This window comes from Calothrix sp. CCY 0018 (genome assembly GCF_963920925.1).
In the GTDB taxonomy this organism is placed as follows: Bacteria; Cyanobacteriota; Cyanobacteriia; order Cyanobacteriales; family Nostocaceae; genus Rivularia.
The window spans coordinates 1-115,343 of the sequence record NZ_CAWUDI010000029.1 but is presented as its reverse complement, the minus strand read 5'-3'; the positions used below and the strand labels follow the sequence as shown (position 1 = coordinate 115,343).

The window sequence follows — 115,343 nt, the reverse complement described above, 5'->3', positions numbered from 1 at the left end:
GTTACGACACGATAATCATCAATTCACGTTGCCTACTTAAATTATTTTCGTGTCTAACCCAACCTACAATTAAATTTTGTTTATAGGGGATTAATTACCAACTACCAATTACCAATTACAAATAATTTTCAGTAATTACACCATCTTCTAAAAATGCTACATTATCGGCGAAACTTTGAATTCTTGAATCGTGAGTTACCATGACAACGGTGCTTCCACCTTCTTTGGCTAAATTGCATAGTAGCTCGATTACGGCTTGCCCGTTGTGAGAATCAAGTGCGGCGGTTGGCTCATCTGCCATAATTAACTTGGGATTACCAGCTAAGGCACGCGCGATCGCAATTCTTTGTTTTTGCCCGCCAGATAAATCGCGAGGAAGCAAGTTGGCTTTATTTGCTAATCCCACCATATCTAATAGCTCTAGAGCCTGGTTAGTGGCGGATTTTCCCTTAACACCTTTAATTTCTAAAGCAACTTGGACGTTTTCTACTGCATTTAAAGCGCCAAAAAGGTTAAAGCCTTGAAAAATAAACCCAATATTATCTCTTCTAAATTGAGATAATTTTTTACGAGACATCCGTGTAATTTCCTCTCCTAAAAGATTCACTTTTCCAGAAGTAGGAGTCAAAATCCCTGCCAGAATTGATAGTAAAGTGGTTTTTCCGGAGCCAGAATGTCCCATCAACAATTGGATAGTACCGCGAGGAATATCTAAATCAATTCCTTTGAGTGCTACATAACGCTGTTTGCCAGATTGATATACCATTTCTACTCCTCTGGCAGAAATAGCAGAAGTTTTCAATTTACTTACATCAATAGACTTTGAGTCATTCCAACTGTCAATTCTGGAAGTCACTATACATCGATTTTGAGAAATAGTCATTTATTTAGGGTGAGGATATTGATTTTTAGGCTTTGTGTAAGGAGAAGCGTAAATTTACTTATAGATTTTCGGTATGAGAATAAAATAATTAACTCTAAAGATAGAGAACTGCAATCGTGTGACAGTCTATGCTTTGAATACGATCGCCGGATCGACTTTACTGACTTTCTGAATTGCAAATAAAGCAGAACCAACACACATCAAAACGGTTATGCCAAATACTCCCACGGCTGTTAGTGGAGTAATTAAAATCACAATTCCTTGAGTTGCTAAAGTCCAAGCACCCAGCCCGTAGCAAAGCAGCATTCCCGGTATGTAGCCAAGAATCGCCATCCACAGGGCTTGCTCGATAATTACGCCGTATATCACCCTATTTGACGCTCCCATTGCTTTGAGTGTTCCAAATTCTTTTATATGGTCGGCGACAGCTGAGTATAGTATTTGACCAACTATTACGACTCCCACAATTACCCCAACTCCGGCACCCAATCCCAAAATAAATCCGATTCCCGTAGACTGCTGCCAATAAATGCGTATCTTTTGAGACAATTCTTTCGTTGTATATGCTTTAGTTTCTGGGAAGGTGGCTTCTAAACGTTTTTTAAGTTGTCGGATATTTTGACCTCTCTGTGCTTGAATTAGTACGTAAGAAATGGGCGTGTTTAAGCTCAGTTTGGGTGGTGGCTCGTTAGCTGACTGCTGCTTCTTCGCATCGACATCTTTTTCATAAACGTTGCGACACTGAAGTTGTTCTCCAACCCAGGTACAGTTAACGTTGGTGGTGACGCTGGCGTTTGCGTAGGCATTTGCAGTTTCTAAGGAAGTAAATATAAAAGAACTCGAAACAACTGATTGAGTATTTTGGGTTAAGCCAACTACCTGTACTGGTAATGAGCCAATTTGAGCGCTATCTCCAATTTTTTTGATTTTGAGAGACTTTAAATTGCTTTTATCAACGATTGCGGTATAAGGGTTGCTCAGAGACTTTACGTTACCTTTAACCATATCTCCAGGAACGAATAATCTTCCATTAGGTGGAAATCCGTAGACTTTAACTACATTTAATTTACCGTTGGGAACATTCCACCTAGCCGTACCTTGAAGCAAAGCTTCGGCTCGTCTTACACCTTCAACTTTTCTAGCTCTGACGGCATAATCGAATATAAGTGGTTGCGTAAGTTCGAGCTGCACCATCTTGTCGGATGCTAGCCAGATATCGGCTCTGGAATTTTCTACTAAAGTTGTGGTAGAGCGAATCACACCGTTGAATACCCCAGTTTGAATAGTCACCAAGCTGACAGCAAACATAATTCCTGCCTGAGCTACTAAAAAGCGGGGAATATCTTCAAACAGGTTTTTACGAGCAATAGAAACCATTGATTACACGATCGTTGAGAGAGTTTACTTATTAAGGCAACTTACCTTCACTTGTTAACTGACGCAAAATTAAGCAGAAATCGTTCCTTTTTATTATTAGGGGTAGCGCTTAAGGTTTATGGAAGAAAACGCAAATCGGGTTTAAGGAATATCTATCAAAGATCAATCAAACTACTGCCGCGATCGCGAACAGTGTATAATACAAATGTTCTTGATGCTGAATAAAAGTTTTCTAAAAAGTTTGCTGAGCCTGCTTTTAAGTAGTGCTATAGTAAGGGTTTTAAGATCGAGAAGGCAAATAAGAGTAGGGAAAGAGTAAATTGATTGCCCGCTAAAACCAACTATAGAAATGAACCTCCTGCTAATTTCTAGCTGTCAAATAATCAAAATTATCCCACCGCAAATAAATCAGAATATAGAAAACCAGATTTAAAATTATCCCGACCTATTATTCTAAGAATAGAACAATTTAAAATCGTGAATATAAAATTTAAAATGAGCGGGAGCATTATACTTATTGATTTTCTATTCTGGTTTTAAGCCGAGAGCTAAATAGTTTAAGCTATGGAACCTTTTGATAGAGATAAAGTCTACCAGATAAAATATTCCATCCTCGGCAGTTCGATGTCAATCTCAAATCCCTACATTCATTTGATTGACTATTTAGATAAATTCCCAAACCAGATATGATATCCCATGATTGAAGCCGATTTATATCCATACACATGTACATTCTTAATTGGTACTTACAACATCATAAATATTTCTTGTGTAAGTGACTTCTCTCGACAGACTGGAGTGTGAGTAGTAATATTTTTTCACTCCGAAGCTGGTGTCGCAGTATTTTCCTAACTTTAGTTAGTTTTAAATAGTTTTGTAAAGTCGCTTCAACGATTGTTCATGTTTCCTTAATAATTTGTGTGAGGATTAAATGTTAAATTTCGCTCTAACTCTATTAACTAGTGCCGCAAGACTATCTAAAGCAAATTTTGTCCGTAAGACTCGAAAAACGGCAATTTGTCAAGATAAATTTTTGTTTTCACTGCTAAAAACTCATCAACAAACTCAATTTGGTAGAGATTATGGTTTTGAAGATATCAAAAACATAGAGCAGTTTAAAGAAAGAATTCCGATTCTTACTTATAGCGGTTACGAAAAATACGTTGAGCGCATCGCACGAGGGGAGCAAAATATTCTCACTTCAGATCCAGTTGTTTACTTTAATCAAAGCAGTGGCTCTACAGGAAAACAAAAACTGATTCCGGTAACAAAAAGAGTGCGTAAAGTACGTTCCAGGGTAACTCAGCAATCTTTGGGATTCATGGTAGATGCTGCAATCAAAAAGGGTTTACCGATTGGTAAAATGCTGCTGACTACCTCCATACAAATTCGCGATCGCACTAGTGGAGGTATCGCTTATGGCACTTCTAGTGTAGGGGATTTACGCAATATGGATTTTCTCTACAGACAAGTGTTTGTCCATCCTTACGATGCCTTGAAGCCAGCAGATAGTACGGCTCGTAATTATGTTTGCTTATTATTTGCGTTGCGAAATCCTCAAATGCGAGTGATTGGGGCGAATTTTCCAATTTTGGCGCTACAGCTAGCTGACTATTTACAGCGTTATGCAGAAGATTTTATTCAAGATTTGGAAACTGGAAAGATAGCTTCTTGGTTGAAATTAGAACCCGATGTACGTGAAGCATTAGAAAAGCAGTGGAGTGCAGCACCCCAAAGAGCGGCTGAATTACGCTCAATTTTGAAAAGTGAGGAAACGCTGACACCTATAATGGCTTGGAAGAATCTTTCCTGGATAATTACTGCTCGCGGTGGTACTTCCGACTTCTATTTTGAAAGGTTTAATCAATATTTTGGCGATACTCCAATTTTTGGAGGAATTTATGCAGCTTCGGAAGCAACTTTTGGTATTTACGAAGACTTTAATAGCGACGGTACTATTTTAGCGATTGATAGCGGCTTCTTTGAATTTATTCCCTCGGATGAATGGGAAAAAGCACAGCCTAAAACTGTTTTAGCTCATCAAGTTGAAGTAGGGAAAAACTACCGGATTGTTGTTACCAATTATAGCGGTTTATATCGTTACGATATTGGTGATGTAGTTGAAATTGTCGGCTTTTACGAACAAGCTCCCATAATTGTATTTCGTCATCGCATGGGAGGATTGTTATCTGCTACCAGCGAAAAAACTAATGAATTTCATGCCACTCAAGTTTTGCAGCAATTACAACAAGAATTTGATTTGCCTTTAGCAAACTACTGCATAACTTTATCTGAAAATGAAATTCCTCCCCACTATTTATTAAATATTGAACTGCTTCCTAACCATCCTCTAAATAACCCAGAGAAATTTTTAGCTGAATTCGATCTAAAAATGCAGCAAGCAAACGTATCTTATGAAGACAAGCGGCGTAATAATATACTACCCCAGCCTCGTCTACGTATTTTAGCTCCGGGAAGTTTTGCTACAGTGCGTCAGCGGCTTTTACAGAAAGGAATACCCGATTCCCACCTCAAAATTCCTCATATCAATGAAGATAGAAAATTTCTTGCAGGATTAGATATCGAGCAAGAAGTTAAATTATCGCAGTTGGAAGAAGTAAGTAAATAATAATTAAATAATTAAAAATTAATTAAGTTCAATTTTGTACAAGACATAGAGATAGAAATTGTGTAAATCTATAAGTAATTGGTAAAGAATGCTAATTGTTATTCATGCTACCAATGACCTTTAGGTAACAATCGATATTGCTTAGTATTGCTGTTGAATCCTTTGTACTTTAACGGTATGAAATACCAATAGTTGATTTTTTGGTTGCTAGCTAAGGTAAATAAACCTTTCGATTAATTTTATTTAACCTTACTTAACAAATTCATAAAGAGATGAAGACACCTTTAGAAGAAAAATATCTATCCGAATTAGACAATGCGCTGCTAACAGTTGCAAGAATTGATGGAACTAATTTGACATCAAAAATATTTGCTGACAAATATCGAAAAGATGGTATTCCGGTAGTAATCACTGGTTTACTAGATTCCATGAATAATTGGGATTTAGATTTTCTGCGTGAAAAATTAGGAAACCAAGAATTTCCAGTTCGTTTCAACGGATGGGAAAGATATAAGAAAGAGAAGAATGCGTGGAACAATATTGGTAGTGGTGTTGAATCGCGCACTCTTTCTTTCAATGAATATGCCGATTTACTATCATCTAAAGAAGCCCATAAAAACGACATTTATCTTGGCAGATGCGCTTTAAAAAAAACACCACTTGCCGATACGCCAGCACTTACAGAAGCCGATACAAAACTTGGTTTAAAAATGCCAGGTACAAGCCCTAACCTGTGGGTATGCCCTGGAAGTCACATCACTCCTTTGCATTATGACCCCCTCGATGGTACCTTAATACAGATTCATGGTGAAAAACGACTTCTGCTGTTTCCGCCATCTCAAACCTATAATCTTTATCCACTATCATTGTTTAATTATTTACGTCATGGTTTGAAGCTGCGAGCTAATTACTCTCAGGTATATCCCGAAAAAGCAGATTTAGAAAAATTTCCCAAATTTGAAAAAACACTTGCCCATCGTTATGAAGTGATTCTCAAACAAGGTGAAATTCTATTTATTCCTGCGGGATGGTGGCATGAAGTAACTTCTTTAGGTGATGGAGTTGTCTGCTCAATCAATCGTTTTTGGCACGTTTTACCTTTAACAAGAGCGGCAACTTCTTGGAATAAATGGCGCTTACATCTTGGTGCTTTAATGGCTGCCCCTTATGTTATCAAAACCTGGTTAGCTGCCATCTTTAGTAAAGATAGAGAACAAAAACTGCGTGATTTGGCGCAAAGACTTTAATTAGTTAGGAGTTAGGAGTTAGGAACTGGGAGTTGGGAGTTATAAGATTTTAACAACAGATGTATTTATGTTGGATTAAATATCTTCCCAATGCCCAATTATCAATTATCAATTACCAATTACCAATTACCTATTACCTAAATAAATAATTTAAATTTTATATATTTACAAATATGCAAAACTTATCGAAGATAGCTGTTAAGCAATTAGAGAAATTACTAACTAAAGATGGTTGGTTGGAAAGGTTAATCGCTAAAAATTCTTTGGTTGGCGATTCTGTTTTTTTTGAAAATGAGCAGTTTCCTTGGAGCAAGGATTTAGAAGCTAACTGGATGGTGATTCGTAAAGAATTGGAAGCAGTGCTGGAAAGGGTAGACGATTTACCGAATTTTCAGGATATTTCTAAGCGTCAATCTCGAATTGCTAACGATAATCGCTGGAAAACCTATTTCTTTTACGCTTTCGGTTTTAAAGCTACTAAAAATTGCGAAAGATGCCCGGAAACTACTAAATTGCTCGAACAAATACCGGGAATGAAAGTAGCATTTTTCTCGATTCTTGCTCCTGGTAAACATATTCCTAGACATCGCGGTAAGCTTAAGACTTTGATTCGCTATCATTTAGGTTTAATTGTTCCACAACCTAAAGAAAATTGTAAAATTCAAGTAGCAGATGAAATTAAATATTGGGAAGAAGGTAAAAGCTTAATTTTTGACGATACTTTTTACCATGAAGTTTGGAATGATACGGATGGCTACCGTGTCGTTTTATTCTTAGATATTGCTCGCCCTTTAAAATTTCCGCTTTCTTTTGTTAGCTCCTTAGCTAATAAGTTTATTACTGCAACTCCTATAGTTAAAGATGCTAAAGCTAGCCATAAAGCTTGGGAAGATAAGTTTGAAGCTAAGGATAAATCTAAGGAATTGGTTTCTTAGAGGATGTTTTACAAGTATCCGGCGGTTGAAACCGCTGCTACACAGGGCAAAGTCCACCTCCGTGGACTAATTAATTCAGAACCCGCGCAGGCGGGTTTTGCCTGTGTAGCAGTGACTTCTAGTCGCCAGATAAAGTAGCTTTTCAATCATCTATCTACGAGCAAACCGTCTTTTTTTACGAAATAATCTTGATATACCCAGCCATAAAATTATTCCTACGGCTGATAATGCTAGTAAAAGCATCCATAACGGTTTGGGTAGCATCAAATTATAAATCAAATCATCAAAGATATTTTTTGGTATAGCAGCAGTAGCCGGATTGATAACCCCAATATCTCCGACGATATCCATTTTGGTTTTTAACGCTAAACTTCTTTGTTGAATCTCTTTTAAAATCTTTTTACTTCTTTCTCCTTTTAATAAAAAAGGTTGTGCTAATTCTTGATTTTCTCCAGCTACTGGCAGAATTTCAATTCTTTTAATTTGATTAGAAGTTAAAATAAATTTAGCTAAAAAATTATCCGTCCAAAATGGATGATTGTGACCGAAAATTAAATTACCCAAACAGTAAATTATGGGTTTATTCTTGTAAATTTCTATTCCTTGGGGAAAATGAGGATGGTGCCCCAGAATAATATCAGCACCAGAATCTATGGATTTATGCGCTAAACTGCGAACCCAAAATGGTGGCTTTTTACTGTCATTAAGTCCCCAGTGAAAGGATAATATGACATAATCAACTTTTGGACGTAATTTTTGAATATCTTCTTTAATTAAAGATAAATCTGTAGGCATGACACCAGCACGATTCGGCTTTGCATAACTCGTATCGCCGGAGTTTTCTGACATAGTATAAGCAAGAAAACCCAAACGGATGCCGTTTTTTTCGCTGATATATGGCAGTCTCGCTGAAGCTAAATCTTTACCGCTACCAACAGCAGGTAAACCAACTTGAGATAAACTTGTTAAAGTATCTTTTAAACCTGCAACTCCAGCATCAAGGGCGTGGTTGTTAGCTGTAGAAACAACGTCAACTCCAGTCCATTTTAATCCTGCGGCAAAAGCAGTTGGTGCTAAAAAAGCACCTTTTCTCTCAGCAGTATCTGATAAGGGAGCTTCTAAATTAACAAAAGCAATATCGGCTTCTTCTAATACAGGTTTGATTTTTTGAAATGGATAGCGTGCTTCTTCCTGTTTTGATGCAAAATTTAGATTGTATCGAATAATTTGCTGGTGGAATAAACTTTCTTTCGCCATTCTCGACCATTCTACATCCCCACCAGCTAGTAAAGTAACTTGAGATTGTGGTTGCGCGATCGCAATTGCAGGGGAATTGACAAAGAAGATTATTGTTGTAATTAAAGCTATTTTAAAAAGTTTACCGATCGTATTTGGCTTTTTCAAGTGCTTTACCTTGCTGAATGCTTAAAAAAGTAGTTATTAAAGCTACTCCCGCTCCTACAAAAAATACTCCAATTCCGGCATTTTTCCAAACAGGCCCCAAGAAAATCGGCGAGAAAAATTGTCCTAAATTACTAGCTCCGGTACCAATTGCTAAAATGCTCGAACGTACTTCTTTTGGGGTAGATTTGGATAAAGCATCGTATAGGTTGGGCATGACAATACCGAATCCCATGCCGAAAACAATTGCTGTGGGCAAAATCAAATAAAGCGGCTTCACGAAAGGTATAGTAATCAGCGTTACTGACATCAATATAAATCCTATTGCTATAGCCTTGGCGCTTCCCAAACGTTTCGCTAACTTACTGGCACCCACGGCAGAGATTACAGCCGCACCAATTGCTCGCGAGGCTAAAATTGCTCCATTCACCGCTGTATCGGCTCCGATTGTCTCTTTAAAATGTAGGGGAGCGTAGATAATCACTACATAAAAGATGGCAGATGTCAAAGCTAAAGCTGTAAACAAGGTTATGGTACTTGGAGTTTTCAAACTTTCAATTAATTTATCTTTTTGACCTATATTTAATGATGAAGCACCTTGACGTTTGCGCTTTGGTAATAATAGATATGCCATCAACGCCGCCGGTAAAGCTAAAGCGTACATAGCAAATGTAAATCGCCAATTGTATTTACCAAGTAAACCGCCGACAAGGGGAAAAATAATGCTGGCGATCGCCAATGCACTGGTTGTATAGCCTAAAATCCGGGTTCGCTTCTCTCCTTCGTACATACTGCTGAGAATACCAATACTCGCAGCTGCAATTCCCCCGCTGGCAGCCCCTAACAAAGCTCGCGATATTAATAAAGGCGTAAAGCTGTTTGCAAAAGCCCCAGCCGTACCAAAAATTGCGTAGCAAACAAGTGATGGAATTAGCACTTTTGCTTTACCAATACGGTCAGATAATATGCCAAAAATTGGACTAAATAAGAAGATTGTTAAACAGTGCATACTAACCAGAATACCCGACCACCGGGGGTCAATTAAAAGTTGATCTTTAACCTCTGGCATCACTGGTGCTACTACGCTTCCCGTCATAGTAGTTAAGCTACCGCAAGCAAGTAATACTAGTAATATTGGGATCTGTTTGCGAGTTTCTCTAGTTAGAAGCGAGCTAGACATATAAATAAAAAATCCTTAATTTTGTTTTGGATCGAAAAGGTATTAAAACTAACTTCTAAAAAATTCCCTGCTTTCGGTATTCTTTTTTAATTAATGGTTTTTTATTTGAAAAGAAGTAAATTAACAATATCAGGTTATAGCAAGTAGAATAAACTAATTTATTGACGATGAATAGGCAAATTCCATCGCAAAATCCCCTCCGAGAAAATAGTTGGAGGGGGTTTGTACTTTATATTTTGAATGGTTTAAAGGCTTAACTGTTCCGCTTTATTTATAATGATGCGTTGTGTGGAGCGACAACACAACGGAAGTTTTGCGGGAAGAGAATCTACACCCTTCGGGTTCAGCAGTCGCTCATGGGGGAAACCCCCAAGTTCGCGCTGCTTCACCGCAAACTGCCTCCCCGACGTTACAAGTTTTCAAGTGGCACAACCTTTAAGAAAAAATCAAAGGAATATCCAATGGCCACTGTTTACCTTTGTAAAATAATATTTGATGAAGGTGTAAACTACCGTATCGAAATGAAGCTTCAAAGGATTGCAAGTAGAGATACCACATCCGCAAGAATCGCTCATCATAGGTTGTCTCCAATGATGCAATTTTTTCTCGGTTTTGAGTAAAATTCTCTGCCCAATGCTTCATAGTTTCGGCATAGTGAGCCTTAAGATTTTCACAATGGGCTACTGGTAGTTTTGCTAACCGCAGCTCTCTCATTAATTCGTGAAGCTGTGGTGCATAGCCGCCTGGGAAAATATATTTATCACTCCAAGCTCCGTTTCGTTCATTACTTTCGGTGACAATTGTGTGCAGAAAACCGATCCCATTGGGAATTAAAAGTTCTGATGCTTTCTGCATGAATGTCGCAAAACTTTTTTTGCCAACTGCCTCAAACATGGCGATGCTGACAAATTTATCGTATTGCCCTTCTACCTCTCGATAATCCGCAATCTCGATTTTAATTTGATCGCTTAAACCTTTTTGTTCGATTCTTTGTTTGGCTAATGCAGCTTGCTCTACGCTTAGAGTAATACCAGTTCCAGAAACGCCATAGTTTTCCGCCGCATAAATCAGCATTCCACCCCATCCGCAACCAATGTCAATCAAAGATTCTCCCGGTTGCAATGCCAGCTTTTTACAAATTAATTCGTATTTTTGCAGCTGCATTTGTTCGAGGGTATCAGTTTCTTTCTTCTGATAACCACAGGAGTAAGTCATTGTTGGATCGAGAAAATACTGATAGAAATCGTTGCCTACATCGTAGTGATGCTGGACGTTTTTACGACTATTTTGGATGTTAGTGGGAACAGTTCGCAAACGTTGAGTAATTACCTTTATCAATAAAGGAATTGTTACCCGTTGGTTGGCTTTCGAGTATACGTTACTGCGATAAAACAAGCCGATCAGTTCAACAATATTATCGTTTTCCTCATCCCACCAGCCTTCCATGTAAGCTTCGCAAAACCCAAGTGCGCCAAATGCCAAAGCGCGATCGTAAGTATCGGGGTTATATATTTTTAAAGTTAGAGCTTGAGAAGATTCTTCACCAAAATGAAAAGCTGTACCAGATGGATTGATAACTGTTAGATTGCCTTCTTTAATTAAACTGAAAAGCTGATATAAATAGCGTTCTCCACTAGGTAGCTTAGAAATAATATTGCTCCAATTCTGGTTTGAAGGAGTGATTTTTTCTTGTGTTTTTTGTAAACTTGGCGCTTTAGTTTGTGTCATATATTTAGCGTTCCTACGATTTGAGAAGCAAAGGATTAAGAAATAGTCTATTTTTATTTTATTAGTTTGTAGTAAAAACTTTAGTCCTTGGATTTAGAGCTAAAGCCCTTACTACGAACCTTTTAATAATTACTTTTGTGGAAGCTTTACATTAGTTGCCAACCCTAAAAATTGTAGCAACCTAATCGTCATCCAAGTCATGTCAATTTCCCACCATTTCAAACCATGACGAGCAGAATATTGAAAAGCATGGTGATTATTGTGCCAACCTTCACCAAAAGTTAGCAGAGCAACCCACCAACAATTAGTAGAGCGATCGTTTGTATCTTGATTGCGATAGCCGATGGTATGACAAACACTGTTGACGAACATCGTAGAGTGAATTCCGACAAACAAGCGTACAAAAATTCCCCAAACGACAAAAGGCGATCCCCCAAGCAAATACAACACAATTGCTAATGCAACTTGCAACTCTATATAATAACGATGGCAGAAACGATAAAATGCGTCATCAGCAATATCTTTTGTCATGCGTGGAAGTTCCGGCTGAGCGGGAACCGTGTGCATTAACCAATTGATGTGACTCCACCAAAAACCTTCATTAGGCGTATGAGGATCTCCTTGTTCATCGGAATGCAAATGATGTACTCGGTGATATCCAACCCAGCCAAATACACCGCCTTGAAGAGCCAAAGTACCGCACAAAATTAGAAAATACTCCAGCCATTTAGGAAGTTGTAAGCTGCGATGAGTTGCCAAACGATGAAATCCAAAAGCAATTCCCAAACCAATAGTCATCCAGTGTAATAAGACTGCAACCCCTACAGCAGCCCAGCTAAAATTACTGGGTAAGAATGCTAATAATACTGCTAGATGAAGTATGACAGTAAAAATAATCACCTTCAATCGCGGAGAAGGTGGATTTAATTGAGGTAACGAAACTGGAGATAAATTGGTCGTCATGAATTTTTTTGCCCTACACCTATTTAAAGATAAAAGATAATTTTTCTGTCAGACTGAAATTTGAGAATTGAAGGCTTTAATTACCGATATATTTTTACGTTTTTATTGTGATTTTTGATACATTACTTTTCTATCGCGGCACAAATTATAACTGTTAGACGTTTATTTGGTCAAGAAAATCTCCATCTACAATCTTTTGTTTTTCTTAAGTTCATCGATCGCTAATCTTGGCATTTTTAGATTACTGCGACCTAACTTCTTGTCTAGCTGGCAATTGGACTACTTTAGGGTAATAATGAATTAAAAAAATGCATCAGAAAGCGAGAAAAAAATATCAATTTATTGTTTATATATTAGACATCTCCGGTTAGGAAAAAGACCTCTCTCCAAACCTCTCTCCTGCGAGGAGAGAGGCTTTAAACCCCACTTCCCTCGCAGGGAAGGGGGGTAGGGGGGTTAGGTTTTCAACTGTAGTGAATGTTTTCCGGAGATGTCTATTGGTATTACAGATTAGTGTTACAACATTATTGATGGATTTGTTCCCAGAAATGTTTCCTTAAATTCAATAAATCAAATATTGTGGTCAGAGACTACTGAATTTTTTATCATATATCTATGTATCCCATTTCGTCAGTATTTAAACGTTTTTTTTGAAATCCGAGTTTGAGGCTTTTATACTGTCCTTAGAAGTTAAAGTTTAATTAAGAGGATGGGCGGAAAAGTATTATGTTTTGCTTTCAGCACTTCGGAAACCTAACCCCCTGCCCCCTTCCCTATGTTAGCGTAGCGTGTCCAAAGGACATGGGAATGGGGGTTTCAAAGCCTCTCTCCTTCTAGGAGAGAGGTTTGGAGTATAGTTATTGACGCATTCTTACACCCTCTTAGAGGATACAAACGTTGATAAATTTTGACAGGATAAGAGATAGTAAATAGATTGGTAACGTTTACTAAAATTTTAAGTATTACAGATTTCCCTACCCATAAAATGCATATGTATTTTATGGGTAAGCATAATATGTATATGAGAAAATATGAGAAAACAATATAATAAATTATTGTCAATGCTTCAGTAATTAAACGTATTTTTTCAAAAAAATGTTGTTATAGATAGGTATTGAAAACAAGTGCAAACAATATACAACCAAATAAACAAGAAGATAAAAGTGTCATAAGACACTCGACATTTCCGAAAAATCGGATCAAACTATGGAATAAAAGTGACATTTGGGCGATTGAAAACTAAAATACCTAAGATAATGATTTTTCGTAGATTTTTGGTTTGTTTTGCCATAAGTTCTTGCTTAATGACTGAGAACTTTGTAAATTTCTAATAAGATTGTCGGCAAGTCTTCTAGAATGATACGCTAACTTTCTGTCGTAATTGCTCATATAGTTAATTACTCATTAGGGAGTATCGTAATGGAAATAGCTCCAATGCTCAGGAGCCAAACCGTTGAAAATGGGGTGCGCGAAGTCGGTATTAATCCAAATTACTGGTATCCCGGAACTTGGTCTTGGGAGCTAAAACCAGGTCAAGTAATGCCCGTAACGATCTGGGAAAAACCGATCGCACTTTACCGTTCGCAGGATGGTCAAGTTCATGCTATAGAAGATGCCTGTCCGCATAAAGGTATTGCTTTACATAAAGGTAAGGTAGCTGGAGAAAACCTTACCTGTCCCTATCACGGTTGGGAGTTTAACGGTGATGGAGTATGTACAAATATTCCTTATTTTCCTAAAGACCAAAAATTGCCTTGTGCGAAAGCACGTAGCTATGTGGTAAGAGAAAAATACAATATTGTCTGGATTTTTCCGGGAGCGGTTGAAGATTCAGAAACAGTCGAATTTCCTTCGATTCCAGAATATCATGACCCAAACTGGCTGGCGATTCCCATACCGGGAGAATTTAAAGCTCATTTCTCCATTTGTAACGAAAACACGATGGACGTGTTCCACGGCTATTTACATGAAAACTTGCAGGGCTGGTTCGACCCGGAACTAATCGATTTAAAAGCCTCCGAAGCATCGGTATTTGCTCAATATCGGGTGTCTTATCAAGGTTGGATGACAAAGTTTTTCGGATTCAGCGAACAAGGGAACGAAGTTACAACTCGTACTGTCACAATTAAATATAACTATCCTCATTACCATAGTTCTTTGGAAGGAATGTCTTCCCTTTATTTAATGCGTCAACCAGTGGGGGCACAATTAACAAAATCTTTTTCTTTACTGTTTATAAAAATTCGCCTTCCTCAATGGTTTGTAAAGCCGTTGCAAAAACCGATAACAAAAATCATTTGGCAGTTTATCTTGAAAAGTTTTCTCGATCAAGACACTCTTATGATTGAAAGCGAACAACAAACATACCTAGCTAATCCCCAAAGACGTTATGTAGAAATTAATCCAGCAATCATTGCCCTACAACGGGTAATTGTGGGTCAATATGAAAAATTTGTGCAACAATCTAAAAAACTATCCAATGGCAATAATGGTAATTACGCATCTCCGACTAATCAAATTAAATCAAATTTAACCTCCACTTAGGAAGATGGCATACCATCTGATATAACAGATTAGTTAATGGTACAAAGTAAATTTTCAACTGCAAACATATATTAAAAGTCCATAGGCAAATTTTAGGTGAGAGGAGTTATTTGTGGAAGTTGTTGAAGAGTATATGCAGGGCCTCTATCAAAGTGGTCTTTATCCAGATAAGTTAATTTGCCATGAAAAACATGGAAATGTAGTCGAAGTTGAAGATCCTGCCGATAATAAGCGATATAAACTTTTGACATTTTGCACTAACGATGTTTTAGGGTTGGTTCAGTCAGAAGAAGTAAGACAAGCGGCAATTGATGCAATTTTGCAATATGGTACTTCTAATAGTTCCTGTTCTGTATTAAGCGGCAGAATTGAATTGCATCGTCAGTTGGAACAAGAAATTTCGGCTTTTAAACATTTACCGCATACTCATCTATTCCTAAATGCTTGGATGGCAATGCAAGCATTAATAGATGGTTTTTGCCACTTAGCGATTAATCTTCCTGGCTTTCGGAACACCAGAGAAACCTTAATTTTGACTGATGTTCTCAACCACGGCTGTATACTTTCCGCCGTTACCAACGCCAGCAATCGTTCCGGGAAGATGTTTAGTCATAGCCCCGCCGTTCGCGTCAAAGCTTACCGCCACTGCGACGTAAATGACTTAGCGCGAAAATTACGACGCTACGCCAAGCCAAACGACCGTATTTTGGTAGTTTCCGATGCCGTGTTCTCAATGGATGGCGATATTGCCCCATTACCTGAGATGCTCGACGTTTTAGAAAACTATCCCGGTAGCGTCATCGTTATGGATGAAGCCCATGCCAGTGGTGCGATCGGTGCTAAAGGTGGTGGTATATATGACCACTTTGGTATTACACCACAGCAAGTACTCGATAGAGGAATGGTGCCATTAATTATGACCACTTTCTCTAAATTTGCAGCTTCCGCAGGTGCAGCAATTAGTTCTCATATGCCAGAAATGATTGATTTGTTGGACGTTTCGCCAACTTCAATCGGTACAATTTCACTTCCACCTCCGACAACAGCAGCAGCATTAGAAAGTATTCGTCAGGTAAGACAAAATCCCGAATTAGTCGAGACTTTGCAAGCTAATACACGTTACTTGCGATCGCGTTTAATCGAACATGATTTTGCTGCCATTGGCGAAACCAACGTCATCCCCGTACTAATGCCACCAGAATTAAATCCCAAGCAGTTCACCCGTCACTTGATGGAACACCACGGTATTTGGGTATCTGCGATTTGGTTTATTGCTAAACCTCGCTTAAGAATTACCGCAAACGCGCTTCACACTAAAGAAGATATGGATCAATTAGTTGAAGCAATGGTACAAACACGAGAGGTTTTATATAAGCCTGCGACTGTTGTTAGTGCTTAGTTAGACTTATTTCTTAACCACCTGGGTTTACAACCCCAGGCTAAAAGCATAAGTCCATTGAAATGGACTAAAATCCTTAGTATTGTGCTGTTTTTCAGCCTTTACTGGTTCCCAGCCTCCGGGCTGGGAACCGATTTTATTTCCAGCCGTAGACTGCGAACCAGATTAAATTCCTTCTTCCAAATCATTAAATTAAGCCAATAAAAATATCATAATTAAAAATTACACTGTAACTTTTTTACATTAAACGCAAAACTTTATTAGTGAATATGGTTACTCAAATACAAAATTTTCAGGTATCACCTGTAACTACAGATGCACAAAGGGAAATGTTTTTGGATGTGCCTTTTAAAGTATATAAAAATAATCAAAACTGGGTTCCACCAATTCGCAGCAGCATTGCAAAACAGTTAGCAGCAGAAAATAATCCTTTTTTGGAATATGGAGAATTTGAACTATTTATCGCTATCTCCGAACAAAATGGTGAACCTTTAGGAAGAATTGTCGCTATAGTAAATCGGCGATTAATTGAAAGCGAAGGTAAGAATATTGGGCTTTTTGGTTATTTTGAATGCGTAGAAGACTTTGACGTTGCGAATAGTCTATTAGAAACTGCTTCTGATTGGTTGCGCGGTAAAGGGATGAATTTTGTTAGGGGACCAATAAATTTATCTACTCACAATAGCTGTTTATTTTTAGTAGATAGTTTTAATGAGTCGCCAATTATGATGACACCTTATAATCCGCCTTATTATCCTGCATTTATGGAAAAAGCTGGTTATTACAAAGGTAATGATGCTTATGCTTACGATTTTCCTCTGGATCTAATTTTAGATCCCAAATTTGAAAAAGGCTATCGGATTGCTTGTAAATCTGGGATTAATTTTCGTCCTCTCCGCACTAAAGGTGAAGGTTTTGAACAAGATTGTCGCAGCCTTTACGAATTATTTAATACCACTTTTGCTAACAACTATAGCTCTACTCCTCGTTCCGAAGAAGAATTTATGGATGAAGCAAAGGAATTGCAATCCCTAGTAGATCCAGATGTATTTCCCATTGCCGAACATAATGGTAAAATGGTAGGCTGCTGGATGGGTTTACCCGATTATAATATTGCTCTAAAGCACGTTAACGGTAAACTCAATTGGCTGGGAATTATCAAATTTCTTTGGTACCGCCGTCAAATTGACCAAGGAAGAGTAATTGTTATTTGTAGCTTGCCAGAGTATCGTCGTAAAATGGTACCTTTAGGCTTAATTTATTTGGGAATGCAGGGAGGAATAAAAAAAGGGAAACCTTACAAAAGAGCCGAACTTTCTTTTGTTTGGCAAGACAATTCACCCTCCCGAAAATTAGTTGAAGCAGCAGGCGGCAAAATCTACAAGACTTACCGAATTTACGAGAAACAACTATGAAAGCCTTAGTTACAGGTGCCAATGGTTTTACAGGTTCGCACTTAGTAAAAGCGCTACAGCAGCGCGGCGATTTTGTTGTTGGACTGGTGCGAGAATCCAGCGATTTAACAAGATTACAAGATACAGAAATACAGTTAGTCACCGGGGACATTACCGATCGCAACGCCCTACGTCAAGCGATGCAGGATGTTGACACGGTATTTCATACAGCAGCTTTTGTCGAACTAGGTTTAGTCGATGCTGCAAAAATGGAACGGGTAAACGTCGAAGGAACCCAAGCTGTTTTAGAAGTCGCCAAGGAAATGCAAGTTTCTAAAATGGTTTATTGCAGCACAATCGGCGTTTATGGGGATACCAAAGGCGAAGTCATCGATGAAACTTTTGAAAGAACTCAAGAACATTTCTCCTCTGCTTACGACAGCACCAAATACGAAGCACAGCAACTAGTTGACAACTACGCCGTTATCGGTTTTCCGGTAGTCAGCGTCATGCCATCCGGTATATTTGGCCCAGATGACCCCCATTTTGGCCCTATATTCAAATTATTTTTGCAAGGTAAATTAAAACTTTGGGTAGCTGGCGATCGCATGACGGGGATAGTTCATGTGGATGATCTGGTAAATGCGATGATATTGGCAGCGGAAAAAGGCGAGCGAGGAGAACATTACATAATTTCTGCTGGTGAAATTCCCTCTCGTGAAATGTTTGAAATCATCAGCGAACAGACAGGCATTTCCACACCTACGGAAGTTCCACAACCAATAGTTAGGCTTGCTGGTAATATTCTTGACCCTATAGGAAGTTTATTATCATGGAATCCACCTATAGGTAAAGAGCGACTGCATTATTTATACGACCGCTGCGTGCGAGTTGATGCCACAAAAGCACGTGAAAAATTAGGTTGGCAACCCCGTTCTGTGTCCCAAACATTACAAGAAATTGCGACACATTTACAATCGCAAGTTTAAGAATAATATCTTGGTTCGTAGTAGTGCTTTAGCACCTCCGGTTAGATGCGCTGTAAACAGAGTTTTCTCGAAGAGTAGCGCTACTACGAACCTTATGCAACCTCTCGAAGTTGTAGGTTGGGTTAGACACAAAAACCAATATTGAATCCTAACTAAAATATTTATTAATTGTGTCGTAACCCAACATCAATATTTCGAGGATAAGTAAATTAGTGATGTTGTATAAAGGACAGGCAAAGATGCCCATCCCACAAAATTTGAATTTTATCCGCTAACAGGTAACTGCTAACAGGTAACTGTTCACTGTAAAAATGCAACCTCTCGAAGTAATCTAACGTCTCATCATAGTAATGTTGTATGCAATTATCATGCCGATTAATTGTTACGATAAATTACGAGAGAGATATTTCTTCAAAAGCTTATATGAATCCCGTGTTATTGAGTGCTTCAACAGCAATAATTTGTTTCCTAATTGCCTTCATACTGGCGAGTTTGGTAGAATACTGGCTGCATCGTTTGATGCACGTTAACCGCAAGATTGGCGAACGTCATCGCGATCATCATCGTCGTAATGAAGGACAAGGTGTAGTCTGGGAATTTCGCGATTATGTAGTTGGTAGCTTGGTTGTCTTGCCGGTAATGTTTTTCTTTTCTTGGGATGCTGGTTTCGGATGGCTGTTGGGAAGTTTAACTTATGCAGCTTTTTCAGCATATGCTCATCAATTACAGCATGAGAATCCTACCAAATGCTTCTGGATGAAAATGCCAGTACATTACGTACATCATAAATACGGAATGTGGGAGCATAATTTTGGTTTAGCTGTAGATTGGTGGGACCATGTTTTCGGTACTTACAAACCCGTTGAAGAATGGATCGGTGAAAAAGAAATTGCTCTATCTGAACGTGGTTATTTACAGTTGAAGTGGTGGTAAAGTATTTGCGCGGATGGGTAGGTCTTGAAAAATAGGTTTGAAAAAAAACGGCTGAATCCTAGATAGGACAATGCTTTGAAGCTAGTTTTTGCAACTAACCATCCGCGCACCTTATCCAGACTGGGTTTCAGCGATTTTATCCCTTCTCAATCTCGTCTTTCTATGCTAATATTAAGTCATCCGCGCAACCGAACCTTGAAAACTATATATAGAAAGCGTTCTAGAATCGTGCGTTGAAACCTTATCTAATCCCTATTAGGGATTGAAACCTTGGATTTGTGCAGCGTTTCAGCTTTGGGCTTTGTTGAAACCTTATCTAATCCCTATTAGGGATTGAAACATATTGTAAGTGTGACAAGGAAAGACGCAGTGAGGTTGAAACCTTATCTAATCCCTATTAGGGATTGAAACTGCAAGTATTCTATCTAAAAAAGGATTTAAGCCGTTGAAACCTTATCTAATCCCTATTAGGGATTGAAACCGGTAATATCGGCAAGGTTTTGATTTAAGGATATTTGAGTTGAAACCTTATCTAATCCCTATTAGGGATTGAAACCTTCTTCAGCTAAAAGATTATTTACGTCTTTGTAGGGTTGAAACCTTATCTAATCCCTATTAGGGATTGAAACACTGACAATCGGAGTTGCGATCTGCTTGCAGCCGTTGAAACCTTATCTAATCCCTATTAGGGATTGAAACGTGGAATGCTTCAGCACCAAGACTAAAAGACTCGTTGAAACCTTATCTAATCCCTATTAGGGATTGAAACTTAAATATTTGTGGCGACTTGGCAATAAGAAAAGTTGAAACCTTATCTAATCCCTATTAGGGATTGAAACATTAACCTCATTAATAACGTGTAGATTATACAATGTTGAAACCTTATCTAATCCCTATTAGGGATTGAAACTCTGAATGTACTATTAAGAAGAAAAGAAGGGAGTTGAAACCTTATCTAATCCCTATTAGGGATTGAAACTTATACACACAAATGAACTCTTTATCTTTTCGTAGTTGAAACCTTATCTAATCCCTATTAGGGATTGAAACGAGACAATCAAGCTATGACTACGTTAGCAATTGATAGTTGAAACCTTATCTAATCCCTATTAGGGATTGAAACTAGATAGCGTCACATTTTCTTTTTTCAACTGTTGTTGAAACCTTATCTAATCCCTATTAGGGATTGAAACAAAAACCTAAATTCGATGGCAGTACAAGCTTCAGCCGAGTTGAAACCTTATCTAATCCCTATTAGGGATTGAAACTACTATCAAAATGCTTTTGAACTGAATCATAATGGTTGAAACCTTATCTAATCCCTATTAGGGATTGAAACCGCAGGCATAAACTTTTCTTGTTGGTAGAACCCAAGTTGAAACCTTATCTAATCCCTATTAGGGATTGAAACAGGAGTAATCCAGACTCCAGTAAATATTCTCAAAGGTTGAAACCTTATCTAATCCCTATTAGGGATTGAAACGACGTTTCTTGAGATTTTCAACGTCTAAATTAAATGTTGAAACCTTATCTAATCCCTATTAGGGATTGAAACAAGGAAAAACTTGATGACTACATTACCGAGAAGGTTGAAACCTTATCTAATCCCTATTAGGGATTGAAACGAGGAATGAGTGCAGATTATTGCCACGATTATCAGTTGAAACCTTATCTAATCCCTATTAGGGATTGAAACTTAAATATTCTAAGAGAACGCTACTCTAGTAGTTGAAACCTTATCTAATCCCTATTAGGGATTGAAACACTAGACTTTTAGACATCGGCACCACCCCGAATGTTGAAACCTTATCTAATCCCTATTAGGGATTGAAACGCATTTCTAAACTTTGTACCACCAGAAGCTAAGTTGAAACCTTATCTAATCCCTATTAGGGATTGAAACCTATTGCCCAAGGACGAACGATATAAGAATCTTCAGTTGAAACCTTATCTAATCCCTATTAGGGATTGAAACGACTATCTTTTTGGCGTTGGGATTTGACAAGTTTGTTGAAACCTTATCTAATCCCTATTAGGGATTGAAACCTTTGCTGGAATAATTTCTTAGCAATATAAGCAAAGTTGAAACCTTATCTAATCCCTATTAGGGATTGAAACAAGAAGAACTAAGTGATTCCGATATCGCCGAATTGTTGAAACCTTATCTAATCCCTATTAGGGATTGAAACGGGAAATCATGAGTAAAGATAATAATATTGAAATTGTTGAAACCTTATCTAATCCCTATTAGGGATTGAAATCGTAATAATGAAACAGGCAATATTCGCAGTGCAAGTTGAAACCTTATCTAATCCCTATTAGGGATTGAGACCGCATCAACTGCCCCTACCCCATCGACCCCAACCACAGTTGAAACCTTATCTAATCCCTATTAGGGATTGAAACGAGATAATTCAAAATGCCACTGGCATTTCAAATAAGTTGAAACCTTCTATAATCCCTCCGCCGGGATTGAAACTAAAAATATAATCTAAATATTTAGCATCCAACAGAAAATCTATCTTAAGTGCAAACAAACTATAACTTCTGTTAGAGGGATAATTAGATGATTTATAGGTAATCTTGATTTGTGTTCAGAACAACTAATTTGGTTTGAAATAAGTTGGATTTTAATACTACGCGGTTAAGCTCACAGTTTAAAAGTGTGCTTTCATCGAGCAGTATTGAGTTGGATTTTGAGCAAATTTCCAAGCACCTATCTGTACTTAAAGCAAGCCTTTAGATGTGCTGAAACAGCAAAAAGTATTGAAAATGAACTAACGGAGTTTTTTTGATGAAAAATATAGTTAAGAGTGCGTCTGCTGGTATTGGTTCTGTATTTAAACAGTTTCAGGTTAAGCGTTTTTTAGCTGTCGTCTTAGCTGGATTTTTGCTATTAACTACAAACGTTGCTCGTGTGGATAATAGCAAAGCTGTAACTGATAGAGTCGATCAATTAGTCGATCGCGACAGTTCTGACAGACCTAAAACTATAGGAGAATGGAATAAAGAAGCTCGTCAAACGGAAGATGCTCCTCTTGAAAGAGTTAAGAGAATTGGTAAGGAATCTGCTGAAGCAGTAAAAGATTTTGGCGAAATGTATGGAGATACTGCTGAAAGAACTACTCCGGATTTAGATAATAATATGATGAAATGATTGGTTTCAAAGTTAAGTCGATGATTAATTGATTTAGTATTCTTGAAGAATTAGTTAAACAGAAACCCGGTTTTTCAAAAAAGCCGGGTTTCTTAATATAGATGCATATTTCATTTTTTAAGACTTACGCAGCGATGATCCACACCCTCCGGATGAAAACGAAAAATATAGTGTTCCAGACATTAAGATCCCCCCAACCCCCCGATGAATTGGGGGGCTTTGCGTAAGTCCTATTTTTGTTCAAATCCTTTTATCTAAGAGTTTTCAAACGGAATATTCTACTGTATTAGAACTTATATAATTGTTGCAAAATTCTTTTTGCTTTTTCTTCATGCTTTTGATATGGCGAATTACAACTGCAAAAGCATTTATTCCTTGAAGCATTAATAATATCAACCAGCAAAGTGCTTTAATAATGCTGAAAGCTGTAGGGCGAGTTAATCCCTCGTGAATCGCAATCCGGGCTTCATCTAAGAAACCATCATATTCTTGGGGTTTTAGGGAATCGTGAAAAACTGATACTTTAAGCCCATGCACCCCACTTACCATGTATTTCCCCATTTGAATGCGTTCTAATTGGGCTACTTCAAGATGATATAAGTCGTGATAGTGGATGCAAACACCTCTAACTTGAATATACTCGTTACCAATTTTGATCGGAATTATGCTAATACAACCTAGAGTTTTCTTTAATTGAGTAATTTGAAAACTTTGGTTGGTGATATCTATCCCACTTTTAAGCAACGCTACCCAAAGTTTCTGGTATTGAGAAAGCTTGAATTTAACGCTTTGTGTTTGTATAGCACTGTTATTAGTTTCAAAGACTGGTTTCGTCTGGATATTTTGTTGTTCGTTAATATTATTAATTGGTTTGAATACCTCATCCCAAAAGCTAAATAGATAATAAGGAATTTCAATATTTTTTTGAGGCTGTAACTCGCAATAAGCTTGCAAACGTTGCTGTAAATCTTTTTGATATTTGTTTAATATAGCTGGTGACAAATAATGACGACGCTTGTAAATTACAAATGCACGTAACAACAGCCATTTCATTTGATTCGCAACAAGTCTATTTTTAGCAGTATTTGGTGAGTTAATTTTCCATAATGCTTTATCTAAGGCTACTTGCTGACGCTTGGAAAACTTAAATTTTACATTCATTGTGCTTTTTTGACACTTTCCATCAATAAATTGAAGGGGATTCTTAGATCGCAGGGATACCAATGTACTTGCCCTCACTAAGCATCTTGACCGTATGCCCTACGGCTGCAAGTCCTCGAATCAGAACTACTTGAGCGGCTGCAACATCTCTATCGGTTTGATAGCCGCAATTATCACATTTATGTACACGTTCAGAAAGGGTTTTCTTACCTGTCTCATGCTGACAATTAGGACATATTTGAGAAGTTTTTCGGGCTTCAACTTTTTGAAAATAAACACCACGCTTAAAACAAATTTGTTCCAAGATATTAAAAAACTGACCAAACCCAGCATCTAAGCAATGTTTTTCTAGCATCCCTCTAGATAACCCCACAAGGTTCAAATCTTCTACAAATATCATCCCGTTGTTATCACATAACTGATGTGATAATTTCCTATGCCAGTCTTTACGACAATTAGCAATGTATTCATGTAATTTGGCAACCTTTTTTTGGGCTTTTAACCAATTATTCGATCCTTTGCGCTTTCTACTGACACGTTGTTGCAGCAATTTAAGCTTGCTTTCCGCGTCAAGAAAAAACCTTGGGCGCTTAATTAAAAGTCCATTGGAAGCCGCAACCATTGAAATCAAGCCTACATCAATTCCTATTCCCTCGCCGTGTGGCATTGGTTGTGCGTAGCTACAATCCCACTCAACGGTCAGCATTACATACCATCCAGAAACACGCTTTACTATGCGTGCTTGTTTTAGAACTCCCCCATCTGGAATTTCTCTGGATTGTCTAAGTTTTATTTTTCCAATTACAGGCAATTTGATAAATCCATTTTGCAACGGATTTTTACCTAATTGTGGGAAAGAGAAAGACCGCATCCGCCCAACCTTTTTAAATCGCGGGAACCCATGATTCCTTTCCCACATTCTCACAAAAGCTTTCTCAAGTCTTCTTAACGTTTGCTGTAAGGATTGAGCATTAACTTTACCTAAATACTCATTATTTTTTCTCGCAGCAGTTAAAGACTTGCATTGGGAAGCAAACGTTGGACGTGGCACGTCGGCTCTTATGATGTAACAACTGTGAAGAGTACAAGCGTTAATCTGACAAGACCGGGATCTATACCAGTCCTTACGTTCAGATAAAGCATAGTTATAAACTCGTCTGTGAGTTTCCAACCATTCCTCAAATAAATCTATTTGATATAAGGCAGGCTTTAACTTGAATTCGTAAGTCAGTAACAACATTTTTAATTACCCCCTAACTATATTTTATCATTATTCATTAAAAATCGATAATTGTTTTTTAGGGTATCACGGGGAATAAATTCCGCGAAAGCACTACACCCCCATAATTAGAAATTAGGGGCACTGTGCGCGGTTCGGGTAGTTATTTTGGAATACGCGACTGTGAAAAAGTTCGATGTCGCGAAGAAATGTAAAAGGATATACAACTACTACACAATGGATTCAATAAATTATGATTTTGCTGAAAATTTATTTATTCTAATATAAAGTCGGCAATTTTTTTATCTTTCTCCGCAGGTGTAATATCTGGAACGCTTAATAAAACCGAACGCTGAGTAAATGTATTATTACTATCTTGAATTCGTCTTTCTACACGGCTTGGAATACCGTAACCGTATACAATATGTCCTTGCCCTGCTAAAACAACCATTTGATAGTCGGGGTTGGCTTTAATAAATTTAGCGATACCATCAGCCATTGTTTCATCCCACAATACCTGAGCGAGAAAAAAACGATTTGCACTGTTGCTGTTTCCATGCCCCGCACTTTGATGTTGTTCAAATGCTTTCAATACTATTTGTCTGTATGGTATGTTGTCTAATCGAATTTCTGTAATCGGCGGAATCAATTGTTTTTCGGCATTCGTGAGTTTCTCTATTCCTTCTTTGGAAACTTTACGGCTAATTTCACTAGAAGTATTTAAAGCTAAAACGGGTATTTGTTTTTCTTTTGCAAATCTTAAAATAGGGGCGTACAGTTCCCAATCAAAGCCCCAACGATTTTTATATTCGGTTTTTTCAACTAGCTCTGCTTCTGTAATTTTCCCGGCAATATATTGATTAATAACTTCTTGAAAGGGGCGTTGAAACATTTCCATCCCGATCGCAATTTTGGGATTATTTTTAGATAATTCTTGAATAATTTTTAATTGATTTTGATGATCTTGGGAACTATCGTGGGTTTCTCCAAGATATACGACTTGAGATTTTTTTAATTCGGGTAAGATTTGTTTTAAATTATCAACGCATTGACTGTTTGAGAATTGTGTAGCGCAAGAATTTTTTGTTGTTTGTGTGGGTTGAGCGTAACTGGTGCAAGAAAATACAAAAAATATTCCTACTGATAAAGCCAATAATTTTGGAATTCGAGAATCAATTGTTTTGTAATATTTTTTCATTTCAAAACTATTCGTAAACCGTTTCGTCTTCTTTACGCCAAGCTGGATCTACGATGCAAATAAATACTAATGGTTCGTTGCCACAACTGTGAATAAATTGTTTTGCATTGGGAGGAATGTACACTGCATCACCCGGTTCCACAATTTGAATTTCATCATCAATATGCATTTCTCCCTTACCAGTGAGAATGTAGTAAACTTCTGAAGTTGTTAAAGAATGCGGCTGAGAAGTTTTCCCAATTGGTAGTGTCGCGTGAGCAAAACTATAGCGTAATTCTAAAGGTTGTTTATCCGGGTGAAGCAATTCTCGTAAAATAGTATTGTCACCCGCGATAAACTCTGGACAATCTAACAGTTTTTTAACAAACATTAAATGTTAGTAGTTAGTGGTTAATAAAACGACTATCAACTATCAACTATCACTCTTAATAAAACATTGGATTTGTTTTAGGTTGATAATCCATACATTCTATTGCTTCTTCGGTGTTAGCCATAGAAGGATTTACCGTGCATTTTAGACGGTAGTTGTCGGTAAAATATTGACAGCCAGAACATGGAATTTGATGCATTTGCTGTGCTGTCTTGACGCTATCTCGTGCAGCAGTCCACATACTCCAGCCTCCTAAGATAACTAATCCCCAAGCACAGACAAAGCAAATGGGCACCAAGAAAGGCTGAATCGCATTAACTAAGTAATAAAGTATTTGAAAAATCATTTTCAGTTATCAGTTATCAGTTATTAGTTATCAGTTATCAGTTATCAGTTACAAATTATCAACTATCAACTTGTTTCATTTATTATTGATTGACAATTGATAATTGTTCATTGGTAATTGATTAAACACCGGAATGACCGAGTGCTATACCCGCGACTAACATCCCTAAAACTAGAAATGGTTGGGCACTAGCTTGATATTTTACATCGTTTTCTAAGGGGTCGCGCAAGAAGTACATATCTTGCAATGTGATTTGAGGAATTATTAGCAGAAGTAGTATGGCAGCGTACAAATTTTGATGCAGGTAAATTAAATATGCCGCGATCGCAACTTGGAAAATATCAATCATTCCGGCGCAAATCCAAGCTGCTTTTTTGACTCCGAAGACTACTGGTAAGGATTTCAGCCCAAATTGCTTGTCACCTTCTACGCTCTTAAAGTCATTGACGATCGCAATTCCTAAGCCAGCCAAACTATATACAACGGTAAATACTACTACTTGCCAGTTCAACTCGCCAAATAATGCGTGGCCAGTACACCAAGGAAAAGCAATGTAGCTCGCACCAAGGGCATAACCACCCAACCAGCCGTTTTGTTTTAGCTTAAGGGGTGGTGCAGAATAAATATAGGCGATCAAAACACCTAGTACGGCAATTACTGAAATAGTCGGAAACTCATTTCCCGCCCATTGATCCAAAGCAAAAGCCAAACCCAAACCGGCAAACAATAATACCCAGATTTGCGTAATTACCTGGGGTAAAGGAATCGCACCCGAAGGAATCGGACGATAGGGTTCGTTAACAGCATCAATTTCGCGATCGTAATATTCGTTTAAAGTTTGGGTATAACCTGCCAAAATTGGGCCAGCAAGCAACATACAAGCTGCTGATTTGAGAACATTTTCCAAACTCCAGGTGTAGTTACCCGAAGAAGCCGCACCACAGACAACCCCCCAAATCAAGGGAATCCAGGTAATCGGCTTCATTAACTGCAAGCGAATCTTCCATATAGAAGTTTCACCAGACGCTGCACCCTTCATTCCTAGCAACTGTCTGGTTTTGGCACTGCGATTGGCAGCTTCTGATTTTGGTTGAGTTGATTCAGACATTTTTTAATATTGGGGATGGGGGAGTAGAAAGTAGGGAGTAGGAAGTAGGGAGTAGGGAGTAGGGAGTATGGAGTAGAGGGGGGAGAGGGGGAAGAGGGGGGAGAAATTTAGTTATTAACTGCTAACTCTTAACTCCTAACTCCCCATGCCCAATGCCCTATGCCCCATTATTTTTAAAACGAAATTATCAAATATTGGTTCTGAAATTTCGCACCCGCTACGGGTTTACCGCTGAGGGCTGGAGGTAATAATATATTTCTTCTTTGATCTCCCGCTTCTATGGTAACTTCTGGCCCATATTGAGTTAGTTTGACTTGTTTTTTATCAAATCCTGGCAGGAATAAGCGTACCTGGCGGGCGTTGACATCAATTTCGATTGGTCTGGGGGCTTGTTGTGTCTGTACCGTGAAATCAGGCAGAGCATCAACTAATTGCTGCCAGTTACCTTCTTTAATATCTGGGATATTAGTTACTTGTAAAGGAGCAAAGTCTTCGGAGAGATTTGAATTACCATCGGGAGAAATTACAATAACGCCACCAATAGTTAAACCAACCTGTTGGGCACTTCCCCACAGATAACGGCTAGTTACCACTTCGATGGGGTCTGGGGTTGTTACTAAAAAAGCGCTAAACTGCTGGGGATTGGCAAGAACTTGTTTACCTTTATCCAAGATGTTAGTAGCTTGGTTTGTAGGTTGAGCAAAGTTATCTGCCATCGGGTTGATGTTGAGAAAAGTGGAAATTAACGGTTGGATAAAAGGTGAATCAGAAATTGTCCTTCCCAAATCCGAATTGACAAACAATTGCCGGAAACGACGCACGTACCAGCTGATAGATTCAGGCATTCCCAACATCCGCAAGGTGTTTAAATCGCCCGTACCGTTGTAGACAATAGCGTCATATTTTCCGCTCTCAAAATATTCGCGGATAGCATTAAGTGCCAAAGCGCCATCCATCCCAGGTAAGATTGATAACTCTTGCCCGTATACATCTTTGAGAATAGGTGTTTTGAGATATTGCGCTTCTAATTTCTTAACTTCTTCCCAATTGCGTTCCAACAACACGGAAGATTGAAACTGTACCGCTTGTAAATTAGCACCAATTTCTTGAGGAGCTGGGCCTAAATCGTGCCCCAACATAACGGGTAAAACGGGTTCTGCACCACTTGCTAAAAGAACCCGCTTTCCTTGATTTGCCAGGGATTTAGCAGACGCGATCGCAATCTTAGTTCGAGCCGCGCTGCTTTCACCCAAAAAAGTCAATATCTGAGACATTTTATAAATTCCAATTTCCGCTCTTATAATCAACTTCAAGTTAACAGCAGATTTCTTTAAGACGCTTCCATCTATTGCACTACTTTTAGTTCATCTTCAAAAAACCAAGTGGAAGAATTGTCATCAAACTTAACTACGCAGCCAACACCCATACCATCAGTGATTTTAAAATCCTTGATGGTACCGACGAGTCCTAACTTGCCAGATGTATTTCTGGAAGATAAGCGATCGCGTAAACGAACTACCTTAACTTTTTGTCCTAATTCCATGCCGAATGATAAATAATGAAATAAATGCAGTAAACCAAGACTAAGTTTAGCTGAATAAGGTACTTCTGGGAATTAGGTAATGGGAGATGGGGGGATGGGGAGATGGGAGATGGGGAGATGGGGAGATGGGGAGAGGGGAGACAAGGGGACAAGGGGACAAGGAGAAATTTTAGAATATTAACTATGCCCCATGCTCAATGCCCAATTACCAATTACCAATTACCAATTACCCATTTCGTTGTATGATTATTTAAAAATTTTGTTTGCCTTCAATGAGTATAAGTAACTTTTAAAAGCGTGATTAAAAAGAATATTTCCTGTAGACAGTTGCTTACAAAGAAGAATGATTCAGGTTTTTAACGGCTATCAATAGGTTATCAATAAACTTTGGCGGCTAATTACGAATTGATTATTAACGTGTGAGGAATGGGAAGTCTATGCCAACAATGCAGTTGTTTTTCCGTGTTGGAAGTAAGTTAAGACGTATCCTACCGATTAGCGATCGGCTTTGGACGAAGTTCGATTTGTTGAGAACTTTAGTCAGACGCGATTTGGAAGCACGGTATAAAGGTTCTGTTTTAGGTAATTTATGGTCTGTAGTTAATCCGCTCTCGCAATTACTGATTTATACTTACGTGTTTTCCGTAGTATTAAAAGTAAAGTTGAGTCTTAAAGGTCTACCCGCAAATGAAAATGTATCGTTCGGATTATGGCTATTTGCAGGATTGCTTCCCTGGATTGCTTTTAGTACTGGTTTAACTCAATCTGCTAGTTCGGTAATTGGTCAGCCTAATTTAGTCAAAAAAGTTGTATTTCCGTTAACTTTACTGCCTTTAGTGACGATTTTGTCAGCTTTTATCGAAAGTTCGTTTGGTTTGATATTGCTGATTTTTTTTGTGGCTGTGTCTTCGGGGACTTTACATACAACATTGGCGCTATTACCTCTAGTTTGGATACCGCAGCTATTACTTACCGCTGGTTTGGGTTACTTGGTGGCAGGATTAACCGTATTTTTACGGGATATTCCGCAAACATTAAATGTTATTCTAAATATTTGGTTTTATGTTACGCCGATAGTTTATCCGATTACATCAATTCCGGAGAGTTGGCGAAACTGGGTATTATGGTTAAATCCACTGGCGGCGATTGTAGAGGTTTACCGCGAATTTGTTTTGACAGGGGAGGTGAAGCATTGGGGCGAGTTGGGGATAGCTTTTCCTGTATCGGTAGTTGTGTTTGTTGTCGGTTTTTTAGTATACAAAAAGTTACGTCCAGCTTTTGCTGATGTTTTGTAGATTAATGTATTTTAAGCCATTAGTAAGCGTGAGATATAAGATGCGAAAAAGTAATATTCTATCCTTTAAAACATAGCTGTAGCTAACATTGGAAAATACTTTTAAAAAAGGAAATTAAGTATAAAAGTTATTCCGGATACATTATGATTACCAGGGAATCTATTGATGTCGAGTGTGGTGTGAGCGTTGTAGGATTTACATTATTATGAGTGAAGAAATTGCGATTTCACTCCAGAATATTTCTAAGTGTTTTAAGCGGTATAATCATCCGGTTGACCGTTTAAAAGAACTTTTATTACCTCAGAAGACTTATGCTCAAGAATTTTGGGCGTTACGAGATATTAATTTAGAAATACCGAAAGGGCAGACTGTAGGCATTGTAGGGCGAAATGGCTCTGGGAAAAGTACGCTGCTACAAATTATTGCTGGCACATTAGCAGCTACTACAGGAGAGATGAATGTTAAAGGAAGAATTTCTGCACTCTTAGAGTTAGGAAGTGGTTTTAATCCAGAGTTTACCGGAAGGCAAAATGTATTTTTTAATGGGCGATTATTAGGGTTAAGTCAAAAAGAAGTTGAAGCCAAATTCGATGATATTGCTTCTTTTGCTGATATCGGAGAATTTATTGAACAGCCCGTAAAAACTTATTCAAGTGGAATGTTTGTTCGTCTAGCTTTTGCGGTAGCGATAAATGTTGAACCAGAAATTCTAATTGTAGATGAGGCTTTATCTGTAGGAGACGGAGTTTTCGTGCATCGTTGCATGGCAAAAATTAAAGAATTTCAAGATAATAATGGGACAATTTTATTTGTTTCCCATGATATAGGTTCTGTGAATCGCCTTTGTACCAATTGTTTTTGGCTTAATGAAGGTAAGTTAGTCGAACGAGGTAATCCAGCAGAAGTAAGTAAGTCATATCAGGCATGGATATATGACAAAATTAATCAAAGAATTAAAAGTGAGTCGGAAGCTTCAAGAATTTATAATCAAGAATTTACAAATCAAGAGATAAATAACGGCAGTTTAGAAGTTAAATCTCAAAAGCAAGCAGATAGTCTAAACATAAATCCTTATACAGAAATAAACTATCTTAGTTTTTCTAATTTTAAAAGATTTGGTACAGGCCGATGTGAGATTCTAAGTTTAAGTATATTGGATGATCGAGAAAAAGAAACTGCTTTTGTCTTACCGGGTGAAACATTAATAATTAAGGGAACAATAGTTAGCCATGATGATATTCTTAGTCCCATTTTCGGCATATCTATGTTTGATAGATTAAGAGTTTCAATCGCTGGTTGGAATACAAAACAATATGAGTATCAACTACCTCCTTTAAAAAAGAATCAAACAGTTTGTGTTAGTTTTAAATTCAAATGGCCTCATATCAAAAACGATAGTTATTCTCTTGAACCAGCTATTGCTGATGGTAGCCAAGAAAATCATGAAATGATTGACTGGATTCAAGCTGCCGTTACTTTAGAGTCAGGAGTTACAGATTTAACTTTTGGCTTTATCAGATTTACAGATGTTAAAGTAAGCCATGAATTTAAAACATTGAGAGATCATCAATTATTCCAAAATTTCTTAGTCCAATGATTTGTTATTGTTGCGGTTCCAATGAGTTTAAATACAATCCAGTTCTTTGGCAAGAATTGATAGATGAATGGCGTATAGGTAGCCATGAATGTGAATATATTAATAAACAACAAGGATTGCACTGTGTAAAATGTAATTCTAATTTACGTTCAATGGCATTAGCCTTAGCAATAATGCAAATTTATGGATATAAAGGTATATTTACAAATTTCGTGACACAAAAAGAAATAAACAAGTTAAATATTTTAGAAATAAATGAGGCAGGTAGCTTAACACCATTTTTGTCAAAATTATCTGGTCATACAATTAAGAAATATCCAGAAATCGATATGATGAATATCAAATTTCCAGATATGTATTTTGATCTAATTATTCATTCCGATGTTTTAGAACATATAAAACACCCAATTAGAGGTTTGTCAGAGTGTTTTAGAGTCTTAAAAAAAGGGGGTTACTGCGCTTTTACAATACCTATGATTGTAGATAGATTAACTATTAACCGTGAAGGTTTACCACCTAGTTATCATGGTTCTCAGGATAATAAAGCAGATTTTTTAGTACATACTGAATATGGTTGTGATGCTTGGAAGCAAGTAATTCAAGCAGGATTTCAAGAGTGTAGATTGTTCTCTATTGAATATCCTTGCGCTCAAGCTTTAGTAGGAGTTAAAGATTAGAAATTACTATGAAATTTACTGGTGAAAGATATTTACCTAGCTTAGATGGTCAAATAAAGTATGAACATTTACATAGATATGCTTTATGTTTAGAATTTGTTAAAGGTAAACGTGTACTTGATATTGCTTGTGGCGAAGGTTATGGTGCTGCTTTATTAACAAAAGTTGCTCAATCTGTAGTAGGAGTTGACATTAGTGAAGAAGCTATAGAGTATGCAACTAAACAATATTACACCTATGAAAACCTTAAATTTTTAATAGGTTCTTGCGAATCGGTACCTTTAGCAGATAATTCTATAGATGTGGTGACATCTTTTGAAACGATAGAACATCATGATAAGCATGAAGAAATGATGCAGGAGATAAAAAGGGTTTTAAAACCCGATGGAGTATTAATAATTTCGTCTCCAAATCGCTTAACTTATTCAGATGAACCTAATTATTCTAATCCTTTTCATGTAAAAGAGCTTTACTATGATGAGTTTCTTAACTTACTTAACAGGTACTTTAAATATACTGAATTTAATGGACAAAGATTAGGGATTGGATCTTTTGTATTTCCATTACAAAATACTTCGCACAAACACCTAAAGGCTTATAAAGGAAGTTTTAATCATTTAAATCAACAGGTTTGTAGTTTGAAATCGCCGATATATTTTCTTGCAATATGCTCTGATAGATTGGACGAAATACAAATACCTATAGACTCTATATATATTGATGAATTCGATGATTTACTAAAATCCCTTGAGACTCATTGTCAGAAAACAGACAAAACTTTGCAGCATTGTTTATCTCAACTACCACAAACCCAAGCTGAATTAGAACAATCCCAATCCCAACTACAACACACCCAAACTGAATTAGAACAATCCCAATCCCAACTACAACAAACTCAGGCACAATTAGAACAATCCCAATCCCAACTACAACAAACTCAGGCACAATTAGAGCAATCACAATCGCAATTACAACAAACCCAAGCTGAATTGGAACAATCCCAATCCAAATTAGAACAAACCCAAGCTGAATTAGAACAATCTCAATCGCAATTACAACAAACTCAAGCTGAATTACAAATAGCCCAAAATACTATTAAAGACGTAGAAAGCAGTAAGTTTTGGAAAATAAGGAAAGCTTGGTATAAGTTTCAAGACGTAGTAAGCTTCAGAAATATAGACTGAAAAACTAATAATTGTTAAGGATATACAGTAGATATGATTCTAAATGCATCTAAATATCGAAGCTATTTCGGTGGGCTTTGGACTGATATGGCTAATGCTCATGAAGAGGTTGAGGCAAAATTAGCCGCAGGTATTATCACCGCACAGGAAAGACAGCTATTAGATCATTGGGTTGAGAAAGGATATGTAATTATTCCAAATGCCGTTCCTCATGATGTGATCGATCAAATAAACATTGATATTGAGCTAGCTTGGAAATCATTAGACAACCGTGTAAAGGTAGCAGCTGGTAGCTATGGAACAAGTAGTTTGCATACTTCCAAACGAGATGAGCCAGGATGTAGAATCCTTGATTTTTATGCCCTTTATCCATCGTGTTTAGAAGCAATGTTTGCTGACAAAATTCTAAGATTTTTAGAAATTATATTTGATCAGAATATTTTAGCATTTCAAAGTCTCTCTTTTGAAATAGGTACGGAACAAGGTATGCATCAAGATACTGCTTATGTTGTGCTTTCTTCACCTATGAAATTAGCAGCTTCATGGATTGCGTTAGAAGACATAGAATATGGAAGTGGAGAGTTAATATACTATGAAGGAAGTCATAAAATAGAAGAATTTTTATTTGAAGGAATATATAAACATTGGGATGGACAAAGTTTAGAAGTGCATCATGAATATTTAGATGCTCTTCACAGCAAATCTCAAAAATTGAATTTACCTTTGAAGAAGTTTCAAGCAAAAAAAGGAGATGTATTGATTTGGTCAGCCGATCTTGTTCATGGAGGGTCTAAAATTAATCACGCTAATCCCAATCAGACTAGACGGAGTTTAGTAACTCATTACTGTCCTTATAATGTAAATCCAAATTATTTTAGAATTGCTCCCCATAACAGAACTAAACTTAATTTCAAAGAAGGCTGTTACTATAGTAGTTATCATCATAATATATCGGAACGCGAACATAAGTTAGATGAAGGAACTTTTAAAACTATTCAGTTGCAAGAAGAAATAGAAACACTTAAAAAAAATATCAATGCTATGGAAAATAGTAAATTTTGGAAGTTAAGAAGTGTATGGCTTAATTTAAAAAAGGCTATCAAATTAGATGATAAATAATATCGATTATTTTAAGTTAATTCATTAATTGATGGCACAGATTGTTTTTTAATTATCAAAACTGAATTATGAATAATTCTAACTTAGAAAAAGCAAAAGAAACTTGGAACAATATAGATATTGCCAAAGTTAGGTCTGTAGCTTGGTGTTCAATTTCTTACTTTGAAAATAAAACATCCTATAATTTTTCGGGTGGAGAGTCAAGCGTTCATTTAATCCACAAATTATTAGCTGAGAGATTGCCGCAATCTAAATTAAATAATCTCAAAGGAGCTGCATTAGTTTGCGGTGATATGCAATCAGAAAGAGGTTTTTTTGAATTAGAACAATTCATCCAATTTGGTGAAGTTAAAGGTTACGACTTAAGCGAAGTTTCTCTAGGCAGATACCAGCCAAACTCAAATATTAATTTTATACCCAATTTAATTGATTGTAACGACTTAATATTGGAGAGAGATTCCTTTGATTTGATAGTAGGCTGTCACGGGATTCACCACGTTTACAACCTTGGAAATTTATTTTATCAAGCTCACAAAGCATTAAATAAAAATGGGCTAATTTATCTTTACGAATGGATTGGAGCGGAATATTTACAGATTCCTTTAACTAATCATATATTTGCGGCAATTTTGTTATTTTTACTTTTTCCATCGAAAAAAACTAGAACCACTCATATGGGTAAAGTTAAAGGTTTTTGGATACAACACACTCCACCAGAATTCGATCCATCTGAAGCATGTAATTCTCAAGAATTATTACCACAATTTTTAAAATATTTTAAGCCTCTTAGAATCGTTATCCATGGAGGTTTAACATATCCTATCTTTGAAGGTATTGCTCAAAACATAGATGAAACTAAGCTGATTAATAAAATCAAAATTAGGATAGTTTATTTTACTGAAGAATTACTTACAAAAATAAGGTTAATTAAACCTTGTTTTATGGTGGTTGTTGGAGAAAAAAAATCTATTGGCACTCTCGATTAGTTTATTGTTGAATAAAAAGATGCATGAATATCTTAATATGAATAATACTGTTAGCATCATTGTTCCCATCTATAATGCTTACCACGACACAAAAAAATGTCTCGAATCTTTATTACTTAATACTGATGACAAACATCAAATTTTGTTAATGGATGATTCAAGTACAGATCGAAGAATTATAAACTTTATTCATGAATTATCATCTCAATACTCTCATATAAGTTTTATTAGAAATTCACAAAATGTTGGTTTTGTGAAAAATTGTAATATTGGATTTCGCGAGTCTGACCAATTAACTGATGTAGTAATATTAAATAGTGATACTATTGTTACGCCAAACTGGCTAGAAAAGTTAGTTTTTGCAGCTTATTCAAGTCATTATGTTGCTACTGTTACCCCTTTAACAAATAATGGAACTATATGTTCAGTTCCTAATTGGTTAGAATCGAATGAAATTCCTGATGGACACACTATTTTAAGTTTTGCTAGTTTAATTGAAAAAACTTCTTTACGCAAATACCCTAGAATTCCTACGGCTGTTGGTTTTTGTACCTATATAAAACGAGAAGTTTTAAATAATATCGGTTTGTTTGATGAAATTAACTTTTATAGAGGCTATGGAGAAGAAAATGATTTTTGTTGCAGAGCTTCAGAAACAGGATATTTCCATATAGTTGATGATGCTACATTTGTTTACCATGCAGGATCAAAATCATTTAAGTCAGATAAACAAAAGCTAATAGAAGATAATAGCAAAATTTTAGCGAAATTGCATCCAAGGTATTTCCCTGAAGTATACTCTTTTATTGAGTCTAATCCGTTAAACGATATCCTTGATAATATAAAACTTCATTTAGAAATAGAGAAATTAAAAAAATTATCACCTATATGCTTTATATTGCATAATAGTGTAGATACTGCCGTTAATCAACCACTCGGAGGTACAGAGTATCACTGTGCAGCATTAATATCAAATTTATCTCAGAATAGACCCATATATAATATTTTTTATAATAAATATGCTAATTTGCTTGAATTGGAAATATTTTATAAACAACAAAAGTTAAATTTTAAATTTCCTTGTGAATTTCAGCGTCCATATGGTAACAATTATTTTAACCATAGTTCTCATTTCTTACAATTACTTGTAGGAATATTTAGCTATTTTCAGCCGACTTTACTTCATATTCATCATATAAAAGGTCTGCCCATTGCCGATGTAGTCTCGGCAATAAAACAGGTAAACATTCCTTATTTTATATCTTTACACGACTACTATTTAATATGTCCTAGCTACAATCTTATTGATTATAAAGAAAATTTCTGCTATGAACATAAAACTAGGGAATATTGTCAAACCTGCGTTCAATCATTATTTAATGAAGGAAAAGAATTAAGGCATCAGTGGCAGCACTATTGTCAAAAACTACTGGAAGGAGCAGTTAATATTATAGCTCCATCTAAAACTGCATTATCTTATTTTCAAAGAGAGTATAATCATCTTAAACTTGATGGTTGTAAGTTTAAAGTAATCAAACATGGTATTTTAACTGAATCAGATATAGATAAAAAAAATAAAAAATTATTTATTAGTCAAACTGATCTTTCTATCGGGAGTCCTATTAAGGTAGCTTTAGTAGGCTCTATAAATATAGCAAAGGGTTCAAAAATATTTATCCAATTATTAGATAAAATATCGCAAGATCAAAAATTGAATAAAGAATTTCACTTTGAAATTATTGGTCGATTTAATCTAAATATACCCAAACATATACAGAATGTGACAATTAGAAGTGAGTATTCTCGAAAAGATTTAGCTGTTCTTTTAGAGCAAATTGATATAGCAATATTTCCTAATATTTGGGCGGAGACTTACTGCTTAACAGTTGATGAAGTTATAGCACATTGTATTCCTGTAGTTACCACTCCTCTAAGTGCAGCATCTGAAAGAGTCAAAGAATTTGAAGTCGGGTGGGTAAGTAAATCTGCTTCTGCTGATAATCTATTAGAAACTCTAATTGATATAAAAAGTAATCATCAAGAATATATTAAGATTAAGAAGAATACAAAAAACTATCCTTTATTATCTTATGAAAAAATGGCTCAGCAATATTTAGAACTATATTTAACAAATAAGACCGTTCGTGAAACATTAGAACTAGAACAGTTCATATCTGCAAAAAAAATTAGTAAAGCTTATTTTTATAGTAATGCTTCATTATCTCTTACTGAAGAACAACAGGTAAAACTACAAAAACTCAACTTAATGATTAATGCAATGGAAAGTAGCAAATTTTGGAAACTAAGGGTAGCATGGCTTCGTTTAAAAAAAGCTTTAGGAATTATTATAGATGATGATTGGATGAAAGAAAGAGGTGGCGTATTCAAGTAGGAATAGTAACAATTATTGTATTTAAATATCTAAAAGAAGTTAACGAATTTAAACATATTTGGAAGTCCCTAAAAACAAAAAAAGTAATATTATATATTTGTCAAACTATAGTATCAAGACTGATAGCATAAATAAATTATCAACAGTAGTCAACAAAAAAATCTCAATTTATATGTATAAAATATGGTTAATTTTGCTTATAAATTTTAAACATTTACAATCTAATTAATATAAATTTGAACATTTTAATTCAGAAAAGAGTTATAGCATATATTACTGCTTATGAAGATCCAGAAGCAGTTAAAAGCTGTATCAAAGCTATCTTAAATCAAACTTACGATATTGCACAAATTTTAATTATAGATAATTCTCTAAAAAACAAATTAGATTTCAGCGGACAGGAAATTGCTAATAATATCAAAATTATTAATTATCCCGAAAATATTGGAATTTCTGGTGGTATAACCATAGCATTTGAATTTGCTATTAAACATGGTTATGATTTTTTGTGGACTTTCGATCAAGATAGTATTCCTCAGCCGAATTGTTTAGAAACACTTCTAAAAGTTTATAACGAAAAACTAAATAATAGTTATTCTGTTGGCATTATTGCTCCTGTTTCAATTGATCTTAGAACAAACGAAGTTATTACGGGTGCAATATTTGTTAAAGATCATTTTACTGGATGTAAGCATAACAATGATTATCCTTATGAATGTGATGCTCCTATAACCTCTGGTTCGTTAGTATCTATAGCAACTGCCAAACAAAATATTTCGCCACGCGCCGATTTATTTATTGACGGCATAGATATGGATTATGGACTACGACTTAAACAAAATGGATATCACAATTTAATAGTTCCTCAGTCCATTTTAGAACATAAATTTGGTAATCCACTTAAAGTTAAATTTTTCAATAAAGAAAGCATTTTTCAACAATATTCTGCCTTACGTCATTATTATATTTGTCGCAATCATACCTATTTAGCAACTCGCCATGCAAAAAGTTGGTATATCATTACAAGCTGTTTGCGACGAATTAAATATCTGATTCATCATATTATTTTAATTTTATTACATGATTCAGAACAGAAACTTTTAAAAATATGGGCTTGTTTAAAAGGTACTTTAGATGGTTTTCGAGGTAAACTAGGTAAAAGTTGGGATTAATTTTCCAAAATTTCCTAATTATTTTAAAATATTACAGATTACTAATTTTTCATAGCCGAAGGCACCATAAAAAAATTGTGTTTAAGATTTAACTGTAAAAATTTCATCACAAAAAGCTAAAATAAATATGTAAGTAGTATAAATTATTTTGAATGAATAAATCGATAGAACTTCCTAGTGGAAAGATATTAAATGTAGCCCGTTTTATAGCCCTGCTACCACCTAACGATACTACCGATGGTAGTTATCAGTTACTTTTGGAAGGGTATCCTAACCCTATTAATCTAGAATTATCAGATGCTCAGACTTTGAAAAAGACTTTAGAACTAGATAAAGAAACAGCAGTATGGGATAAAAATAAGCAATTAGAGAAAAACCAACGAGCCATAGAAATTTTAGGAAAACGAATACAACATTTTCAAAATATACCTGAATCCGAATCCATAGCTAGACAAGAATTCTTTGAAAGTTTTAAAAAAACAATAGATTCTCAACGTCCAGACGGACAAAAGTTATATTCATAATAACCATATTTTGAATAAATTAAGATAGTTAGGAATTTTTAAAATCCTGTGAAAATTTTATCTACAATCATATATTAAGTTAGTAGTAATACCATTTATTTATAAAGATACGCCGAATTTAGCCCACGCAGGTGGGCTTTGTTTGGGTAGCCCCACTCTTCCAGAGTGAGGGCGATCTTTAGTTATTAAAGAAGAGCCAAAACAGCGCTTACTATTCATATTTCAGTCTACTTTAGTAGACTTTGTATATAAGCCTGGGAATTTATTCCAAGGCGGTTATAAGCACTTATTGAGATTTATTTTTCATATTTTAGGACTTACGCAATCGCAACGTTAGCGTTCAGGCGGAGCGTGCGGCTCAGCGTGCCCCGTAAGGGACATAAAATTAGGTATTCCCAATGTTAAGATCCCCCCAACCCCCCTTTTTAAGGGGGGCTTTGCGTAAGTCCTATATTTATCGAATAATTCGGCAAATTGGCAACTCAAACAAAATAAAACTATCTACAATCGACTGGAATAATTAAAAACTGACATTACAGCAGCATCTTAACCAGCTTCAAACAGGGTAGTAAGTTAACTTGTCGGTTTTTATAATTACCAGCCTTCATAATGAGTGAAGACATTGCAATCTCTTTGAAAAAAGTCTCAAAGTGCTTTCAAAGGTATGCTCATCCGGTAGATAGATTAAAAGAAATTTTGCTACCGGGTAAAAGTAGAATCTCGCATTTTTGGGCGTTACAAGATGTTGATTTAGAGATAAAAAAAGGACAAACAGTAGGAATTGTTGGGCGCAATGGTTCCGGTAAAAGTACGCTATTGCAAATTATTGCAGGTACTTTAACACCAACCGTCGGGGAGGTAGTTGTTAGGGGTAGGGTATCGGCACTTTTAGAACTTGGAAGCGGTTTTAATCCGGAGTTTACGGGAACACAAAATGTGTTTTTCAATGCCAGATTGTTGGGATTAACTCAACAAGAAATTGAAGATAAATTTGATGCGATCGCCGCTTTTGCCGATATCGGTGATTTTATCGAGCAGCCGGTAAAAACTTATTCAAGTGGGATGTTTGTTCGCTTGGCTTTTGCGGTAGCGGTAAATGTTGAGCCGGAAATTTTAATTGTAGATGAAGCTTTAGCTGTGGGGGATATTGTATTCCAACACCGCTGTATGCGACGAATGCGAAGCATGATGGATAGTGGTGTGACAACGTTATTTGTCTCTCACGATTCTGGTGCAATTAAAACCTTATGTAATTCGGCAGTAATGATTGATGCTGGGAAAATTTACGCTTCCGATACTCCCAACAATGTAATTATCAAATACATGAAATTGGTGACAGAAAGTGAATTAGGATTGGTAACATCGGAAGAGAATGTTGATAATAATACAGTTGCTCAAAGTACCAGCGAACAAACTTCTGCAATTAAATTAGAACAAACTCGTAGAGGAAGTCGTAAAGCATTAATTGAAAATGTACAGCTATTTCATCAAGGCGGAGAAGAAGCTGATGAAAGCCCTATTTTTGGATTTAACGAACAAGTAAAGCTTGTTATTGAAGTACGGGTTTATCAAGAGTTACAGGGCTGCATTATCGGATTCTTCGTTTGCGATAAAAATGGAAACGAACTAATTGGTAGTAATACGATTGAAGAAAATCAATCTATTGGAAAATTAGCAGCAGAAACTAATTTACAAATTGAATTTACATTTAAATTACCATTACGTCCAAGCTCCTATAGTTTAACGGTAGCTGGTGCAGAAAACTATACGGCAATGACATTTGATTGGATCGATAACGCCATAGTTTTTCAAGTATTGCCGCCAGATACGGGGAAGCGGATTCATGCTCTGGTAGATACACCAATAAATGTCAAGGTATTACAGCATAACTTACCAATAAAACCAACAAAAACCAACAAAAGCATAATGCTATGAATGCCGACTTGGAAAAAGATTATCCTTCATTAGTAAATTTGTTAGAAACAGATTTAGATAACAACAGCAGTTTAAAGAAAATGCTGTCATTGGTAGGAAGAAACAAGCGCGTTATTGACTTTGGCTGTGCTACAGGTTATTTAGCTCGCTTACTTACTAATAGAGGTTGTGAAGTTATTGGGGTAGAAGTTAATTCTAAAGCTGCAAAAATTGCCAAAAATTATTGCGATGAAGTGATTGTTGCCGATTTAGATTTTGTATCTTTGAATGATATTTTATCCGAACAAATATCTAAGCAAAAATTTGATATAGCTATATTCGGCGATATTTTAGAGCATCTACGCAATCCTTGGAAGGTATTGCAAGAAACCCGCAATATATTAAAACCTCAAGGATATGTTATTGCTTCTATTCCTAATATAGCTCATGGGGCGATTAGGCTTGCTTTATTACAAGGGAATTTTGAATATAAACCACTTGGTATTTTAGATAATACCCATTTGCGGTTTTTTACTCGCGAAACAGTCGAGCAATTATTTGATGATTCTGGATATTTAATAGATGTAATAGAGCGAACAAAGTTACCTATATATTCCAATTCCGATCTAATCCCAGCTATTGATAAAAATAATTTCGATAAAAATATTACTAACGACATCGAGCAAGATGAAGATGCGGATACATTGCAATTCGTTGTGAGAGGATATCCTGTTTCTTTAGAAAATAAATATGCAAATTTACATAAACAGTATTTTGAAGTTGTGGAGCAACTAAATAACTCGGAGACTAAATTAGAAAATCTGCAAGTAGAATATCAAAACTCAAAGGTTCAGATTCAAACTCAAAGTACAGAATTTGAACAAACTTTAAATAAGTTGCAACAGAGTGAAATACTGCTGAAAGAAGAAAAAAATAATTTACAGCAAACTCAAATTGAATTTAAAAAAGTCAAAAATCGACTCGAAGAATATCAAATTTTACTTGAAGAAACACAAATTCAGTTGAATCACAAACAATCACAGCTTGAGCAAGAAAAAAAACAATTACAGCAAGTACAGCAGCAATGGGAAGATAATCAAAATCAGCTACAGCAAGCTCATAGTGGATGGGAACATTGCCAGCAAATTATTAAAGCAATGGAAACCAGCAAATTTTGGAAATTACGTGGAGCCTGGTTGAAATTTAAGCATTCTTTAGGTTTAAAAGTTGGGTAAATTAAGGTTTTTGATTAGGGATGTTAAATAATGATTAGTCACGTAAAGCAATCTCAATTAGTTATAAACCAAGAAGAATTAAATCATCGTCATTCTCAAATATTAGCCAATCACCAAGAATTAGAAGAAAAATATTTTAAGCAGAATGTACACAGTTTCAAAAAACAGATTTCTCAACCATTACGAATAAAAAGATCGGATTATAACTTAGAAGAAAAAAGATTATTGGTTATAGCGCGATCGCAAGCTGCTAATTTGTGTAAAAGCAAGGGACACAATCCTTGGGAATTAAAATATAATCGGGCATATCAAGATTGTAAAAATCCTTGTATAACTGTTATAATCACACTTTTTAATTATTCCCAATATATTAACGAGTGTTTGGATAGTGTAGCTCATTCAGATATTGCGAGTTTAGCAGGAAATATTGAGGTGTTGGTAGTTGATGATTGTTCAACCGATAATTCCGCAACTGTTGTTGAAGATTATTTGCATAAATCTGATTTACCTATATGTTTAATCAAAAAATGGTTTAATACTGGCTTAGCCGATGCCAGAAATATTGGTTTAGAAAAAGCCAATTCACCTTATATATTTATTTTAGATGCTGATAATTGGATTTATCCCCACTGTCTATCAGTGCTTTACGAACAAATAAAATTAAATAAATATGCTGCTGTTTATGCAGAAATAAGCCAATTTGATAATGATACGAGAAAAGAAATCAACAGAATTTCCTGTCATGAGTGGGATGTGAATAAATTAGTCACGCAGCCTTATATTGATGCTATGGCTATGTTTAATAAAGAGATATTGCTTAAAGTTGGAGGATATTCTACAGATTTAATTGAGTATGGTTGGTTTGGCTGGGATGATTACGATCTTTGGTTAAAATTAGCCCAAGCTAACTATACTTGTAAGTTCGTTCCTCAAGTTCTTAGTGCGTATAGAGTTCATGCAACTTCGATGATAAATACTACTAATAAATATGCACTTAACCTTGCTAAATATTTTTGTCATAAATTTGCCGATATTGCTCAAAAATATCAAAAATCGGAGATGATATTTGGTTTTATTCAAGATGAATTATATTCCGATCGCTTTTGCATTCAAGAAAATAATTCACAACTTTTATTACAAGAATTACAGTTCGCTCAAAATAAAATCTCAGCGATGAAATCAAGTAAATTTTGGAAGTTAAGAACTCAATGGCTAAAGCTGAAAAGTTTTTTTATTAAAATTAAAAATTAATGATTCTTCAGTAGTTGGTATGCTATTCAGCTAAAAACATTATTTACGCTTTATATACTATTCCCTATTCCCTATTCCCTATTCCCTGTTGCCTATTGCCTCTTTCCGAAATTTTTTCTTAACTATATGGTATTAAATTTGAATTTTAAAGTAGCAGCTTACATTACAGCTTATCAAGATATAGAAGCACTTAAAAATACTATTACTGCAATTCAAAAACAATCTTATACGATATTAGAAATATTTATTATAGACAATTCTGAAAAGCAAATTATTTTTGAAAATAAAGATAAAAATATTCTAGTTGAATTTCACCCCGAAAATATAGGAGTTGATGGGGGATTAAATATAGCTATAAAATGTGCTATTGAAAAAAAATATGATTTCCTGTGGCTTTTCGATCAGGATAGTCAACCAGCAGCCGATAGTTTAAAAGTTTTATTAGCTAAATATCAAGAATTATCTACAAAATATAATATTGGTATAATTTCACCTCAAATACTTGATATTAATACCCTGCAAGAGTTCCCAGGATACGTTTTTCAAGATTATAAATTTGTACCCAAAACTGGATATGCTCAAGCAAAAGATTACTATACTTGTGATGGTGTGATTACTTCAGGTTCCCTTGTAAACTTAAGCGCGGCTAAATGTGTTGAACTTCCTGAAGGTAATTTATTTCTTGATGCAGTAGATTACGCCTACTGTATGAATTTTAAATCCCAAGGTTACGAAATAATCGTAGTCAAAAACATAATTATGCAACATCGTCTTGGTAATTATTCTCAAGTCAAAGATAGATTCTCCAAGATAGACAATGAAATTTTGACTTTTATTTGTTCTCCATCTCGTTATTACTATGCTTGCCGAAATCATACTTATTTTGAAACTCGTCACTCAAATAAGCGAATGTTACATTTTTGTATTGTCTATAGATTAAAATGTCTAATAGATATGATAGTTAGGATTATACGTTACGAACCCGATTTGGTTTTACTCAAAGTATGGGCTTGCACTTTTGGAACTTTTGACGGCTTTAGAGGTAGACTTGGTAAAACGTGGTAAATTGGTGATTTCTATTAATTGAAAATCATTTGTTAAATTATTTGTTGAAATTTTGTTACCAAATGATAGTACGATAAAGATTCAGGAATAGTTTATGACAAGTCCATGAAAATCATTTCTGCTGAAATTCCTGATATTTTAATTCTTGAACCACAAATCTTTCACGATAATCGCGGCTTTTTCTTTGAAGCTTTTAATTTAAAAAAATTTACCGATAAAACGAGTATTAAAGTTAACTTCGTTCAAGATAACCATTCTTATTCAAAACAAAATGTACTGCGAGGTTTACATTACCAAATCGAGCAACCGCAAGGAAAATTAGTACGCGCTGTTGCTGGTAGTATATTTGACGTAGCAGTAGATATTAGAAAAAGCTCTCCTACTTTCGGTAAATGGGTGGGCTATGAAATTAGCTCCGAAAATAAGCGTCAAATATGGATACCATCAGGCTTTGCTCATGGCTTTATAGTGCTTTCCGAAGTTGCAGAAGTTCTTTACAAAACTACAGATTATTATGCACCTCATGGAGAACGTACTATTCTTTGGAACGATACCGATTTAGCTATTGATTGGCAAATAAGTAATAGCCCAATTGTTTCTGAGAAAGATGCAGCTGGTAAATCTTTTAACATGGCTGAAGTTTTTCCTTGATGTTAAAAATATTAGGGCTTACGCAAGTTCCCCCTTTTCAAGCAGGGTTGGGGGGTTCTCAATATCTAGAACACTATATTTTCTGTTGTCGCTGCGTAAGTCTTGAATATATATTGGTTAGTCTTTATACAAGTGAGGCGTGATGCAATGCCCCGAAGGGCACGTTCCGTTAACACGCCTCTACATTGTATTGACAAGGTTTCTAATTTGAGGTTTAAACTACACGCCAAGATCCTGCGTCCAATAAGTGTTGTAGTTTATCTCTCCCGTATCGTTAGCTAGGTAATGATACCCAACTCCCATCTCTGTATAGTTGGCATTGAGAATATTTTCGCTATGTGCGGGACTATTCATCCATCCTCTAACAACTTCTTCGGCCTCAATGTAACCTGCGGCGATGTTTTCGCCTACATAATACGATTCATAACCTGCCGATTTCGTGCGATCGCTCACTTTAGTACCGTTGGAACCTGTATGGCTAAAGAAGTCATTCAAAGCCATGTCTTCACTATGTACTTGAGCAGATTCGGATAAGTCGATATTTAAAGTAAGAGGTTGCAAACCATGTTGACTGCGATAAGAATTTGTCAGTGTAACAACTTCTTTAATCAGAGGATTTACGGTTGGAGATGCAGGTATAGGCTGAGGTGTGGGAGAAGTTGGAGAAGCTGGAGAAGCTGGAACGGGTGAAGATTCATTCAAAACTATGGTGTCGGATTCAGTATCTATCGGAATCACAGACAGGCTCAAATTATAGTTAGTATCAGATGCTTCTATTACTTGAAAAACCCTAACATAGTAGTCTCCAGTTTCTAGATTATTAATATTGAGAGATTCGTTGATGTTACTGTTGTTGGCTGCACGAGAAACGATTTCACCACTGCCGTTCAATAATTCCACATCTACATCTGCACTTAATCCGTTAATTTTTATTTCGAGATTGCTGATGGGATTATTCAAACTCAAACTATAGAAATCATCTGTGTCAGAGTTGCCAATAGACTCTCTAAAAATTATTTCCCCAGAGTTTAAAGCTACTCCATGAGCGCTTTCTAAGCTGTTACCTGCATAGTCGCTTTCAATAAATCCACTGGCATTAAGTCCATCTTTCAAACCCGTAGTGACGAAGTGTTCGTAAGCATCGGTATAAGTAACCACTGAATCATTTAATTGAGGATTGTTATCCAAATAGTACTTAACATCAAATCCCGGCGCTGATGCTCTCCCTTCATTTAAGCCATTAAGCACAAAATGCTCTAAAAGCTGCTCGTTATCTAGCGTGGTAGCCGCTAAATCGGTATGAGCATTTTTATAGAATTGTGCATCAAAAGCTGGTGACAAAGAATCGCCGCTATTCAAACCTTCAATTACCAAATTATCAAATGCCTTTTTATAGCTCTTACCAAAAGCTTGAGCAACATCAGGATTATCAGCTAAATAATAGTCAAGGCTGACAAATGGTGAAAAGGAATCTCCTGCCGCTATACCCCGATTTTTTAAATCCTCAAATAGCTCTTCGTTATTTAAATTAGCTAAGTCACTATTACTTTCTTGGTAGAAATTCAAGTCAACAATTGAGGAGAATTTCCGCCCTTGGCTGACACCATAATTTACTAAATGCTCGTAAGCTTGTCTATTATTTAAGTCAGCTAGATCGCTATTGCTAGCACGATAAAAATCTAAATCAACTAATGATGAGAATTCTAGTCCATTTTCTAAACCGTAGTTTTTAAAATGCGACCATGCTTGGTCATCGCTTAAGCCATTCAAATCTGAATTAGCCGAGCGATAGAAGTTAGCATCGAATAAATTAATAGGCATAGGTTTATTAGGGAACAACACAAAAAAACATTGCAAACGTTTGCTTTCGTCAGGGTTCCTATACCACGTGGCTAAAAATCATAAAACCAGAAGTTTTATAATTTTAAGAAAAAATTAAACTTTCATTCAAGTATGAATTATAGCAAGATTAGCACACTAAATTTTGTCGTCTACTATAAGTAGTATTTCTAGGGAGGTAGGTTATTTTTTTGAAAAACAACCTATTTATAAGCGTTTCATAGAATCTTTAAAAGAATGGATGTAAACAAATACTAAACTTTTAACCATAAAGCATAAGTATTCTTTAACACTAATTATTTTTTAACCGTAAGATTTTAAATCATGATATAGGAGTTACTACTGCTTTTATATCCTTTTATATATTCGCTGCCAAAAATAATTATTTAAGGCTAAAAACTTTACCCAAAGATTTATCTATCAACTAGATTATGCTATAAGCAAATTTTATTTTAATCATCAAATATTCAAGATTACAGCATCTGCTGTACTCTATATTAATTTGTGATCTAACAAAATCTTAATATCGTATATATACTGAAAAATAAATTCAAAACAAGCATTTCTTATAAGTCTTTAAATTCAGATTAAATCGATTATTTTAACTGATATACAACATTTTGGTTATAAAACTATGGCTCAAAAATAATTGATTTATGTTTTTATTTTAAATAAAAATAAGTAATAATTTTCTGTTTTGATTTATGCAATCAGTGATAACACTGACCGAATTATTCTTTTTTAAGGATTAAAAATACTAATGTAAACTATTATTTGTCTGCTTAATTCTCGTTGCGTAACTATTGATCGGCGATCGCCTTTCCCTATATGATTTTTTACGTGGATAGAATTTATAGACTAGTTTATAGATTGAAAATGTAGGGAGTGTTTCATCATGAGTAAATCAATTTTGCTAATTGGCTGCAATGGTCAAGTAGGTACTCAATTAAGAAAAACTCTTCAACCCTACAGTCATCTAATACCTGTAGCACGCCCGGTAGTAGAACTTGCTCAACCCGAAACCCTCCGGGACAAAATTTTGCAACACCAACCAGAAATAATCATTAATGCTGCCGCCTATACTTCCGTAGATAAAGCTGAAAGCGAACCGGAATTAGCAAACACAGTTAATGCTATAGCCTCGAAAGTTCTAGCTGAGGAAGCTGAAAAACTAGGAGCTTTATTGATTCATATTTCTACTGATTATGTTTTTGATGGTAAAAGCAGTTGTCCTTATCAGGAAAATGATTCAACTAACCCTTTAAGCGTTTACGGTAAGACTAAGTTAGCAGGAGAACAAGCAATTCGGTTAAATTGTCGCAACCACTTAATTTTACGTACAGCTTGGGTTTATGGTACGGCGGGTAAAAGCAACTTTGTTAAAACAATGTTGCGACTAGGGGCACAAAAGTCAGAACTCAAAATAGTCGCCGATCAAATTGGTAGTCCCACCAGGGCAAAAGACATAGCGCAAACTATAGGCTTACTAATTTCCAAAAATCCTTGGGAAAATGGCACTTACCATTACACCAACAGCGGTGTAGCCAGTTGGTATGACTTTGCTGTCGCTATTTTTGAGGAAGCAAGATTATTAAACTTTCCTTTGAAGATTGAGCGCGTCATTCCTATTTCGACTTCCGAATACCCAACTGCTGCGACTCGCCCTAGCTATTCAGTTCTCAATTGTGCCAAAATATCGGGGCTTACTCCATCCTATCCACCTCACTGGCGACAAAGCTTAAGAGAAATGCTTCAAGAGTTTCGACAATCAAGTAATTCGTAAATTATGAAAGGTGAATTACAAAAGCTAAAAAATTTATTCGCTGCAAGTTTTATACTAACTTAATTGCCAATGCCCCACTCTCAATGCCCTATTCTCGAAATATATGAAAGCATTAATCCTCTCTGGCGGTAAAGGTACACGACTACGCCCCCTTACTTACACCGGAGCCAAACAACTTGTACCTGTTGCGAACAAACCTATTTTATGGTATGGCATCGAAGAAATGGTAGCAGCCGGTATTACTGATATCGGTATCATCATCTCACCAGAGACTGGAGAAGAAGTTAAAACTAAAACCGGAAATGGGGATAAATTCGGAGCCAGTATCACCTACATTTTACAAGAGCAACCAGCAGGACTTGCCCATGCTGTGAAGGTTGCTCAAGCTTTCTTAGAAGATTCGCCTTTTGTAATGTACTTAGGTGATAATCTTATTCAACAAGGAGACTTAAGTTATTTTCTCCAACGATTCCAACAGCAACACCACGACGCACTAATCCTATTGCGTGCCGTTAATAATCCTAGCGCTTTCGGAGTTGCTAAAGTTGATGAAAGTGGCAAAGTTTTAGAACTAATTGAAAAACCAAAGGTTCCTCCTTCCAATTTGGCTTTGGTAGGGGTTTACTTCTTTTCTGAAATTATTCACCAAGCCATTGCTTGTATTCAACCTTCTGCAAGGGGTGAATTAGAAATAACTGACGCTATTCAATATTTAATTAGTCAGAAAAAGCAGGTGTTAGCCTGTAAACTTGAAGGTTGGTGGCTAGATACAGGAAAAAAAGACGATTTATTAGAAGCTAATCGTTTAATTCTTGATACCTGCCTACAAACATCGATTCAGGGAGTTGTGGATGGCCAAAGTCAAGTAATTGGCAGAGTGGAAATCGGTCGTGGTTCAAAAGTTATTAACTGTACGATTCGCGGCCCGGTAATTATTGGTAATAATTGTTATTTAGAAAATTGTTTTATTGGTCCTTATACCAGCATTGCTGACGAATCAACTTTAGTAGATACCGAGTTAGAACACAGTGTTGTCCTCCAAGGTGCTAAGATATCCGGAATTCATCAAAGAATTATTGATAGTTTAATAGGACAAAGGGCGCAGGTAACACTCGCACCCCGTCGTCCTAAAGCCTTGCGATTTATGATTGGTGACGACTGTCAAATAGAACTATCGTGATTTATTTTTTAACCGTTAACTACTATTCGTCCGAACTGATTGCCAAACTAATCGGTTCCCTACCTGTGGATCGAAGTATTGAGTGTACAACTCTTATTATCAATAACTCGCCTGATGATGATTCGATTAGAGAACTTAACAACGAATCCGTTCAAGTTCTCGATGCTGGATACAATATGGGTTTCGGCCGCGCTTGTAACTATGGTATGAAGTGGATTTATAGCCAAGATTCCCAAGCAGTCGTTTGGATTATTAACCCAGATGCCTATTTATCTGATAATTCGTTAGAAAAAATTAATTTATTTTTTCAGTCATATCCAGAAATTTCCATTCTTGGCACAATTATTCATACCCCGAAAGATGAAATTTGGTTTGCTGGAGGGCGCTTTATTTCTAAAACTGGAAAAATCAAGACTGAAGATTTATTAACAAATACAGATGCTCCCTATATTATTTGCGATTGGGTTTCCGGCTGTAGCCTAATAGTAAATCTACGTAATTTTTATGATTGTCCGCAATTTGACGATGCTTACTTTCTCTATTACGAAGATTTTGATTTTTGTAGGCGTTATGCGAATCAAGGGTATTTAATTGCAGTAACTAAAGACTTTGGCGTACTACATCAACCTTCATCGATTACCAACAGATATCTTTCTCGGAAAATCAGTCATAGTACCTACAGTTATCTATTAACTTTAGAAAGATATACTAATGATTTTATTTTTACGATTAGATTACTTCGCTTATTCGTCTATGCCTTTATTTTAATTTTTATTAGACCTAAAGTAGCATTTGGGAAATTTTACGGTTTATTAATGTACAGTCGGCAATCTACTCAAAGAACTAAGATGAAGCCATTGTATCAATAATTTACCAGTTATGATATGATGTTTAGAATTTAACATTATTTAAGTAATATCAAAGTAAATTATCTTTCGTATTCATATCTTGCACTATTATCCACATCGCCTTGGAATAAATTCCCAGGCTTATATACAAAGTCGTCTTAAGACGACTGGGCATAGTATAGAATGCATTTTAATTTACATCTTGCATTATTATTAACAACCTCTTGGAATAAATTTCAAGGCGGGAATTTGGACTTGACAACAATGGGGCAAGATGTGAATTAAGTAAATAGGCACAAATAAATATAGCTAGATAACATTTAGGTAATAATTACTTATCAAAGAGAAGCCGTTTGCACCTGTAGAAATCCTCACTGCTACTTTCTACTCCCCATTCCCTAATCCCTTATAAATGAACCAATTATTAATTAATTTATCAGTTGTTTTTTCTAAGCCTACAGGTATAAGTAACTATGCGACTAATCTATTTCCTTATCTAAAACAACTTCAACCGACATTATTAACAAGTGGCAGCTACCCGAACTTTAATTGCTGCCCAATTCCCGATAATCTCACACCCGAGAGAGGTACTAAAGGGCATTTTAATAGGCTTGTATGGACGCAATTCAAATTACCGCAAGTCTATCGCAAGCTCAAAGCGAAGCTTCTATTTTCTCCTCAACCGGAAGCACCTCTGTACTCCAACTGTCGTTACATCGTCACCGTACATGACGTAATACCTCTACGCTTTCCCGAACGATTATCGCCTTTAACTTACTATCACCGTTACTATATTCCTCAAGTACTTTCACAAGCGGAACACATCATTTGTAATTCTCAAGCTACCGCTAAAGATATTTGTGAATTTTATGATATTAAAGCTAGTAAGATTACGCCGATTCCTTTAGCTTACGATGCAAATAATTTCCGCTTACTCAACGATCTAAAAAATAATCATAAAAGTCGTCCCTACTTTCTTTACATAGGTAGACACGATTTACACAAAAATTTATCCAGAGTTATAACCGCTTTCGCGCAGTTAAAACAGCAAATTAGCAATTATGAAGATTATCAACTATGGTTTGCAGGTTCTTCTGACAAACGTCATACTCCTAAATTACACTCTCAAATTGAGGAATTAGGAATTCAACATCAAGTTAAATTCCTAGATTACGTAAATTATCAAGAATTGCCAAAAATCATAAATCAAGCCATTGCTTTAGTTTTTCCTAGTCTCTGGGAAGGTTTTGGTTTTCCAGTGCTTGAAGCAATGGCTTGCGGTACTCCCGTAATTACCTCCAATCTCTCATCTTTAGCCGAAGTTGCTGGTGATGCGGCAATTCTTGTTAATCCTTACGATCAAAGTAAAATTACCCAAGCCATGCAAATAATTGCTACAGACGAATTAATGCGATCGCAACTTTCTTCTAATGGTCTTCAGCAAGCCAGTGAGTACAGTTGGGAGAAAACAGGAGAAGCTACTACCGAAGTATTAAAAAAATATCTTTAGTTGTTAGTTGTTAGTTGTTAGTTGTTAGTTGTTAGTTGTTAGTTGTAAAATTCCTAACTCTTAACTCCTAACTCCTAACTCCTAACTCCGTGAGCTATGTTGAAGAAGTTCCTACCGCACCGGAGTAAACTGTACCCCGCTGTATATCCATAGTCAGAATAGCTCCATCTCTAATCATTTGAGTTGCATTTTTAACTCCAACAATTACAGGTACCCCAAGACGCAATCCGATTACGGCAGCATGAGAAGTAAGACTTTCTTCCTCGGTGATAATGCCGCTAGATTTGCGAATTGCTTCGACAAAATCCGCATTTGTACTTGGGGCAACTAAAATCTCTCCTGGATTAAAATTATTTAGGTCTATACCGCTATGAGCTACCCGTGCGCGACCACTGACAGAACCTTGTCCCAATCCTATACCTTGTCCGAGTACAGCAGTTACCACTTCAACTTTAATTAAATCGGTAGAACCGGAAATTCCTTGAAGAGTACCCGCACTCATGACAACTAAATCGCCTTCGTTTAATAAATTTTTCTCTTGAGCGACGTTGATAGCTGCTTGAAAGGTTTGACCAGTCGAAGGTAGCTCTAAAACTAATAATGGTTTGACTCCCCATACCAATTGCAGCTGTCTGGCTACGTTTACATGGGGTGTTATTGCCAAAATTGGAGTGCGAGGACGGAATTTAGACACGTTACGGGCAGTAGCACCAGTTTGAGTAAGTGTCATAATTGCAGCGGCCTCAAGCTGTTGGGAAATTTGACCTACTGCTTGAGAAATAGCATTAGGAATCGAACGTCTTGGGTCTGGTAATTGATTAGTATTTTTACTTGGGAAATCTTCTTTTTCAATCCGTTCGGCAATTCGGGCCATTGTAGCTACTGCTTCTACCGGGTATTTACCTACGGCCGTTTCGTTAGAAAGCATTACCGCATCCGTACCATCCAAGATTGCATTGGCTACATCCGATACTTCCGCCCTTGTTGGACGAGGATTGCTAACCATACTATCTAGCATTTGGGTAGCGGTAATAATCGGAATACCCAAACGGTTTGCAGTGGCGATTAAACGCTTTTGCAGCACGGGGACATCTTCTGCTGGAAGTTCTACACCTAAATCGCCTCTTGCTACCATTACACCGTCACACAAAGCCAGAACAGCTTCCATTTGTTCAATAGCTTCGTGTTTTTCAATTTTTGCTATTACTGGTACTTGTTTTCCCGCGCTAGAAATTAATTCTTTAATTTCCATGACATCTTGTGGATTGCGGACGAAGGAAAGTGCGACCCAATCTACACCTTGATCTAAACCAAAGACTAAATCCTCGCGGTCTTTATCGGTTAATGCCTTGATAGACAAATAAACGCCGGGGAAATTAACACCCTTGTTGTTAGAAAGCTTACCTTCGACGGTAACGCTACAATGCAAATCGCCCTTTTCTTTGTCTACCTCCACAACCTGCATTTCCACTTTTCCATCATCAAGAAGAATATTCGCGCCAACAGGAACTTCCTCTGCCAAATGTTCGTAGGTAATGCAGCTAATATCTTGAGTACCAACAACTGGACGGTTAGTCAAAGTGAAGCGATCGCCCTTGGCTACCACTATCGATCCATTTTCAAATTTACCCAAACGAATTTTGGGACCCTGCAAATCTTGCAGAATCGCCACTGGTTTATTTAATTCAAATGCTGTTTGCCTAATCAACCGAATACTACGCTGATGGTCGGCATGACTTCCATGTGAAAAATTGAGGCGCAGCGTTGTTGCACCTGCTTCAATGAGAGCCTTAAGGACTTCAGGGCTGCTGGTAGCAGGTCCAATCGTGGCAACAATTTTTGTCCGGCGTACTGAATCTCTTAGTTCCATAGGGGGCTGCTGTATAGCGCTTCTAGCTAGGGAATAATCGTAGATGAAACTGAAACTTTTGTCTGTGGCTAGAAACGCAATAAATCAGAAAATAAATTCCTAAGCTATAAAATTCTCTCATAATACCTACACCGTTTCGCCTTTTTATGATTAATTGCTAGCAACTAGTAACTGATAACTGGTCACTGATAACTGTTAACTGTTGACTGTTGCGCGATCAATGCAAAAATATAAATAAATGTTGATTCACAAAACTTTATTATCCCTCAGTCTGTGTCGTATACTCGCAAATATTTGGTAAACAAGGAGTTAACAATGCTGATGTCGGAGGCAAAATCGCCACTGACACTCCCCCCCAAGGAACTTTTGTCCCCACCCGGTGGTTTCAATCCCACTCTGTGGCTGTTTTTAGCAGCTATTGGGATTGTAATTCTATCTGTACTAGGTTATTGGGTTTGGCAATGGCCGCAATGGATATGCTTCTGCATGAACGTTATTGCCTTGCATATGTCAGGAACGGTAATTCATGATGCTTGCCACCAGTCTGCTCATCGCAATCGGACAATTAACGCTTTGATGGGACATGGTAGTGCCTTGATGCTTGTTTTCGCATTTCCAGTATTTACGCGAGTGCATTTACAGCATCATGGAAACGTTAATGATCCAGAAAATGACCCAGACCATTATGTTTCGACAGGTGGTCCGCTATGGTTAATTGCAGTTCGCTTTTTCTACCATGAGATATTTTTCTTTAAACGCCGTTTATGGCGCAAGAATGAACTTCTCGAATGGTTTATAAGTCGCCTTATAGTCATAGCTATTGTTATTGTTTCAGTGCAATTTAACTTTTTGGGCTACATTCTCAATTTTTGGTTTGTACCGTCAGGTATCGTTGGTTTGGCACTAGGTTTGTTTTTCGATTATTTGCCGCATCGTCCCTTTGTGGAACGCAGCCGGTGGAAAAATGCTCGGGTTTACGCAAGCCCGATTCTCAACGTCTTAATTTTGGGTCAAAATTATCATCTAATTCATCATCTATGGCCTTCAGTAGCTTGGTATAATTATCAACCTACATACCGTTTAATGAAACCGCTTTTAGATGAAAAAGAATGCCATCAATCATTAGGTTTGCTTAGGAAAAAAGACTTTCTAGAATTTATGTATGACCTAGTTTTAGGAATTCGTTTTCACTCGAAACGAGAATAGAAAGGGGAGATGGGGAGATGGGGAGACAAGGGGACAAGGGGACAAGGAGAAATAAACTCCTAACTCCTAACTCCTAACTCCTAACTCCTAACTCCTAACTTCTAACTTCTAACTCTTAACTTCCAACTTCAAATGTCGCTAGATATACTTTGAGCCTGTATAATTTCGGTATGAGCATTAAATTGCAATCTGTTTAAAGATTCTGTGAAAAACACAAAACCTTTATAGGCAGTTGCATATTTATAGATTTTGGTGAAAAATCCCTCCGCTGTTTCAACCACCAGCGGTTCTTCACTTTTAGAAACAATTGTCATAAAATCTTCTGACTTTATCCGAACTCCGGTTCCTCTGTCAGTGAAGACTCTTCCACCAATAGCTGCTGGTTGAGTCGCGTCACAACCGTCAAACTTCATAGTATTTTAAGTATTTTTACATAGAACTGGGTACATTCTACACCTTCGTTCTATTGTTGACTGTCATGCTTGTAACGGCTGGGGTAAATTCCAGTCAGGACGAAGTTTAGATGCATTGCGTAAATAAATATGGCTGATGGTGGTAGAAGATTTGATGTATGTATGAATTAAAATGCGAATGCACTTTTCTAAGCTGCCCCGAACATACATTTGTTGTACATCTATCATCGGAACATTATTCCAATCAGCACGATAGCGAGCTACAGCTGCGGGGAAAATAGCATCTAAATCGGATGTTACCGAAAAAGTAACGCTAATCATATCGGTTGGATGCAAGTTATTACGTTTTTCAATTTCGTCTAACATTTCCATTACAGCTTCCTGTATCGCTTCAACCGTATTTTCTGAAACAGTTGTAGCTCCACGAATTGCCTGCATTCGCCATTCCACGTCAAAATCCTCCTAGTTAAAACATCAGTCATTATTGACAGTCGCCATGCATAGAATGCAGGGGATTCTTGGTTCACTGACAAAACTTAACTGAGCAGGATTTCTCCAACCCAGCCAGCGGTTCTGTCTCCCCAAGCTTTAATAGATTCGGTGTGCCCCACCGTACTTAGTCCTCTTTGCAAGATATTAATCGCTGCATTAATATCTCTATCTTCTGTATACCCGCAATGCTTACAAATATGGGTTCTAGTAGATAGAGATTTTTGCACTTTTTCACCGCAATTAGAACAATTTTGGCTTGTGTTATGAGGAGCAACAGCAATTGTTAACTTTCCATATTTGTAGCCAAAATAATCCAACCAGCGACGAAATAATGACCATCCTGCATCGTATATCGACTTAGCTAGATGTGAATTTTTTACCATACCTTTAACATTTAAATCTTCATAAGCCACCAAATCGTTAGATTGGATTAAGCGGAGTGCCACTCTTTTGACAAACTCTTCTCGCTGCCTACTTACTTTTAAATGTTTTCGAGCATATCGAATTCTAGCTTTGTGATAATTTTGGGACTGTGGTTTACCTTTACTATATTTTTTAGATTTATTTCGATTTAAAAAGTTTAACTTTTTTTCTCCCTCCCGATGAAATTGTGGGTTGTGTTCAATGTTTCCTTGACTATCAGCCAAAAAATATTTAATTCCAACATCAATTCCCACAGCTTTTTGGCTGGGTGTTAAAGGCTTTACGGTATCTCTGGGGTCTAACTGTACCGAAAATTGCACATAATAACCATCAGCACGACGTAAAATTCTGACTCGTTTAACTTGATTTAATTGATAAAAGTTTAAGTCCCTAGAACCTATAAGTTTAAAAGTACCTATTTCTTTTTTATCGGTGAAAGTGATGTACTTTCTATCCTCTGATAGTTTCCAACCTGAAACTTTGTACTCAAGCGAACGAGTATTTCTTTTAAACCTGGGATACTCCTTTTTGCCTTCAATTTGATTATTGCAGTTAGCATAAAAGCGATTAACAGCTTTTAATACTCTTTCAACAGCAGTTTGACAGGCATGAGAGTTTAAATCTTCTACAAACTTAAATTCTTTCCTCAACAATGTGTTGTATCGAAACATTTCGGTTTTACCGACACCACGATTATCCATCCAGTAACGAAGCACCTTATTGCGGACAAATTGATATGTCCTTATTGCCTCTTCTATGGCTGATATTTGTTCTAGTTTCGGTTTAACCTTAAATTCGTAAACAAACACGTTTGATACTGATATGAATGGTATCAAACACATAATATCATAAAAACACGGGGATTTTAATCCCTACAGGCTTATCCCCACAGACAGATCCGGGGGGTAAGCCCTATGATTTTCGGTCATTAGTCATTATTCATCAACTTTGAGTAAAGGACAACTGAGTGTTGACCGAAAATCCTAGGACGCAAGCCCCTACTTTCTAAGTATGGGGTAAGTCCGTAGGACAATTTATTGTCCGTCCAAATTCTTCTATTAATTCGCTAGCACTAATACCGCGTCTTTTAGCTTCACATTTTATATTCTCCCATGCGGTAGGAGTTAGTACTACAGTTCTTTTTGATTTTACTTCGTCATGCAAAATCGGTATATTTTTTAATCTTTTTTGTCCTTTTTTGGTTGTCATTACTAGCTATGCCGTGTATACTAAATATAATCTAACAAACACAAGGAGGTGATGTAGGAGTGCTTGTAATGGAATATAAAGCAGTAACCAATAAAACGACAGATACAGCGATAACCGAAGCGATACGGACATCACAGTTTGTCCGCAATAAAGTGTTGCGTTATTGGATGGATAATCGGGGCGTTGGTAAAAAAGAGCTTTATCGTTACAACACGAGAGTTAGAGACGAATTCAAGTTTGTAAAAGACTTGAATAGCCATGCTTGTCAAGCTTCTGTGGAAAATGTAGAACGTGCTATCAATCGGTTTTTTGTTAGCGCAGCGTGTCGCGGTAGCGACATTAATTATAAGAAGGCTAAACCTGGTAAAAAAGGGTATCCTCGTTTTAAAAAACATAGTCGTTCGGTTGAATATAAGCAATCTGGATGGAAGTTACACCCAACCAAGAGGCGCATCACTTTTACCGATAAAAAAGGTATTGGTGAGTTAAAACTTTTAGGTAAGTGGGATATCAACACTATTGATGAAAAGCTGATAAAAAGGGTGCGGATTGTTAAACGTGCCGATGGTTTTTACGTTCAGTTTTGTGTCAAGATTGATAGTACTCAACCGTTGCCTGATACAAAAAATGTAGTCGGCATCGACGTTGGCTTAGAGCATTTTTATTCAGATAGTAACGGTAATCATCAAGAGAATCCAAGGTTTTTACGCAAAGCAGAAAAAGATATAAAACGTTCTCAGCGTAAAATTTATAAAAAGAAAAAAGGGTCGGCTGGTAGAAGAAAAGCGCGTGGTGTTTATGCCCGTAAGCATTTGAGAGTAACAAGACAAAGGAATGAACACGCCCTTAGACTTGCGCGTAACTTGTGCCTAGCTAACGCTATGGTCGTCTTGGAAGACTTAAATGTAAGCGGCTTGGTAAAAAACCACAAACTAGCGTCTAGTATTAGTGATGCATCTTGGTATCTTTTCCGCCAGTGGCTCGAATATTTTGGCGGCAAGTTTGGTCGTGAAGTAGTCGCAGTTCCACCACACTACACATCTCAAGAATGCAGTAATTGCGGAGTTAAGACTCAAAAAAGTCTTAGTACTCGGACACATTCTTGTTCTCATTGCGGACACACCGAACAGCGTGATATTAATGCTGCCAAAGTAATCCTTAGCAGGGCTAAGGCTACCGGAGGGCATCCGGGAAGTAACGCTAGTGGAGTTGGAACCTCTACCTCAGTTGGTTGTAAGACCTGCCGAGGCAAGTGCCGACAGTGAAACTAGAATCCCCTTGTCTTTAGACATGGGGAGTGTCAATAATAACTAATAACAAATGACCATGTTTTACTTTTCTTTCGATCAACTGCTTAGTCTATGACAAAAAAGTCAAGGGCGATAAAGCCACAAAGGTAAACCAGAGGTAGACAACTCAAATTCCAACCAATCAATTTTAGATGTCAGTCCATTTTTAACTTTGTTTCCTGGCAAAATCTTGCTGTACCAAGGCTTTGGTTCTTCTAAGGTATAAACTTCAGTTTTTTCTGGATCGAGATTTACCAATTCTGCTGCCCAACGACGAGCATCTTCCTCAGTTCCTAATCTATCTACAACCCCTAATTCCACAGCTTGCTCTCCAGTAAAAATTCTACCGTCAGCAAAGGTTCTTACTGTTTCTGGTGTTAAATTACGTCCCTCTGCTACCGTTTGCACAAACTGCTGATAACTTGTATCGATCAATTCTTGCAAAATAGTTTCTTCACTATCAGTTAGTTCTCTATCGAAAGATAAAATATCTTTGTAAGGACCTGATTTTATTACCTTAAAGGAAACACCAATTTTATCTAATAAGCGTTGTAAATTGTTTCCGCGCAAGATCACACCGATACTACCCGTAATCGTTCCGGGATTAGCCATAATGTGTTCTGCCCCCATACCGATGTATACACCGCCGGAAGCCGAAATATTGCCGAAACTGGCAACAATCTTCATTTTTTCACGCAAACGCTTGAGGGCACTGTAGATTTCTTGCGAGTCTCCTACCGTACCACCAGGGCTATCAATCCGTAATAGTAAAGCAGGAAATTTTTTCTCCTCTACAGTTTTGAGTGCTTCCAAAACCCGTTTGCGAGTACTACCTGCGATCGCGCCAGTAATTTCTATCTTGGCAATTTGCTTGCGAAACTTTGACTTAAAAGGCCAAACCATGAGCAGTAAACAGAACCTTGCGATATTTGAGATTTGATTTAAAACATTAACTTTAATTCATAAATGCGTAAAGCATCTGCTGTTAAAAATTTAAGCAGATGCAAAACCACAGGCTAATTTTTATAGATTTTTCTTTGTTTTTAATGTATTGTAATTTTTTTTAAAAGTTTTCTGCTAAACAATTCTGCCTAATGATAAAACCTTTGCTGTTAATTTTATAATCATCTGCAATCAAAAAATATTATAGTCTTCCGTTTCAATACTACAATTTAAAAGTGTAAAATAAAACATTGTCTTGCACGGAATAAAACTTACTGATTAAGAATCTAACCGTAATATTTGACACCTGTAGTACACGTAAGTATCAAAAAGCGCTCCTACAAAGCTACAAGTTAAACAAATTACAAATAACCCTTGTAAAGGCGTACCGCTACCAAAAGTAGCTAAGAAATGAGAGATTTGAGTTGCGATTATTTGACCCAGCATTTGTAAACCGGGGAGCAAACTTAAAAGGGACAAAACCAATAATGCTACCCCAATAAATATCATTGGAGCCACAAAACTAAAAATAATCGTCAGAAGCAAAGAGCGAAGAAAGCTTGTAAACATGGTCATAGGGATTATTCCATGATGATGATTAACAACAGTCGATATCTGTCACCTTCTACAATAAGCGCAATTATCCTATATCAAACCGCATTTAAAGAATCTTAAGTTTTAATTAAAATATGTTCATATAGTTTTTAGTCTATGTTTTCTATTACATATGGCATTAAATTCATCAAATTTACCATATATCAAGGCTTAAGCTCACACGACAATTTTTTTGATATCGATGCATACAGTTAATAACAACCTTGATTTATGAGAATAATGTTTTACTTAAGTTAATGTAATGGCTATTTTAGAAGTTAGGAGTTAGGAATGAACAACTGCTAAGTGCTACCTAATGACAGTTTTTCACCTTTTGTTGATATCTTTCGCTATTATGACGGCAATTGCAAAATTAATTAAAAATTGTGAGCCAAGCAACATCTAAATCCAGTTTGGGAGCATGGAGCCTGCGATTGCTGGCGGCCGTGTTCTTGATTGGACAAGTGATAATTCATTTATTTAAAGGTAAAATTCATCGCCGCAATACTTTAGAACAAATGGCTGCTGTGGGGCCTGACTCACTATTTATCGCTTTAGTTACAGCTGTATTTGTTGGTGCGGTATTTACAATTCAGGTTGCACGAGAGTTTATTAATTTTGGCGCGGGAAACGCTGTAGGAGGAGTATTAGCGGTAGCGCTGACACGAGAACTTTCTCCCGTACTTACAGCAGTCGTTCTAGCGGGACGAGTTGGTTCGGCATTCGCTGCTGAGATTGGCACTATGCGAGTCACAGAGCAAATCGATGCTTTGTTGATGTTAAAAACTGACCCCGTAGACTATCTAGTTATTCCTCGCGTGCTTGCTTGCTGCATAATGTTGCCGATTTTGACTTTACTATCTTTGGTAACAGGTATGACAGGAGGATTATTAATTGCCAAAAATTTGTACAATCTATCAGATACCCAGTTTCTAGACTCAGCTCGTAATTTTCTAGGAGTTTGGGATATTTTGAGCGCCATGATCAAAGCTGTTTGTTTCGGACTTTTAGTAGCCGTAATTGGCTGTAACTGGGGTTTAACCACAACAGGAGGAGCAAAAGGTGTAGGTCAATCGACTACCACAGCAGTTGTTACGGCCTTATTAATTATATTTATTGCCAACTTCTTTCTTTCTTGGGTAATGTTTCAAGGTACTGGAGGTGCTTTGTTACAAGGTATTTAATTTAAGAGTTAAGAGTTAGGAGTTGGGAGTTAGAAGTTAGAAGTTAGAAGTAATGAATGTATCACTGGTTGTTGTTAACTGTTAACTGTTCGCTGTTTACGGCTAACTTCTAGAATAAGAACAGTGTTTTTTGACAAAAGATTTCAGATATTTTAGATAATGACTACTTCACTTACATCAAATTCAACATCTACTGTAGAACTCAAGCCTAGCTACAACATACCTGTAGTTTTGATTGTTGGGTCGATTATTTTGCTGCTAATAGGACAACCCGTAGCTGGAGGAGTAATTGGGCTACTTGGTTTATTTCTCATGTACCAAGCAGTAACCTTACGTTTACAATTTACTGCTACCGATTTGGATCTTGTTAAGGGCGATCGCCTACTCCGTCGTTTCCCTTACAGCGAATGGCAGAATTGGCGTATCTTCTGGAATGTAGTTCCAATTTTGTTTTACTTCAAAGAAATCAAAAGCATTCACTTTTTACCAATTTTGTTTGAACCTAAAACACTTCAGGCTTGTTTGGAAGAACGTTGCCCAAGGATTGATTAACAATGAGCAGTTATCAGTGAACAGTTATCAGTTATCAGTGAGGAGTTAGGAATTAGGAGTTAGGAGTTAGTAGTTAGTAGTTAGGAGTTCAAAGTTAGGAATTATTTTCTCTCCTTGTCCCCTTGTCTCCCCATCTCCCCATCCCCCCATCTCCCCATCCCCCCATCTCCCCCTCTCCCCAATACGCAGTAATTACTAGTTCCAGAGGGCTGGTAAAATGTAGAACTAACCCTTTATACTTAGTTCTTATATTGAAACTTGTAAACATGGCGCTGATTAAATCGCCTTATTTTTTTTAGGGACTTGGATTTATTATGAGCCAAGACGACAATTATAATAACGAAGAACAATTACAGCTAGGTTCTACAGAAGAAAATTCATTAACTTCAGTCACTTTTAATATGGCGAATTCCAGCGAAAATAATACCCCAGAAGATTCGCAAACAAACTCGGAATCAATTGATAATTCTCCGGAATACAACCTCGCGGCTCAAAGAGTAGCGCAATTACAACGTACTGAAGAATCGTTAAAACAAGAAATATCCGATTTACAAGCGTCTTACAAAACTCTTCAGTCTGAAGTCGGTAATACTCAAAAAGCGCTTTCTAAAATGACCCAAGAAGCGCTTTCGGAATTAGAACAACGCAAACAAACTTTATCAATTTCTATTGAACAACTCGAACGCCGTCAAGAGCGCATTCGTAATGAAATGCGAACTACTTTTGCGGGTGCTTCTCAAGAATTAGCAATTCGAGTCCAAGGTTTTAAAGATTATCTAACTGGTAGCTTAGTGGATTTAGCTGCTGCTGCCGAACAGTTAGAACTAGTGCCACCGACAAAACTCGAACCTCAAAAGCTGGCTGTTCGAGAAGCTGAGCCAGATGATGATTTTGATGACGAATATGAAGACGAGTATGAAGGGCGGGATACTTCGGACTTTAGCCGGGGACAGTTTCAAGATACGACGAAAAAAATTCGTCAGCTAGTAGATCAATATCGTACCAAACCAGATTACTACGGCCCACCGTGGCAATTACGCCGTACCTTTGAACCAGTTCATGCCGAACGAGTTTCTACTTGGTTTTTCAAACAGGGAGGAAGAGGTGCTTTAAGAACAATGGGTAGTAGGTTACAAAATACACTTACTGCCTCAGCAATTATATCTGTATTGCATTCTTTATATGGCAATAAAGTTCGTACTTTAGTTTTAGCGAATTCCCCGGAACGCTTGGGAGAATGGCGACGTGGCTTACAAGATTGTTTGGGAATCGGTCGTCCGGATTTTGGCCCCGATAGAGGCTTGGCACTATTTGAAACATCTTCCGCTGTCGCTCAGAAAGCAGAACGTCTGGTAAAAGCTGGCTTACAACCGTTGATTATTATTGACGATTCGGAAGAACAAATTAATGTAGGCTTGTTGCAATTTCCATTATGGTTAGCTTTTGCTCCCGATCCTAAGATGATGAAAGACTATTATGAGGATGAATATTTATAAAAGTGGTTAGTTGTTAGTAGTTAGTAGCTAATTATTTACCATTTTTGTTGTGAGAACGGGCCTTCTCTGCCCATCCCACAAAAATATATATTGTATTAAGCAAAATTCTAAGCTAACAACTAACAACTAACAACTAACAAGCAACAACTAACTTCTAACAACATGAGTATTTGGTTAAGTTTGTGTGGAGCAATTTTAGTTGCAGCTTACCTTTTGGGTTCTACTCCCACTGGTTACACTTTAGTAAAGCTGTTAAAGGGAATTGATATTACAGAAATTGGTTCGGGTTCGACTGGTGCAACTAATGTCTTAAGAACTTTGGGTAAAGGTCCTGGCGCATTTGTTTTATTGGTTGACTGCTTGAAAGGTGTCTTGTCAATATTTCTGGTTTACTGGTTGTTTACCTTGTCATCCAACAATAATTTAATTCCAGCTACGGTTAATCCCGAACTTTGGCAGCCAATTATGGTAACTTTAGCTGGTTTAGCTGCGGTACTCGGACATAGTAAATCAATATTTTTAGGATTTCGTGGCGGTAAATCCGTTGCTACGAGTTTGGGAATTTTATTAGCCATGAATTGGCAAGTTGGTTTAGCAACATTTAGCGTATTTGCCGTGGTTGTAGCGATATCGCGAATTGTATCTTTGAGTTCGATTTGTGGCGCGATCGCAGTTTCTATTTTGATGGTTTTATTCCATCAACCGCTACCTTATATATTATTTGGTGTGGCTGGTGGTGTGTATGTAATTATCCGTCATCGTGGCAATATTGAACGGTTACTTGCTGGTACCGAACCTAAATTAGGGCAGAAAGCAACGGTGGAAACGGAAGCAGAACAAACTGTTAATTCGTCGGCTGGTTGAATTATTATTTTGTGCTTTAGCAACAAAATAGGGAGAAGCAAGATATTTTTGAAAACCTTTCTCTCTCCCTACAAAATAATTTTCTTTAATAAACTTTTATTTGCGGATATACAGAAAACTTTGCCCCGAGCGATCGACTTCCTCAAAACCTTGAGTTCTTAAATTTCGACGCAGTGCATTAGCATTGGAAAGTCCCAACATATCAGGATGCACTTCAACTAAAAGTTTGCTAACAGTAGATAGATTTGCAAAACTTAATAGTTCGCCTTCACTACCTTGAACATCCATAATTAAAACTGTTGGTTGGATACGCGCAATCTCATCATTAAGAGGCTTGACAGGAACTTCATAAGGAACTGTTTTATCATCAGCAGGTTTGAATGCTGAAGAGCGTGAAAAATGCTCGGAAACATGAAACGTGCGCGAACCCGCTTCTTGCTCAAGCATACACATATTGATTTCAGGCTTTACGTCATTTAGTGCGTAGTTTTCCTTAATTAAAGATTCAAGTATAGGATTGGCTTCGTAAGAATAAACTCTCTCACCGCCGATTTTTAAAGCGCAGGCAGTTGCCAACATTCCAATTCCACCACCAAGCTCCATGACAATATCGTCTGCTTCAAGCCGATGGATTAACAAACGGCGTTCTTCGCGGGTATGTCTTCCGTCAATTAACTTTTTGACTTGAAATGGAGTCATTCTCGGATCGATCTTCATCCGGATACCGTTTACACTTACCACCGTGCCATATGCTTCCGAAGAAACTGTTTGTTCTGCTGATGGACGCTGTTGGCGATAACTACTTTGTATCTTATTGTAAATTCCAGGTGTCGCTTTTTCCCAACTAGTAAGAAAATTCCACCAAACACGTTTTGCTTGTAGCTTCATGTGTCGTGCCGTTAAGGCATTATCCCACCAGTAGGAACGTAATGTATTATAAATGCTCATGTTTGTGAATATTTAGAGTTCAAATGTTAAGCCTTACTTAATTGCCAAGAAGCCTTCAAAACAAAGATGTTTAAACACAGTCATGATATCAACAAAGCCCGAACGACTCATCAAATCAATGTTTCCTTGAGTCGAAAAGGGTTCGAGTACGCCTTTTAAACTCCGGCTTTTGTTAACTATTTCTTGCTCGGTGAATCCCTGCTGCAATTTAAAGTCAACATATAGCGGTGACATCATATCTTGAAAGCGAGCGTCAGGAGCTCTCACTTTTTCAAATAAAAGAAAACCGCCTCCCCAACTCAAACTATTGTAGATTTTATCGAATAACAACTGCCTAACTGCGGGTCTAATAAATTGGATAGTATAGTAAGCGATAATTAAATCTGCTGAATCGAATTCCATTTCAAGAATATCGGCTTCGCGTATTTCAACCTTGGGAAAATTTGAGGTTTTTTGCTTCGCAGCTTCAACCATCGCCGACTCTATTTCTATACCGATAATATGAACATCGCGATCGCAATTTGCTTCAGCTAACTTGCGCGTTAGTTCCCCCGTAGAGCAGCCTAATTCGTAAACTGTCGAACTTTGTCGAAGAAAAAAGTCCGACAGCGCCACAACAATTTCGTGACCTTGTTGATACTGCGGTACGGAACGACCTACGTGTTGGTCAAAAGTTTGCGGCACGCTACCGCCAAATGACCACCGTGCATTTGTTACTGATATAGTATCGCCGACATCAGGCATTACTTCAAATAAAAATATACAACTTTTAGTATTAAATATTACATATTATTTTTTTGTCATCCTACTATAGGAAGATTAAAATTAACTAACAGGCTGATTAGATATTAATAAAATATAGGCTTATTAAATAGATTCAAGGTAAATTAATTCAAAGATTTTAGACAAAAATATCTAACTTTTGTTAATACATCAATGTTCTTAAATAGTATTTTTGTTTTGCTATAACAGATTGGGAAAGTTCAAACCAATCATTGGCATAAGCTCAAAAACAATAAAAATGAAATATCCAATTGCTCAAATTACTTTATTAGCTACCTTATTTTTATCTCAGGGTTGCTCGTCTACTACGAAAACCGAAGAAAAACAAAAACCTGAGAATCAACGTCAGGTGCAATCCTTACCAGAAAAAACTGACCAAAGTAAGCAGCCAGAATCAACCCCAACTTCCAGCAAGCAAAACATTGAAGAAAAAGCCGAAAAATTACAAGCTAGTTCTCAACCTCAAAATGATTCTTCAAATACCCAAGGTAAATTAGACATTCCCAAGAAAATTACACCTAATCAACCCGTTGCCGTAAAGGTTCAAATTCCAGCAACTGTTGCAAAAGCTAATAATAATGATACGAAACCCCATCAGATGCAGATGGTTGTGGTGAGTAATGACTTAAGATTTTTTGATTTAGTTCAAGCTAGCTATAAAAATAATCAAAATATTGAAGTCAAGCCTAAATTCCCGGCTCCCGGTGAATATACAGTTTTTAGCGATTACAATCCATCTGGAGAAAAAGAGCAAGTATCTGTAGAAAAAGTTTCTATTCCCGGTGAAGTACCATTTCCTACAGAATTAGAGAGTTATAGCAAGACGAAGACATTTACCGATACAAAAATAGATTTGAATTTATCTGAACCTAATATCAAAGCCGGTAAAAAAGTTACTTTGAAGTTTGATTTGAAGCAAGCTAGCAACAACAAACCAATTAAAGATTTAAAATCGTATTTAGGTCAAAAAGCAAATCTAGTAGTTATTAAAAGTTCCTCTTCCTTGGGAAAAACTGATTATATTGATACTGAAACCATTAAAAAATCACCAAACAACCAGGTGCATTTTACAACCAAATTTCCCCAACCCGGAACCTATAAGCTTTGGCTGCAATTCAATCGCGATGGTAAAGTTAAAACCGCCGATTTCTGGGTAACGGTTAACAGTTAACAGTGAGCAGTGAGCAGTTACCAATTGTAATTTTGGATTTTGGATTTTGGATTCGGAGTTAAGAGTTAGCAATTAGAAATAAATTAGTTTTTTCTCCCCATCCCCTTGTCCCCTTGTCTCCTTGTCTCCCCATCCCCCATCTTCCTTACTTCTTCTCCACGCCACTTGTTTTCAAAACATCGCTCATAGAATCGCAGTGGTTTGGTAAGTTAAAGGTGCTGGGATTTGTTATTTCTTCGTAGCTAAAATGGCGATATTGCATACAGAATCTATCCCATGCAGCCATCTGAATGTTGAAATTTTTGATTATTACATCTGCTAAAGATGAAGATAGAGGGATGCGGAAGTAAATCTTTTTATCCAAATAAGCGCAAATTTCTTCTATTGCTTGATTTGCTGTGATCTTATCCTGCCCTAATACGTATTTTCTCGGTTGCTCTTCTTTGGGAGGGTTATCGATCAGATGTTTAACTACGGTAGCAATATCTTTTGCGTGGATAAAGTGAAAACTACCGTCTGCTTTCAAAAAGCGAATTAAATTAATGTATTTCGTTACTTCGGGAATGCCGGATGTTATTTGAGATAGTGGTTTATTTTGATCGCCACCCACAACTAATGTAGGAAAAACTTTAGTAATTTTGGGTGCGATCGCCAGTTTTGAAAATCTCCGCAGGCAATCGAATTTGGAACGAATATAGTCTGTACCTAATTCCCCTGCTTCTTTAAGAGGCTGATTTTTGCTATCTAAAACGCTTGCGGTAGAGAAATAAATTACCTGTTCGCATTTTTCAGCATCCAACAGGTTGAGTAATTCGATTGTTTTAACTACATTAATATCAAAAGTTTCCGTACCACCCCAAGCGGTTGCTGTTAACACTGCTATATCTATAGTTTTGAGCAATTCAGCTAAATCCGCGATTTTTTGCATATCACCCTGCAAAACATGGATACCGGGACGTACTAAGGTATCAATCTGCAATTTGTCTGGATTTCTTACTAACAAATACAGTTCGTGTTCAGTTTCTTCTATCAGTAACTCACTGATGTAATGCCCTATACAGCCACTTGCACCAGTGACTAAAATCCGTTTCTGGTTCATAGAATTGTTTTAAATTTTTATTGTTAGATGTTAGTAATTCTTTTGAACTTTTATACTCACAACTAACAACTACAACCAGATACCAAAATTGTCGGGATGAAAAAAGATGTGGGGGATGGGGAGATGGGGAGAGGGGGAAACAAGGGGATGGGGAGGAGACAAAGGGAGAAGGGGAAAACAACAAGTTAGGAGTTAAGAGTTAGAATTCTTTAATTCTACCCCCTCTTCCCACTCTTCCCCCTCTAACCAATGCCCGATGCCCAATGCCCATTCTCTACTTTGCAGCGGTTAACATTTCGCTTGCTGTATTCAACTGCTTGGCGGTTTCAAAGAAGAATGCGACGTTTTCTTCTGGTGTGGTGGGTAAAACACCGTGTCCGAGGTTGAGAATGTGACCCCAATTACCGGCTTTGCGAACTGTATCGTGAATGCGATCGCGAATAAATTCTTTGGAACCGAAGAGTACTCCCGGATCGAGATTTCCCTGTACTTTCATTTCTTTACCCAATCTTCGCCGCGCATCTGCCATGTCTACCGTCCAATCTACGTTGACGATATCGGCTCCGGATTGACTCATTCTTTCTAATAAACCGGCGCTGCCGCTGACTAAAAGAATTAATGGTGTATCTGGATGGGTTTGCTTTACTTGCTCGAAGACTCTTTTTTGATAAGGTAAAGCGAAGGTTTCGTAATCTTGGGGACTCAATTGTCCTGCCCAAGAGTCAAACATCTGTACTACTTGAGCGCCGCAGTCAATTTGATAGCGAACGTAGGTAGCGATGGAATCCGATAATTTTGCTAATAGCTGATGCAGAATGGCTGGTTCCGAAAAAGCCATATTTTTAATGATGGAATAGGTTTTAGAGCCTTTTCCTTCTACTGCATAAGCTGCTAAAGTCCAAGGCGCACCAACAAAACCAAGTACAGTTGATTTATTGCCTACTTCGTCTCGCAAAGCTTGCAAAATAGTTTTGATAAATGGTAAAGATTCTTCTGGCTGCAAAGAATATAGGTTATCAACTTGTTCTTGAGTGCGAATAGGATTTTCAATAACCGGACCTTTTCCTTCGGCAATATCCATTTCAATGCCGATGCCAGGTAAAGGAGTGACGATATCGGAAAAAAGAATTACGCCGTCAGGTTGAAAAGCTTTCCAAGGTTGTAGGGAAACTTCAATTGCCACTTCGGGAATTTCCGAACGCTGGCGAAAAGAAGGGTATTTTTCCCTTAAGTCGCGATAAGCTTTCATGTATCGTCCTGCTTGTCGCATCATCCATACAGGGGGACGGTTTACAATTTCACCGCGAGCTGCTCGGAGCAAATGAGGCGTGCTTGAAGTTACACCCATATATTAATTCATCCTAAATAACTAATTTATGTAACCTATGATGTTTCTCAGATTATCATTCTTTGATTGTCGTTTTCCAGACTTTTTGTTGCAAAATATTAAGTTGTAAAGTAAAGATTTTACAATTGCCAAATTTCGATAATTTGTTTTCAAAGTCAACTTTAAGAAGACTTTCAAAATTGAAGATGCTTTGATTTTTTTACCCTAGCTAGATAATATTTTGCGTAATTATCTATTTATTAGCTGGTGTTGCAGTTAAGTAGGTGGGTGTAAATAAACGTGATTATATTTTGTCATTGCGACGAGGCATTCGGTTGCATTCAGCGGAGCTGCGGTTCATCGCAAGGGTTTCAATCTTTTTTACATTTCGTTACATAGTTATATTTATTGGTGCCAACCTACTTATTAACTTGATTATATAACTAATAACTTATGTCAACTATTATAATCAAGTTTACGTTTTTTGATATGTAGCTTAAATTAATTAATAAATCTGTATAATTTATCGTTTATATAAATAGGTTAGCGTTGAAAATCGTAACGCCGGATATGAAAGTGGGAGTAGGGTTGGGGGGAGTAGCAAGTAGTAGCAAGGCTTTGAACCTAATTGAGAATCAAAATGTGAATTAAAATATCAAAGGACACGATCTCATTCTCTCAAAGATAATTCAAAATCTTATCAATTTTATTTGATTGAAAAAAATTTTTGGAATGGGAAGAATATGGGATAATAGAAAAAGCTTATAAGTATTTATTTTTATAATGGAATATGAGTAAAATTTTTATAAAAGGTAAGCCTCGCCATGATAAAAAATACTCTCTAGAATAAATAATACCACGAAAGCGTTACTAATAAAAAATTTCGCGCTGTTTGATTTCAAAAAAATTTTGAGCGATTATATATACCGTATTTGGGAAAACGTAGGTAATTATCTCATTATATGCGGGATTATATAGATATGTTGGGCAATATTAAAAACCTCTAGCTTCTTAAGTAAGGTAAAATAATTTTTTATTGATGTGTACATATCCTCTTCAAAATATTCAATCAAAAGAAGCAAAGGGTGCTGAAATTGAACAATATTTTTAACAACTTGATTGTAGTTGGTGCTAGTCGAGGCATAGGTGCGGCTGTGGCAGAGCATTTAGTTTCTCGTACTAATCGACTAATTACAGTTTCTCGCTCTCCTTCAACCATTGGTGAATGGGTAAAAGCGGATATTAGTACAAAGCAAGGAATTGAAATTGTAAGTAATGCTGTAGGCGATCGCGTGCTTGACGGTTTACTTTACATAGGTGGAACATGGGAAGATAAAGCATTTACTCAAGAATATTCTTTTGAAAAATGCTCTGATGAAGAGATTGAGAATGTATTGCTAGTAAATCTTTTAGCTCCAATTCGTTTAACTAAATCCTTATTACCTCTTCTTCGTAAATCTTCCAACCCAAAGATTATATTTATGGGTGCTTTATCTGGACTAGATAACTTTCCTGCAAGGGAAGTCGCAAACTCTGCCTCTAAATTTGGATTGCGAGGTGCAGTTCATGCGCTTCGAGAAGAATTACGTGAAGATAAAATAGCCGTCACAATTATTAATCCTGGAAATATCGGTACTCCAGAAGTTTTGTCGGATCTGAAAGAAGCTGGAAAATCCGAAGAAAATGCAATACCTCTTCAAGACATTTTGCAGGTTATCGACTGCGTGCTTTCCTTATCTCGTTCTACCTGTATTAAAGAAATTCAAATTCCTGCTATGAGTGCGAAAGGAGCTTGACAATTTTAAATATCTGTGATACCAAAGTTATAGATTAATTCAACTAAAATTAACTAAAAACAATCCGTCGTCTTTGCTTATTTCCTGCAAAAATGACCATCTAACTAGAGACGCGGCTGCTGAACCCATGTCTCGCAAAAACCTTCACTACAACAGGTCTTTTAGAAAGACTTGCACGGATTTTTCATGCAGCCAAAAAATTTAAAGCGTCTCTTGCGTGCTTTGTCGCGGCAAGGCTTGGATGTTACTTACAATAATTCAATTTATGCGGTTCGGTTGAGTAATAACACTAATGCCCCTGTAGCACAAGTTTTATTACCAGAAAGTTTTCCTGTAGAAGCAAAAGCCCTTAAGCAGTTAGCGAATCTTGCTAATGTTCGTCATCCTGCGGGTGGCTCTGTTTGCAAATGTCATGCTACACCAGATTTTCATCCAGGTGATGCTGGTATTGCCATTGGCTCGGTGGTGCAAACCGAAAACATAGTGATTCCTGCTGCCACAGGTTCGGATATTAACTGCGGAATGCGCTTGCACGTTGCCGATTTAACTGTTAATGCATTTTTAGCCAAGCGCGATCGGTTTGTGGAACTAATGAAAGGTGATTACTTTTTCGGTACTCGCGATGTCACCATGTCAGGGTTAGCAATGCAGGCTTTATTTGAGTATGGGGTTCCCGGTTGGTTGGATGCAATGTTGGATTCAGCCACCGGAAGCGTTGCGAAATCTAATTTAGATCAGTTAGCAGGAGAAAGTGACAATATTTTTCTCGGTGGTTCGATGGATGGTAGTTGGCAGCTTGCACCTCCCGAATTAGTACCCGATGATGGATTAGTACGCGATGGTGGATTGGCAACTATCGGTGGTGGAAACCATTTTGTAGAAGTTCAGCGAGTTGATAAAATTGAAAATTCGGCTTTGGCTTACGCTTGGGGAATCAAAGAAGGACAAATTGCTTTCATGATTCATTCCGGCTCCCGTCATGTCGGTAAATACATTGGCGGAATGTGGCGAGATAAAGCTGTTGCAGCTTGGCAACCGGGAGTTAAATATCCCGAATCCAAAATATTTCCTCTTTCAGTAAATTCTCATCCCGAACTAGTTGCAGGTTATTTGCAAGCTGAAGCAACTGCTGCCAACTATGGTTTTATCAACCGCTTGCTGTTGGCTGAATTACTTCGTTTGGGTTTGCGGGAAGTTTACGGTGATGTGGAAGCGCCTTTAGTTTACGATTTACCGCACAATATTACTTTACCTGCAACTGACATTGAAGATTCAAAAGAAACGCATCCGTTGTCAAAATCTAAAATACCAAATTGGATAACTCGTAAAGGAGCTTGCCCAGCTAATCAAGAGCAACCTGTAATTATTCCCGGTTCAATGGGTGCTAATTCTTACTTGTGTGTCGGAAAAGGTAATAATGATTTTGCTAATTCTGCTTCTCACGGTGCGGGAAGATTGCGTAGTCGATTTGACTTGAGCCGTGGAGGTGCATCGGAAACTGAGGAAGAGTTAGGGTTAACAGGAGTTGACTGCATTACTTTGCGTGAAGAAAGACGGATTGAAGAAGCACCTGCTGCTTATAAACCGATTGATTCGGTAATTGATGTACAGGTAAAAGCAGGAATTATTGATGTTGTAGCGCGGTTGAGTCCAATTCTAACTTTTAAAGCTTAAAAGGTTTGTAGTGAGGGCTTTAACCCTTACTACGAACCATTCACCTTTTTATGCAACTCGTCAAAATAAATCGTTTTAACTGCCTCTGTATTAAAATACTTCCTTCGTTTGACATACTCCCACGGTTCCACTCCGTTAAAACCGTGGGATTCTGGGGTCAGACAGAGATTGCAGCCTGGGACTGTCTTACATCTCCTAACCCAACGGTTGATGCCCCAACCGCGCAAATATTTTTACTGGCATTCTCGTCCCTTCCATTAATTTGCTTACAAGAGGGACAGCGCCATTGTCTAATCGATAAATCTAATTTGTCTAAAACGTGGTTACATCCGGAGCAAGTTTTACTGGATGGGTACCACTGCGAGATATAAACAATTAGCTTATTTTTCTTCTTGGCAACCCACTCTAGTCGCTGAAGAAATTCCGAATGCGCTAAATCGTTTATCTTTCTTCCCCATAATCGCTGCATCCCTTTAAGATTTAGAGTCTCAAAACACAGCACATCAAACTTATCGGTCAGTTGATGTGCTAATTTCCAAAACCAATCCCGCCTACGGTTAGCAATTTTTTCATACTTGCGAGCAAGATTTTTTCTTGCACGCTCTCTATTCTTTGAGCCTTTAACCTTTTTAGAATGCTGTCTGGAAGCGACTTTAATGCCGTTGATAGATTGCTTAAAAAACTGTGGAGAATCAATTTTAGTGCCGTCAGAACATGTGAGGAAAGTTTTTAATCCAAAGTCAAACCCTGCTATTTTACCAGTCACGGATTCGACTTCTTTATCTGAATTATTGTCTACAACTAAAACCATAAATAGCTCGCCAAGTGGCGTGCGTTTTATTGTTAAGGTTTTAACTTTCCCTTCAATTTCTTGCGATTGCCAAAATTGATAACCTCTTAGACCAATTTTTACTTTATTCTCACCCACAAACTTATATCCAGCTTGTTTTAATGTGAATGATTTATATTTTCTAACTTTTTTAAAATTAGGTGGTCTAACTCCTTTTTTATTGTGCTTAAAAAACAATTGATAAGCTTTATCAATTCGTTGACAGATGTCTTGTACTGCTTGAGAGCCGACTAACTGCCAAAATGAATTACGCTTTCTCAACTTAGCTATATGTGACTGAAGCTTTGAGCAAAACAGATGTTTACCCCACATCCGGTAATACCTTTTGTGGAGAGCAATGCAATGATTGTAGATAGCCCCAGCAGCGTTAATGGTACGTTTAAGGTATCTGTTCCGCTTATGCTCGTACAACTTGAACTTCAGTGTTTTCATAATGTCTATGATACTATCATATAGACAATCAGAAATAAACAAATGACACAAAAATATAGGCATAAAAATACTTCGGTGTCGCTGATTAATTATCACTTTGTTTGGATAGTACGACGTAGGAAGAAGGTCTTGTACGGAAGTATCAAAGAGAGGTTGAATTGTTTGATTTATGACATAGCCAGAAGCTTGGATATTGAGGTGCTAAATTTGGCTATAGAACCTGAACATATTCATTTATTTGTTAACTGTTCGCCGGATATTGCACCATTCCAAATTATGCATAGAATTAAAGGAGCAACCGCAAGAGCTTTAAGAAAAGAATTTCCATCATTAATGAAACTACCATCAATGTGGACTCGTGCATACTTTGTTTCTACTGCTGGTAATGTTGCCAGTTCAACTATTCAAAAATATATTGACGCTCAAGGTTGACGGCAGATAAATCTGCCAACGCCACATCCCACCCATGAATGTGGTGGGCTTTGCTTAAAATTCTGTAAGATTTAGTTAATAAAAAAAACAAAATGTATAATTTACTTGTCAATTAAATAAATTTTTTCCGGGTTTTTCTATAATTTAAAACTTTGAACTATAAGTAATCGTACAAAATTAGTTTTACATTCTGAAAACTTTAAGTCTCTGCGATGAGCCACACCTTTCAGGTGAATGCTTCGTTCCTCGCAATGACAATACACAATTAATATTATTTGGATAGCTGCTTGAGGACATATTTTAATTAAAGGTAGACACGATGCTTCTTATTCATAAATATTGCCTTTTCACCCTCTCCCTTACTTTCTACTCCCCACTCTCTAATATAAACACCGTTATTTCTGGGCGCGAACCAAATCGCAAATGCAGTTTGGTCATACCTACACCCCGATTAGTATATTCAAACATTTTTCCGATCTTGTAAAGCCCTGCATAATATTTTTCACCTAAACCTGGTAGTAATGGTGGTTCCAAAAAAGGTAAACGTATTTGCCCTGCATGAGAATGTCCCGAAAGTTGCAGATCGAACCGATTTGTTGCAGCACTAGTATCTGCAAAATCTGGCTCGTGTGCGAGTAAAATTGCTGCACCTTTATTATGTAATTGTTGTAATACTAAATCTAAACGGTCTTTACCCATCCAAATGTCATCAACACCCGCAATATTGAGTAGGGCATTACCTCGTTTTAAGGTATAAACTTTATTATCAAGATTTAGAATATTATTTTTTTCTAGTACTTCAGCAATTTTTGCTGCATTTGCCCAGTAATCATGATTCCCCAACACTCCCACCACTTTATCGGAAGCATTAAGTTTACCTAAAGTAGACTCTAGTTTAGGAATAAATTTAATTTGACGACGAGTCACAAAATCTCCTGTAATCGCAATTAAATCTGGATTTTGTTGATTTACAAGCCGGAAAATATGATTCAAACGCCGTTTTTTACTTCGTTTGTCAACGTGAATATCGCTAATTTGTACAATCCGATAACCATTAAATTCCGAAGCTAAATTTGGTAAGTTTAATCCCACGTAATTGATATCAATCCAGTTTGGTTCAATCAAGTGGGCGTATAATAAAATGCAAATGATAATGGTTAAAATAATTTTGGCTAATCTTGAGAGGAAAAATTTAGCTCTAAAAAGCAACTTCTGAATTTTCATTCCTACATTTTCGCTTTTCAATAATTGATTCTTTAATCTGGTAGTGCCAGAATTTAGAATTTGTTTCACCCATATAGTTACAATATTAGTTTGGAGCTTCAGGAGCATCCTTAATTATGAGTCTTCCTATAGTAGCGATTATTGGCCGTCCAAACGTCGGCAAATCAACAATAGTCAATCGTTTAGCAAAACAGCAGTCAGCTATTGTCCACGATGAACCCGGAGTCACCCGAGACAGAACTTACCTGAATGCATTTTGGCGCGATCGCGAATTCATGGTAGTTGATACGGGTGGTTTGATATTCAACGACGATACTGAATTTTTGCCGTTAATTCGTCAGCAAGCAATGATTGCTTTAGCTGAAGCGAGTGCGGCAATCTTTGTTGTCGATGGACAAATTGGCGCGACACCGGCAGATCAAGAAATTGCTGAGTGGTTGCGGCTTCAGTCGGTACCCGTATTACTTGCGGTTAATAAATGCGAGTCTCCAGATATGGGATTAGTTCAAGCCGCTGATTTTTGGCAGTTGGGATTGGGTGAGCCTTATCCGATGTCAGGAATTCACGGTAACGGTACGGGAGAGTTATTAGATGAATTAATTAATCATCTTCCCCCGGCTTCAGAAATTACAGAAGATGAAGAAATTAAAATTGCCATTATTGGACGACCAAATGTTGGTAAATCAAGTTTATTAAACTCTTTTGCTGGTGAAGAAAGAGCAATTGTTAGCCCAATTTCTGGTACTACTCGCGATGCGATCGATACTTTTATTAAACAAGACGAACAAGTTTATCGATTAATTGATACGGCTGGGATTAGAAAAAAGAAAAACATTGATTACGGTACCGAATTTTTTAGTATTAACCGTGCTTTTAAAGCAATTCGTCGTTCCGATGTGGTTTTATTTGTCATAGATGCCCTCGATGGTGTTACCGATCAAGACCAAAAATTAGCCGGAAGAATTATAGATGAAGGTAAAGCCTGTATAACAGTTGTAAATAAATGGGATGCTTACGAAAAAGATTCCTATAGTGTTTATGACTATCAAAAATATTTATCGGGTAGACTTCATTTTTCCGAATGGTCGGAAACCATTTTTGTCAGCGCTTTGACGGGACAGCGCGTATTAAAAATTCTTGATTTAGTTAAAGAAGCAGTCGAACAGCATAGACGACGGGTAAGTACTTCAGTAATTAACGAAGTTTTAGAAGATGCAGTTCGCTGGCATTCGCCACCCGCTAGTCGTAGTGGTAAACAAGGAAGAATTTACTACGGAACTCAAGTTGGTACTCAACCACCTACCATTGCTTTGTTCGCTAATGAAGCTAAACGTTTCAACGATAATTACCGTCGCTATATCGAACGTCAATTTCGAGAACAATTAGGTTTTAAAGGTACTCCAATTCGCCTTATATGGCGCAGTAAAAAGGTTCGTGACATGGAAAGTAGTGATGTCAAAGCCAACAGAGCTACTAAAGTTTGGAGCAATTAGAAAAGGTTAAAGGTTAAAGGTCAAATGTTAAATGTTAAAACTCTTGACCTTAACTCTTAACTCTTAACTCCTAACTCCTAACTCCTAACTCCTAATTCCTAACTCCTAATTCTTAACTCTTAAATGGATTTACTACGTTCCTTACCGCTAGGACTTTATTTAGAAGAACCTATCACTTGGCTACATAAACTCGATTCGCGAGTTAAGTTTGTATGGTTAATGAGTTTTTTAAGTACTTATATTTTTGCTAATACTTGGTGGCGGGTAATATTAGTATTTGTGCTAATTTTTATCACCTTAATCTCTGGAATTCCTCGCAGAGTATGGCAACAGCAAATGGGTTATTTGCTATCAATTTGCTTTTTGGTTTTAATTATTGCATCTTTAAGTCCTGATGGAATGGGTATTGATTATCAACCACGTTTACCCGCAAATACACAAGTTGTAAACGTGCCATCGAGCCAGAATAGCCAAAAAAATCCGATTTTATCAATATTCGATTCCCAAGAATATAATTATGTATTGTTTGCTAGAGGGCCTGTAAAAATAACGCGGCATTCCTTCGATCTAGCAGTTCGTTTAAGCACTATTTTTTTTACAGTTCTATACAGTACAACTTTATATTTACTAACAACTGCACCAGAAGAAATTACGGCTGGTATCGAAAGTTTGATGCAGCCCTTGAGGCGATTTAAAATTCCAGTTACTGAAATCGCTTTGACATTAACATTATCTTTACGCTTTATTCCTTTGGTTTTAGAAGAAATCCAAAATTTAATTCGCTCGGTAATGACTAGAGCAATTAATTGGAAAAAATTAGGATTGAAAGGAGTAGTTAAAGTTTGGATGATGGTTGCAGAACGATTGCTGCAAAATTTACTTTTACGTGCCGACCAAATGGCTAATGGTATTGTGGTAAGAGGTTTTATTGGCTCTAACAAACACCGAGTTCAGTGGCATCACTTACGTTTAAAAAGTCTTGACTGGGTGGCAATTATTGTATTAATTCTATTCTGGGGAATGCGTTTTGCTATAGGAAATGAAGTTAACTAATAGTTGTTAGTTGATAGTTGATAGTTGTTAGTTGTTAGGAGTTAGGAGTTTTTGATAAATTCTTTGTCTCCCCATCACCCCATCTCCCCCTACGGGTTGCGCCACTTCTCTCAACGCGGCGGCAGTCGCTACGTACTGCGGAAACCTCCGCAACGCGCTGCCTTGGGAACCCGCGCACCATCGTTGGCTGTGCGATCTCCCCATCTCCCCATGCCCCATCCCTAATTCCCAATTCCCCAGTTTTCAATTAATGACAAACCAACTTCAGCCTTGGTATTGGCGAAAACTTCCTTTAAAACAGCGTACTGGTAGTGATGTTTTTGCTTGTTTATTTATTTCTAATCCTATTAATAAAATCGCTGTTCTTTTAGAAAGCCCTTATCCAAACAGTACAAATAATCCCCAATTAGCTCGCTATTCTATTTGTGGGGGGGTACCTCGGGTAATTGATGGTGTGCCGCAAATGTGGACACCTGAGCTAGGGGGAGTGTTACCTTTTCTTAAACAATTATTAGAAAAACCATTAGAAAAACCAGCAGATTTTGAAACATCTCCTCTTCCATTTACCGGAGGTTGGTTGGGCTGGTTGGGTTACGATGTGGCTTGGGAAATAGAGACTTTACCTAAACTTAAGTCAGATACCTTACCGTTCCCAGTAGCTTTTTGGTATGAGCCAGAATATTTCGCAGTGTTGGATCATTGGGAACAAGTTTTGTGGTTAGCTGCTAGTAATAAAAGCGAATTGGATAAATTAGAAGATAAATTTTCTCAACAAAATCAAGATTTATGCGATATGCCTTCGGCATCACGCCTTGCGTATCGCACATCTGTAATTAGTAATGCAGTACCATCCTTAAAATTAATTACCTCTCAAGCTGATTATGAAGCGGCTGTTGTGCAAGCAAAAAAGTATATTCAAGCAGGGGACATATTTCAAACTAATCTTTCTATCCGCTTTGAAACTCAAACGAATGCTTCTGGATGGGAAGTTTATCAAGCTCTACAAAAAATAAATCCTTCTCCTTTTGCTAGCTATTTCAAGACTCCTTGGGGTGAAGTGGTTAGCTGTTCCCCCGAAAGATTGGTTCAAGTATACGAAAATCTTGCTCAAACTCGACCAATTGCCGGAACTAGAAAGCGTGGTAAGACACAAAAAGAAGATCGGCAATTGGCACAAGAATTGCTTAGTAATAGTAAAGAGCGTGCCGAACATATCATGCTCGTGGATTTGGAGCGTAACGATCTCGGACGAGTTTGTGAATGGGGCAGCGTCAATGTAGATGAATTACTTACGATTGAGCGTTACAGTCACGTGATGCATTTGGTAAGTAATGTTAAAGGAACTCTAGCGAATAGTCAAAATAAAAGTTATATAGTCGATTTGATTGCTTCCATGTTTCCCGGTGGTACCATCACGGGTTGCCCAAAAGTTCGCTGCATGGAAATTATAGAACAACTCGAACCTGTAAGACGCAGTTTGTTCTATGGTTCCTGCGGCTACTTAGATCGAAGCGGTAATCTAGATTTGAATATCTTGATTCGTACCTTATTAGTGGCTCCTCAAGCATCATCCGGCAATTTAGATCATCCAAATCTTAATTCCGTTTGGGGACAAGTTGGAGCAGGAATTGTCGCAGATAGTAATCCTCAGAAAGAATGGTACGAATCTCTGCACAAAGCACAAGCACAAATACAAGCACTGCAAAGAGTTTGAGGTGAAAGTAGCTATACAGGTAAGTATTTTTATAGTTCGCTTCAATTCATGGCAAATGTGATGCACTGTCAAAATGATTACGTAGTCTTAAGTGTCAACATAAAACTAACAGCATTGTTTAAAAGTTTACAAAATATTACTTTGGATGCTTTATATCTAACGATTGAATCCGGAAGTAATAAAATTGGTTTTATATGATATTTCAATGCTGGGGTAAAATAGTTTTTTAGCTAAAAAAGCTTGATTACCTAAATAGGCTATTAATTGGTTTGGAGCAAAACTTGTCGTAATCGTAACAAGTTTTGTCGAAACTGTACTTTTTGATGAGAAGAATGTAACGAACATTTAGCATTTAATTTTTCTCATACGTACATCCATTCTTCGGATGTGCAAATAACTACCATTATTGCCATTCTGCATTTACATTGCTTAAAAAAAATTCGGAGATATCTGATTAATATTGCTCCGACTTTTTGTTTTTAACAGCGAAAAGATATATGTACTCGTACCTTGACTACTAAATGAATTCAGAAAATTCCGAAACTTACTTGAATCATCCAACTTGGGGACTACTTTACAGAATATGTACGGTAGACCAAAGTCAAGAGCTTTTTACTACGTTGTATGCTCAACGCCTGTTTTTCCTGGTAATAAACGATGAGAAAGGCATTAAGTTCCAACCAGTAGGACGTACAGAGGCGAGAATGATGTTGGAAAATCGTTTGCGTAACTTGCGTCGAAGCGGACAATCTATTGAGTACGATCAGCTCACTAGTATTTTTCAACGTACATTCCAATGAGTAGTTCGCTAATCGAACGTATACATTTAATTCAAGATTCACTTCCTGAATCTGTCAAATTGATTGCTGTTAGTAAGAAGGTTTCGGCAGCAGCTGTGCGCGAAGCATATGCTGCTGGCATCCGAGACTTCGGCGAAAGTCGGATTCAGGAAGCTGAAAGCAAAATTGAGCAGTTACAAGACTTATCAGGCATTTCCTGGCACTTTATTGGACATCTACAAAGCAATAAGGCTAAAAAAGCTCTTTCATCTTTTCAATGGCTTCATTCCGTAGACAGCCTTAAGTTAGCGCAGCGCTTAAACCTTTTAGCTCCGGAGTTGGGAGTCAGTCCCAAAATTTGCCTGCAAGTCAAAATTCTCCCCGATTCAAACAAATCCGGTTGGACGATACAGCAACTTCTAGACGATTTGGTGGAACTTAACCTTTGCCAAAGTTTACAAATTGAGGGTTTGATGACAATTCCACCACTAGGATTAGATAGTTCGGAGGTTGTTGACGTGTTTAATCGGACACGAGAACTGATAGCTGAAATTAATGAACGTAGCTTGTCAAATATCAAAATGAAGCAACTTTCGATGGGAATGTCGCAAGATTATCAGTTAGCAATTCAATCTGGTGCAACTATGGTACGTTTGGGAACAATTTTGTTCGGAGAACGTTATCTATAAGTCACCTTTATTAAGGTAGAAAAAGCTAAAAACCTTGATATTGCTTGGTTTTAAGCTGGGAGAAGGAAAATCTACCGATATTTAATTTCAGTCAGTCTTTTGATAGACCCTCCATGATTCGCCAGCGTATACTTAAAACTGGCGAACTCCTATAAAAAAAGCAAATATTCGTCCGTAAGTTAGATTGAAAATTTTGACATTTGATACAGAATAATTATTTAATACTCTAGTTCCAAAAGCGACAAAAGATATAGTATCTACAAATGCAAAAAAAAGAAAATAAGGGGTAAAAACAACTTTTCATTCTCAAACTACTAGGATATAATCTTGACTCATCATTATCCGTAATTTAAGTACAAACGTTGCAATAACGTCAAGGCTGTATAAAAGACTGTAATATATACTACAAGTAATGATTATTTGTAGTGGTAAAAGTTGACAAAAACAATTTTTACCTTCTCAATAAAGATGGTTGGCACCAGGAGCGTAACAATGAATAACATATTTTCCCGATTGAGAGACTTTGTTGGTTTAAATGAACCAGTCGAATATGAATATTATGAAGAGGAGCAGGATGCAGAGGGTTATGAGAATCTTTATCAAGAACAGAATCAACCAGCGTCTGCTCCTCCTCAACCAGAAAGTGTTGCAGTTAATAGACGTTGGCGCGAACCAATGCCTACAATGGGTAACGATGTAGCGAACACTTCTTCTGCAAAAGCAATGAGTAATGTCATCGGTATGCCAGGAGTCTTGAATGGTATTTCTGAGGTATTGGTGCTTGAACCACGTACCTTTGAAGAAATGCCTCAAGCGATTCAAGCATTGCGCGAACGGAAGTCTGTGGTATTAAATTTAACAATTATGGATCCAGACCAAGCTCAGCGTGCTGTAGATTTTGTTGCAGGAGGTACTTATGCCCTTGACGGACATCAAGAGCGTATAGGAGAAAGTATCTTTCTGTTTACGCCTAGCTGCGTACAAGTTAGCACAACTGGCGGAGTACTTCATGAAGTTCCTCAACCACCAGTGCGTAATCGTCCCAACCCTAATCCAAATCCATCTAACGCTTCGTGGGGAAACGAACCGAATCGCATGGCAAAATAAAGATAAACTAGTCATTAGTCATTAGTCATTTAGTCCGTTTGTTTTCTGCCTGATGACCAATGACAAATGACCACTGATAAAATGGGCAATGACGAATCACAAAAAATTTGGCTTAATTGGTGGCGGGGTAATGGGCGAAGCATTATTATCCCGCCTCATCAGTTGTGAAATATATCAACCATCCGAAGTTATTGTCAGCGAACCACTTCCAGAACGTCGGACTTATTTAGAGCAAGAATACAAAATTTTGGCGATCGCCGATAGCAGCATAGCGTTTGCTCAAGCTACAGAAGTAGTATTTTTAGCTATTAAGCCTCAGATATTCAGTGCGATTGCTCAAGAGTTAGCAGGAGTAATCGAACATGGAAGCAAGCAATTAATAGTTTCGATTTTGGCAGGAGTACCATTAAAGCAATTAGAAGCAGCTTTCCCTGGTTTGCCGGTAATTAGAGCAATGCCAAACACCCCAGCTACAGTAGGTGCGGGAGTGACTGCTATTTGTTGTGGTGCTTACACTAAAGCCAATCATACTGAAGTTGCAACAAAGCTATTTTCGGCAGTAGGGGAAGTAGTAGAAGTACCCGAATACTTAATGGATGCAGTCACCGGACTTTCAGGAAGCGGCCCCGCTTACGTCGCGTTAATGATAGAAGCTCTTGCCGACGGCGGAGTTGCAGCAGGTTTACCAAGAGCAACCGCCGCTACTTTGGCGTTACAAACCGTATTAGGAACGGCACAGTTGCTATTAGAAAGTAGAATGCATCCAGCAGTATTGAAAGATAAAGTTACCAGTCCCGGCGGTACAACAATTGCCGGAATTACCAAACTCGAACAAGCTGGATTTCGTTCTGCATTAATTGAAGCTGTAAAAGCCGCTACAAAACGTTCTCAGGAATTGGGGAAGTAGGTAATGGGTAATTGGTAATTGGTAATTGGTAATGGGTAATGGGTAATGGGTAATGGGGAGAAGAATTAATAATTCCATGCTTCACTACTTACTCCTAGCTATTTGCAATTACCAATTACCAATTCGCAATTACCAATTTTTATTACCTCGTTTCTTACGAATTGTCGAGAAATTGAATAAAATTGAATGTGGTTAAGTATAATACTCTTAGTTCGCGTAAGGGAGTTTGATTGAATTGTGCGAGGAAATTATGCGCGAGATGTGTAAATCCTGTTTGCAATAGACAGAAGTAATTTAATTGAAAATCAGTTTGGATGTAATTGTATTTGAGTGAATAATCCAGCCCTAACTCCAGATGTTGACCCGAGTTCTGTTTTTTCTTTTGAACTCGATCAATTCCAGCATGATGCGATCAATTCTCTGAATGCCGGACGTTCAGTTGTTGTATGTGCGCCTACGGGTTCCGGTAAAACGTTAATTGGGGAATACGCGATTTATCGTGCAATGGCGCGAGGGAAACGAGTATTTTATACTACTCCCCTCAAGGCGCTTTCCAATCAAAAATTACGCGATTTCCGTTCCGAGTTTGGTTTCGATTCGGTGGGACTTTTGACTGGAGATGTTTCTATTAACCGAGATGCTCCAATTTTGGTGATGACGACGGAAATTTTCCGTAATATGCTCTACGGTACACCTATTGGACAGGTCGGTACTTCTTTAATCGATGTGGAAGCAGTGGTATTAGATGAATGCCACTATATGAACGATCGTCAACGAGGGACGGTTTGGGAAGAATCTATTATTTATTGTCCGGAATCAATTCAGCTTGTAGCTCTTTCGGCAACTGTTGATAATAGCGATCAGCTTACTGATTGGTTAAATCAAGTTCACGGCCCTACGGATTTGATTTATTCGGATTTTCGTCCGGTTCCTTTGGATTATCATTTCGCTAGCAGTAAAGGGTTTTTTCCTCTTTTAAATCAAGACAAATCTGAATTAAATCATCGCTTAATCAAAAGAAAAAGAAAAAGGGGCGACAGAAGCAAACAAATTGCCAGACAAGAATCTCCTGGTCTCAGTGAAGTGTTGGAGCATTTGCGATCGCGTGATATGCTGCCAGCGATTTACTTTATTTTTAGTCGCCGGGGTTGCGATCGAGCGGTGGCTGAGGTAGGTGATTTATGGTTGGTAGATGGTGATGAAGCGCAAAGATTGCGACCCCAGATCGATGATTTTCTAACTCGCAATCCAGATGCAGGGCGAGCCGGACACGTTGGGCCGCTTTACCGAGGAGTTGCCGCCCACCATGCCGGAATTTTACCTGCTTGGAAAGGGTTAGTTGAAGAACTTTTTCAACAAGGTTTAATTAAAGTTGTGTTTGCTACGGAAACTCTAGCAGCAGGAATAAATATGCCTGCTAGAACAACAGTAATTTCTACACTTTCCAAACGTACCGATAGCGGACACCGACTGTTAAATGCTTCCGAGTTTTTGCAGATGTCGGGGAGGGCTGGCCGTCGAGGCATGGATGAAGTCGGTCACGTGGTAACGCTACAAACCCCGTTTGAAGGTGCTAAGGAAGGTGGTTATTTAGCAACATCCAATCCAGATCCTTTAGTTAGTCAGTTTTCGCCAAGTTACGGTATGGTGTTGAACTTGCTGCAAACCCATACATTGGAAGAAGCAAAGGAATTAATAGAACGAAGTTTCGGACAATATTTGGCTAATCTGCATCTACAACCGCAGTACAAGCAAATTTCCGAAATTAAACAGCAATTAGCAGACGTTCACTCAAAGATTGCCAACGTTAGCGATGAAGACGTAGCGCAATATGATAAATTGCGTCAGCGTTTAAAAGTGGAACGCAAGCTGCTAACAACCTTGCAAGAACAAGCAGCAGAAACTCGCAAAGAAGAATTAACGATGATGCTGAGTTTCGCGGTTTCGGGAACGCTGTTAAGTTTAAAAGGTGATAATGCCGAAATCTCTGCACCAGTCACCTCCGTGTTAATTGGTAAAACACCAGGTTCCGATACACCTTTGTTAGTTTGTTTGGGACAAAATAACCGTTGGTACGTAACTTCAGTTGATGATGTAATAGACTTGTACGCTCAATTACCTCGCATTGACGTACCTCCCGATTTGCTACCTCCAACCGAGTTATCATTGAAACCGGGAGCATCCTATGATGGTGATGAAATTACAGAAGCGATCGCCGCACAAATTCCCGAATCTACAGACGATTTTTCTATGGCTCCAGAAGTATTAGATCAGTTGCGTCTAGTATCAAGTTTGCACGAGCAAATGGAAAGCAGTCCGCTGCATGGGTTAGGCAATGCCGCGAGCATATACAAACGTCAAGCCCGCGCCGCTGAATTAGAAGCCGAAATGGAAGAATTGCGATCGCAAGTTGAACTACAATCTCAACGTCATTGGGATGAGTTCGTTACATTAATTGAAATTCTTCAGTATTTTGAAGCTTTAGATAACTTGGTACCGACTGAGTTAGGACAAATGGCAGCCGCAATTCGGGGAGAAAACGAATTATGGTTGGGTTTAGTACTTGATAGCGGTAACTTAGATCAACTAGCTCCCCATCATTTTGCTACCGCCATTGCCGGTTTAGTCACAGAAACCTCCCGCCCTGACAGTAGAGTATTTTTTGAACTCAGTACTGAAGTTGCAGATGCTTTAGCTTCATTGCGATCGATTCGTCGCAAGGTGTTTCAATTGCAACGCAGGTATGGAGTAGCTTTACCAGTATGGTTGGAGTTTGAATTAATTGCCTTAGTGGAAAAATGGGCATTAGGAATGGATTGGGTAGAGCTATGTGAAAATACGACCTTAGATGAGGGAGATGTGGTAAGAATATTGCGTCGTACCTTAGATTTATTATCGCAAATTCCCCACGTTCCCCATTTACCGCAAGAGATTAAACGCAACGCTCAGCGAGCAACTCAGCTAATTGATAGATTCCCCGTGAATGAGGTAGTTGAGTAATTGGGAGATGGGGAGACAAGGAGACAAGGAGAATTTTAACCTTCAACCTTTAACCTTAATAACTCCTAACTCATAACTCTTAACTTTTTGCTTAATCCAAAATCCAAAATCGAATAGCTGTTGTTATTTAAGTTGATTTAATATACCTATGCTTAATTGATAGCCTTGAGTATTCCCTTGCTGGCGAAACAGTTTAGCAGCTTGCTGTAAATCGGTTACGGCAACGCGCTTGTTTCCTAAAGCATAATTGGCTAATCCCCTGCTACCGTAAGCATTAGCTAATTTAGGATTATATTTTAATGCTTGATTAAAATCTGTGACTGCTGCTTTATTATTACCTTGCTGGTAATTAATCAGTCCCCGATTGTAGTAAGCATCTACAAATTTCGGCTCTAATTTTACAGTTTGGTTAAAATCTGATACCGCTGCCGAAACATTTCCTAAACTTGCATTCACGATACCGCGACTGTTGTAAGCATCCGCATGACGGGGATTAATTTTTAAAGCTTTATCAAAATCTTGGATTGCCGATTGGAATTTTCCTAAATGGGATTTTGCTAAACCACGCAAACAGTATCCTTCATAAAATCGAGGATTTTGCTGCACTACTTGAGTAAAATTTTCAATTGCGCCGTTTAAGTTGCCTTGCTTGAGCTTTTGTACGCCTTGGTTATAGTTTTGCTGATCATTACTAGTGTTTTGACGAATCTGCGATTCCCGTGCATTAGCTACTGTAGGAATCCCGGTTAATACGCCGACTATTCCCAAAATTGCGATCGTTTGCTTGATATAAGTCATGGCTTTACCTCTTCACACCATTTAAGTATGACGTTGAGATAGTTAGGAAAGTTTTTACTATATATATTTTAGTTAGAGATAATTAAGTTGGTAGAAGCTGATTTCTTCCACCATTATTGTTAAACCCGAATACCCGCCTTGTAAGCCGGAGGCTTTCTAGCCCGCACGCTCCGCGTGAACGCAGAGAAATTTGTTTCAAGGCTCATATACAAAGTGCGTTAAAACGCACTGTAATCACCTCTAAGCTTGCCTAGTCTGATTTATCAGACTTTGTATATAAGCCTGGGAATTTATTCCAAGGCGGTTATTGAGAATGGTGCAAGATGTAAGGAAAAGTAAATTCATACACAAAGGAAGATAAATGAAAAAGAAATTTGTCATTGTCGGAATAAGTTTATTAGTTATAACTAGCATCACTTCCATTGCTTTTGCTAATCAAAAGGAACCAAAACAGAATCCTCGTCCAGATTGGATAAAACCTGGTAAGCCCGAAACTGTATCAACCCCTAATTCTGGGCAGTATCTGTATCCAGATAACAGTTTTAAAAATGAACGGCAACTAATTAAAAAAAATTATGTTATCAAAGGCAAGCTCAAGGAAAATTTAAATCTCAAGGGACTAAGATTAATTAGGTATTCCCAATATATAGATATCTTAAAAGCTGATAATGGCGATGTAGTTCAAGATATGCAAATTCATCCAAATCGATTAGTATGGGTAGCTTTCATTGAAGCTCCAGAAGGTATAGAAATCAACCAAAAGAATACTGGAACTGTAAAATATAAGAAATCAAAAATAACTATAGTCTTTGATGCAGAGACTGGAGAAAGATTTGCTACTAGTGTTGCAGAAATGAGTTAAATTTACCTGACATCTTGCACCATTGTCGTTATGCCCGAATACCCGCCTTGTAAGCCGGAGGCTTTCTAGCCCGCACGCTCCGCGTGAACGCAGAGAAATCAATTTCAGGGCTGCATATACAAAGTACGTTAAAACGCACTCTTATTCCTTGCCCAGTCTGATTTATCTGATATCTTGCACCATTCTCAGTTAGCTTTCACAACCGCCTCGGAATCAATTCCGAGTCTAATAGCGAAAGTCTATTTAAGTAGACTGAAAGTCTTAACCAGTCGTATTTATAGGGCTTTCGCTATGAGACAGAGAGCAGCGCTTTGCGGGGGTTCCCCCCGTTGTAGCGACTGCGGAGGGTTTTCAACCCCTAGCGGTGTTGAGAATGGTACAAGATGTGAGATTTATCAGACTTTGTTTTTGAGCCTTGGAATAAATTCCCAGGCGGTTGTTGAAAATGGTGCAAGATGTTAAATTTACACGACTTACACAACTGGCATAAGCAACGGTGCAGCGCATAAAAATTACACTTCAGGTTATATCTGAAACTGCACCTAAAATTTGTAGCGTTTCCTTTGTCGCAGTTGTTAAACCATTCGCACCTTGAATATTCATTTTTTGTAATGGTTTATCAATTTTCAAAGTTTTAATGCACTTAAATGTATTAATATCCCAGAGTTTGATGGTTTCATCTTCGCTGCAACTGAATAAAATATTTAATTGATGACTATAACAAATTGACCAAATACTGTCTTCATGACCTGTTAAAATTTGAAGACAATTTCCCGTATAAATATCCCATAATCTAATAGTGCGATCGTCGCTGGCGCTAACTAAAATTTCTGGTTGAGTAGAAGATGCAGGAATGAAAGTAAGAGCGCGAATAACTCCTTGATGTCCCCAAAAGTTTTGCAAGCAATTTTGAGTTTTTACTTGCCACAATTTGATATTGAAATCATCGCTGCTGCTAGCAAGTAATTTACCAGAATGATTAAAATTTATGGCTCTAATCCGATAGGTATGTCCTTTCAAACTAGTCAAACAAATTCCCTTCTGAATATCCCACAAGTTGATTGCTTTACTATCACCAGCAGTCGCTAGAACTTCAGCGTGTGGATGAGAAGCGATCGCCCACATCCATTCTGTTTCTAAGTTACCTAAAACTTGAGAAAAATTGGTGCGAGTATCCCAGATTAAAACTGTATGGTCATCGCTGGCACTAATTAATGTATGATTATTATGGGTAAATATTACTGACCATATCCAGTCGGTATGACCTCGTAAAGTTTTGAGACATTGAGCCGTATTTACATCCCAAAGTTTGATAGTGCGATCGTGACTGGCACTTGCGAGTAATTTACCATCTGGACTAAAAGTAACGTGACGAATTCGACCTTGATGTCCTGATAAAGTTTTGCAACATTCACCAGTTTCTGCATTCCACAACCGAATCTTACCATCATCGCTACCACTAGCAAGATAGATCGTATTTTGTTGATAAACGGGACTAACTGCTACAGTCCAAATTCGATTGCTGTATCCTTGAAAAGTTTTAATCGGCTCACCAGTTTTAGTATCCCATAACCTGACTAACTGGTCGTCGCTACCCACAGCAATAATTTTGTTGTCGGCACTATAAGCCAAAGAGCGGATGCGGTGATGGGGTTCGTGTAAAGTCATCTGGGGTTCACCGTTTGGCAAATTCCAAAGTTGAATTTTATCAGTACCGCAACTCATAACTGTTTTTCCATCAGGGCTAAATTTTATCGCCCAAATAGCAGTCGGTGCAGTTTTTACGCTCCGCAAACATTTACCCGTACTCACATCCCAAGTTTTCAAAGTGCGATCGTCGGTGCTTCCTACCAAAATTTTACTATCTGGACTAAAAGCGATTCTACGAACTTGTGCTGAACTATCGTCAAAAGTTTTCAAACATTCATTTGTCCAAACATCCCATAGTTTTATTGAATCAGCGCCACTTGTAGCTAAAGTTTTACTATCTGGACTAAAAGCAAATGACCACACTTCTCTACCTGGTTCGTGGAAAGTATAAACACAAGCTCCCGAATCGAGACTCCAAACTTTAGCAGTGCGATCGCTACTTGCACTAATTAACCACTGTTTCTCCCATACAAAATACACCGACCATACCCAATCGGTATGTCCGCGCAATATTTTTAAACATTTTGTAGTTTGACTATCCCAAATTCTCACCGTATGGTCATTACTACAACTAGCAATTAACTTACCATCGGGACTAAAAATTACACAGCGAATCCAATCATCATGACCTTGCCATGCTAATATTTGCGTACCATCGGCTACATCCCAAAAACGAATTTGTCCATCCATTCCCCCTGTAGCGAGTAATTTTTGATCGGGACTGAATGTGACGCTAAATATACTACCTAAAGATTGAGAAAACACAGTTTTATTAAAACTGCAATCGCTAAAATTTACCTGTGATAATTCCACCCCCTGTAAATAAGCTTGGGAAATAGGAAGACGAGAAAAATCGTAACCAGTTAAATTTACTTGTAGTTGGATTAAAAGATTAATTAAATTTCCTCCTGCATATCCTACGGGTGTTTGTAATTCCTCTGTTCTTAACTTCTCAACAATAATACGAAATTTATGTTCAATAACTTTTTGCGTTTGATTTTTGCATAAATACTTAGCCACAGGTTTTAATAGCACCTGAATTTGATTTTTGCGAATGAAATCTGGTGCAGAAGCTTGAATAATTGCATGGGTTTTCAATATATCTAATTCGCAACTTTCCAATTCATGAATCGCCTTGCAAATCAACATCTCGCTGATATATTCCATCACCACATTTTGTAGCGTTAACCCGTCATGAGTTGATTGAATTAAACAGCGTCGCGACAGCGAATTTAAACCTTCTCGAATTTCCTTTGCAGATAAACCCAAAACACTTTCAGCTAAATCACTTTCCCACACTGGTTGACGATGAATTGCCAACCAATACATTAAAGATTGTTCCGGTGGTGATAATCTTTGAAACTGTTGTGTCAGTAAATCATCAATCTTATCAAAAACCGTAATACCCGAATTCAAAAAAGATCGAATATTGCCATGAAACAAATTTTTAATCGTCGCAGGTACAATTTCTAAAGCCAAAGGATTACCGTGATAATGCTTTACCAAATCTTTAATCTCTTCGGGTGAACCACTGATACCCTTTGCAGTCAAAATTTCCGTTGCTGAATTTAACCCCTGCAACTCCCAAACCCGTACAGGTAAAGTTTCCCCCGCTAATCGTTCCACTTCAGGAAACTGTTCGCGACTAGTCAACAGCAAACAACTTTGATGTAGCGATTCTCCCACCCGCCGAAATAACTCACCATAACCCTCATAACCCGGAAGATAGCAACTTCTAGTAGAACCACTTTGCAAAATCGACTCTGCATTATCGAGAATCAGCAAACAACGGGAATTAGAAAAATAATTAATAAGTAGCTTGATTTTCTCCTCTAAGCTTTCTGGTAAATCAATTTCTTGCTGCTGGGAAATACACCGAATCACATCTGCAATTATTTTTTCTACCGTCGGTGCTTCCCGCAAACGTCGCCAAATAATATAGTCAAATTTACCATTTAACTCCTCTGCTAATTTTTTCGCCAAAGTAGTTTTACCCACACCACCCATAGCCGAGATTGTCACCAATCTACATTTTTTCTCGGTTAACCATTGCTTCAAGGTGTGTAATTCTTTACTTTTTTCAGAGAAAATTGATACATTCGGCACACCATCCCAATTATATTTAGTTGATGATTTTTCCTCAGTGTCAACAACATCTTTCCAGTCGAGTTGTAGAACTTGGCAGAAAGCCTTGAAATATAAAGGTCTGACGGGTGTACCTTTCAAAAAGCGCTTCCATGTGACAACGCCGACTTCTAGTTCTGGGTCATTTATCCAGTCTTTTTCAGGTTTAAGAATATTACTTGCCTCCTCCACCCAGTCATAGCTATCTATGGCTAATCCTCGCATTTTCCGTGCTTGTTTAATCTTTTTCAGTCCCTCTGGTGACGCTTTGAAGCTCGGCATGATTACTATATCTCACAAGTATTATCAAGTACACTTACGTAACACTACAGATTGAGGGGTAGGTGATCCGAAAGTGTGCTTGTTATTTCCAGTAAATTTATGGATGATGAGAGGGTGAAAGGATACAGGAGTCGAGCAGTCCAGAAAAAGAAATAAAACAAAGATGGATAAATATGAAAGAAAACTTGCTTCTGAATCGTTTACAGACATCCAAGATATTAAGATTTAGCCTTGAAATTTCGATTTCTATTATCTTTTTCTCTTGGTTGCCGCTTGTTCAACAGATAGTAGCTGTTCTAATTGTCAGTTTAGTGTTGGAAATTATTTTTGCTAAAAGTCTTAAGCATGACCTAAAAAATAAGTTCTCAAGTGAAGATGTGTCCAAAATAGTAAGTAATTCAAAAAAAGGTCAATAATCATGATAGGAGTAATTTTTGAAACATTGGTTGTAAAAGGTGCGATGGCTATTGGACATTGGATTGCTGCTCATGGCACAGGGGCAATGGCATCTAAAGCTGGAGCAATAGCTGCTAAAAGTATTGCGACACAAGGCTTTGCTAATACTGTAGCAGGAGTTACTGGAGTTGCAATTGGTTCATCACTGGTTGTCGGAACTGTTGTTTGGACTACTGATACAATAAAAATTTTTGCCAGAGGTTTAGATGCCTTACATGAAGGAAACTATATACAAGCTGCTAAAGAATTTGCAGATTTAGCTGATGAATTAGATGTAAAAGTTGAATTTCTGCCTGATGTAATTCAACCCTTTCTAGAAAAATATGGATGTTCTACAGAAAATGCAAGTAATATCGCCAAAGCAGTAGGTGGTATGGAAAGCGATATTTTGAAATTTTCTACTACTCGCCACTAAAATATTTAGCCTATTGTTTAAAGTTAAATTTGTATGGTTAAAAAAATGCTAGGGTTTACTATCTTTTTAGCTTTATCCTTAACATGTGTAGTTCTTTTTCGTATGAATCAAGTAAGTCAACGAGCGTTAGAATGTTCAACCTATGTTCACACGGGAACTGATTTAACAGGAAAAGGTGAAAATAATTGTACAAATCCAGAACTTATTCCGTAAATATCTTATGAAGTATTTGATACCCTTTATTTCTTATAAACCTTCTTGATTAACTAATGTCAGCGGTTAAAAAATAATCCAACCACTGTAAAAAAATAGAACATTATTGTTTGGCAATAATCTTAAACAAGAAAAAGCTCAACTTACTCAGGAGAATATTATGTTAGAAGATCGTGACTACACTATAATTATTGACAAAAGCGGCAGTATGTCAGCCAAGGATCAACAAGGTGGTAAAAGTCGCTGGGAAATGATGCAGGAATCTACACTTGCTTTAGCACGTAAATGTGAACAATTTGATCCAGATGGGATTACTGTTTATACCTTTTCTAATCGTTTCAAGCGTTACGATAACGTAACTACTACTAAAATTGCACAAATATTTAAAGAAAGTGAACCTATTGGTAATACAAGGCTAGCAGAAGTTTTGCAAGATGCGTTAAATATCTACTTTCAGCGCAAAGCGTCTGGGAAAACTAAGCAAAATGGAGAAACTATTTTAGTTGTTACTGATGGAGAAGCAGATGATCGCAAAGCAGTTATGAAAGTGATTATTGAAGCATCATGGCAAATGGAAAGAGATGAAGAATTAGCTATTTCTTTTATTCAAATTGGGAACGATTTAGAAGCAACTGGATTTCTTAAACGTTTAGATGATGAACTTAAAAGTAAAGATAAAAGTGATGGAGGAGCAAAATTTGACATTGTAGATACAATCACAATTGATGACATCGAAAACGAACAATTAACTCTTAAAGAAGTATTACTTAATGCCATTATTGATTAAAATACCAAAATCATGGATAAAACAGATAAATTTATTGATGACTTGTTATCTAAACCGAATCCAGCTATATCAGCTAAACAGAATAAATCTCCCGAAAAGCAAAAATCTTCGTATGCAGAAGATTTGTTAGCTCAGGTAAAGCCAGAGCTTGATAGAGAGCAAACTAAGAATACTGCTTCTAACGAAAACCTAAGCGAAAGCCAATCAGAATTGGTTGAAAAACAAATTGTAATTCTTGGCGAGACTATCAAAAAGTACCGCCATCATTTACCTGAACAGAGAAAACCAACTATTCTTATTTGTGGCAAGATAGGCAACGGTAAAACAACCACAATAAATACGATTTTTGGAAAAAAAGTTGGTGAAGTAGGTCATTTTAGTCGTGGTACAGATAAAGATGAAGTTTATGAATGGCAAGCTAATACTGAGAACATTAATATTGTTGACCTTCCTGGACTTGGAGATTCAGAAAAAAACGACAAAATTTTTCAAGAAATTTATCGTAAGCATGTAAAAAATGCAGATGGGTTTATTATAGTTGTTTCTCCACCGAGACCGGCAGAATATGGCACGTTAAAAACTGCAAAGCTACTGATTGAATGTGGAGTATCAAGTAAACATATTATCTTTGGTTTTAACCAATTATCTAATCTAAGATATCAGCAGAATGATAGACTTCAACAAGTTCAACTTGATGGATTGATTGGTCCAACAACCCCCAACCACGTTAAAGCAATTGCAAATGCTAAAGAAATATTTTTAAATGATTTGCGAAAAGAAATTCCAGAAGCATCTTTCTGTGAAAGTCAAATTATTGAATATGACTCTCTTTCTGGCTGGAATCTTCATAAAATGCTTCATGCTGTAATAGAAATCCTCCCTTTTGAAGCTTTAGCAAAATTAAGATCGGTAACGACAGAGGCTCAAAAAGAAGTCAAAAAAAAAGAGGAGGAACAGCTAAAAAGAGAATTAGAATTAATCCTTGAGAAACAAGAATATTTGCGAAACAAAGAAAAAGAACTTGATTCCAGACAAACACGAGAAGATAATCTGTTCCAAAAAGGAAAAAGTCTGGGTGAACAACTACAACAACAAATAAATAAGGCTCAGGCGGAATTAAAGATAATTGAAAATACAAGTCAAAGAAGAGTTGAAGGACTAGATATTTTTGGGATAAAAGTAAAAGAAACTGATGAAAATATTTTTGATAAAGTGCTTGATGGAATTGAGGAAACAATCACAGCAGTAAATCCTAATGCAGGTAAAGTCGTTAGGGGAGCTAGAGAAGTTATAAGACAAGTAGCTCCAATCGCCAGGGATATTGTTGACCAAGTTAGCACTGCTATAGTTGATACTGGTACAAAAGTAGTTGATGCTGGTACAAAAGCAGTCAAAGATATTGGTAATTTTGTTGGTAAGGCATGGAATTCTATAACTTCTTGGTGGTAAAAATGAGTTCTGTTATACTCTTAGCTTACTTAGAAATATGTTGGTAATGACAATCTCTCAAAGCCAGGGATTACCTCAAACCTCAATAGATTTTTCAATGTGAAAAATTCTGCATTAAAAATGTCATATGTCGTCTTTTGAAAAGAGCCACACCCAAATCACATAGTAATTCTATAGAAAATTAAATACAATTACTCAATAATAAATGTAAAATGCCCCCCAACGAAAACAACAACACACCATTATCTATTGCTGCAATAGCCGCAGTTGCAACCGGAATTTGGTCAATTTTCAACAACTCAAATAACTCAAATAACAACCATAACCAAAAAGAAATTGAAACTTATTTCAACCAAGCAGTAGCATTAATTCAACAAGGAAACTATCATCAAGCAACCCAGATATTCCTCACAATTCTGCAATTAAATCCTCAACACGCACCTACCTATAACTACCTGGCTTGGATTTACGCAATTCATAACTATCAACTCGATCAAGCACTAGCATTTGCAAAAAATGCAGTTCAATTAGCAAACAGTAATTTAGATAAAGCTTGTTTCATTGATACTCTTGCAGAAGTTTATGCTCATCGGCAAGAATTAGATACAGCAATAAATTTATCTATCGAATGTTTACAAATATTTCAAAATATTAATCAATATCCTAATAGTCCAATAACTTATTTTCGTTTGGCTTGGTGCTATCAAATCAAACAAGATTTGAATCAAACCTACCATTTTATTCAGCAAGCTATGAAATTAAATGGGATAGGAGCCAATGAACACTTGACAATTGGGGATATCTGTTATGCGGTTGCCTTTAATATAGGAGATAAGGGAGCTTTTCATGAATCCTTACCTCATTTTGATAATGCCATTAAACATTATGAAATATCGCTAAATATTGCCCAAAAGCAAAATCTTAATCTTGAAATATTTCGATTCAAGTTAAGTTCTTGTTTAAATGACAAAGCAAGAGTATTTGTTGTTTTAGAAGATTATCAAAACAGTCAAAACTTATATCATCAGTCACATAATGTCTATACTTCAAACCCTTATCCTTTAGTTAATTTGGCTCTTTTGGCCGCACGAGCTAAAAATAAGCCGCAAATGGTTTTATACTTAACGAAAGTAATGCCTTTGATTGTAGATATGCCTCCCTACGTGCAAAAAGAAAAGTTGATATATGTTTTACTTACAGATGTAGATTTTGATGATTACAAAGAGGATATTTTAGGATTTCTGTTTAATAACGGCAAAATTAACCAGTATGAATATACAAAATTTCTGAAAACAGCGATTAAGTCCAATCAGCCAATTATGAATTTTTCTCAACAGAACTTTTATGCCGATGTTACTGGTGTTGCTGGAAATGTTGAAGGAAATTTTATGTATCAGCCTCAATGTGTGTAGAAAAAACTAAAAACTAAGAAATTAATTATAAGGAGATAATTTTATGTCAGATAATTCTAAAGTACAAATGAATATGGAACGGGCAAATATTTCAGGTGGTGTTGCTGGTAATGTTGAAGGTGATTTTAATGTTAATCCGCAACAAAAAACACTATCCGAAGCAGCAGCAGAAATCCAACAGCTACTCAACCAACTATCTCAAACCTACCCAACAACGACAACTACCGAAAAAATGACGGTAGCAACTACAGCGATTCAACATATCGAAAATAATTCCAAGCTGCGTAAACGGGTACTTAGCGCTTTAAAAGCTGGTGGTATCCAAGCACTAGGAAAAATGCTCGATCACCCAGCATCAACTTTTGTAATTACAGCATTAGAAGATTGGCAAAAAAGCCAAAATCAAGCAAGTTCAAGATAATTTTAACGCCTAATTAAAAGTAGGCGCAATCGTTTTCTATACTTAATATCTGATACAATAATATTTTAAATACTTTGACATAGGTTCCTTAAAATTTATTTCAAAGTAATTGTAAATATTAATCTAATTGTAGGATAGAGCAATGCTTCCAAGCTATGAAGCCATTATAGAAAATGGTCGAATTCAATGGTTAAAAGATGTACCAGAAGTATCGAAAGCTCGTGTAATTGTGACCATTCTTTCGGATGTTGAACCACAAGCATTGCGCCGAACTCCTGCTGCTTCAATTGCGGGTAAAGGTAAAACTTTGGGTGATTTAGTTAGTTCCGCCATTGAGGAACAGGATTGGGAATGTCTCAAGTAATTGTTCTTGATACTCACATTTGGATATGGTTTATTAATCAAGAGTTAGAGCGATTTCCAACTCACTGGCAAGAAGCGATCGCAACTTCATAACAAGATACTGGTGAAATTGCGACTACTTCAGAAGTTGCGATCGCACAACAACGGGGACGATTAGAACTACCCTGTACAACTGAACGCTGGCTACAAGAGGCTTTGGAGCCATCAGGCATTACATTGTTGCCGATAACTGCACAAATCGCTTATGAAGCCGTCAACTTATCTCCAGTTCATAAAGATCCATTTGACCGTTTGATTATTGCTACAACAGTTGTTTATAAAGCTAAGTTAGCCAGTATAGATGGCTTGTTTTCTAAGTATTCGGAACTCGATACATATTTAATGAAATAGATAGTATCATCTATGTTAATTGCTATAAATGTTACCCTAAGTTTTATTGTTTCGCCTAGATAAAATGGTATAGTAGTGCGTTAAGCAAAACTCACGCCCCGGTATCGCGTAATTATTCAATTCTTCTCTCCCACATCAAACCGAACTCGTCGATACAGCTTCTCCACCGGAATCGAAATTCCTACACTTTCCAAATTCAAAGTATCGCCTTCCCCATAGGTACGTAAAACCCACAAACCTTCATCATTCCGACGAAAGCATTCCACAGCAATTTCATCGGATGCAATTAAAACGTATTCTTTTAAAGTAGACGATTGACGATAGCGAGTAAACTTTTTACCTCGATCGAAAGCTTCCGTTGATGGGGAAAGTACTTCGACAATTAAACAAGGATGACGAATCATATCAATTGCTTGTTTGTCCCTTTCATCGCAAGTTACCGTCACGTCAGGATAATGATAAGATTTTGATGTTATTTTTAACTTCACTTCACAAGCATAAATTTCCCATTCTTTATCAACTAACAAACGATCTAACTCAATATACAAGTTAAAACAAATACGATTATGTATTTTTGTTTTCCCCGTTCTTAAGAATACTTCTCCGTCAATGTATTCATAACGAAGTTCTTGAGTTTTTTCCCATTCGAGGTATTCTTGGGGACTCATGTATTGAAATTGAGGATTAGCAACCATTGGTTATTTTGAGGTAATGGTACGGCTTATATCTATTTTACATATGAATGCTACTAGGAAATAAACAAGTAAGTGGGCACATAAAAAACTAACTATGTCACGAAATGTAAAAAGCTTGAAACGGTTGCGATTGCTTCCTCGTACCTCGTCGCAATGACAGAACACAATTATACTTATTCATGCCGACTTACTTAGTTTTTACCAATTAACAATTACCTATTTACGAACCAAACAAGCTTCTTCCAACTCAATTAACAAATCTTTTTCAATTGGTTGAGTAGAAAGAATATCGTGTTTTAAATCTCCCCACTTTTTACCAGAATTAGTTTTATATAAACTAATAATTTCCGGTATTTGCGAAGATACCAAGACTTGCACGGATTGCAGTTGTTCTAATAGTCTAGCTTTACGATAGTGGTGCGATTTTTGTAATCCCTCTTCTAACTGCATGGCGATTTCTTCGGGATTGTGTTTCGCGTTATCAAGTAATAACAGATAATGCTCTTTAGGATGTTTTACGGGTACTAAGGTTTTAAAACAGCTTTCTTCTAAAGGTAAACTTTTTAAGATATCGCGAACAAATTCGGAATGTAATTTTTCACCAACTAAATCGCTTACTTCTTTTTGTCTTCCGATAAATTCCAAACAAGGTGTATTTAGATATGAATGGGTAAAGCGTACTCTATCTCCGATGCGATAGCGATAGAATCCACCTTTTTGAGAAATAATCATTTCATAGGTGTTTCCCTGTTTTAATTGGTGTAGCTGAAACACAAACCCGCTTTCATCTAGAAATTCAAAAAACACTTCATTGAGTAAGGGTACGCATCCTTTTGCAGGAATTAAAGGAATAGTCATTGGTGCTTCTGTTGCAAGAAGTCCTTTTCCTTGTACCAAAACTTTAGGGAATAAAGAACGTAAAAAATCAGCACCATCAGCAGCGTTGGCGCTATCCCAACAGGATATTAGTTTAAGTTCGCTCCATAACAAATTCCAATCAACTGTTTCACAATTATTAGGATTTGTAGATATTTGTTTGAATAAATCAGGTTGCAACAGTATTAAACGCCGCTTTGCTGACATCTTATCTTTGAGTTCTAAAGCTAATCTTTTGCGATTATTTTGAATATAATCAAGAATAACTTTGAGAAAAGTTGGACTCCAAATTGATATTATTTCTAAATTTTCTGATTTTAAAAGTGTTTTAGCTAATTGATGTTTAAACTTTTCGGCATCGCGCAACTTGTTTAATCCAGGTGGAGAAACCAGGAACTTATTCATCAAAAACTTCAACCAGCCGTCTAAATATTCTGAATCATCTTGTAAAGATTGAATATCGGAGGTTTGTTGTAATTTTTTTGATTTATTTTCTCCTAATTGCGGGGAAATACAAAAATATATTTTCCCTGTCTTAAATTTGGGGCCATTTTTTATCAAATCATATGCCCATATGCAAAACATTTCATTGAAAGAGCGTCGCAAAGATTTAGTATAGGGAATTAATTTCACCGAGCCACGACTTCCAGAAGTTTTTTCATAAAAACTGACTTTTTCTGAGGTAAGTAGCTGAGTTTTATCTTGCTGCTGCGTATGAATCCAATTCTCGATATTATGGTATTCAATTATAGGAATGCGATGCCAATCATCAATCGTTTTTACGCGCAAATATCTTCCATATTCGCTTTTAATCAAGCTTTTAAATATTTGATTCTGGACTTTTTTCTGTGCAGCTTGGGGATTTGCTAGAGCTTGGTAAAAATTATGGTTTTTTGATTCAATTAGTTTACTAAAAAGTTTTATGAGTAAGTTCATAGAAAGAGTTAAGTAATAAGTAATAGCAATTTTATTATTCAAATTTGAGTACTCGTCAATTCAAAGCAATTTCCTGTAATTCATCGGAAATGACTGTATTCGGATACAAACAGCTATTTGCAGGAATAAAAGTTTCGTCTTTAACTATTACACCGGGAGTAAGTTTAGAACCCGCTCCGATAAAAACATCGCTACCAATTTTTACTTTTTTTACATACAGCATCAAATCTTGTTTTTTCGGTTTAACGACATGAGGAAAAATACCGCAGCTTTGTCCGAAAAGTACGCGATCGCCAATTTCAATTAAGGAACGATCGCCTATTTCTAATGTAGGAGTCCAGTATACATTTTTACCGACTTTTGCCCCCCACAATCGCAACCACAACGAAAATGCACCGGGAATCAGACGCAATGCCGATTCTAAAAAGCTAAAAGTCACATATATTAACTGTATTTGGTGACTTCCCCACCAAGGAGAATATTCTTTCCCCCCTAGATAACTAATTCCTTCTTCAATCGGGTAAAAAAAATCATGTATTTTATGGATTAATAATGGCAATCCATAGAATGAAAACAACAAAGCAGCAACGCTTAAAATTCCAGGAGAATAACAAACCGATAACAAAGAGATAAATCCTAGAAGCATGACAGCAGCAGGAAAAAAGGAAAGTATAGTGCTTATTAAAGTCATGGGTTTTGATATAAGTAGGTTGGCACTAATGAATCTAACTATGTAACGAAAAGTAAAAACCCCAAAATGGTTGGGATTGCGTCGTCGTGCCTCCATTCCCTAAGAGGGAACACTCCGTGAACGCAATGACAGAAGACAATTATATTTATTCACGCTGACTTACTTAGTAATTTTGAAATTGTCTATGCTGACATCTTTTGTTCCAACTTTGGATTTTGAGCAAATTTTGAGCTTTAACATTCGCAACATTTGAAATGCGATGTAGTTTGATAATTTCCACGATATCCAGTTTATTAAGCATTAGTACCATTTGCTTTCAAAACACGTATAAATCCGGATGTAGGTATCCCAATCTACAATTACTTTAAATTTCATGCCTGTAATATGAAGTAAAAAAGGTATGAGTAGCAGCAATTAGGATGATGTGTTATTACCGTAAGTATCTGGATACTTTTTTAAAACGGGAAGAGTAGTTTTTTCGTAAAAGAAAGATAATTATTAATGCCTAACGAATCTGGGAGATTATCGGATTGATAGTAAGTCCCATGTATTTTATCCCAAAGCTTCAAGTTTGCACCGTAGTTTCCTCGATCGCAATTGCTGGAATGATGCCAAGCATGATCTTGGGGTAGAATTAACCACGGTGAGAAACAATAATATAACCATGAATTTACTTTTGGTGTAAAGTTACTGTGTCGCCACAAATCTAAAGCCGAACTTAAACTGATGCCTAAAATATACCAGTAAGGTTCTTGCAGCAAATACAGAAATAATGAGTGAATCCATAGATAAACGATAAAGAAGCTTGTCCATAAAGTATTACGAGAAGTTCCCAACACGTCCATTTCTGTGACAGTATGATGCACTTGATGCATAAACCATAGTTTCCGAGTGTGAAATAAACGATGGTTCCAATAATATAGATAATCTACAAATATAAAACTTAGCGAGAAAGCAGCAATAGGATAAAGATTTAATGAAGCACGAGTATCTGGTAGCAGCAACTGGTAAAGTTGAAAAATTACGTTAATTTGTAAAAAAGGGATTATAATTCCCTGAAAAAATAAGCCAATACCGTCTAATAACCAATCTTCACGACTCTTTTTTTGCCATATAAAGGGTTGCTTGCTATTTGTAAGGGTTAATGCTAGAAGAATTACGAAGGTAAAGAAAACTAACATATTGATAAATCAGTTGTAATTTATACGATTTGAAGATTATATAATCGCTATACTTTAATTCAGGTTCTACCTGGGAATTTTTTGGAAGTGGCTGAGCCACTTCTTTTTTTGTTTGTACTTTACTTAAACCCAGAATTTTACCTCTACCGATTTATCCGGAAGCTGCCTTGGATCTTTTCCTGCTGTAATGCTCCCGCGAATTGACTCGACAAAAATATGGATGGTGTCGGCAGGAGTATTCGCAAACTGGGTTCCATACTTTTCGATTGCTTGCCACTGAATCTTTAAAGCTTGAATATCTTGCTGGATAATATGCTGTGTAGTCCAATGTACGAGGGGCTTTGCCAGTTTATTCCATATTCCATAGTTGTAGGTTACATAGGTATAAACCAAAGTCGAATCTTCTGTTTCTGGAATACATTGGCTGGTGATGAAAAGTTTTCTTTTGGGTGACATATCGTATTCAACGCTGGTGACATTCGGCATATGAAAGCTATCAATGTGGCGAATTTTATTACCTTTACGATTAAGAAATTTTGCAAACCAGCCTAGATTACTGGTTTCGTTACGATATTCTGCAAACACGCTACCATTACGTCTTTCTACAGTCATTTCTAGCTGTTGTTTGCTGGGTTTGCGAAAGATTCCAGGATGTACCGAAGCTGTATGGGGAACATCAATGAAATTTTCCGCACAATTGGTAACGTTATTGTGAAAGCGATTGATAACTTTTACAGTTTCCCATCCCGGCTGTTGGTACTTAGGCATTTTGAAAGGTGCAAATTCCTCCAAAGGTGATGACAAACGCACGTAAACGAAACCATCTTCTTCCTTGGTTTGATAAAGTTGGCTTTTTCGCATTTTGCTTGAACAAAAATTCTCTCCTTCCGAAGGTACGGTAACAACCTTGCCAGTATTATCGTAAACCCAGCCGTGATAAGGACATTTGAGCTTGCCTTGACAAACTTTACCTTTTGATAAACGGGTATTTCTGTGAATGCACCTATCTTGTAAAGCGACAGGTTTACCATCTTCCCCACGAAATAGTGCCAGCCATTCACCTAAAATTGTCCGTGAAAGGACTTGATTTGGTTTTAATTGGTTGCTTAATGCGACAACATACCAAAAATCTTCAAATTTCATATATTAGTTGTTAGTTGATAGTTGATTAGAACTTAAATCTTGCACCATTGTCGTTAAGTCCAAATACCCACCTTGTAAGCCGGAGGCTTTCTCGCAGAGAAATCAATTTTAAGGCTAATATACAAAGTGCTTTGAAACGCGCTCAAAGTATTTTTCAGTCTGATTTATCAGACTTTGTGTATGAGCCTGGAAATTTATTCCAAGGCAGTTGTTGAAAATGGTGCAAGATGTTATTAGAATATAAATTTACTTTCTTCTATTCCCACCTCTATTTAATTTTTGTAATTTGAATATCATTAGTTAGCTGAATTTGACAAGCTAATCTTGCTTTGGGATTTTCCGGAGCTAGTACTTCTAAAAGTTCTTTTTCCTCTGAGGATGGAGGTGGAATATTACCTTCTACAGCTACAATACAAGTCCCACAAATTCCAGTACGACAACCAAAAAGTATCGGCGAGTTTTCTACAGTTAAATGTTCGGCAAGCTTTTGATCTATTGTTAATTCAATCGATGAATATTTGCTTTCAATAAACTGAATTTTACAAGATTTTTTAGTCATATTTATAAGCAATGAATTACTATTAAATCTGGACTTATGCGGTTATTACAGGGCGTTGGTGCGTGACACATATGAGCCTTGTTACTACGTTCAAATTAATTTTAAGTGTCACACACCCTACAAACGTCAAATCCAAAATCTAAAACAAACCAAACGCATCCGTTGTTAAAAACATCCGTTGTTAAAATCTAAAATCTAAAATTATTTGACCATATTGAAGGTTGAAGTTTATTAACATAGCTCATATATTTAACCAACGGTTCATCAATAGTTAAAAGAGCGTTTGGATTATAACGAATATTGTCATAAATAATTCCGTCTTCACCACGTAAAAAATAATAAGCAAATTTCGTCATTAATAATAAACATCTACTTATCAACCAACCAAGAATTCCTTTTCGTTTCTTAGTTATATATATTGGCTGAATTCTAGTTTTTCTATTTTCTAAAGGTGTATAAGCATAAATCATATGCAAATAAGGTATAAATCGCACTTCTTTCATGATAGTTAGCAATCCTATACAGCCATCGGCATATCTCATGGTGTATTCATAATAATCTCCCAGTAAATTTCTTGCTATTCTTTCTCTAAATGTAGTTTGTGGAAATTCACCGCTGAGGGTAAAATCAATAATATTTCCAGATTTATTTTGCTCTAACGATAAATCCATTTTGATATTTAACTTATGCACGGTTTGCAAATGTTGAGCATCAATTCCGTTCATCATACAAATATGGTGATGACAATTGCGTTCAAAAGATTTATCGTATGATGTAACAAGAGATTGATTTTTTAACTCGTCAAATTCTACAACTTCGGGTGCTTCTTTATCTGGATAAACCCAAATAAAACCATATTTTTCGTCAGTAGCATAAGCCTGTAATTTAGCTTTTTGAGGAATATTAGATTGACAGGGAATATCTTGACATTTACCTTCACCATCAAATGCCCAATGATGGAAGAAACAGCGAATTAAATTACCATCGACTTTTCCAATTGATAAATCGGTTCCTAAATGGGGGCAGTAAGCATCTAATGCTCTTATTTTATTATCTTTACCGCGAAAAATTACGATTTTTTGTCCGCAAATAGTAAAGGATTTAGCTTTACCTTTGTTTATTTCTTTACTTGGACAAACGATATACCAACCTTTAGCAACAACGTCCCAATTGTTGAATACTTCCATATTTATTAATGGTTGGGTATTTTTATTTTGTAATGAGTTCATAGATTTACATGAATATTATTAAAGACAATCCTAAATTTAAAATCTAAAATCGAATTGCCCACTTTTTAAAAGCTTTTTTTTGCTGCTTCAAATACTTTGACATAGAATTTTCAGCCATTAAAGACATTTCACGGTTACTTTTCCATAGATAATCCAGAGGTTGGAGATAAACTTTATAGGATTCCATCGCTTCATGATGAGTTTGAAAACTGTTGTGTAGCGCTTGCGTCTCCTCCGTGAAACAACGACGCATCATGTCTTTCGCATCTCCATCGCTCATACCGAAAATGCGCGATCGCAACACTCGGTAAATTGCAGAATACAGTGCGGCATCGTACCAAAATATACCGTTGACTGCCACGGAACAATGATAATGGTCTTTTTGACAACCGCGTATTCCTAAATTAGCAACCAGTTTCTCAAAGTCGGTAGGTGGTTTGATACAGTTAATTACATCATGGGAAATTATAGTTGAACTATTAAAATGAAAACTTTCATCCATGAAGTGATAGTAGGAAATTTTTGCGGGGATGGGTGCATTTTCCGAATTGGGATGTTTTTGATAATAATTGCTGAGCTTGTGTTGAACTAACTTGCCGTTGAGAGTACGCACGCCCCTGACTGTAAAATACTGACAAGCTAAAAATGTGTTATCTGCCGATATTAATCCAAAAGCTTGTAGCTGAAGTTTTTTCCACTTACTCTTGAAAAAGTTGGTATCAGCAAACACCATAGTTTCTGTATAAGGACCGCGCATTGGGTAGCTGAAAATGCGTTCTCCAAACAGCGTTAATTCGACTTGTTTAGAGATTGTTTTAAAAGCATTAATATGGGCGCGTTCCTGTGAAGATTCCAAATCGAGCATATCGCATATTGGACGAAAATCTTCTTGAGCATATAGTCCAGCGGCGCTAGTTTGATTAAAAAAGATAGTCGCAATTTCAGCAGAAATGATTTGAGAATAGTAAGCTACCCAGTAAAGTTGATTGAGAATTATCCTTTGATTTGGGCTTGCTTCCGCCCATAAAGGTGTACCAAAAAGTAACGATAATTCTTCTGGATTCCAGTATTCATTTTTGCAATCATTATACTTAAAATTAGTTGCAGCTTGATCTAATAATTCCGTACAATCTTGCTGTTTATTACGTTTATAGTTAATTTTCAGCTTACAGCAGACTTGTTGATTTTCTAAAAGCGTATTTTCTTTAGTTTCAATCATAAAACTATCAATTTTTATTTATTTGTAGTAAGGGCTTTAGCCCTAATTTGAAGTACTTAAATTCAGGCTACGAGCAATTAAAAGAAACACATTGACTCGGCTTTAAAGGTTGAAAACTTCCCTTCATTTCCAGATTTTCAAGTATATTTTTAGCATTGGGCAAATCGATCAAATTGCGTAATAATTTCAAGCGACTTCCACTGTGAGTTTCAGTATCAAGTTGTGCAAAAATATTAATTTTATCTTGTTTAGATAAATGTCCTTTTACTTGCTCAACTGCTTTAACAACACTTTGAGGCCCCAATTGCACCATTTGTAAAAACATTGCCAATATTTCCACAATATTTTGACTCGATTTACCTAGCGATCTATTTTCAAGCAGCGTTACTCCCGTAGCGTGATGTCGGCTTTCATCTTGCAAAAAACCTTGTAATATCGATTTTAAGTGAGGATTTTGACAACATGAAGCTATACTGCGGTAATGAGTTAAACCCCATCCTTCTAAAACTACTTGCAGCACAAATAATAAAACTGTTTTATCTTCACTTTCTACTACGTTTTCCAGCAAATCTAAAAACGGGTTATAACTTACTTTTGGAGTCGGTAAAAAACTGCTAATTTGCGAAAAATGGGTTACTTCATCCGCAGCAAATAAACCATAAAGCATTCTTTCGGATATCGTTTCTGCTAGCAAAATCATTTTCGCCATGTAGCCCATGCCAGCTTTTTCAATAAAATAAGCTTCCTCCAAAATTCCTAAATTGCAAAGCTGTAAAATAGAACTTTGTTCCGCAGGTGTGGAATCTTGAAAAATTTGAACTTTATCGAGATTAAAATAATTAGCATCCCAGTAATGAGCTAAAGAGGTAGATTTGTTAATTAAATATCCATTTGTTTTTTCGAGTGCTGAAGATAAAATTCGATTTAATTTATCTTCTGGATTAATATCGGGTAAATCCAATCCAGCGATAGTGTATTGTTGATTCATAATTTCCGTAATTAAATTTAAGTTAATATTAAGAGTTTAATAGCTATTAAAACATACTAAAATGTAGCCCAGTCTGATTTATCAAACTTTGTATGTGAGCCTGAGAATTTATTCTAGGGCGGTTTGAAAGAAGTCAGTTAAAACGCTTATTTTTACTCTTCTGGTTTTAAACAGCTTGGAATAACCATAGGATGAGATTCTTTTTCAAAACTACTATCTTTCGGTAAAAACATAGGATGAGAATTATCTTCAGTTTTATTTTCCGTGAATTTACTTCCCGGTACAAGCATCTCTGAGTCCTCTTGAGGGCAGATTTCGGCTTTTTTCTGAGCATTTGCACCGCAAGCAGCGAAAACAATTACTATAAGCGAGTTGAAAATGATTGAACGAACTGTAAGAACTTGTTTCACGATCTAAGTATTAATTAATATGTTTGTTGTAATTGTTATTGCTTGTTTAATTTTTAATCTAACTGTTTCAATTTTTGTAACGCTTTAGTACTCCACCACATTAGATCTTATAATTCCGTAAAATGAGGCGGTAAAGCGCTACTATAAACCTTAATTAACTCTTAAATCTCTCAAACTTTAAGCTGTTAATCATTCGCTTCTCCTTTCGATTCCACCATCTCTACTTTTTTTTGTCTTTGTCTTTCTTGTTCCTCGTTTACGGGTTCCCAACTTCCCCATCGCAAGGCTTTTTGTGTTTCAACATTTTGGATAAATTGCAAAATAGCATTATCTGCTTTGGTTGGTGTTTGAAAGTCGAAGTCGATTGTTTGAAATATCTGTGTATCTCCTTTGGCAAAGTAATCTCCGACTAACTTTGTCAGCCAAAGCACCAATCTATTAAAAAACCAACCAAAAATACCTCGACGTTTTTTAGTTATTAAGATAGTTTGCCCTTCTGCTTTCCCGCCTTCAAGCAAACGCAAAGCAAACATAATATGAAAATGTAGAAAATCGGGGCCTAAAGTTACCGTACCAATACTTCCGTACCAATAACACATATTATAGGTAACGGCTTTTTTGTAAAAAGGACGGATTAATTTCATCAGAAACGAATTCTCACCACCCCTAGTAACGTTGTTAAAAATAATCGCATTATCGTTGAGTTGCTGCTTGCGAAAAACAATCTCTAAAGGTAGATTATGAACCGTATTAAAATGGTTGGCATCAATAGCGTTAATCATCACCACGTTGGGATGACAGTTTTTCACAAACTTAGAAGTTACAAGGCTATCACATTCAAAATTCTCTAATTCTGGAACAAACGGTAAAGGTTGTAAAGGAGTTTCACCCACCCAAACCCATATCATTCCGTATTTTTCGGCAACGTGCCAGGTTTTCAACTGTAAAGGAAGACTCGTTCCCAAACAAGGAACATCAACGCAATTACCTTGACTATCAAACTTCCAATTGTGAAATAGACAACGCAATCCCTTTCCTTCAACTTTACCTTCGGCAAGGTGAGCGCCCATATGAGGACATTTAGCGTCAAAGCAAACTAGTTCACCGTCAATACCCCGGTAAATTGCTAATTCTCTACCCAGTAACGACACCGCTTTTACTTTTCCTTTTCGCAGTTTTCTTGAAGGAATAGCCCAGTACCAACCTTCAATAAAACGTCTTGGATGGTTAAATATTTGCGTGTAACGATACGAACTTATAGTATTTGGTACGGCTTTCATGTCATTTTGATTACCGGAAGTTCCGGCTTGTAAAGAAGTTGTATTTAAAAGCGTTATATCAAAGATGAGCAATTTTTAGTGTGTTGAAAGCATCACCTCGATATTCAACGCCTTCTATTTCAACCCAACCGTATTTTAAGTTTAGGCAGAATTTTAAACCAGATTTTTAAACCAGAATTTCTAAAGTTGAATTTTGATTTTCGCTTTTACAATTTGCATTTGCAAACCATATTCTACGTCCAGCGCGAGTCAGGTTTTCTTCGCAAATCTCCGTAAAACAAACTAATTCATCACCATTAAGATGACCTGGATTAAGCGTCTGAAAAAACTGAATATGTGGATCTCGCAATCTTTGAGTAGGTATACCGTGCAATCCATCGCGCAATATGTGGGGATGGGGAAAACTAACCACACCAGTTTTAATATTATAATTTTCGCCAAAACGTTTGACAGATAAATTTTGTATCAAACACAAAATACGTTCGGGAGTTGGGGTATCGTAGCAGGGATAAAACTCTTTCCAAAATAAGGGTAAAAAACGATATGTGCGATAACCGCCAGAAATCAACAACCAGTAGAGTTTACCTTTACAGTATTCGTTTCTTAGCTTATTTATCGAAGCTATCCAGCCCGTAGATAGAGCCGAACTTGACCAAGCACTAGGATCTACAATAGTATCTCCAGAAAATACAATGCTAATATTTTCGCCTTCAAAGCAGGTGTCATACATTAGCAATGTTGAAAAACCTTTTAACTCATTTGTTTGTTCATCTTTAATCAAGATTACCCAATTTTTACTATCTAAATCGTTGTTAAATACATCTCTCTTAACTCCTTCAAAATGATTGTTTAACAGCGAAAACATTTCCTCTACATCCAAAGGAGATAAATCTCTAGTGCTAATTAATTTACTATTCATTTTTATCAATATTTTGTATTTGCTTATTATCAACTATAGTTTTTTATTTTGGAAACTTATTAAATATATGTGTCAGATAGTTATCTGTCCAGGGTATTTTCACAAAAAGGAATAGATAAAAAAAACGCTAAAATATTGATATACATAGTTTTGAGCTAGTCTAATATCTCTTTTATCCTAAATAGCATTATCTATAAATAATATGAACTATTGTAAATTACTAAAAACTTCATACCCCTTCATGTCGTTTCAGCTATATTCAATTAATATCTTAATGATTGCTATATCTTCTACCCAAAATAATAAATAATCGCAGATTATATTGTTAGTAATTGATTTCAGTAATATAAATAGGACGACCAGTTTAGTCTCCTTTTTAAGGAGTTGGGGGGATTTGAACCCAATAAACATAAAAGCTAGTTGAGATAGGTTTGGCAGTAAAGCTAAAGCTTGATATAAAGCATATTTTGAAGATATATGCTCGATTCCATGTTAAATGCGCTACAATAATTCCAGCTTTGGCTGACGACATAATTTATGTGCATCTACATTTAAAGTCAGGGTTGCATCATATACCATTTTCTTTAATACTTAAGTGTATCTTAATATCGTTGTTACTATTTTTCTACAGCAGCATTTTAAACAACCAGATGTAAACTATTCACCTTTGGTGTGGTTATCTCCTCATACACTATGATTATTTCCCTGCACTCTCTTGTAATCGTAGCGATCGTATCTGCAATGCAACTTTAGGAAAAAGCAACAAATATAACTATTCTTTAGGCTTTTGACTATCTTTAATAACTATTTGATCGGATTTCTCCATAATAATTTTGATTTTGATAAAATAACACCTCAAAATGGGCAAACTAAGCCTGAGAATTATCTAAATAATTTTAGTTTTTAACTTCTTTCAATAAAATGTTTTGAAGCCTAATTGTTTAGATAAGCATCAAGTTGATTTGAATCCAGGGAAGGAAATTACATATCATGCACGACTTAACTAAATTTACTCTTAGGGATATGTCAGAGTGTGGTTTAGCGCTACGAAAAATTGCAGAAAATTCTGATTGTATGGAAGATGCGAGTAATTTAATTATCAAATATTTTTACGAACATTTTATTAATAAAGATACTGGAGAAAAATCCTGTATTCTTGTACGTTTTTTTAAAACTCATGCCTACGAGAAACTAACTCCTGAATTACAAGAATATGCACGGGATATATTAGGTCAAAACAAGATTGCTGATGATTTAAAATGTTTGACTTTACTATCTACTGCGGGTGAACTTCCAGAATGGAATTCTCGCTATAAATCAACAGGGCATAAAGCAATACCACTTGCAAACGAAGATGCTATATATCGCATACCTATGATTTCGCAATTGATTAGACAGCTTGGCTTAAATCCGGGAATGCTATTACAACCCGATGTCGATTTATTAATTGATAGCGAACAGAAGATGTATAACGTATTTTACGTTCCGAATGCTTTGGGTAGCTCTTATATTCCTGCTCAAAATTCGTTCGTAATTCCGTTCGGAGTCAAATCTGTGATTGGATTTGGTGGATTATTACCTACTGGCGAGATGTTTACGATTTTGATGTTTTTAAGAGTAGTAGTTCCGCAAACCATTGTAGAATTAATACGTCCTTTAGCCTTAAATGTTAAAACTGCAATTCTTCGTTTTGATGACGGCAGAATTTTCCCAGAATCTCATCAAATTTCTATTAACGAAGACAATGTTTTACAGCGCCTAAATTCTCAAGTTGGGACTTTAAAGCAATTATTAAATGTTTCCGAACAATCTACTATAACTCAGTCAGATCGTTTAGAAAAAGCAATCACCAACCTTGAGCAAACTTTGAATCAGCTTCAGAAAACTCAAATTCAACTAGTACATAATGAAAAAATGTCTAGTTTAGGTAAAATGGTAGCAGGTATTGCTCATGAAATTAATAATCCCGTGAACTTTGTTGATGGAAATCTTAACTACGTAGAGGAATACAGCCAAACTTTACTCAAATTAATCCACTTATATCAACAGCAATATCCCGATTTTACAGAAAAGATTCAACAAGAAGTTGACTTTGATGAATTAGACTTTATCAAGGAAGATTTTACTAAAATTCTTCAGTCTATGAAAGTAGGAACTGAACGCATTCAAGATATTGTTAAATCTCTAAGAATTTTTTCTCGCTTAGACGAAGCAGAAATTAAACAGGTGGATATTCATTTAGGTATCGATAGTACTTTGATGATTTTACAAAGTCGTTTAAAAGCTCAGTCTAATCATCCCAAAATTGAAGTAATTAAAGAATATGGTAATTTACCAGAAATACATTGCTATCCCGGTCAACTAAATCAAGTCTTTATGAATATTATTGCTAATGCAATTGATGCTTTAGAAGAACAAATAGGCAATAGAGAATGGGCAATAGAAGATAATAACAAAGAAGGGAACAAAGATATTTTTAACCCTTTTCAAATTGGTGTTCGTACTGAAGTTGTAAATGAAAAATGGGTATCTATCAGTATTTCTGATAATGCTTTGGGGATGACAGAAGAAGTCAGTTCTAAATTATTTGACCCATTTTTTACGTATCCCCTCAAAATTTCGGGGTAGGTGGTTATTGAGGCACCCATGACCAACCA

The 115,343-nt window shown here is 36.8% G+C and carries 97 protein-coding genes and 1 CRISPR repeat array; of the genes, 55 read left to right on the top strand and 42 right to left on the bottom strand.

What is annotated here, in order from left to right:
* Positions 1–115 precede the first annotated feature (115 nt).
* Together ACM03V_RS21015 and ACM03V_RS21010 are read right to left on the bottom strand one after the other, a co-directional pair.
* A complete protein-coding gene (locus ACM03V_RS21015) occupies positions 116–883 on the bottom strand; it encodes an ABC transporter ATP-binding protein (protein WP_414622742.1) in 768 nt (255 codons plus the stop codon).
* A 126-nt stretch (positions 884–1,009) separates the two neighbouring features.
* Complete coding sequence (locus ACM03V_RS21010; protein ID WP_414622741.1) at positions 1,010–2,260, bottom strand: FtsX-like permease family protein; 1,251 nt, start codon at positions 2,258–2,260, stop codon at positions 1,010–1,012.
* Positions 2,261–3,191: 931 nt separating this feature from the next.
* Here ACM03V_RS21010 and ACM03V_RS21005 point away from each other — a divergent pair.
* From ACM03V_RS21005 to ACM03V_RS20995, 3 genes are all read left to right on the top strand, one after another.
* Positions 3,192–4,889 (top strand): GH3 auxin-responsive promoter family protein, encoded by a 1,698-nt coding sequence (locus ACM03V_RS21005; protein WP_414622740.1) that lies wholly within the window; start codon positions 3,192–3,194, stop codon positions 4,887–4,889.
* Positions 4,890–5,161: 272 nt separating this feature from the next.
* Positions 5,162–6,136, top strand: coding sequence for a cupin-like domain-containing protein (locus ACM03V_RS21000; RefSeq protein ID WP_414622739.1), 975 nt, complete (start codon positions 5,162–5,164; stop codon positions 6,134–6,136).
* Positions 6,137–6,309: 173 nt separating this feature from the next.
* Complete coding sequence (locus ACM03V_RS20995; protein ID WP_414622738.1) at positions 6,310–7,071, top strand: aspartyl/asparaginyl beta-hydroxylase domain-containing protein; 762 nt, start codon at positions 6,310–6,312, stop codon at positions 7,069–7,071.
* Between the two features lie 150 nt (positions 7,072–7,221).
* Here the strand turns inward: ACM03V_RS20995 and ACM03V_RS20990 are convergent, their stop codons facing one another.
* The 4 genes from ACM03V_RS20990 to ACM03V_RS20975 all read right to left on the bottom strand — a co-directional run bounded on the left by ACM03V_RS20990 (position 7,222) and on the right by ACM03V_RS20975 (position 12,343).
* Positions 7,222–8,475 carry a CapA family protein gene (locus tag ACM03V_RS20990; protein WP_414622737.1) on the bottom strand — a complete coding sequence of 418 codons (1,254 nt, stop codon included), beginning with the start codon at positions 8,473–8,475 and terminating at the stop codon, positions 7,222–7,224.
* The gene (locus ACM03V_RS20985) at positions 8,450–9,652 is read right to left on the bottom strand and encodes an MFS transporter (protein WP_414622736.1); all 1,203 of its coding nucleotides are present in this window, start codon (positions 9,650–9,652) and stop codon (positions 8,450–8,452) included. The genes ACM03V_RS20990 and ACM03V_RS20985 overlap by 26 nt, the downstream gene beginning before the upstream one ends.
* A gap of 435 nt (positions 9,653–10,087) precedes the next feature.
* Positions 10,088–11,380 carry a class I SAM-dependent methyltransferase gene (locus ACM03V_RS20980; RefSeq protein WP_414622735.1) on the bottom strand — a complete coding sequence of 431 codons (1,293 nt, stop codon included), beginning with the start codon at positions 11,378–11,380 and terminating at the stop codon, positions 10,088–10,090.
* Between the two features lie 129 nt (positions 11,381–11,509).
* Positions 11,510–12,343: an acyl-CoA desaturase gene (locus ACM03V_RS20975; protein WP_414622734.1), complete on the bottom strand. Its 834-nt coding sequence runs from the start codon at positions 12,341–12,343 to the stop codon at positions 11,510–11,512.
* A 1,434-nt stretch (positions 12,344–13,777) separates the two neighbouring features.
* Between ACM03V_RS20975 and ACM03V_RS20970 the strand changes: the two genes are divergently transcribed.
* The 6 genes from ACM03V_RS20970 (at position 13,778) to ACM03V_RS20945 (ending at position 22,759) form a co-directional block, all read left to right on the top strand.
* Complete coding sequence (locus tag ACM03V_RS20970; RefSeq protein ID WP_414622733.1) at positions 13,778–14,887, top strand: Rieske 2Fe-2S domain-containing protein; 1,110 nt, start codon at positions 13,778–13,780, stop codon at positions 14,885–14,887.
* A gap of 112 nt (positions 14,888–14,999) precedes the next feature.
* A complete protein-coding gene (locus tag ACM03V_RS20965) occupies positions 15,000–16,286 on the top strand; it encodes an aminotransferase class I/II-fold pyridoxal phosphate-dependent enzyme (protein ID WP_414622732.1) in 1,287 nt (428 codons plus the stop codon).
* A 269-nt stretch (positions 16,287–16,555) separates the two neighbouring features.
* Positions 16,556–17,701 (top strand): hypothetical protein, encoded by a 1,146-nt coding sequence (locus ACM03V_RS20960; RefSeq protein ID WP_414622731.1) that lies wholly within the window; start codon positions 16,556–16,558, stop codon positions 17,699–17,701.
* Positions 17,698–18,669 (top strand): NAD-dependent epimerase/dehydratase family protein, encoded by a 972-nt coding sequence (locus ACM03V_RS20955; protein ID WP_414622730.1) that lies wholly within the window; start codon positions 17,698–17,700, stop codon positions 18,667–18,669. The genes ACM03V_RS20960 and ACM03V_RS20955 overlap by 4 nt, the downstream gene beginning before the upstream one ends.
* Positions 18,670–19,092: 423 nt before the next feature.
* The gene (locus ACM03V_RS20950; RefSeq protein WP_414622746.1) at positions 19,093–19,602 is read left to right on the top strand and encodes a sterol desaturase family protein; all 510 of its coding nucleotides are present in this window, start codon (positions 19,093–19,095) and stop codon (positions 19,600–19,602) included.
* Positions 19,603–19,834: 232 nt separating this feature from the next.
* A CRISPR array of direct repeats spans positions 19,835–22,008; the repeat unit is 37 nt; unit sequence GTTGAAACCTTATCTAATCCCTATTAGGGATTGAAAC.
* 388 nt (positions 22,009–22,396) lie between these two features.
* Positions 22,397–22,759, top strand: a complete 363-nt coding sequence (locus ACM03V_RS20945; RefSeq protein ID WP_414622729.1) for a hypothetical protein — start codon at positions 22,397–22,399, stop codon at positions 22,757–22,759.
* A gap of 264 nt (positions 22,760–23,023) precedes the next feature.
* On the opposite strand, the gene ACM03V_RS20940 is transcribed toward ACM03V_RS20945, so the two are convergent.
* From ACM03V_RS20940 to ACM03V_RS20905, 8 genes are all read right to left on the bottom strand, one after another.
* On the bottom strand, positions 23,024–23,920 hold the full coding sequence (locus ACM03V_RS20940) for a hypothetical protein (RefSeq protein ID WP_414622728.1): 897 nt from the start codon (positions 23,918–23,920) through the stop codon (positions 23,024–23,026).
* Between the two features lie 43 nt (positions 23,921–23,963).
* Entirely contained in the window at positions 23,964–25,160 is a 1,197-nt protein-coding gene (locus tag ACM03V_RS20935) for an RNA-guided endonuclease InsQ/TnpB family protein (RefSeq protein ID WP_414622727.1), read from the bottom strand.
* Positions 25,161–25,413: 253 nt separating this feature from the next.
* On the bottom strand, positions 25,414–26,337 hold the full coding sequence (locus tag ACM03V_RS20930) for a ChaN family lipoprotein (RefSeq protein ID WP_414622726.1): 924 nt from the start codon (positions 26,335–26,337) through the stop codon (positions 25,414–25,416).
* Between the two features lie 7 nt (positions 26,338–26,344).
* On the bottom strand, positions 26,345–26,707 hold the full coding sequence (locus ACM03V_RS20925; protein WP_414622725.1) for a cupin domain-containing protein: 363 nt from the start codon (positions 26,705–26,707) through the stop codon (positions 26,345–26,347).
* A 55-nt stretch (positions 26,708–26,762) separates the two neighbouring features.
* Positions 26,763–27,053, bottom strand: a complete 291-nt coding sequence (locus tag ACM03V_RS20920; RefSeq protein WP_414622724.1) for a hypothetical protein — start codon at positions 27,051–27,053, stop codon at positions 26,763–26,765.
* Positions 27,054–27,174: 121 nt separating this feature from the next.
* Positions 27,175–28,161, bottom strand: coding sequence for a chlorophyll synthase ChlG (chlG, locus tag ACM03V_RS20915; protein ID WP_414622723.1), 987 nt, complete (start codon positions 28,159–28,161; stop codon positions 27,175–27,177).
* Positions 28,162–28,334: 173 nt separating this feature from the next.
* Positions 28,335–29,435, bottom strand: a complete 1,101-nt coding sequence (locus ACM03V_RS20910; protein ID WP_414622722.1) for an ArsA family ATPase — start codon at positions 29,433–29,435, stop codon at positions 28,335–28,337.
* A 71-nt stretch (positions 29,436–29,506) separates the two neighbouring features.
* On the bottom strand, positions 29,507–29,704 hold the full coding sequence (locus tag ACM03V_RS20905; RefSeq protein ID WP_414622721.1) for a DUF2862 domain-containing protein: 198 nt from the start codon (positions 29,702–29,704) through the stop codon (positions 29,507–29,509).
* Between the two features lie 446 nt (positions 29,705–30,150).
* On the opposite strand from ACM03V_RS20905, the gene ACM03V_RS20900 reads away from it, so the two are divergent.
* From ACM03V_RS20900 to rfbC, 14 genes are all read left to right on the top strand, one after another.
* Positions 30,151–30,999, top strand: a complete 849-nt coding sequence (locus tag ACM03V_RS20900) for an ABC transporter permease (RefSeq protein WP_414622745.1) — start codon at positions 30,151–30,153, stop codon at positions 30,997–30,999.
* Positions 31,000–31,204: 205 nt separating this feature from the next.
* Positions 31,205–32,596 (top strand): ABC transporter ATP-binding protein, encoded by a 1,392-nt coding sequence (locus ACM03V_RS20895; RefSeq protein WP_414622720.1) that lies wholly within the window; start codon positions 31,205–31,207, stop codon positions 32,594–32,596.
* A 56-nt stretch (positions 32,597–32,652) separates the two neighbouring features.
* Positions 32,653–33,273 carry a class I SAM-dependent methyltransferase gene (locus ACM03V_RS20890; protein WP_414622719.1) on the top strand — a complete coding sequence of 207 codons (621 nt, stop codon included), beginning with the start codon at positions 32,653–32,655 and terminating at the stop codon, positions 33,271–33,273.
* An 8-nt stretch (positions 33,274–33,281) separates the two neighbouring features.
* A complete protein-coding gene (locus tag ACM03V_RS20885) occupies positions 33,282–34,457 on the top strand; it encodes a class I SAM-dependent methyltransferase (RefSeq protein WP_414622718.1) in 1,176 nt (391 codons plus the stop codon).
* Positions 34,458–34,490: 33 nt separating this feature from the next.
* The gene (locus tag ACM03V_RS20880; protein WP_414622717.1) at positions 34,491–35,576 is read left to right on the top strand and encodes a phytanoyl-CoA dioxygenase family protein; all 1,086 of its coding nucleotides are present in this window, start codon (positions 34,491–34,493) and stop codon (positions 35,574–35,576) included.
* Positions 35,577–35,644: 68 nt separating this feature from the next.
* Complete coding sequence (locus tag ACM03V_RS20875) at positions 35,645–36,562, top strand: class I SAM-dependent methyltransferase (RefSeq protein ID WP_414622716.1); 918 nt, start codon at positions 35,645–35,647, stop codon at positions 36,560–36,562.
* 37 nt (positions 36,563–36,599) lie between these two features.
* Positions 36,600–38,954 (top strand): glycosyltransferase, encoded by a 2,355-nt coding sequence (locus ACM03V_RS20870; protein ID WP_414622715.1) that lies wholly within the window; start codon positions 36,600–36,602, stop codon positions 38,952–38,954.
* Positions 38,955–39,190: 236 nt separating this feature from the next.
* Complete coding sequence (locus tag ACM03V_RS20865; RefSeq protein WP_414622714.1) at positions 39,191–40,126, top strand: glycosyltransferase family 2 protein; 936 nt, start codon at positions 39,191–39,193, stop codon at positions 40,124–40,126.
* 152 nt (positions 40,127–40,278) lie between these two features.
* Positions 40,279–40,650, top strand: a complete 372-nt coding sequence (locus ACM03V_RS20860) for a hypothetical protein (RefSeq protein WP_414622713.1) — start codon at positions 40,279–40,281, stop codon at positions 40,648–40,650.
* A 609-nt stretch (positions 40,651–41,259) separates the two neighbouring features.
* On the top strand, positions 41,260–42,585 hold the full coding sequence (locus tag ACM03V_RS20855) for an ABC transporter ATP-binding protein (protein WP_414622712.1): 1,326 nt from the start codon (positions 41,260–41,262) through the stop codon (positions 42,583–42,585).
* On the top strand, positions 42,582–43,799 hold the full coding sequence (locus tag ACM03V_RS20850) for a methyltransferase domain-containing protein (RefSeq protein ID WP_414622711.1): 1,218 nt from the start codon (positions 42,582–42,584) through the stop codon (positions 43,797–43,799). The genes ACM03V_RS20855 and ACM03V_RS20850 overlap by 4 nt, the downstream gene beginning before the upstream one ends.
* 30 nt (positions 43,800–43,829) lie before the next feature.
* Positions 43,830–45,050: a glycosyltransferase family 2 protein gene (locus tag ACM03V_RS20845; RefSeq protein ID WP_414622710.1), complete on the top strand. Its 1,221-nt coding sequence runs from the start codon at positions 43,830–43,832 to the stop codon at positions 45,048–45,050.
* A 126-nt stretch (positions 45,051–45,176) separates the two neighbouring features.
* A complete protein-coding gene (locus ACM03V_RS20840; RefSeq protein ID WP_414622709.1) occupies positions 45,177–46,115 on the top strand; it encodes a glycosyltransferase family 2 protein in 939 nt (312 codons plus the stop codon).
* A 105-nt stretch (positions 46,116–46,220) separates the two neighbouring features.
* Positions 46,221–46,766, top strand: a complete 546-nt coding sequence (gene rfbC / locus ACM03V_RS20835) for a dTDP-4-dehydrorhamnose 3,5-epimerase (protein ID WP_414622708.1) — start codon at positions 46,221–46,223, stop codon at positions 46,764–46,766.
* A gap of 219 nt (positions 46,767–46,985) precedes the next feature.
* On the opposite strand, the gene ACM03V_RS20830 is transcribed toward rfbC, so the two are convergent.
* Positions 46,986–48,587, bottom strand: coding sequence for a CAP domain-containing protein (locus tag ACM03V_RS20830; protein ID WP_414622707.1), 1,602 nt, complete (start codon positions 48,585–48,587; stop codon positions 46,986–46,988).
* A gap of 913 nt (positions 48,588–49,500) precedes the next feature.
* On the opposite strand from ACM03V_RS20830, the gene rfbD reads away from it, so the two are divergent.
* The 4 genes from rfbD to ACM03V_RS20810 all read left to right on the top strand — a co-directional run bounded on the left by rfbD (position 49,501) and on the right by ACM03V_RS20810 (position 53,926).
* Positions 49,501–50,388 carry a dTDP-4-dehydrorhamnose reductase gene (gene rfbD, locus ACM03V_RS20825; RefSeq protein WP_414622706.1) on the top strand — a complete coding sequence of 296 codons (888 nt, stop codon included), beginning with the start codon at positions 49,501–49,503 and terminating at the stop codon, positions 50,386–50,388.
* 103 nt (positions 50,389–50,491) lie between these two features.
* On the top strand, positions 50,492–51,568 hold the full coding sequence (locus tag ACM03V_RS20820; RefSeq protein WP_414622705.1) for a glucose-1-phosphate thymidylyltransferase: 1,077 nt from the start codon (positions 50,492–50,494) through the stop codon (positions 51,566–51,568).
* Positions 51,565–52,437 (top strand): glycosyltransferase, encoded by an 873-nt coding sequence (locus tag ACM03V_RS20815; protein ID WP_414622704.1) that lies wholly within the window; start codon positions 51,565–51,567, stop codon positions 52,435–52,437. Before ACM03V_RS20820 ends, ACM03V_RS20815 begins: the two co-directional genes overlap by 4 nt.
* Before the next feature lie 391 nt (positions 52,438–52,828).
* A complete protein-coding gene (locus tag ACM03V_RS20810; protein ID WP_414622703.1) occupies positions 52,829–53,926 on the top strand; it encodes a glycosyltransferase family 4 protein in 1,098 nt (365 codons plus the stop codon).
* Positions 53,927–54,020: 94 nt separating this feature from the next.
* Here ACM03V_RS20810 and pyk read toward each other — a convergent pair whose 3' ends face one another.
* Positions 54,021–55,796, bottom strand: a complete 1,776-nt coding sequence (gene pyk, locus ACM03V_RS20805; protein WP_414622702.1) for a pyruvate kinase — start codon at positions 55,794–55,796, stop codon at positions 54,021–54,023.
* A 315-nt stretch (positions 55,797–56,111) separates the two neighbouring features.
* On the opposite strand from pyk, the gene crtR reads away from it, so the two are divergent.
* A complete protein-coding gene (gene crtR, locus ACM03V_RS20800; RefSeq protein WP_414622701.1) occupies positions 56,112–57,002 on the top strand; it encodes a beta-carotene hydroxylase in 891 nt (296 codons plus the stop codon).
* Positions 57,003–57,130: 128 nt separating this feature from the next.
* Here crtR and ACM03V_RS20795 read toward each other — a convergent pair whose 3' ends face one another.
* From ACM03V_RS20795 to ACM03V_RS20780, 4 genes are all read right to left on the bottom strand, one after another.
* Positions 57,131–57,415 (bottom strand): hypothetical protein, encoded by a 285-nt coding sequence (locus tag ACM03V_RS20795; RefSeq protein ID WP_414622700.1) that lies wholly within the window; start codon positions 57,413–57,415, stop codon positions 57,131–57,133.
* 63 nt (positions 57,416–57,478) lie between these two features.
* Complete coding sequence (aroH, locus tag ACM03V_RS20790; protein ID WP_414622699.1) at positions 57,479–57,853, bottom strand: chorismate mutase; 375 nt, start codon at positions 57,851–57,853, stop codon at positions 57,479–57,481.
* Positions 57,854–57,951: 98 nt separating this feature from the next.
* Complete coding sequence (locus ACM03V_RS20785; RefSeq protein ID WP_414622698.1) at positions 57,952–59,139, bottom strand: RNA-guided endonuclease InsQ/TnpB family protein; 1,188 nt, start codon at positions 59,137–59,139, stop codon at positions 57,952–57,954.
* A gap of 196 nt (positions 59,140–59,335) precedes the next feature.
* Positions 59,336–59,539 (bottom strand): hypothetical protein, encoded by a 204-nt coding sequence (locus ACM03V_RS20780; protein WP_414622697.1) that lies wholly within the window; start codon positions 59,537–59,539, stop codon positions 59,336–59,338.
* A 68-nt stretch (positions 59,540–59,607) separates the two neighbouring features.
* Between ACM03V_RS20780 and ACM03V_RS20775 the strand changes: the two genes are divergently transcribed.
* Positions 59,608–60,804 carry an RNA-guided endonuclease InsQ/TnpB family protein gene (locus tag ACM03V_RS20775; protein WP_414622696.1) on the top strand — a complete coding sequence of 399 codons (1,197 nt, stop codon included), beginning with the start codon at positions 59,608–59,610 and terminating at the stop codon, positions 60,802–60,804.
* 108 nt (positions 60,805–60,912) lie between these two features.
* Here ACM03V_RS20775 and sppA read toward each other — a convergent pair whose 3' ends face one another.
* Positions 60,913–61,731, bottom strand: coding sequence for a signal peptide peptidase SppA (gene sppA / locus ACM03V_RS20770; RefSeq protein WP_414622695.1), 819 nt, complete (start codon positions 61,729–61,731; stop codon positions 60,913–60,915).
* Positions 61,732–62,049: 318 nt separating this feature from the next.
* Positions 62,050–62,346 carry a hypothetical protein gene (locus ACM03V_RS20765; RefSeq protein WP_414622694.1) on the bottom strand — a complete coding sequence of 99 codons (297 nt, stop codon included), beginning with the start codon at positions 62,344–62,346 and terminating at the stop codon, positions 62,050–62,052.
* A 404-nt stretch (positions 62,347–62,750) separates the two neighbouring features.
* On the opposite strand from ACM03V_RS20765, the gene ACM03V_RS20760 reads away from it, so the two are divergent.
* The 4 genes from ACM03V_RS20760 (at position 62,751) to plsY (ending at position 66,460) form a co-directional block, all read left to right on the top strand.
* Entirely contained in the window at positions 62,751–63,548 is a 798-nt protein-coding gene (locus ACM03V_RS20760) for an MlaE family lipid ABC transporter permease subunit (protein WP_414622693.1), read from the top strand.
* Between the two features lie 159 nt (positions 63,549–63,707).
* Complete coding sequence (locus tag ACM03V_RS20755; protein WP_414622692.1) at positions 63,708–64,100, top strand: DUF3119 family protein; 393 nt, start codon at positions 63,708–63,710, stop codon at positions 64,098–64,100.
* A gap of 314 nt (positions 64,101–64,414) precedes the next feature.
* Positions 64,415–65,596 (top strand): DUF3086 domain-containing protein, encoded by a 1,182-nt coding sequence (locus ACM03V_RS20750; protein ID WP_414622691.1) that lies wholly within the window; start codon positions 64,415–64,417, stop codon positions 65,594–65,596.
* A 162-nt stretch (positions 65,597–65,758) separates the two neighbouring features.
* Positions 65,759–66,460, top strand: a complete 702-nt coding sequence (gene plsY / locus ACM03V_RS20745; RefSeq protein WP_414622690.1) for a glycerol-3-phosphate 1-O-acyltransferase PlsY — start codon at positions 65,759–65,761, stop codon at positions 66,458–66,460.
* A 96-nt stretch (positions 66,461–66,556) separates the two neighbouring features.
* Here plsY and ACM03V_RS20740 read toward each other — a convergent pair whose 3' ends face one another.
* Positions 66,557–67,408 carry an FkbM family methyltransferase gene (locus tag ACM03V_RS20740; RefSeq protein ID WP_414622689.1) on the bottom strand — a complete coding sequence of 284 codons (852 nt, stop codon included), beginning with the start codon at positions 67,406–67,408 and terminating at the stop codon, positions 66,557–66,559.
* Between the two features lie 33 nt (positions 67,409–67,441).
* Positions 67,442–68,152, bottom strand: coding sequence for a methyltransferase domain-containing protein (locus ACM03V_RS20735; protein ID WP_414622688.1), 711 nt, complete (start codon positions 68,150–68,152; stop codon positions 67,442–67,444).
* Positions 68,153–68,429: 277 nt separating this feature from the next.
* On the opposite strand from ACM03V_RS20735, the gene ACM03V_RS20730 reads away from it, so the two are divergent.
* Entirely contained in the window at positions 68,430–69,362 is a 933-nt protein-coding gene (locus ACM03V_RS20730; protein ID WP_414622687.1) for a hypothetical protein, read from the top strand.
* Positions 69,363–69,507: 145 nt separating this feature from the next.
* On the opposite strand, the gene ACM03V_RS20725 is transcribed toward ACM03V_RS20730, so the two are convergent.
* On the bottom strand, positions 69,508–70,461 hold the full coding sequence (locus ACM03V_RS20725) for an NAD-dependent epimerase/dehydratase family protein (RefSeq protein ID WP_414622686.1): 954 nt from the start codon (positions 70,459–70,461) through the stop codon (positions 69,508–69,510).
* A 274-nt stretch (positions 70,462–70,735) separates the two neighbouring features.
* Complete coding sequence (gene hemE / locus ACM03V_RS20720) at positions 70,736–71,809, bottom strand: uroporphyrinogen decarboxylase (protein ID WP_414622685.1); 1,074 nt, start codon at positions 71,807–71,809, stop codon at positions 70,736–70,738.
* A gap of 1,073 nt (positions 71,810–72,882) precedes the next feature.
* Here hemE and ACM03V_RS20715 point away from each other — a divergent pair.
* Positions 72,883–73,584, top strand: coding sequence for an SDR family NAD(P)-dependent oxidoreductase (locus tag ACM03V_RS20715; RefSeq protein WP_414622684.1), 702 nt, complete (start codon positions 72,883–72,885; stop codon positions 73,582–73,584).
* Positions 73,585–73,770: 186 nt separating this feature from the next.
* On the top strand, positions 73,771–75,258 hold the full coding sequence (locus tag ACM03V_RS20710) for an RtcB family protein (RefSeq protein WP_414622683.1): 1,488 nt from the start codon (positions 73,771–73,773) through the stop codon (positions 75,256–75,258).
* Positions 75,259–75,415: 157 nt separating this feature from the next.
* On the opposite strand, the gene ACM03V_RS20705 is transcribed toward ACM03V_RS20710, so the two are convergent.
* On the bottom strand, positions 75,416–76,540 hold the full coding sequence (locus tag ACM03V_RS20705) for an RNA-guided endonuclease InsQ/TnpB family protein (protein WP_414622682.1): 1,125 nt from the start codon (positions 76,538–76,540) through the stop codon (positions 75,416–75,418).
* Positions 76,541–76,582: 42 nt separating this feature from the next.
* On the opposite strand from ACM03V_RS20705, the gene tnpA reads away from it, so the two are divergent.
* A complete protein-coding gene (tnpA, locus tag ACM03V_RS20700; RefSeq protein WP_414622681.1) occupies positions 76,583–76,972 on the top strand; it encodes an IS200/IS605 family transposase in 390 nt (129 codons plus the stop codon).
* A gap of 366 nt (positions 76,973–77,338) precedes the next feature.
* On the opposite strand, the gene ACM03V_RS20695 is transcribed toward tnpA, so the two are convergent.
* Complete coding sequence (locus ACM03V_RS20695) at positions 77,339–78,265, bottom strand: metallophosphoesterase (protein WP_414622680.1); 927 nt, start codon at positions 78,263–78,265, stop codon at positions 77,339–77,341.
* A gap of 47 nt (positions 78,266–78,312) precedes the next feature.
* On the opposite strand from ACM03V_RS20695, the gene der reads away from it, so the two are divergent.
* The 9 genes from der (at position 78,313) to ACM03V_RS20650 (ending at position 88,938) form a co-directional block, all read left to right on the top strand.
* Positions 78,313–79,689: a ribosome biogenesis GTPase Der gene (der, locus tag ACM03V_RS20690; protein ID WP_414622679.1), complete on the top strand. Its 1,377-nt coding sequence runs from the start codon at positions 78,313–78,315 to the stop codon at positions 79,687–79,689.
* 123 nt (positions 79,690–79,812) lie between these two features.
* Entirely contained in the window at positions 79,813–80,742 is a 930-nt protein-coding gene (locus tag ACM03V_RS20685) for an energy-coupling factor transporter transmembrane component T family protein (protein WP_414622678.1), read from the top strand.
* Positions 80,743–80,793: 51 nt separating this feature from the next.
* On the top strand, positions 80,794–80,967 hold the full coding sequence (locus tag ACM03V_RS20680; RefSeq protein WP_414622677.1) for a hypothetical protein: 174 nt from the start codon (positions 80,794–80,796) through the stop codon (positions 80,965–80,967).
* Between the two features lie 25 nt (positions 80,968–80,992).
* Entirely contained in the window at positions 80,993–82,456 is a 1,464-nt protein-coding gene (locus ACM03V_RS20675; protein ID WP_414622676.1) for an anthranilate synthase component I, read from the top strand.
* A 521-nt stretch (positions 82,457–82,977) separates the two neighbouring features.
* Positions 82,978–83,256 carry a transcriptional coactivator PipX gene (gene pipX / locus ACM03V_RS20670; protein WP_414622675.1) on the top strand — a complete coding sequence of 93 codons (279 nt, stop codon included), beginning with the start codon at positions 82,978–82,980 and terminating at the stop codon, positions 83,254–83,256.
* Positions 83,253–83,924 carry a YggS family pyridoxal phosphate-dependent enzyme gene (locus ACM03V_RS20665; protein WP_414622674.1) on the top strand — a complete coding sequence of 224 codons (672 nt, stop codon included), beginning with the start codon at positions 83,253–83,255 and terminating at the stop codon, positions 83,922–83,924. The genes pipX and ACM03V_RS20665 overlap by 4 nt, the downstream gene beginning before the upstream one ends.
* Positions 83,925–84,416: 492 nt before the next feature.
* Entirely contained in the window at positions 84,417–85,031 is a 615-nt protein-coding gene (locus ACM03V_RS20660) for a cell division protein SepF (protein WP_414622673.1), read from the top strand.
* A gap of 88 nt (positions 85,032–85,119) precedes the next feature.
* Positions 85,120–85,938 (top strand): pyrroline-5-carboxylate reductase, encoded by an 819-nt coding sequence (gene proC, locus ACM03V_RS20655; RefSeq protein ID WP_414622672.1) that lies wholly within the window; start codon positions 85,120–85,122, stop codon positions 85,936–85,938.
* A gap of 330 nt (positions 85,939–86,268) precedes the next feature.
* Positions 86,269–88,938, top strand: coding sequence for a DEAD/DEAH box helicase (locus ACM03V_RS20650; RefSeq protein ID WP_414622671.1), 2,670 nt, complete (start codon positions 86,269–86,271; stop codon positions 88,936–88,938).
* Positions 88,939–89,061: 123 nt separating this feature from the next.
* Here the strand turns inward: ACM03V_RS20650 and ACM03V_RS20645 are convergent, their stop codons facing one another.
* Positions 89,062–89,736: a tetratricopeptide repeat protein gene (locus ACM03V_RS20645; protein ID WP_414622670.1), complete on the bottom strand. Its 675-nt coding sequence runs from the start codon at positions 89,734–89,736 to the stop codon at positions 89,062–89,064.
* A gap of 361 nt (positions 89,737–90,097) precedes the next feature.
* Here ACM03V_RS20645 and ACM03V_RS20640 point away from each other — a divergent pair, with 361 nt between their 5' ends.
* Positions 90,098–90,598, top strand: a complete 501-nt coding sequence (locus ACM03V_RS20640; protein WP_414622669.1) for a hypothetical protein — start codon at positions 90,098–90,100, stop codon at positions 90,596–90,598.
* Between the two features lie 519 nt (positions 90,599–91,117).
* On the opposite strand, the gene ACM03V_RS20635 is transcribed toward ACM03V_RS20640, so the two are convergent.
* A complete protein-coding gene (locus ACM03V_RS20635; RefSeq protein ID WP_414622668.1) occupies positions 91,118–94,654 on the bottom strand; it encodes an NB-ARC domain-containing protein in 3,537 nt (1,178 codons plus the stop codon).
* Between the two features lie 418 nt (positions 94,655–95,072).
* Here ACM03V_RS20635 and ACM03V_RS20630 point away from each other — a divergent pair, with 418 nt between their 5' ends.
* From ACM03V_RS20630 to ACM03V_RS20600, 7 genes are all read left to right on the top strand, one after another.
* Entirely contained in the window at positions 95,073–95,525 is a 453-nt protein-coding gene (locus ACM03V_RS20630; protein WP_414622667.1) for a hypothetical protein, read from the top strand.
* 373 nt (positions 95,526–95,898) lie between these two features.
* Positions 95,899–96,525, top strand: coding sequence for a VWA domain-containing protein (locus ACM03V_RS20625; protein WP_414622666.1), 627 nt, complete (start codon positions 95,899–95,901; stop codon positions 96,523–96,525).
* Between the two features lie 12 nt (positions 96,526–96,537).
* Positions 96,538–97,974, top strand: coding sequence for a GTPase (locus ACM03V_RS20620; protein WP_414622665.1), 1,437 nt, complete (start codon positions 96,538–96,540; stop codon positions 97,972–97,974).
* 212 nt (positions 97,975–98,186) lie between these two features.
* Complete coding sequence (locus tag ACM03V_RS20615; protein WP_414622664.1) at positions 98,187–99,386, top strand: tetratricopeptide repeat protein; 1,200 nt, start codon at positions 98,187–98,189, stop codon at positions 99,384–99,386.
* 43 nt (positions 99,387–99,429) lie between these two features.
* Positions 99,430–99,807: a hypothetical protein gene (locus ACM03V_RS20610; RefSeq protein ID WP_414622663.1), complete on the top strand. Its 378-nt coding sequence runs from the start codon at positions 99,430–99,432 to the stop codon at positions 99,805–99,807.
* Positions 99,808–99,949: 142 nt separating this feature from the next.
* Positions 99,950–100,171 (top strand): hypothetical protein, encoded by a 222-nt coding sequence (locus ACM03V_RS20605; RefSeq protein ID WP_414622662.1) that lies wholly within the window; start codon positions 99,950–99,952, stop codon positions 100,169–100,171.
* A gap of 107 nt (positions 100,172–100,278) precedes the next feature.
* Positions 100,279–100,560: a type II toxin-antitoxin system VapC family toxin gene (locus ACM03V_RS20600; RefSeq protein WP_414622744.1), complete on the top strand. Its 282-nt coding sequence runs from the start codon at positions 100,279–100,281 to the stop codon at positions 100,558–100,560.
* Between the two features lie 116 nt (positions 100,561–100,676).
* Here the strand turns inward: ACM03V_RS20600 and ACM03V_RS20595 are convergent, their stop codons facing one another.
* The 12 genes from ACM03V_RS20595 to ACM03V_RS20540 all read right to left on the bottom strand — a co-directional run bounded on the left by ACM03V_RS20595 (position 100,677) and on the right by ACM03V_RS20540 (position 112,686).
* Positions 100,677–101,255, bottom strand: a complete 579-nt coding sequence (locus ACM03V_RS20595; RefSeq protein ID WP_414622661.1) for a Uma2 family endonuclease — start codon at positions 101,253–101,255, stop codon at positions 100,677–100,679.
* A 216-nt stretch (positions 101,256–101,471) separates the two neighbouring features.
* A complete protein-coding gene (locus ACM03V_RS20590; protein WP_414622660.1) occupies positions 101,472–103,067 on the bottom strand; it encodes a GH3 family domain-containing protein in 1,596 nt (531 codons plus the stop codon).
* Positions 103,068–103,122: 55 nt separating this feature from the next.
* A complete protein-coding gene (locus ACM03V_RS20585; protein ID WP_414622659.1) occupies positions 103,123–103,758 on the bottom strand; it encodes an acyltransferase in 636 nt (211 codons plus the stop codon).
* Positions 103,759–104,213: 455 nt separating this feature from the next.
* Positions 104,214–104,939, bottom strand: a complete 726-nt coding sequence (locus ACM03V_RS20580) for a sterol desaturase family protein (RefSeq protein ID WP_414622658.1) — start codon at positions 104,937–104,939, stop codon at positions 104,214–104,216.
* A 123-nt stretch (positions 104,940–105,062) separates the two neighbouring features.
* A complete protein-coding gene (locus ACM03V_RS20575; protein WP_414622657.1) occupies positions 105,063–106,082 on the bottom strand; it encodes a Rieske 2Fe-2S domain-containing protein in 1,020 nt (339 codons plus the stop codon).
* A gap of 268 nt (positions 106,083–106,350) precedes the next feature.
* Complete coding sequence (locus ACM03V_RS20570) at positions 106,351–106,641, bottom strand: 2Fe-2S iron-sulfur cluster binding domain-containing protein (RefSeq protein ID WP_414622656.1); 291 nt, start codon at positions 106,639–106,641, stop codon at positions 106,351–106,353.
* A gap of 188 nt (positions 106,642–106,829) precedes the next feature.
* Positions 106,830–107,870: a Rieske 2Fe-2S domain-containing protein gene (locus ACM03V_RS20565; protein ID WP_414622655.1), complete on the bottom strand. Its 1,041-nt coding sequence runs from the start codon at positions 107,868–107,870 to the stop codon at positions 106,830–106,832.
* A 43-nt stretch (positions 107,871–107,913) separates the two neighbouring features.
* Positions 107,914–109,089, bottom strand: coding sequence for a P-aminobenzoate N-oxygenase AurF (locus ACM03V_RS20560; RefSeq protein ID WP_414622654.1), 1,176 nt, complete (start codon positions 109,087–109,089; stop codon positions 107,914–107,916).
* 67 nt (positions 109,090–109,156) lie between these two features.
* Complete coding sequence (locus ACM03V_RS20555) at positions 109,157–110,077, bottom strand: ferritin-like domain-containing protein (RefSeq protein ID WP_414622653.1); 921 nt, start codon at positions 110,075–110,077, stop codon at positions 109,157–109,159.
* A gap of 152 nt (positions 110,078–110,229) precedes the next feature.
* Positions 110,230–110,487: a hypothetical protein gene (locus tag ACM03V_RS20550; RefSeq protein WP_414622652.1), complete on the bottom strand. Its 258-nt coding sequence runs from the start codon at positions 110,485–110,487 to the stop codon at positions 110,230–110,232.
* A 185-nt stretch (positions 110,488–110,672) separates the two neighbouring features.
* Complete coding sequence (locus ACM03V_RS20545; protein WP_414622743.1) at positions 110,673–111,767, bottom strand: Rieske 2Fe-2S domain-containing protein; 1,095 nt, start codon at positions 111,765–111,767, stop codon at positions 110,673–110,675.
* 166 nt (positions 111,768–111,933) lie between these two features.
* Positions 111,934–112,686: a hypothetical protein gene (locus ACM03V_RS20540; RefSeq protein ID WP_414622651.1), complete on the bottom strand. Its 753-nt coding sequence runs from the start codon at positions 112,684–112,686 to the stop codon at positions 111,934–111,936.
* Positions 112,687–113,676: 990 nt separating this feature from the next.
* Here ACM03V_RS20540 and ACM03V_RS20535 point away from each other — a divergent pair.
* Positions 113,677–115,314, top strand: coding sequence for a sensor histidine kinase (locus tag ACM03V_RS20535; RefSeq protein ID WP_414622650.1), 1,638 nt, complete (start codon positions 113,677–113,679; stop codon positions 115,312–115,314).
* Positions 115,315–115,343: the final 29 nt, after the last annotated feature.

What these genes read in the sequence shown, in the direction of transcription:
- ACM03V_RS20565 (WP_414622655.1), bottom strand. Translation starts at nt 107,870, where the DNA reads ATGAACTCATTACAAAATAAAAATACCCAACCATTAATAAATATGGAA.
- ACM03V_RS20780 (WP_414622697.1), bottom strand. Translation starts at nt 59,539, where the DNA reads ATGACAACCAAAAAAGGACAAAAAAGATTAAAAAATATACCGATTTTG.
- tnpA (WP_414622681.1), top strand. Translation starts at nt 76,583, where the DNA reads ATGACACAAAAATATAGGCATAAAAATACTTCGGTGTCGCTGATTAAT.
- ACM03V_RS20635 (WP_414622668.1), bottom strand. Translation starts at nt 94,654, where the DNA reads ATGCCGAGCTTCAAAGCGTCACCAGAGGGACTGAAAAAGATTAAACAA.
- ACM03V_RS20575 (WP_414622657.1), bottom strand. Translation starts at nt 106,082, where the DNA reads ATGAAATTTGAAGATTTTTGGTATGTTGTCGCATTAAGCAACCAATTA.
- ACM03V_RS20885 (WP_414622718.1), top strand. Translation starts at nt 33,282, where the DNA reads ATGAAATTTACTGGTGAAAGATATTTACCTAGCTTAGATGGTCAAATA.
- ACM03V_RS20945 (WP_414622729.1), top strand. Translation starts at nt 22,397, where the DNA reads ATGAAAAATATAGTTAAGAGTGCGTCTGCTGGTATTGGTTCTGTATTT.
- ACM03V_RS20830 (WP_414622707.1), bottom strand. Translation starts at nt 48,587, where the DNA reads ATGCCTATTAATTTATTCGATGCTAACTTCTATCGCTCGGCTAATTCA.
- ACM03V_RS20545 (WP_414622743.1), bottom strand. Translation starts at nt 111,767, where the DNA reads ATGAAAGCCGTACCAAATACTATAAGTTCGTATCGTTACACGCAAATA.
- ACM03V_RS20665 (WP_414622674.1), top strand. Translation starts at nt 83,253, where the DNA reads ATGAGTAGTTCGCTAATCGAACGTATACATTTAATTCAAGATTCACTT.
- ACM03V_RS20630 (WP_414622667.1), top strand. Translation starts at nt 95,073, where the DNA reads ATGATAGGAGTAATTTTTGAAACATTGGTTGTAAAAGGTGCGATGGCT.
- ACM03V_RS20860 (WP_414622713.1), top strand. Translation starts at nt 40,279, where the DNA reads ATGAATAAATCGATAGAACTTCCTAGTGGAAAGATATTAAATGTAGCC.
- ACM03V_RS20880 (WP_414622717.1), top strand. Translation starts at nt 34,491, where the DNA reads ATGATTCTAAATGCATCTAAATATCGAAGCTATTTCGGTGGGCTTTGG.
- ACM03V_RS20555 (WP_414622653.1), bottom strand. Translation starts at nt 110,077, where the DNA reads ATGAATCAACAATACACTATCGCTGGATTGGATTTACCCGATATTAAT.
- ACM03V_RS20755 (WP_414622692.1), top strand. Translation starts at nt 63,708, where the DNA reads ATGACTACTTCACTTACATCAAATTCAACATCTACTGTAGAACTCAAG.
- ACM03V_RS20675 (WP_414622676.1), top strand. Translation starts at nt 80,993, where the DNA reads ATGACAAACCAACTTCAGCCTTGGTATTGGCGAAAACTTCCTTTAAAA.
- ACM03V_RS20560 (WP_414622654.1), bottom strand. Translation starts at nt 109,089, where the DNA reads ATGATTGAAACTAAAGAAAATACGCTTTTAGAAAATCAACAAGTCTGC.
- ACM03V_RS20540 (WP_414622651.1), bottom strand. Translation starts at nt 112,686, where the DNA reads ATGAATAGTAAATTAATTAGCACTAGAGATTTATCTCCTTTGGATGTA.
- ACM03V_RS21010 (WP_414622741.1), bottom strand. Translation starts at nt 2,260, where the DNA reads ATGGTTTCTATTGCTCGTAAAAACCTGTTTGAAGATATTCCCCGCTTT.
- der (WP_414622679.1), top strand. Translation starts at nt 78,313, where the DNA reads ATGAGTCTTCCTATAGTAGCGATTATTGGCCGTCCAAACGTCGGCAAA.
- aroH (WP_414622699.1), bottom strand. Translation starts at nt 57,853, where the DNA reads ATGCAGGCAATTCGTGGAGCTACAACTGTTTCAGAAAATACGGTTGAA.
- ACM03V_RS20535 (WP_414622650.1), top strand. Translation starts at nt 113,677, where the DNA reads ATGCACGACTTAACTAAATTTACTCTTAGGGATATGTCAGAGTGTGGT.
- ACM03V_RS20970 (WP_414622733.1), top strand. Translation starts at nt 13,778, where the DNA reads ATGCTCAGGAGCCAAACCGTTGAAAATGGGGTGCGCGAAGTCGGTATT.
- ACM03V_RS20975 (WP_414622734.1), bottom strand. Translation starts at nt 12,343, where the DNA reads ATGACGACCAATTTATCTCCAGTTTCGTTACCTCAATTAAATCCACCT.
- ACM03V_RS20980 (WP_414622735.1), bottom strand. Translation starts at nt 11,380, where the DNA reads ATGACACAAACTAAAGCGCCAAGTTTACAAAAAACACAAGAAAAAATC.
- chlG (WP_414622723.1), bottom strand. Translation starts at nt 28,161, where the DNA reads ATGTCTGAATCAACTCAACCAAAATCAGAAGCTGCCAATCGCAGTGCC.
- ACM03V_RS20625 (WP_414622666.1), top strand. Translation starts at nt 95,899, where the DNA reads ATGTTAGAAGATCGTGACTACACTATAATTATTGACAAAAGCGGCAGT.
- ACM03V_RS20705 (WP_414622682.1), bottom strand. Translation starts at nt 76,540, where the DNA reads ATGAAAACACTGAAGTTCAAGTTGTACGAGCATAAGCGGAACAGATAC.
- ACM03V_RS20740 (WP_414622689.1), bottom strand. Translation starts at nt 67,408, where the DNA reads ATGAGCATTTATAATACATTACGTTCCTACTGGTGGGATAATGCCTTA.
- ACM03V_RS20610 (WP_414622663.1), top strand. Translation starts at nt 99,430, where the DNA reads ATGTCAGATAATTCTAAAGTACAAATGAATATGGAACGGGCAAATATT.
- ACM03V_RS20595 (WP_414622661.1), bottom strand. Translation starts at nt 101,255, where the DNA reads ATGGTTGCTAATCCTCAATTTCAATACATGAGTCCCCAAGAATACCTC.
- ACM03V_RS20710 (WP_414622683.1), top strand. Translation starts at nt 73,771, where the DNA reads ATGCAGCCAAAAAATTTAAAGCGTCTCTTGCGTGCTTTGTCGCGGCAA.
- plsY (WP_414622690.1), top strand. Translation starts at nt 65,759, where the DNA reads ATGAGTATTTGGTTAAGTTTGTGTGGAGCAATTTTAGTTGCAGCTTAC.
- ACM03V_RS21000 (WP_414622739.1), top strand. Translation starts at nt 5,162, where the DNA reads ATGAAGACACCTTTAGAAGAAAAATATCTATCCGAATTAGACAATGCG.
- ACM03V_RS20570 (WP_414622656.1), bottom strand. Translation starts at nt 106,641, where the DNA reads ATGACTAAAAAATCTTGTAAAATTCAGTTTATTGAAAGCAAATATTCA.
- ACM03V_RS20905 (WP_414622721.1), bottom strand. Translation starts at nt 29,704, where the DNA reads ATGGAATTAGGACAAAAAGTTAAGGTAGTTCGTTTACGCGATCGCTTA.
- rfbC (WP_414622708.1), top strand. Translation starts at nt 46,221, where the DNA reads ATGAAAATCATTTCTGCTGAAATTCCTGATATTTTAATTCTTGAACCA.
- crtR (WP_414622701.1), top strand. Translation starts at nt 56,112, where the DNA reads ATGCTGATGTCGGAGGCAAAATCGCCACTGACACTCCCCCCCAAGGAA.
- ACM03V_RS20725 (WP_414622686.1), bottom strand. Translation starts at nt 70,461, where the DNA reads ATGAACCAGAAACGGATTTTAGTCACTGGTGCAAGTGGCTGTATAGGG.
- ACM03V_RS20930 (WP_414622726.1), bottom strand. Translation starts at nt 26,337, where the DNA reads ATGAAAAAATATTACAAAACAATTGATTCTCGAATTCCAAAATTATTG.
- rfbD (WP_414622706.1), top strand. Translation starts at nt 49,501, where the DNA reads ATGAGTAAATCAATTTTGCTAATTGGCTGCAATGGTCAAGTAGGTACT.
- ACM03V_RS20840 (WP_414622709.1), top strand. Translation starts at nt 45,177, where the DNA reads ATGGTATTAAATTTGAATTTTAAAGTAGCAGCTTACATTACAGCTTAT.
- ACM03V_RS20955 (WP_414622730.1), top strand. Translation starts at nt 17,698, where the DNA reads ATGAAAGCCTTAGTTACAGGTGCCAATGGTTTTACAGGTTCGCACTTA.
- ACM03V_RS20765 (WP_414622694.1), bottom strand. Translation starts at nt 62,346, where the DNA reads ATGACCATGTTTACAAGCTTTCTTCGCTCTTTGCTTCTGACGATTATT.
- pyk (WP_414622702.1), bottom strand. Translation starts at nt 55,796, where the DNA reads ATGGAACTAAGAGATTCAGTACGCCGGACAAAAATTGTTGCCACGATT.
- ACM03V_RS20640 (WP_414622669.1), top strand. Translation starts at nt 90,098, where the DNA reads ATGAAAAAGAAATTTGTCATTGTCGGAATAAGTTTATTAGTTATAACT.
- ACM03V_RS20810 (WP_414622703.1), top strand. Translation starts at nt 52,829, where the DNA reads ATGAACCAATTATTAATTAATTTATCAGTTGTTTTTTCTAAGCCTACA.
- ACM03V_RS20910 (WP_414622722.1), bottom strand. Translation starts at nt 29,435, where the DNA reads ATGTCTCAGATATTGACTTTTTTGGGTGAAAGCAGCGCGGCTCGAACT.
- ACM03V_RS20875 (WP_414622716.1), top strand. Translation starts at nt 35,645, where the DNA reads ATGAATAATTCTAACTTAGAAAAAGCAAAAGAAACTTGGAACAATATA.
- ACM03V_RS20590 (WP_414622660.1), bottom strand. Translation starts at nt 103,067, where the DNA reads ATGAACTTACTCATAAAACTTTTTAGTAAACTAATTGAATCAAAAAAC.
- hemE (WP_414622685.1), bottom strand. Translation starts at nt 71,809, where the DNA reads ATGGGTGTAACTTCAAGCACGCCTCATTTGCTCCGAGCAGCTCGCGGT.
- ACM03V_RS20735 (WP_414622688.1), bottom strand. Translation starts at nt 68,152, where the DNA reads ATGCCTGATGTCGGCGATACTATATCAGTAACAAATGCACGGTGGTCA.
- ACM03V_RS20920 (WP_414622724.1), bottom strand. Translation starts at nt 27,053, where the DNA reads ATGATTTTTCAAATACTTTATTACTTAGTTAATGCGATTCAGCCTTTC.
- ACM03V_RS20620 (WP_414622665.1), top strand. Translation starts at nt 96,538, where the DNA reads ATGGATAAAACAGATAAATTTATTGATGACTTGTTATCTAAACCGAAT.
- ACM03V_RS21005 (WP_414622740.1), top strand. Translation starts at nt 3,192, where the DNA reads ATGTTAAATTTCGCTCTAACTCTATTAACTAGTGCCGCAAGACTATCT.
- ACM03V_RS20950 (WP_414622746.1), top strand. Translation starts at nt 19,093, where the DNA reads ATGAATCCCGTGTTATTGAGTGCTTCAACAGCAATAATTTGTTTCCTA.
- ACM03V_RS20660 (WP_414622673.1), top strand. Translation starts at nt 84,417, where the DNA reads ATGAATAACATATTTTCCCGATTGAGAGACTTTGTTGGTTTAAATGAA.
- ACM03V_RS20870 (WP_414622715.1), top strand. Translation starts at nt 36,600, where the DNA reads ATGAATAATACTGTTAGCATCATTGTTCCCATCTATAATGCTTACCAC.
- ACM03V_RS20995 (WP_414622738.1), top strand. Translation starts at nt 6,310, where the DNA reads ATGCAAAACTTATCGAAGATAGCTGTTAAGCAATTAGAGAAATTACTA.
- ACM03V_RS20845 (WP_414622710.1), top strand. Translation starts at nt 43,830, where the DNA reads ATGATTAGTCACGTAAAGCAATCTCAATTAGTTATAAACCAAGAAGAA.
- ACM03V_RS20940 (WP_414622728.1), bottom strand. Translation starts at nt 23,920, where the DNA reads ATGAATGTAAAATTTAAGTTTTCCAAGCGTCAGCAAGTAGCCTTAGAT.
- proC (WP_414622672.1), top strand. Translation starts at nt 85,120, where the DNA reads ATGACGAATCACAAAAAATTTGGCTTAATTGGTGGCGGGGTAATGGGC.
- ACM03V_RS20820 (WP_414622705.1), top strand. Translation starts at nt 50,492, where the DNA reads ATGAAAGCATTAATCCTCTCTGGCGGTAAAGGTACACGACTACGCCCC.
- ACM03V_RS20900 (WP_414622745.1), top strand. Translation starts at nt 30,151, where the DNA reads ATGCAGTTGTTTTTCCGTGTTGGAAGTAAGTTAAGACGTATCCTACCG.
- ACM03V_RS20775 (WP_414622696.1), top strand. Translation starts at nt 59,608, where the DNA reads ATGGAATATAAAGCAGTAACCAATAAAACGACAGATACAGCGATAACC.
- ACM03V_RS20795 (WP_414622700.1), bottom strand. Translation starts at nt 57,415, where the DNA reads ATGAAGTTTGACGGTTGTGACGCGACTCAACCAGCAGCTATTGGTGGA.
- ACM03V_RS20615 (WP_414622664.1), top strand. Translation starts at nt 98,187, where the DNA reads ATGCCCCCCAACGAAAACAACAACACACCATTATCTATTGCTGCAATA.
- ACM03V_RS20730 (WP_414622687.1), top strand. Translation starts at nt 68,430, where the DNA reads ATGAAATATCCAATTGCTCAAATTACTTTATTAGCTACCTTATTTTTA.
- ACM03V_RS20960 (WP_414622731.1), top strand. Translation starts at nt 16,556, where the DNA reads ATGGTTACTCAAATACAAAATTTTCAGGTATCACCTGTAACTACAGAT.
- ACM03V_RS20605 (WP_414622662.1), top strand. Translation starts at nt 99,950, where the DNA reads ATGCTTCCAAGCTATGAAGCCATTATAGAAAATGGTCGAATTCAATGG.
- ACM03V_RS20580 (WP_414622658.1), bottom strand. Translation starts at nt 104,939, where the DNA reads ATGTTAGTTTTCTTTACCTTCGTAATTCTTCTAGCATTAACCCTTACA.
- sppA (WP_414622695.1), bottom strand. Translation starts at nt 61,731, where the DNA reads ATGGTTTGGCCTTTTAAGTCAAAGTTTCGCAAGCAAATTGCCAAGATA.
- ACM03V_RS20935 (WP_414622727.1), bottom strand. Translation starts at nt 25,160, where the DNA reads ATGTTGTTACTGACTTACGAATTCAAGTTAAAGCCTGCCTTATATCAA.
- ACM03V_RS20750 (WP_414622691.1), top strand. Translation starts at nt 64,415, where the DNA reads ATGAGCCAAGACGACAATTATAATAACGAAGAACAATTACAGCTAGGT.
- ACM03V_RS20850 (WP_414622711.1), top strand. Translation starts at nt 42,582, where the DNA reads ATGAATGCCGACTTGGAAAAAGATTATCCTTCATTAGTAAATTTGTTA.
- ACM03V_RS20645 (WP_414622670.1), bottom strand. Translation starts at nt 89,736, where the DNA reads ATGACTTATATCAAGCAAACGATCGCAATTTTGGGAATAGTCGGCGTA.
- ACM03V_RS20855 (WP_414622712.1), top strand. Translation starts at nt 41,260, where the DNA reads ATGAGTGAAGACATTGCAATCTCTTTGAAAAAAGTCTCAAAGTGCTTT.
- ACM03V_RS20925 (WP_414622725.1), bottom strand. Translation starts at nt 26,707, where the DNA reads ATGTTTGTTAAAAAACTGTTAGATTGTCCAGAGTTTATCGCGGGTGAC.
- ACM03V_RS21015 (WP_414622742.1), bottom strand. Translation starts at nt 883, where the DNA reads ATGACTATTTCTCAAAATCGATGTATAGTGACTTCCAGAATTGACAGT.
- ACM03V_RS20985 (WP_414622736.1), bottom strand. Translation starts at nt 9,652, where the DNA reads ATGTCTAGCTCGCTTCTAACTAGAGAAACTCGCAAACAGATCCCAATA.
- ACM03V_RS20685 (WP_414622678.1), top strand. Translation starts at nt 79,813, where the DNA reads ATGGATTTACTACGTTCCTTACCGCTAGGACTTTATTTAGAAGAACCT.
- ACM03V_RS20895 (WP_414622720.1), top strand. Translation starts at nt 31,205, where the DNA reads ATGAGTGAAGAAATTGCGATTTCACTCCAGAATATTTCTAAGTGTTTT.
- pipX (WP_414622675.1), top strand. Translation starts at nt 82,978, where the DNA reads ATGAATTCAGAAAATTCCGAAACTTACTTGAATCATCCAACTTGGGGA.
- ACM03V_RS20585 (WP_414622659.1), bottom strand. Translation starts at nt 103,758, where the DNA reads ATGACTTTAATAAGCACTATACTTTCCTTTTTTCCTGCTGCTGTCATG.